The 111628-nt window shown below is 63.3% G+C and carries 109 protein-coding genes and 6 pseudogenes (2 of these 115 only partly in view); 43 read left to right on the plus strand and 72 right to left on the minus strand.

Annotated elements, in window-relative coordinates:
* The 4 genes in view from hutU to hutI are tightly spaced (at most 28 nt apart) and all read right to left on the minus strand, a layout consistent with a single transcriptional unit that may run on beyond the window.
* Nucleotides 1-650, minus strand: partial view of a urocanate hydratase gene (gene hutU, locus EJ077_RS18950; RefSeq protein ID WP_208703042.1) — the beginning only. It extends 1021 nt beyond the left edge of the window; 650 of the gene's 1671 nt are visible here — the first part of the coding sequence; it begins with the start codon at nucleotides 648-650; the stop codon falls past the left edge of the window.
* A gap of 28 nt (nucleotides 651-678) precedes the next feature.
* Nucleotides 679-1494, minus strand: a complete 816-nt coding sequence (gene hutG, locus EJ077_RS18955) for an N-formylglutamate deformylase (RefSeq protein ID WP_208695607.1) — start codon at nucleotides 1492-1494, stop codon at nucleotides 679-681.
* Nucleotides 1491-3026 (minus strand): histidine ammonia-lyase, encoded by a 1536-nt coding sequence (gene hutH / locus EJ077_RS18960; protein WP_208695608.1) that lies wholly within the window; start codon nucleotides 3024-3026, stop codon nucleotides 1491-1493. Before hutH ends, hutG begins: the two co-directional genes overlap by 4 nt.
* Nucleotides 3023-4189, minus strand: coding sequence for an imidazolonepropionase (gene hutI / locus EJ077_RS18965; protein ID WP_245458454.1), 1167 nt, complete (start codon nucleotides 4187-4189; stop codon nucleotides 3023-3025). The genes hutH and hutI overlap by 4 nt, the downstream gene beginning before the upstream one ends.
* 163 nt (nucleotides 4190-4352) lie before the next feature.
* On the opposite strand from hutI, the gene EJ077_RS18970 reads away from it, so the two are divergent.
* Together EJ077_RS18970 and hutC are read left to right on the plus strand one after the other, a co-directional pair.
* A complete protein-coding gene (locus tag EJ077_RS18970; RefSeq protein ID WP_208695609.1) occupies nucleotides 4353-5708 on the plus strand; it encodes a formimidoylglutamate deiminase in 1356 nt (451 codons plus the stop codon).
* A 10-nt stretch (nucleotides 5709-5718) separates the two neighbouring features.
* The gene (gene hutC / locus EJ077_RS18975; RefSeq protein WP_208703044.1) at nucleotides 5719-6459 is read left to right on the plus strand and encodes a histidine utilization repressor; all 741 of its coding nucleotides are present in this window, start codon (nucleotides 5719-5721) and stop codon (nucleotides 6457-6459) included.
* 215 nt (nucleotides 6460-6674) lie between these two features.
* Here the strand turns inward: hutC and EJ077_RS18980 are convergent, their stop codons facing one another.
* A complete protein-coding gene (locus EJ077_RS18980) occupies nucleotides 6675-7019 on the minus strand; it encodes a RidA family protein (protein ID WP_208695610.1) in 345 nt (114 codons plus the stop codon).
* Between the two features lie 227 nt (nucleotides 7020-7246).
* On the opposite strand from EJ077_RS18980, the gene aztA reads away from it, so the two are divergent.
* From aztA to EJ077_RS19000, 4 genes are all read left to right on the plus strand, one after another.
* Nucleotides 7247-8056, plus strand: coding sequence for a zinc ABC transporter ATP-binding protein AztA (gene aztA, locus EJ077_RS18985; protein ID WP_208695611.1), 810 nt, complete (start codon nucleotides 7247-7249; stop codon nucleotides 8054-8056).
* Entirely contained in the window at nucleotides 8056-8931 is an 876-nt protein-coding gene (gene aztB, locus EJ077_RS18990) for a zinc ABC transporter permease AztB (protein WP_208695612.1), read from the plus strand. Before aztA ends, aztB begins: the two co-directional genes overlap by 1 nt.
* A gap of 28 nt (nucleotides 8932-8959) precedes the next feature.
* Complete coding sequence (aztC, locus tag EJ077_RS18995) at nucleotides 8960-9901, plus strand: zinc ABC transporter substrate-binding protein AztC (protein WP_208695613.1); 942 nt, start codon at nucleotides 8960-8962, stop codon at nucleotides 9899-9901.
* A 149-nt stretch (nucleotides 9902-10050) separates the two neighbouring features.
* Complete coding sequence (locus tag EJ077_RS19000) at nucleotides 10051-10389, plus strand: TIGR01244 family sulfur transferase (protein WP_208695614.1); 339 nt, start codon at nucleotides 10051-10053, stop codon at nucleotides 10387-10389.
* On the opposite strand, the gene EJ077_RS19005 is transcribed toward EJ077_RS19000, so the two are convergent.
* Entirely contained in the window at nucleotides 10386-10853 is a 468-nt protein-coding gene (locus tag EJ077_RS19005) for an Lrp/AsnC family transcriptional regulator (RefSeq protein WP_208695615.1), read from the minus strand. The two genes, EJ077_RS19000 and EJ077_RS19005, sit on opposite strands and share 4 nt — an antisense overlap.
* Nucleotides 10854-10991: 138 nt before the next feature.
* Between EJ077_RS19005 and hppD the strand changes: the two genes are divergently transcribed.
* From hppD to EJ077_RS19020, 3 genes are all read left to right on the plus strand, one after another.
* Complete coding sequence (gene hppD, locus EJ077_RS19010) at nucleotides 10992-12104, plus strand: 4-hydroxyphenylpyruvate dioxygenase (protein WP_208695616.1); 1113 nt, start codon at nucleotides 10992-10994, stop codon at nucleotides 12102-12104.
* A gap of 72 nt (nucleotides 12105-12176) precedes the next feature.
* Nucleotides 12177-12401, plus strand: a complete 225-nt coding sequence (locus tag EJ077_RS19015) for a type II toxin-antitoxin system Phd/YefM family antitoxin (protein WP_023780515.1) — start codon at nucleotides 12177-12179, stop codon at nucleotides 12399-12401.
* On the plus strand, nucleotides 12398-12775 hold the full coding sequence (locus tag EJ077_RS19020) for a type II toxin-antitoxin system VapC family toxin (RefSeq protein ID WP_208695617.1): 378 nt from the start codon (nucleotides 12398-12400) through the stop codon (nucleotides 12773-12775). Before EJ077_RS19015 ends, EJ077_RS19020 begins: the two co-directional genes overlap by 4 nt.
* A gap of 18 nt (nucleotides 12776-12793) precedes the next feature.
* On the opposite strand, the gene EJ077_RS19025 is transcribed toward EJ077_RS19020, so the two are convergent.
* The 4 genes and pseudogenes from EJ077_RS19025 to hmgA all read right to left on the minus strand — a co-directional run bounded on the left by EJ077_RS19025 (nucleotide 12794) and on the right by hmgA (nucleotide 16634).
* The gene (locus EJ077_RS19025) at nucleotides 12794-13330 is read right to left on the minus strand and encodes a DinB family protein (RefSeq protein WP_208695618.1); all 537 of its coding nucleotides are present in this window, start codon (nucleotides 13328-13330) and stop codon (nucleotides 12794-12796) included.
* A gap of 22 nt (nucleotides 13331-13352) precedes the next feature.
* Nucleotides 13353-14366, minus strand: a complete 1014-nt coding sequence (locus tag EJ077_RS19030; protein ID WP_208695619.1) for a fumarylacetoacetate hydrolase family protein — start codon at nucleotides 14364-14366, stop codon at nucleotides 13353-13355.
* Between the two features lie 89 nt (nucleotides 14367-14455).
* Entirely contained in the window at nucleotides 14456-15310 is an 855-nt protein-coding gene (locus tag EJ077_RS19035) for an MBL fold metallo-hydrolase (protein ID WP_208703045.1), read from the minus strand.
* 11 nt (nucleotides 15311-15321) lie between these two features.
* A pseudogene (gene hmgA, locus EJ077_RS19040) lies at nucleotides 15322-16634 on the minus strand (homogentisate 1,2-dioxygenase).
* 86 nt (nucleotides 16635-16720) lie between these two features.
* On the opposite strand from hmgA, the gene EJ077_RS19045 reads away from it, so the two are divergent.
* Nucleotides 16721-17158 (plus strand): MarR family winged helix-turn-helix transcriptional regulator, encoded by a 438-nt coding sequence (locus tag EJ077_RS19045; protein WP_208695620.1) that lies wholly within the window; start codon nucleotides 16721-16723, stop codon nucleotides 17156-17158.
* Nucleotides 17159-17361: 203 nt separating this feature from the next.
* On the opposite strand, the gene tdh is transcribed toward EJ077_RS19045, so the two are convergent.
* Together tdh and EJ077_RS19055 are read right to left on the minus strand one after the other, a co-directional pair.
* Nucleotides 17362-18396 (minus strand): L-threonine 3-dehydrogenase, encoded by a 1035-nt coding sequence (tdh, locus tag EJ077_RS19050; RefSeq protein WP_208695621.1) that lies wholly within the window; start codon nucleotides 18394-18396, stop codon nucleotides 17362-17364.
* Between the two features lie 45 nt (nucleotides 18397-18441).
* A complete protein-coding gene (locus tag EJ077_RS19055) occupies nucleotides 18442-19629 on the minus strand; it encodes a glycine C-acetyltransferase (protein ID WP_208695622.1) in 1188 nt (395 codons plus the stop codon).
* A gap of 306 nt (nucleotides 19630-19935) precedes the next feature.
* On the opposite strand from EJ077_RS19055, the gene EJ077_RS19060 reads away from it, so the two are divergent.
* A complete protein-coding gene (locus EJ077_RS19060; RefSeq protein ID WP_208695623.1) occupies nucleotides 19936-22008 on the plus strand; it encodes a putative bifunctional diguanylate cyclase/phosphodiesterase in 2073 nt (690 codons plus the stop codon).
* 75 nt (nucleotides 22009-22083) lie between these two features.
* Nucleotides 22084-22824, plus strand: coding sequence for a polysaccharide deacetylase family protein (locus EJ077_RS19065; RefSeq protein ID WP_208695624.1), 741 nt, complete (start codon nucleotides 22084-22086; stop codon nucleotides 22822-22824).
* Between the two features lie 122 nt (nucleotides 22825-22946).
* On the opposite strand, the gene EJ077_RS19070 is transcribed toward EJ077_RS19065, so the two are convergent.
* Nucleotides 22947-23366, minus strand: coding sequence for a MarR family winged helix-turn-helix transcriptional regulator (locus tag EJ077_RS19070; RefSeq protein WP_245458455.1), 420 nt, complete (start codon nucleotides 23364-23366; stop codon nucleotides 22947-22949).
* A 175-nt stretch (nucleotides 23367-23541) separates the two neighbouring features.
* On the opposite strand from EJ077_RS19070, the gene EJ077_RS19075 reads away from it, so the two are divergent.
* The gene (locus tag EJ077_RS19075) at nucleotides 23542-23949 is read left to right on the plus strand and encodes a hypothetical protein (protein WP_208695626.1); all 408 of its coding nucleotides are present in this window, start codon (nucleotides 23542-23544) and stop codon (nucleotides 23947-23949) included.
* Between the two features lie 100 nt (nucleotides 23950-24049).
* Here the strand turns inward: EJ077_RS19075 and EJ077_RS19080 are convergent, their stop codons facing one another.
* Nucleotides 24050-26095: an FAD-dependent oxidoreductase gene (locus EJ077_RS19080; protein WP_208695627.1), complete on the minus strand. Its 2046-nt coding sequence runs from the start codon at nucleotides 26093-26095 to the stop codon at nucleotides 24050-24052.
* Nucleotides 26096-26151: 56 nt separating this feature from the next.
* Between EJ077_RS19080 and queF the strand changes: the two genes are divergently transcribed.
* Entirely contained in the window at nucleotides 26152-26613 is a 462-nt protein-coding gene (gene queF, locus EJ077_RS19085) for a preQ(1) synthase (protein ID WP_127869683.1), read from the plus strand.
* 7 nt (nucleotides 26614-26620) lie between these two features.
* Here the strand turns inward: queF and EJ077_RS19090 are convergent, their stop codons facing one another.
* From EJ077_RS19090 to EJ077_RS19120, 7 genes are all read right to left on the minus strand, one after another.
* The gene (locus tag EJ077_RS19090; RefSeq protein ID WP_208695628.1) at nucleotides 26621-27496 is read right to left on the minus strand and encodes an alpha/beta hydrolase; all 876 of its coding nucleotides are present in this window, start codon (nucleotides 27494-27496) and stop codon (nucleotides 26621-26623) included.
* A gap of 28 nt (nucleotides 27497-27524) precedes the next feature.
* Nucleotides 27525-28136 carry a hypothetical protein gene (locus EJ077_RS19095; protein WP_208695629.1) on the minus strand — a complete coding sequence of 204 codons (612 nt, stop codon included), beginning with the start codon at nucleotides 28134-28136 and terminating at the stop codon, nucleotides 27525-27527.
* A 4-nt stretch (nucleotides 28137-28140) separates the two neighbouring features.
* Nucleotides 28141-28617: a DUF3828 domain-containing protein gene (locus EJ077_RS19100; protein WP_127280283.1), complete on the minus strand. Its 477-nt coding sequence runs from the start codon at nucleotides 28615-28617 to the stop codon at nucleotides 28141-28143.
* A gap of 124 nt (nucleotides 28618-28741) precedes the next feature.
* Nucleotides 28742-29851 carry a mandelate racemase/muconate lactonizing enzyme family protein gene (locus tag EJ077_RS19105; RefSeq protein ID WP_208695630.1) on the minus strand — a complete coding sequence of 370 codons (1110 nt, stop codon included), beginning with the start codon at nucleotides 29849-29851 and terminating at the stop codon, nucleotides 28742-28744.
* 52 nt (nucleotides 29852-29903) lie between these two features.
* Nucleotides 29904-31886: an FAD-dependent oxidoreductase gene (locus EJ077_RS19110; protein ID WP_208695631.1), complete on the minus strand. Its 1983-nt coding sequence runs from the start codon at nucleotides 31884-31886 to the stop codon at nucleotides 29904-29906.
* A gap of 117 nt (nucleotides 31887-32003) precedes the next feature.
* Nucleotides 32004-33653, minus strand: a complete 1650-nt coding sequence (locus EJ077_RS19115; protein ID WP_208695632.1) for an ABC transporter substrate-binding protein — start codon at nucleotides 33651-33653, stop codon at nucleotides 32004-32006.
* A 46-nt stretch (nucleotides 33654-33699) separates the two neighbouring features.
* Nucleotides 33700-35250, minus strand: coding sequence for a trimethylamine methyltransferase family protein (locus EJ077_RS19120; protein WP_208695633.1), 1551 nt, complete (start codon nucleotides 35248-35250; stop codon nucleotides 33700-33702).
* A gap of 92 nt (nucleotides 35251-35342) precedes the next feature.
* Here EJ077_RS19120 and EJ077_RS19125 point away from each other — a divergent pair, with 92 nt between their 5' ends.
* Nucleotides 35343-36245, plus strand: a complete 903-nt coding sequence (locus tag EJ077_RS19125) for a LysR substrate-binding domain-containing protein (RefSeq protein WP_208695634.1) — start codon at nucleotides 35343-35345, stop codon at nucleotides 36243-36245.
* Between the two features lie 68 nt (nucleotides 36246-36313).
* A complete protein-coding gene (mutL, locus tag EJ077_RS19130) occupies nucleotides 36314-38200 on the plus strand; it encodes a DNA mismatch repair endonuclease MutL (RefSeq protein ID WP_208703046.1) in 1887 nt (628 codons plus the stop codon).
* 22 nt (nucleotides 38201-38222) lie between these two features.
* Here the strand turns inward: mutL and EJ077_RS19135 are convergent, their stop codons facing one another.
* Nucleotides 38223-39005 (minus strand): hypothetical protein, encoded by a 783-nt coding sequence (locus EJ077_RS19135; protein WP_208695635.1) that lies wholly within the window; start codon nucleotides 39003-39005, stop codon nucleotides 38223-38225.
* 96 nt (nucleotides 39006-39101) lie between these two features.
* The gene (locus tag EJ077_RS19140) at nucleotides 39102-39995 is read right to left on the minus strand and encodes a DMT family transporter (RefSeq protein WP_208695636.1); all 894 of its coding nucleotides are present in this window, start codon (nucleotides 39993-39995) and stop codon (nucleotides 39102-39104) included.
* A 91-nt stretch (nucleotides 39996-40086) separates the two neighbouring features.
* On the opposite strand from EJ077_RS19140, the gene EJ077_RS19145 reads away from it, so the two are divergent.
* Nucleotides 40087-41013, plus strand: a complete 927-nt coding sequence (locus EJ077_RS19145; RefSeq protein ID WP_208695637.1) for a LysR substrate-binding domain-containing protein — start codon at nucleotides 40087-40089, stop codon at nucleotides 41011-41013.
* A gap of 109 nt (nucleotides 41014-41122) precedes the next feature.
* Here the strand turns inward: EJ077_RS19145 and EJ077_RS19150 are convergent, their stop codons facing one another.
* The gene (locus EJ077_RS19150) at nucleotides 41123-41710 is read right to left on the minus strand and encodes a hypothetical protein (protein WP_208695638.1); all 588 of its coding nucleotides are present in this window, start codon (nucleotides 41708-41710) and stop codon (nucleotides 41123-41125) included.
* Between the two features lie 114 nt (nucleotides 41711-41824).
* On the opposite strand from EJ077_RS19150, the gene EJ077_RS19155 reads away from it, so the two are divergent.
* Nucleotides 41825-42058, plus strand: a complete 234-nt coding sequence (locus EJ077_RS19155) for a DUF2093 domain-containing protein (RefSeq protein WP_127278225.1) — start codon at nucleotides 41825-41827, stop codon at nucleotides 42056-42058.
* On the opposite strand, the gene lpxK is transcribed toward EJ077_RS19155, so the two are convergent.
* The 6 genes from lpxK to EJ077_RS19185 all read right to left on the minus strand — a co-directional run bounded on the left by lpxK (nucleotide 42055) and on the right by EJ077_RS19185 (nucleotide 47647).
* On the minus strand, nucleotides 42055-43080 hold the full coding sequence (gene lpxK, locus EJ077_RS19160; protein WP_208695639.1) for a tetraacyldisaccharide 4'-kinase: 1026 nt from the start codon (nucleotides 43078-43080) through the stop codon (nucleotides 42055-42057). The genes EJ077_RS19155 and lpxK overlap by 4 nt on opposite strands.
* Before the next feature lies 1 nt (nucleotide 43081).
* Entirely contained in the window at nucleotides 43082-44398 is a 1317-nt protein-coding gene (gene waaA, locus EJ077_RS19165; RefSeq protein WP_208695640.1) for a lipid IV(A) 3-deoxy-D-manno-octulosonic acid transferase, read from the minus strand.
* Nucleotides 44395-45186, minus strand: a complete 792-nt coding sequence (locus tag EJ077_RS19170; RefSeq protein WP_208695641.1) for a lysophospholipid acyltransferase family protein — start codon at nucleotides 45184-45186, stop codon at nucleotides 44395-44397. The genes waaA and EJ077_RS19170 overlap by 4 nt, the downstream gene beginning before the upstream one ends.
* Nucleotides 45187-45191: 5 nt before the next feature.
* The gene (locus tag EJ077_RS19175) at nucleotides 45192-45437 is read right to left on the minus strand and encodes a DUF4170 domain-containing protein (RefSeq protein ID WP_015318348.1); all 246 of its coding nucleotides are present in this window, start codon (nucleotides 45435-45437) and stop codon (nucleotides 45192-45194) included.
* 76 nt (nucleotides 45438-45513) lie between these two features.
* Complete coding sequence (locus EJ077_RS19180; protein WP_208695642.1) at nucleotides 45514-46317, minus strand: 3'(2'),5'-bisphosphate nucleotidase CysQ; 804 nt, start codon at nucleotides 46315-46317, stop codon at nucleotides 45514-45516.
* Nucleotides 46304-47647 carry a TldD/PmbA family protein gene (locus EJ077_RS19185; protein ID WP_208695643.1) on the minus strand — a complete coding sequence of 448 codons (1344 nt, stop codon included), beginning with the start codon at nucleotides 47645-47647 and terminating at the stop codon, nucleotides 46304-46306. The genes EJ077_RS19180 and EJ077_RS19185 overlap by 14 nt, the downstream gene beginning before the upstream one ends.
* A gap of 175 nt (nucleotides 47648-47822) precedes the next feature.
* Here EJ077_RS19185 and EJ077_RS19190 point away from each other — a divergent pair, with 175 nt between their 5' ends.
* The gene (locus tag EJ077_RS19190; RefSeq protein WP_208695644.1) at nucleotides 47823-48239 is read left to right on the plus strand and encodes a VOC family protein; all 417 of its coding nucleotides are present in this window, start codon (nucleotides 47823-47825) and stop codon (nucleotides 48237-48239) included.
* A 27-nt stretch (nucleotides 48240-48266) separates the two neighbouring features.
* Here EJ077_RS19190 and epmA read toward each other — a convergent pair whose 3' ends face one another.
* Nucleotides 48267-49313: an EF-P lysine aminoacylase EpmA gene (gene epmA, locus EJ077_RS19195; RefSeq protein ID WP_208703047.1), complete on the minus strand. Its 1047-nt coding sequence runs from the start codon at nucleotides 49311-49313 to the stop codon at nucleotides 48267-48269.
* Between the two features lie 171 nt (nucleotides 49314-49484).
* Here epmA and efp point away from each other — a divergent pair, with 171 nt between their 5' ends.
* Nucleotides 49485-50054: an elongation factor P gene (gene efp, locus EJ077_RS19200; protein ID WP_210212120.1), complete on the plus strand. Its 570-nt coding sequence runs from the start codon at nucleotides 49485-49487 to the stop codon at nucleotides 50052-50054.
* A 91-nt stretch (nucleotides 50055-50145) separates the two neighbouring features.
* On the opposite strand, the gene EJ077_RS19205 is transcribed toward efp, so the two are convergent.
* The 5 genes from EJ077_RS19205 to EJ077_RS19225 form a co-directional block, all read right to left on the minus strand.
* Nucleotides 50146-51018, minus strand: a complete 873-nt coding sequence (locus tag EJ077_RS19205; RefSeq protein WP_208695645.1) for a patatin-like phospholipase family protein — start codon at nucleotides 51016-51018, stop codon at nucleotides 50146-50148.
* On the minus strand, nucleotides 51015-52391 hold the full coding sequence (locus tag EJ077_RS19210) for a M16 family metallopeptidase (RefSeq protein ID WP_208703049.1): 1377 nt from the start codon (nucleotides 52389-52391) through the stop codon (nucleotides 51015-51017). Before EJ077_RS19210 ends, EJ077_RS19205 begins: the two co-directional genes overlap by 4 nt.
* A gap of 2 nt (nucleotides 52392-52393) precedes the next feature.
* Nucleotides 52394-53782, minus strand: a complete 1389-nt coding sequence (locus EJ077_RS19215) for a M16 family metallopeptidase (protein WP_208695646.1) — start codon at nucleotides 53780-53782, stop codon at nucleotides 52394-52396.
* Nucleotides 53783-53903: 121 nt separating this feature from the next.
* Nucleotides 53904-54458: a 16S rRNA (guanine(966)-N(2))-methyltransferase RsmD gene (gene rsmD / locus EJ077_RS19220; RefSeq protein ID WP_208695647.1), complete on the minus strand. Its 555-nt coding sequence runs from the start codon at nucleotides 54456-54458 to the stop codon at nucleotides 53904-53906.
* Nucleotides 54455-56467: a pseudouridine synthase gene (locus EJ077_RS19225; RefSeq protein WP_208695648.1), complete on the minus strand. Its 2013-nt coding sequence runs from the start codon at nucleotides 56465-56467 to the stop codon at nucleotides 54455-54457. The genes rsmD and EJ077_RS19225 overlap by 4 nt, the downstream gene beginning before the upstream one ends.
* A 180-nt stretch (nucleotides 56468-56647) precedes the next feature.
* Here EJ077_RS19225 and EJ077_RS19230 point away from each other — a divergent pair.
* Nucleotides 56648-57076: pseudogene (locus EJ077_RS19230) on the plus strand (nucleoside deaminase); the annotation flags it as partial.
* 56 nt (nucleotides 57077-57132) lie between these two features.
* On the opposite strand, the gene EJ077_RS19235 reads toward EJ077_RS19230, so the two are convergent.
* From EJ077_RS19235 to EJ077_RS19245, 3 genes are all read right to left on the minus strand, one after another.
* On the minus strand, nucleotides 57133-57810 hold the full coding sequence (locus tag EJ077_RS19235) for a hypothetical protein (RefSeq protein WP_208695649.1): 678 nt from the start codon (nucleotides 57808-57810) through the stop codon (nucleotides 57133-57135).
* Nucleotides 57811-58055: 245 nt separating this feature from the next.
* On the minus strand, nucleotides 58056-61040 hold the full coding sequence (gene ileS / locus EJ077_RS19240) for an isoleucine--tRNA ligase (RefSeq protein WP_208695650.1): 2985 nt from the start codon (nucleotides 61038-61040) through the stop codon (nucleotides 58056-58058).
* A 284-nt stretch (nucleotides 61041-61324) separates the two neighbouring features.
* A complete protein-coding gene (locus tag EJ077_RS19245) occupies nucleotides 61325-62095 on the minus strand; it encodes a MipA/OmpV family protein (RefSeq protein WP_245458456.1) in 771 nt (256 codons plus the stop codon).
* A gap of 230 nt (nucleotides 62096-62325) precedes the next feature.
* On the opposite strand from EJ077_RS19245, the gene EJ077_RS19250 reads away from it, so the two are divergent.
* On the plus strand, nucleotides 62326-62880 hold the full coding sequence (locus EJ077_RS19250; protein WP_208695652.1) for an HdeD family acid-resistance protein: 555 nt from the start codon (nucleotides 62326-62328) through the stop codon (nucleotides 62878-62880).
* Between the two features lie 31 nt (nucleotides 62881-62911).
* Here the strand turns inward: EJ077_RS19250 and EJ077_RS19255 are convergent, their stop codons facing one another.
* Entirely contained in the window at nucleotides 62912-63892 is a 981-nt protein-coding gene (locus EJ077_RS19255) for a bifunctional riboflavin kinase/FAD synthetase (RefSeq protein WP_208703050.1), read from the minus strand.
* 6 nt (nucleotides 63893-63898) lie between these two features.
* Nucleotides 63899-64759 (minus strand): TIGR01459 family HAD-type hydrolase, encoded by an 861-nt coding sequence (locus tag EJ077_RS19260; RefSeq protein WP_208703051.1) that lies wholly within the window; start codon nucleotides 64757-64759, stop codon nucleotides 63899-63901.
* A gap of 260 nt (nucleotides 64760-65019) precedes the next feature.
* On the opposite strand from EJ077_RS19260, the pseudogene EJ077_RS19265 reads away from it, so the two are divergent.
* A pseudogene (locus tag EJ077_RS19265) lies at nucleotides 65020-67004 on the plus strand (pilus assembly protein TadG-related protein).
* 120 nt (nucleotides 67005-67124) lie between these two features.
* Nucleotides 67125-67757 (plus strand): LysE family translocator, encoded by a 633-nt coding sequence (locus EJ077_RS19270; protein ID WP_208695653.1) that lies wholly within the window; start codon nucleotides 67125-67127, stop codon nucleotides 67755-67757.
* Between the two features lie 4 nt (nucleotides 67758-67761).
* On the opposite strand, the gene EJ077_RS19275 is transcribed toward EJ077_RS19270, so the two are convergent.
* The gene (locus tag EJ077_RS19275) at nucleotides 67762-68586 is read right to left on the minus strand and encodes a DUF2189 domain-containing protein (protein WP_208695654.1); all 825 of its coding nucleotides are present in this window, start codon (nucleotides 68584-68586) and stop codon (nucleotides 67762-67764) included.
* A gap of 250 nt (nucleotides 68587-68836) precedes the next feature.
* Between EJ077_RS19275 and EJ077_RS19280 the strand changes: the two genes are divergently transcribed.
* Both EJ077_RS19280 and EJ077_RS19285 read left to right on the plus strand, forming a co-directional pair.
* Complete coding sequence (locus EJ077_RS19280) at nucleotides 68837-70060, plus strand: TadE/TadG family type IV pilus assembly protein (RefSeq protein WP_208695655.1); 1224 nt, start codon at nucleotides 68837-68839, stop codon at nucleotides 70058-70060.
* A gap of 79 nt (nucleotides 70061-70139) precedes the next feature.
* Complete coding sequence (locus EJ077_RS19285; protein WP_208695656.1) at nucleotides 70140-70655, plus strand: CAP domain-containing protein; 516 nt, start codon at nucleotides 70140-70142, stop codon at nucleotides 70653-70655.
* Nucleotides 70656-70699: 44 nt separating this feature from the next.
* On the opposite strand, the gene EJ077_RS19290 is transcribed toward EJ077_RS19285, so the two are convergent.
* The 4 genes and pseudogenes from EJ077_RS19290 to EJ077_RS19305 all read right to left on the minus strand — a co-directional run.
* The gene (locus tag EJ077_RS19290; RefSeq protein WP_208695657.1) at nucleotides 70700-72235 is read right to left on the minus strand and encodes a DHA2 family efflux MFS transporter permease subunit; all 1536 of its coding nucleotides are present in this window, start codon (nucleotides 72233-72235) and stop codon (nucleotides 70700-70702) included.
* 307 nt (nucleotides 72236-72542) lie between these two features.
* The gene (locus EJ077_RS19295; protein ID WP_208695658.1) at nucleotides 72543-73721 is read right to left on the minus strand and encodes an HlyD family secretion protein; all 1179 of its coding nucleotides are present in this window, start codon (nucleotides 73719-73721) and stop codon (nucleotides 72543-72545) included.
* Nucleotides 73718-74197, minus strand: a complete 480-nt coding sequence (locus EJ077_RS19300; RefSeq protein ID WP_208695659.1) for a MarR family winged helix-turn-helix transcriptional regulator — start codon at nucleotides 74195-74197, stop codon at nucleotides 73718-73720. Before EJ077_RS19300 ends, EJ077_RS19295 begins: the two co-directional genes overlap by 4 nt.
* Before the next feature lie 147 nt (nucleotides 74198-74344).
* A pseudogene (locus EJ077_RS19305) lies at nucleotides 74345-74664 on the minus strand (iron chelate uptake ABC transporter family permease subunit); the annotation flags it as partial.
* A gap of 173 nt (nucleotides 74665-74837) precedes the next feature.
* Here EJ077_RS19305 and EJ077_RS19310 point away from each other — a divergent pair.
* Entirely contained in the window at nucleotides 74838-75671 is an 834-nt protein-coding gene (locus EJ077_RS19310; protein WP_208695660.1) for an AraC family transcriptional regulator, read from the plus strand.
* A gap of 7 nt (nucleotides 75672-75678) precedes the next feature.
* Here the strand turns inward: EJ077_RS19310 and EJ077_RS19315 are convergent, their stop codons facing one another.
* The 4 genes from EJ077_RS19315 to EJ077_RS19330 all read right to left on the minus strand — a co-directional run bounded on the left by EJ077_RS19315 (nucleotide 75679) and on the right by EJ077_RS19330 (nucleotide 80319).
* A complete protein-coding gene (locus EJ077_RS19315; protein WP_208695661.1) occupies nucleotides 75679-76629 on the minus strand; it encodes a bifunctional helix-turn-helix transcriptional regulator/GNAT family N-acetyltransferase in 951 nt (316 codons plus the stop codon).
* Nucleotides 76630-76703: 74 nt separating this feature from the next.
* On the minus strand, nucleotides 76704-77849 hold the full coding sequence (locus EJ077_RS19320) for a DSD1 family PLP-dependent enzyme (protein WP_208695662.1): 1146 nt from the start codon (nucleotides 77847-77849) through the stop codon (nucleotides 76704-76706).
* Nucleotides 77846-79126, minus strand: a complete 1281-nt coding sequence (locus EJ077_RS19325) for a D-arabinono-1,4-lactone oxidase (protein WP_208695663.1) — start codon at nucleotides 79124-79126, stop codon at nucleotides 77846-77848. The genes EJ077_RS19320 and EJ077_RS19325 overlap by 4 nt, the downstream gene beginning before the upstream one ends.
* A gap of 5 nt (nucleotides 79127-79131) precedes the next feature.
* Entirely contained in the window at nucleotides 79132-80319 is a 1188-nt protein-coding gene (locus EJ077_RS19330; protein WP_208695664.1) for an MFS transporter, read from the minus strand.
* Between the two features lie 124 nt (nucleotides 80320-80443).
* On the opposite strand from EJ077_RS19330, the gene EJ077_RS19335 reads away from it, so the two are divergent.
* Nucleotides 80444-81070 carry a TetR/AcrR family transcriptional regulator gene (locus EJ077_RS19335; protein WP_127280207.1) on the plus strand — a complete coding sequence of 209 codons (627 nt, stop codon included), beginning with the start codon at nucleotides 80444-80446 and terminating at the stop codon, nucleotides 81068-81070.
* 18 nt (nucleotides 81071-81088) lie between these two features.
* On the opposite strand, the gene EJ077_RS19340 is transcribed toward EJ077_RS19335, so the two are convergent.
* Complete coding sequence (locus EJ077_RS19340; RefSeq protein ID WP_208695665.1) at nucleotides 81089-81940, minus strand: hypothetical protein; 852 nt, start codon at nucleotides 81938-81940, stop codon at nucleotides 81089-81091.
* A gap of 252 nt (nucleotides 81941-82192) precedes the next feature.
* Between EJ077_RS19340 and EJ077_RS19345 the strand changes: the two genes are divergently transcribed.
* The 3 genes from EJ077_RS19345 (at nucleotide 82193) to groL (ending at nucleotide 85008) form a co-directional block, all read left to right on the plus strand.
* Nucleotides 82193-82822 (plus strand): class I SAM-dependent methyltransferase, encoded by a 630-nt coding sequence (locus tag EJ077_RS19345; RefSeq protein WP_245458457.1) that lies wholly within the window; start codon nucleotides 82193-82195, stop codon nucleotides 82820-82822.
* A 168-nt stretch (nucleotides 82823-82990) separates the two neighbouring features.
* Nucleotides 82991-83287 carry a co-chaperone GroES gene (groES, locus tag EJ077_RS19350; RefSeq protein ID WP_006203049.1) on the plus strand — a complete coding sequence of 99 codons (297 nt, stop codon included), beginning with the start codon at nucleotides 82991-82993 and terminating at the stop codon, nucleotides 83285-83287.
* Between the two features lie 65 nt (nucleotides 83288-83352).
* Nucleotides 83353-85008: a chaperonin GroEL gene (gene groL, locus EJ077_RS19355; protein ID WP_135915382.1), complete on the plus strand. Its 1656-nt coding sequence runs from the start codon at nucleotides 83353-83355 to the stop codon at nucleotides 85006-85008.
* Between the two features lie 164 nt (nucleotides 85009-85172).
* Here the strand turns inward: groL and EJ077_RS19360 are convergent, their stop codons facing one another.
* Entirely contained in the window at nucleotides 85173-85781 is a 609-nt protein-coding gene (locus tag EJ077_RS19360) for a TetR/AcrR family transcriptional regulator (RefSeq protein WP_135915381.1), read from the minus strand.
* Between the two features lie 97 nt (nucleotides 85782-85878).
* Here EJ077_RS19360 and EJ077_RS19365 point away from each other — a divergent pair, with 97 nt between their 5' ends.
* Genes EJ077_RS19365 through EJ077_RS19375 form a run of 3 tightly spaced genes read left to right on the plus strand, consistent with a single transcriptional unit; the run spans nucleotide 85879 to nucleotide 87768 of the window.
* Nucleotides 85879-86895: a zinc-dependent alcohol dehydrogenase family protein gene (locus EJ077_RS19365; RefSeq protein WP_245458458.1), complete on the plus strand. Its 1017-nt coding sequence runs from the start codon at nucleotides 85879-85881 to the stop codon at nucleotides 86893-86895.
* Between the two features lie 32 nt (nucleotides 86896-86927).
* The gene (locus EJ077_RS19370; RefSeq protein WP_208695667.1) at nucleotides 86928-87362 is read left to right on the plus strand and encodes an OsmC family protein; all 435 of its coding nucleotides are present in this window, start codon (nucleotides 86928-86930) and stop codon (nucleotides 87360-87362) included.
* Nucleotides 87363-87381: 19 nt separating this feature from the next.
* Nucleotides 87382-87768, plus strand: coding sequence for a nuclear transport factor 2 family protein (locus tag EJ077_RS19375; protein WP_208695668.1), 387 nt, complete (start codon nucleotides 87382-87384; stop codon nucleotides 87766-87768).
* A gap of 9 nt (nucleotides 87769-87777) precedes the next feature.
* On the opposite strand, the gene EJ077_RS19380 is transcribed toward EJ077_RS19375, so the two are convergent.
* The 7 genes from EJ077_RS19380 to EJ077_RS19410 form a co-directional block, all read right to left on the minus strand.
* Nucleotides 87778-88389, minus strand: a complete 612-nt coding sequence (locus tag EJ077_RS19380; RefSeq protein ID WP_208695669.1) for a LysE family translocator — start codon at nucleotides 88387-88389, stop codon at nucleotides 87778-87780.
* A gap of 77 nt (nucleotides 88390-88466) precedes the next feature.
* Nucleotides 88467-88796 carry a YkgJ family cysteine cluster protein gene (locus tag EJ077_RS19385; protein WP_245458787.1) on the minus strand — a complete coding sequence of 110 codons (330 nt, stop codon included), beginning with the start codon at nucleotides 88794-88796 and terminating at the stop codon, nucleotides 88467-88469.
* 52 nt (nucleotides 88797-88848) lie between these two features.
* Nucleotides 88849-89016 carry a hypothetical protein gene (locus tag EJ077_RS19390; RefSeq protein ID WP_172736679.1) on the minus strand — a complete coding sequence of 56 codons (168 nt, stop codon included), beginning with the start codon at nucleotides 89014-89016 and terminating at the stop codon, nucleotides 88849-88851.
* Nucleotide 89017: 1 nt separating this feature from the next.
* On the minus strand, nucleotides 89018-89425 hold the full coding sequence (locus tag EJ077_RS19395; RefSeq protein ID WP_208695670.1) for a hypothetical protein: 408 nt from the start codon (nucleotides 89423-89425) through the stop codon (nucleotides 89018-89020).
* Complete coding sequence (locus EJ077_RS19400) at nucleotides 89425-89652, minus strand: hypothetical protein (protein ID WP_208695671.1); 228 nt, start codon at nucleotides 89650-89652, stop codon at nucleotides 89425-89427. Before EJ077_RS19400 ends, EJ077_RS19395 begins: the two co-directional genes overlap by 1 nt.
* Before the next feature lie 342 nt (nucleotides 89653-89994).
* Complete coding sequence (locus tag EJ077_RS19405) at nucleotides 89995-90204, minus strand: cold-shock protein (protein WP_208695672.1); 210 nt, start codon at nucleotides 90202-90204, stop codon at nucleotides 89995-89997.
* Nucleotides 90205-90468: 264 nt separating this feature from the next.
* Nucleotides 90469-91122, minus strand: coding sequence for a glutathione S-transferase family protein (locus EJ077_RS19410; RefSeq protein ID WP_208695673.1), 654 nt, complete (start codon nucleotides 91120-91122; stop codon nucleotides 90469-90471).
* A gap of 165 nt (nucleotides 91123-91287) precedes the next feature.
* Here EJ077_RS19410 and EJ077_RS19415 point away from each other — a divergent pair, with 165 nt between their 5' ends.
* Nucleotides 91288-91467: a CsbD family protein gene (locus tag EJ077_RS19415; protein ID WP_208695674.1), complete on the plus strand. Its 180-nt coding sequence runs from the start codon at nucleotides 91288-91290 to the stop codon at nucleotides 91465-91467.
* A gap of 32 nt (nucleotides 91468-91499) precedes the next feature.
* Here the strand turns inward: EJ077_RS19415 and EJ077_RS19420 are convergent, their stop codons facing one another.
* Entirely contained in the window at nucleotides 91500-91814 is a 315-nt protein-coding gene (locus tag EJ077_RS19420; protein WP_367142369.1) for a hypothetical protein, read from the minus strand.
* A gap of 28 nt (nucleotides 91815-91842) precedes the next feature.
* The gene (locus EJ077_RS19425; protein WP_208695675.1) at nucleotides 91843-92475 is read right to left on the minus strand and encodes a TetR/AcrR family transcriptional regulator; all 633 of its coding nucleotides are present in this window, start codon (nucleotides 92473-92475) and stop codon (nucleotides 91843-91845) included.
* A gap of 148 nt (nucleotides 92476-92623) precedes the next feature.
* Here EJ077_RS19425 and EJ077_RS19430 point away from each other — a divergent pair, with 148 nt between their 5' ends.
* The 5 genes and pseudogenes from EJ077_RS19430 to EJ077_RS19450 all read left to right on the plus strand — a co-directional run bounded on the left by EJ077_RS19430 (nucleotide 92624) and on the right by EJ077_RS19450 (nucleotide 97605).
* Nucleotides 92624-93391 carry an NIPSNAP family protein gene (locus EJ077_RS19430; RefSeq protein ID WP_208695676.1) on the plus strand — a complete coding sequence of 256 codons (768 nt, stop codon included), beginning with the start codon at nucleotides 92624-92626 and terminating at the stop codon, nucleotides 93389-93391.
* A gap of 312 nt (nucleotides 93392-93703) precedes the next feature.
* Complete coding sequence (locus tag EJ077_RS19435) at nucleotides 93704-94477, plus strand: SDR family NAD(P)-dependent oxidoreductase (protein ID WP_208703054.1); 774 nt, start codon at nucleotides 93704-93706, stop codon at nucleotides 94475-94477.
* 309 nt (nucleotides 94478-94786) lie between these two features.
* Nucleotides 94787-96183 (plus strand): annotated as a pseudogene (gene fumC, locus EJ077_RS19440) (class II fumarate hydratase).
* A gap of 471 nt (nucleotides 96184-96654) precedes the next feature.
* Nucleotides 96655-97077: a DoxX family protein gene (locus EJ077_RS19445; RefSeq protein WP_208695677.1), complete on the plus strand. Its 423-nt coding sequence runs from the start codon at nucleotides 96655-96657 to the stop codon at nucleotides 97075-97077.
* Between the two features lie 123 nt (nucleotides 97078-97200).
* Nucleotides 97201-97605: a DoxX family protein gene (locus EJ077_RS19450; protein WP_208695678.1), complete on the plus strand. Its 405-nt coding sequence runs from the start codon at nucleotides 97201-97203 to the stop codon at nucleotides 97603-97605.
* Nucleotides 97606-97622: 17 nt separating this feature from the next.
* Here EJ077_RS19450 and ppx read toward each other — a convergent pair whose 3' ends face one another.
* Both ppx and EJ077_RS19460 read right to left on the minus strand, forming a co-directional pair.
* Complete coding sequence (gene ppx / locus EJ077_RS19455) at nucleotides 97623-99158, minus strand: exopolyphosphatase (RefSeq protein ID WP_208695679.1); 1536 nt, start codon at nucleotides 99156-99158, stop codon at nucleotides 97623-97625.
* A complete protein-coding gene (locus EJ077_RS19460; RefSeq protein WP_208695680.1) occupies nucleotides 99158-101350 on the minus strand; it encodes an RNA degradosome polyphosphate kinase in 2193 nt (730 codons plus the stop codon). Before EJ077_RS19460 ends, ppx begins: the two co-directional genes overlap by 1 nt.
* 168 nt (nucleotides 101351-101518) lie before the next feature.
* On the opposite strand from EJ077_RS19460, the gene EJ077_RS19465 reads away from it, so the two are divergent.
* The gene (locus EJ077_RS19465) at nucleotides 101519-101764 is read left to right on the plus strand and encodes a zinc-finger domain-containing protein (RefSeq protein ID WP_015318409.1); all 246 of its coding nucleotides are present in this window, start codon (nucleotides 101519-101521) and stop codon (nucleotides 101762-101764) included.
* Nucleotides 101765-101783: 19 nt separating this feature from the next.
* Nucleotides 101784-103016 carry an FAD-dependent monooxygenase gene (locus EJ077_RS19470; RefSeq protein WP_208695681.1) on the plus strand — a complete coding sequence of 411 codons (1233 nt, stop codon included), beginning with the start codon at nucleotides 101784-101786 and terminating at the stop codon, nucleotides 103014-103016.
* Between the two features lie 81 nt (nucleotides 103017-103097).
* Here the strand turns inward: EJ077_RS19470 and EJ077_RS19475 are convergent, their stop codons facing one another.
* The 9 genes and pseudogenes from EJ077_RS19475 to EJ077_RS19510 all read right to left on the minus strand — a co-directional run bounded on the left by EJ077_RS19475 (nucleotide 103098) and on the right by EJ077_RS19510 (nucleotide 110990).
* Complete coding sequence (locus tag EJ077_RS19475; RefSeq protein ID WP_208695682.1) at nucleotides 103098-103808, minus strand: hypothetical protein; 711 nt, start codon at nucleotides 103806-103808, stop codon at nucleotides 103098-103100.
* A 182-nt stretch (nucleotides 103809-103990) separates the two neighbouring features.
* The gene (locus EJ077_RS19480) at nucleotides 103991-104659 is read right to left on the minus strand and encodes a TIGR02117 family protein (RefSeq protein ID WP_208695683.1); all 669 of its coding nucleotides are present in this window, start codon (nucleotides 104657-104659) and stop codon (nucleotides 103991-103993) included.
* A gap of 115 nt (nucleotides 104660-104774) precedes the next feature.
* Entirely contained in the window at nucleotides 104775-105578 is an 804-nt protein-coding gene (locus EJ077_RS19485; RefSeq protein WP_010915400.1) for an amino acid ABC transporter ATP-binding protein, read from the minus strand.
* Between the two features lie 15 nt (nucleotides 105579-105593).
* Nucleotides 105594-106751, minus strand: a complete 1158-nt coding sequence (locus EJ077_RS19490) for an amino acid ABC transporter permease (protein ID WP_208695684.1) — start codon at nucleotides 106749-106751, stop codon at nucleotides 105594-105596.
* 4 nt (nucleotides 106752-106755) lie between these two features.
* Nucleotides 106756-107346, minus strand: coding sequence for an ABC transporter permease subunit (locus tag EJ077_RS32185; protein ID WP_245458788.1), 591 nt, complete (start codon nucleotides 107344-107346; stop codon nucleotides 106756-106758).
* A 209-nt stretch (nucleotides 107347-107555) separates the two neighbouring features.
* Nucleotides 107556-107942: pseudogene (locus tag EJ077_RS32190) on the minus strand (amino acid ABC transporter permease); the annotation flags it as partial.
* A gap of 62 nt (nucleotides 107943-108004) precedes the next feature.
* Complete coding sequence (locus EJ077_RS19500; RefSeq protein WP_208695685.1) at nucleotides 108005-109033, minus strand: amino acid ABC transporter substrate-binding protein; 1029 nt, start codon at nucleotides 109031-109033, stop codon at nucleotides 108005-108007.
* Between the two features lie 435 nt (nucleotides 109034-109468).
* Complete coding sequence (locus tag EJ077_RS19505; RefSeq protein WP_208695686.1) at nucleotides 109469-110344, minus strand: DUF2182 domain-containing protein; 876 nt, start codon at nucleotides 110342-110344, stop codon at nucleotides 109469-109471.
* A gap of 4 nt (nucleotides 110345-110348) precedes the next feature.
* Entirely contained in the window at nucleotides 110349-110990 is a 642-nt protein-coding gene (locus EJ077_RS19510; protein WP_208695687.1) for a DUF1326 domain-containing protein, read from the minus strand.
* A gap of 349 nt (nucleotides 110991-111339) precedes the next feature.
* On the opposite strand from EJ077_RS19510, the gene EJ077_RS19515 reads away from it, so the two are divergent.
* Nucleotides 111340-111628: the beginning of a cystathionine beta-lyase gene (locus EJ077_RS19515; protein WP_208695688.1), read on the plus strand. 893 nt of this gene lie beyond the right edge of the window; only the first 289 of its 1182 coding nucleotides appear in the window; it begins with the start codon at nucleotides 111340-111342; its stop codon lies off the right edge, out of view.

Below are 111628 nucleotides of genomic sequence, written 5' to 3' on the forward strand. Positions count from 1 at the left end.
GTCTCGGCCTTCTCATCGACGTAGCGGGTGCGCAGGCGGAAATCGATCGAATCGGGATTGCATTCGATTGCCAGGCAGCAGGCGCCGGCCATGACGGCGGCCAATGGCTGGGCGCCGCCCATGCCACCGAGACCGCCGGTCAGGATCCATTTTCCCTTGAGATTGCCGCCATAGTGCTGGCGGCCGGCCTCGACGAAGGTCTCGTAAGTGCCCTGCACGATGCCTTGCGTGCCGATGTAGATCCAGGAGCCGGCCGTCATCTGGCCGTACATCATCAGGCCCTTGTTATCGAGCTCGTTGAATTTCTCCCAGGTCGCCCAGTGCGGTACCAGGTTGGAGTTGGCGATCAGCACGCGCGGCGCGTCCGGGTGGGTGCGGAACACGCCGACCGGCTTGCCGGACTGCACCAGCAGCGTCTCGTCCTGGCCAAGCGTCTTCAGCGACGCAACGATTTGGTCGAAATCGTTCCAGGTGCGCGCCGCCCGGCCGATGCCGCCGTAGACGACCAGCTCATTGGGGTTCTCGGCGACATCAGGGTCGAGATTGTTCATCAGCATGCGCAGCGGCGCTTCGGTCGTCCAATACCGGGCGTTGAGCTTGTCGCCGCGCGGGGCGCGCACTTCGCGGATGTTGTGGCGAGGGTTGTTCATCATTGTCCCTTTCGGATGAGGCGGCGCTTCAGCGCCCGGCCCAGTCAATGGCGGTTTGGAGAATCTGTGTCAGCGTGGCGCGGATCGGCGCGGCGAACGCGGCATCGTAGGGTACCGGCCAATTGTCCGGCGTGCCCTTCCCTTCGGGCTCGCGCATATAGCCCCGGTTGGAGAGTTCCATCTGCAGCGCGTGCACGCCGTGAAGCGGCTGACCGAAATGGCGCGTGATCCACCCGCCCTTGAAGCGGCCGTTGACGACAAAGGTTTCGCCGGTTTCGGCCATGATCTGATTGACCGTAGCCTGCAGCATCGGATCGGCGCTCTTGCCGTCATTCGTGCCGAGATTGTACACCGGCAGTCTGCCCTCGAACAGCCGTGGCAGCACCGAGCGGATCGAATGGCAGTCGTAGAGGACAATCTTGCCATGCAAGGCGCGCAACCTGTCGATCTCGGCCCGCAAGGCGGCGTGATAGGGTGCAAAGAACTTCTCGCGGCGCTCGTCGATCTCAGACGGGCCCGGCTCCTCGCCGTCACGGTAGAGCGGATCGCCGTCAAAGGTTTCGGTCGGGCATAGGCCTGTGGTTGCCTGCCCGGGATAGAGCGAGGCGCCGGAAGGATCGCGGTTGACGTCGATGACGGTGCGCGAGATCGCGGTGTGCACGACCGTGGCGCCGAGACCGGCGGCGAAATCATAGAGATTGTCGATCCACCAGTCGCAATCGCGACGACCGAGCCATGGCGACACCAGCCGGTTTTCGAGGCCGGCGAGGTCAATGCCGGTGTGCGGGATCGACACCAGCAGCGGCGCCGTGCCTTGTCTTATTGTCAACCAGGAAGGTCTCATGGCGCAATCCCCGGCAGCGCCACTGCGCCTGCCACCTTCACGGCCGCGCCGCTGCGCACCATAGCGATCGCCTTTTCCATATCGGGGTGGAAGTGCCGGTCATTGTCGAGATGCGGCACCTCGGCGCGAACCAGCTTGCGCACGGCTTCGAGTGCCGCGCTCGAGGCCAGCGGCTGATGGAAATCACAGCCTTGCGCGGCGGCCAGCAATTCGATGCCGATTACCGCCGTTGCATTCTCGACCATGCCGATCAGCCTGCGCGCGCCATGCGCGGCCATCGAGACGTGGTCTTCCTGATTGGCCGAGGTCGGGATGGAATCGACGCTGGCCGGGTAAGCTTTCTGCTTGTTTTCCGAAACGAGTGCCGCCGCCGTCACCTGAGGGATCATGAAGCCGGAGTTGAGGCCGGGCTTGGGCGTCAGGAAGGCGGGCATGCCTGAGAGCGCGGGGTCGACCAGCATGGCGATGCGGCGTTCCGACAGCGAGCCGATCTCGCAGACCGCAAGCGCGATCATGTCGGCGGCGAACGCCACCGGCTCGGCGTGGAAATTGCCGCCCGAAAGCGCGGTATCGTCCTCGGCGAAGATCAGCGGATTGTCGGTGACGCCATTGGCCTCGGTTTCGAGCGTATCTGCGGCCTTGCGCAGGACATCGATCGCGGCACCCATGACTTGCGGCTGGCAACGCAGGCAATAGGGATCCTGCACCCGCTCGTCGCCGATCCGGTGCGACTCGCGGATGGCGCTGCCGGCCATCAAATTGCGCAGCGCATCCGCGGTCTCGATCTGGCCGCGATGCTTTCTCAACAGATGAATGCGAGGATCGAAGGGCGCGTCCGATCCCTTGGCAGCGTCGGTCGAGAGCGCGCCGGCGACAAGCGCCGACTGGTAGAGCACTTCGGCCTCGAACAGAGCGGCCAGCGCATAGGCCGTCGAAAACTGCGTGCCATTGAGCAGCGCCAGACCTTCCTTGGCGCCCAATGTCACGGGCTCCAGCCCGTGCGAGACGAAGGCGACCTTGGCCGGAAAACGGCCATGCGGGGTAAAGCATTCGCCGACACCGATCATCACCGCCGTCATGTGCGACAGCGGGGCAAGGTCGCCGGAGGCGCCAACGGAACCTTGCGCCGGCACCACCGGGATGACGTCGTTGGCGAGCATCGCTTCCAGCAACTCGATGGTTTGCGAGCGCACGCCGGAGGCACCCTGAGCCAAGCTCGCAAGTTTCAGCGCCATCATCAGCCGGGCAACGGGGACAGGCATCGGCTCGCCGACGCCCGCGGCATGCGACAGAACGATGTTGCGCTGCAGGGTCTCGAGATCTTCGGCCGGGATGCGCACGCTGGCCAGTTTGCCGAAGCCGGTGTTGATGCCATAGACCGGCTCACCCTTGGCAACGATCCTGGCGACGGCCTCGGCGCTCGCCTTGATCTTTGGCCGGCAGGCGTCATCCAGTTTGGGCACGGCGCCACGGTAAATGGCGCGCCAGTCGGCCAGCGTGGCATTGCCGGGCTTCAAGGTCAGTTCGGTCATTGTCCTCTCCAAATGCGGGCATGCAGCGGATTGAAGCCCATGCGGTAGACGAGTTCGGCGGGGCGTTCGATGTCCCAGATCGCCAGGTCGGCGAATTTTCCGGCCTCCAGCGTGCCGGTCTGGTCGAGCAGTCCCAGCGCACGCGCGGCCTCGCGGGTGACGCCGGCAAGGCATTCGTCGACCGTCATGCCGAATAGGGTCGCTGCCATGTTCATGGTCAGAAGCAGCGAGGTCAGCGGCGAGGTGCCGGGATTGTTGTCGGTGGCGACAGCCATTTTCACGCCATGCTGGCGGAAGAGCCCGATCGGCGGCTTCTTGGTCTCGCGTATGAAATAGTAGGCGCCGGGCAGGATCGTCGCCACGGTCCCCGCCGTGGCCATCGCCACTGCGCCCGTCTCGTCGGTGTATTCGAGATGGTCGGCCGACAGCGCACCATAGCGGGCGGCAAGTTCAGCGCCGTGCAGATTGGACAACTGGTCGGCGTGGAGTTTGACGGGCAAGCCAGCCGCCTTGGCGACATCGAAGACGCGCGCTATCTGCTCGGGCGAAAAGGCGATGCCTTCGCAGAACCCGTCGACGGCATCGGCCAAGCCTTCGGCGGCGACGCCGGGAAGAATTGTTTCGGCGACGAGATCGACGAAAGCATCCTTGTCACCCTTGGCTTCGGGCGGCAGCGCGTGGGCCGCGAGACATGTGGTGCGGATCGTCACCGGACGTTCATTGCCCAGCTGTCGCGCGGCGCGCAGCGATTTCTTCTCGTTTTCGAGATCGAGCCCATAGCCCGACTTTACTTCTACCGTGGTGACGCCTTCCGCCATCAGCGCATCGAGGCGCGGCAGCGTCTGGGCGACCAGGTCGCTCTCGCTGGCGGCACGCAAGGATTTGACCGACGAGACGATGCCGCCGCCTGCCCTGGCAACCTCTTCATAAGTGGCGCCCGCCAGCCGCATCTCGAACTCATTGGCACGGTTGCCGGCATGGACGAGATGGGTGTGGCAGTCGATCAGGCCGGGCGTGATCCAGCGGCCTTCGCAATCGATGATCTCGCCTTGGGCAAGCCCCGAGGGCATCTCGGATTCCGGACCGGCATAGACAATGCGGCCATCACGCGCGGCCAGCGCACCATGCTCGACGATACCAAGATCGTCAGAATTCTCAGCCATGGTCGCCAGACGCGCATTGCGCCACAGGCGAAGCCCCCTGCCCGGCTTTTGCTCTCTACAGCCATCATCTTTTCCGTTTCAATCGGTGGCGATTATGTATATACATATTGAAACGCACTGCAAGTGCCATCATCGCATGCGAGACCGGGAAGTGGAGAGAAAAGTGACCGATATCTTTGCGGAACAGGCGCTTCTCCCAAATGGCTGGCACGACAATGTGCGCATCACTTTCGCCAACGGGCGCATTGCCGCCGTGGAGCCGGGGAGCACCGCGTCGGCTGGCGACGAGCGCCATGCCATTCTCCTGCCCGGCATGCCCAATCTGCACAGCCACGCGTTCCAGCGCGGCATGGCCGGGCTTGCCGAGTTGCGCGGCCCCTCCGCCGACAGTTTCTGGAGCTGGCGCGAGGTGATGTACCGCTTCGCGCTGTCGATGACTCCAGACCAGGTCGAGGCGGTGGCGGCGCAGCTCTATGTCGAAATGCTGGAGGCCGGCTTTTCCCGTGTCGGCGAGTTTCACTATCTCCATCATGACCGTGACGGAAAACCTTACGCCAACCCTGCCGAGATGGCCGAGCGCATCGCTGCGGCGGCCGGCGAAACAGGTATCAGCCTGACGCTGCTGCCGGTGTTTTACGCGCATTCCAGTTTCGGTGGCGCAGCTCCGAATGATGGCCAGCGCCGATTCATCAACGATGTGAATCGGTTCGCCCGGCTTGTTGAGAAGAGCCGCGAATCTGTTCGCTCTTTGAATCAAGCAATTGTCGGCGTCGCCCCGCACAGTCTGCGCGCCGCGACGCCGGAGGAACTCACGGCGATTGCAGCGATCACGCCGGACGGTCCGATCCACATCCACGTCGCCGAGCAGGTGAAAGAAGTGGACGATTGTCTTGCCTGGTCCGGCGCGCGCCCGGTCGAATTTCTGCTTGGGGCTGCCGATGTCGATCAGCGCTGGTGCCTGATCCACGCCACCCATATGACGGACGCCGAAACCATCGGCATGGTCAAAAGCGGCGCCGTTGCCGGCCTTTGCCCGATCACGGAGGCCAATCTCGGCGACGGCACCTTTGCCGCGCCATTGTTCAGGGAGCATGGCGGCCGCTTCGGCGTCGGCTCCGATTCCAACGTGCTGATCGGCCTGCCCGACGAATTGCGCCAGCTCGAATATTCGCAGCGCCTCGCGCACCGCGCCCGCAATGTGCTTGCGGTAGCCGGCGGCTCGACGGGCCGCGCGCTGTTCGACGCAGCGATCGAGGGCGGCAGCATCGCGCTTGGCGCCGGCGCCTCGCAAATCGCGCCTGGTTCATCCGCCGATCTCGTCTCGCTGAACGCCAAGAACCCTTCGCTGGCCGGCAAGACCGGAGACGCGATCCTCGACGCCTGGATTTTCGCCAATGGCAGCAAGGTCGACTGCGTCTGGGTGCATGGCAAGAAACAGGTCAGCGGCGGCAGGCATGCCAAGCGCGAGGCCATCGCCGAACGGTTTGGCAGCGTGATGACGGCGCTTTCCGAGGGATGACTAGATGACCATGGCCGAACCGACGGAGATAGACGACAGCGAGACCGTCTCGCTGCATCAGCGCATCCTTTCCGACATCCGCGAAAAAATCCTATCCGGCACCTGGGCGCCGGGCCACCGCATCCCGTTCGAACATGAGCTGACCGCCGAATACAAATGCTCGCGCATGACCGTCAACAAGGCTCTGTCACAATTAGCCAAAGCAGGTTTGATCGAGCGCCGTCGCCGGTCGGGCAGTTTTGTCAGCCAGCCACAATCGCAGGCAGCCGTGCTGGAACTTCACGATATCAGGATCGAGGTCGAGGCGCTCGGCCTGCCCTACCGCTACGAGCGGCTGGAACGCCTGAAGCGACGCGGCAATGCGGAGGACAGGGCGATGCTCGGACTGTCCGCCGCGGGTTCAGTGCTATGGCTCGAGGGCCTTCATTTTGCCGGCGAACGGCCATTCGCACTCGAGCGACGCCTGATCAATCTTTCAGCGGTTTCGGAAGCTGGGGACGAAGCGTTTCTGGAAACCGCCGCCGGGCCTTGGCTGATCGGCCGCGTGCCGTGGAGCGAAGCCGAGCATCGGATACGCGCCATGGCAGCCGACGAGACAGTCGCCGATGCGCTCGACATCGATCCCGGCGCGCCCTGCCTGGTGGTCGAGCGTCGCACCTGGAGCGCCGAGCACCCGGTTACCCATGTGCGCTTCATCTATCCAGCTGAAAGCCATACGCTGGTGGCAAGGTTCACGCCGTCGCAGGGGTAGCGCCACCTGCCCTTCTCCCCCTGTGGGAGAAGGTGGATCGGCGCGCAGCGCCGAGACGGACGAGGGGGTGTTCCAGCGAAGTGAGGCGCAAAAAGATTAAGGAATTTCAGGCGCTTATATTTCGTTGTAGCGATCCTTCGCCCACCCCTCATCCGACCGAGCTTCGCTCGGCCACCTTCTCCCACAGGGGGAGAAGGTGAGCCGGCGCAGCGCCTTTACAGCGCAGCCGTAATAATGATCTCGACCAGATATTCGGGGCCGGCAAGCTTTGCCTCGCCAGTGGCGCGGGCGGGCGTGTGGCCCTGCGGCACCCACTTGTCCCACTCGGAATTCATCTCGGCGAAGGTGCCCATGTCGGCCAGCCAGATGATCGCCTGGACGATCTTGGTCTTGTCGGTGCCGGCCTTGGCCAACAACCCATCGATGGTCGCAAGGATGTCGCGGGTCTGCGAGGCGACGTTGCCGCCGGGTTCGCCGACCTGGCCGGCCAGATAGACTGTGTTGCCGTGGATGACGATCTGGCTCATGCGCGGGCCAACATCGATGCGACGAATGCTCATTGCGAGGTTCCTTCCGTTGTGGTCGCGCCTCTTTAGAGTCGCCGTCCGCTTCGAGCAAGGCCGCCTGAACCGAAACCGTTTGAGCCAATCGCTCCATCCAGGGCCAGGCGCGTACACGGCGAGTTGACCACCGCGTTGCAATTCCGCCGGATTGGCTTGTTGACTAATGTAATAACATCACATATCCAAGCGGCCTGCCTTCAGCCGCGTTTGGCCTAGGGAACGATATGACCCAGACCTGCCTGACATTCCGTGACCTGACGCTGGGCTACAACAGCCATCCGGCGATCCACCATCTCGATGGGGCGATCCGTAAGGGCTCACTGACGGCCGTGGTCGGCGCCAATGGTTCCGGCAAGTCGACGCTGATGAAAGGTATCGTTGGCGTGTTGAAGCCGATGGCCGGCGAGGTTACCCGCGCGCCGGGCGTGCGAGCGGCCTACCTGCCGCAGCAATCGGAGCTTGATCGCTCCTTCCCCGCCCGCGTCGTCGATCTGGTCTCGCTCGGCCTGTGGCCGAAGCGCGGCATGCTTGGCCGCTACACCAAGGAGGATCGCGAGGCCGTCAGCCAGGCTTTGATGGCCGTCGGCCTTGGCGGCTTCGAGAAGCGGCCGATCGACACGCTGTCGGGGGGCCAGTTGCAGCGCACGCTGTTTGCCCGCGTGCTGTTGCAGGATGCCGACCTGATCCTGCTCGACGAGCCCTTCAACGCGGTCGACGCCAAGACGGTCGGTGACCTCATTGCCCTGATCAAGCGCTGGCATGGCGAAGAGCGCACCATCATGGTGGTGGTCCATGATCTGGATCTTGTGCGCCAGAATTTTCCCGAAACACTGCTGCTTGCCCGCCAGCCGGTGGCTTGGGGCGAGACCCGGGAGACGCTGAAGCCGGAGAACCTGTTGCGCGCACGCCGCTTCCACGAAGCCTGGGAAGAGAATGCGCCCTGGTGCGAGCCTGACGAGCACGCTCATGACCATGATCATCATGACGGCCAGGATCACGACCATCACCATGGCGCCGGTCCGAGGGCTGCCTGATGGACGCACTATACGGTCTCTTCATCGCGCCATTTGCCGATTTCGGCTTCATGCAGCGGGCGCTGTTCGGCTCGCTGATGCTGTCGCTCGGCGCCTGCCCGATCGGCGTCTTCCTGATGCTGCGGCGCATGAGCCTGTCGGGCGACGCCATGGCGCATGCCATCCTGCCGGGGGCGGCCGCCGGCTTCCTGTTCTACGGCCTCGAAATCCTGCCGATGACCATTGGCGGCCTGATCGCCGGCATCATCGTGGCGCTCGGCGCCGGTGCCGTCTCGCGCTTCACCATTCAGCGCGAGGACGCCTCGATGGCGGCCTTCTACCTGATTTCGCTCGCCATCGGCGTGCTGATGGTGTCGATCCGCGGCTCCAGCGTCGATCTCATGCATGTGCTGTTCGGCACGGTGCTGGCGCTCAACAACGAGGCTTTGACGCTGATCGGCGGCATCGTCGCGGTGACGCTGGTCAGTCTTGCCATCTTCTGGCGGGCGCTGGTCGCGGAATGCCTGGATCCGCTGTTCCTGCGTTCGGTCAGCCGCATCGGCAGCCCGGTGCATTTCATCTTCCTCGGTCTCGTCGTCCTCAATCTCGTCGGCGGCTTCCAGGCGCTCGGCACGCTCCTATCGGTCGGATTGATGATGTTGCCGGCGGCAGCCGCGCGCTTCTGGACGGCGCGCGTCGAGCCGATGTGCGTGCTGGCCGTGCTGATCGGCTTTGCCTCCTGCATTGCCGGGCTGCTCCTGTCCTATCATGCGTCGTTGCCGTCAGGCCCGGCCATCATCCTGTCGGCCGGCGTCGTCTATTTCGCCTCTATCCTGTTTGGCACGCGCGGCATTCTGCGTGCCCGTATCGTCCATCACCGTCACAGAACGGCCTGATCCCCCGACCCTGAAAGGAGACCCGCTTATGCTGAAATCGATCCGTGCCGCCCTGGCAATGAGCGTTATAACATTAACTGCCTTTGGGGCGTCGTCGGCCTTCGCGGCCCCGCTGAAAGTCGTCGCCAGCTTCACGGTCATCGCGGATTTCGCCAAGAATGTCGGCGGCGACCGCGTCGACATCACCACCATTGTCGGGCCGGATGGCGATGCCCATGTCTACGAGCCGAGCCCTGCCGACGCGGTGGCCATGGCCAAGGCCGACATCGTTCTGGTCAACGGCCTCCATTTCGAAGGTTTCCTGCAGCGGCTGGTCGATGCCAGCGCCACCAAGGCTTCGATCATCACCTTGACCAAGGGCGTGACGCCGATCGACTTCAAGCCTGAGTTCGCCGACGCCGACGCGGCGGAGGGTGCGGGCACCGGCAACGGCAAGACGGTCACCGATCCGCACGCCTTCCAGTCGATCGCCAATGCCAGGATCTATGTGAAGAGCATTGCCGAAGCCTTTTGCGCGGCCGATTCCGAAGGTTGCGTCTCTTACCAGACCAACGCCGCCGCCTACACCAAGAAGCTCGATGCGCTCGAAGGCGAAGTGAAGGCGGCAATCCAGTCGATCCCCGAGGCAAAGCGCGTCGTCATCACCTCGCATGACGCCTTCGGCTATTTCGAGCACGAATACGGCCTGACCTTCCTTGCCCCGCAAGGCATCTCGACCGATTCCGAACCGTCGGCCGCCGATGTCGCCAAGCTGGTCGAGCAGGTGAAGCAGGACAAGGCCGCGGCCATCTTCGTCGAGAACATCACCAACCAGCGCCTGATCGAACAGATCGCCAGCGAGACCGGCATCAAGATCGGCGGCACGCTCTACTCGGACGCGCTGTCGCAGCCCGACGGCCCCGGCTCGACCTATATCGACATGATGCACAACAACATCCGCCAGATCAAAGGCGCCATTCTCGGCAGCTGAATTTGACCTACATCCAGCCGGGCCGCATCGGCCCGGTTGGATTTTCTGGCGCGCAATGTCTATTTGGCAGAGAATTCCCTCGATGCGGATTGCCGCCCCCTTCTGGAGTGGCAAGACTGCCGCCAAACTAGATTGCGAGGACATGCGCCATGGAATACCGCCAGATCAGCGAAGACTATTCGGTCTCGGGCCAGATCCAGCCCGAAGACGTCGCAGCCATCAAGGAAGCCGGTTTCAAGAGCGTGATCTGCAACCGCCCGGATGACGAGCAGCCCGGCCAGCCTTCGGCGGACACGCTCAAAGCCACGGTTGAAGCCGCCGGTCTCGCCTTCCGCTACATCCCGGTGATCAGCGGCCAGATCACGCAAGAGAATGTCGAAGACCAGGCCGAGGCGCTGGATGAGCTCGAGGGCCCGGTGTTCGCCTATTGCCGCTCCGGCGCCCGATGCACCAATCTTTATGGGCTGATCCAGCAGTCGAAGGGTTAGATCGGCAGCGCGCCGGTCTCCTTCAGCGTCTCCAGCACGATCGCCGTCTTCACATGCTGCACGGATTCATGCGGCAGGAGCACGCCGTTGACGAACTCGGACAATGATTTGAGGTCGGGCGTCACCACCTTCAGGATATAATCCATCTCGCCGGTCAGCGCATGCGCCTCCTGCACTTCCGGCAGTCGCGCCACCAATTCGCCGAAGCGGCGCGCATTGTCGCGGTTGTGGGTGGCCAAGGTCACCGAGATGACGTTGACCAGTGAGAAGCCGAGTTTGTCGCGGTCGAGCACGGCGCGGTAGCCCTTGATATAGCCATCCTCCTCCAGCCGCTGGCGGCGGCGCGAGCATTGCGACGCCGACAGATTCACCCTTTCGGAAAGATCGTTATTGGTGAGCCGCGCATCGCCCTGCAAAAGAGCCATTATCTTGCGGTCAAACTGATCGATGCGCGTATCATTCATGGTTTTTCTTGCTCCATGCATGCTTCACGCATGACATCATCATTTCAAGCGTTTGAATGCAAGCACCATGCGCCGGCTCCGCGCTATCATGGTTTCAGATGGCCTTTTCCGGCCAAACGAGATTCTCGGAGGAATGCCATGGGTCCCTTCCCGCACGACGCCCCGCCTGCCACGATCGGCAAGGACAACCCCGCCGGCACCGATGGGTTCGAGTTCGTCGAGTTCGCGCATCCGGAGCCGCAGAAGCTGGCCGAGTTGTTCACCCGCATGGGCTATGTGGCGGTGGCCAGGCATCGCACCAAGGACATCACCGTCTGGCGCCAGGGCGACATCAACTATGTCGTCAATGCCGAGCCCGGCTCGCACGCGATGAAGTTCGCCGACAAGCATGGCCCTTGCGCAGCCTCGATGGCCTGGCGGGTGGTCGATGCCAAACATGCTTTCGAGCATGCCGTCTCGAAGGGCGCCACGCCTTATGAAGGCGACGACAAGGCGCTCGACGTGCCTGCCATTGTCGGCATCGGCGGCTCGCTGCTTTATTTCATCGACAGCTACGGCAAGAAAGGCTCGGCCTATGACGCCGAGTTCGAGTGGCTCGGCGCGCGCGACCCGCGGCCGCAAGGCGTCGGCTTCTATTTCCTCGATCACCTCACCCACAATGTCTTTCGCGGCCAGATGGACAAATGGTGGGACTTTTATCGCAATCTGTTCGGCTTCAAGCAGATCCATTTCTTCGACATCGACGGCAAGATCACCGGCCTGGTCAGCCGCGCCATCACCTCGCCATGCGGCAAGATCCGCATTCCGCTCAACGAATCCAAGGACGAGACCAGCCAGATCGCCGAATACCTGAAGAAGTACAATGGCGAAGGCATCCAGCATATCGCGGTCGGCACGGACGAGATTTATGCCGCCACCGACAGGCTCGCCGAGAACGGGCTGAAGTTCATGCCCGGTCCGCCCGAGACCTATTACGACATGTCGTATGACCGCGTGAACGGCCATGACGAGCCGATCGAGCGGATGAAGAAGCACGGCATCCTCATCGACGGCGAAGGCGTGGTCGATGGCGGCATGACCAAGATCCTGCTGCAGATCTTTTCCAAGACCGTGATCGGGCCCATCTTCTTCGAGTTCATCCAGAGGAAGGGCGACGAAGGCTTTGGCGAGGGCAATTTCCGCGCTTTGTTCGAGTCGATCGAGCAGGACCAGATCAAGCGCGGCGTGATCAAGGTACAGGCGGCGGAATAGGCCGGTCTAACACAGGAACTCTTGCGGCTCGGTCGATTATGACCTAAATTCTAGTCATAAAGGATCGAGCACATGAATGTTTCCATCGCCGAAGCCAAGGCCAAACTGTCGGAACTTGTCAGCCGCGCGGAAGCAGGTGAGGAAATCGTTCTTACGCGCCACGGCAAGGTGGCAGCACGCATTGTACCTCCGGCGGTGGCCGAACCTCTGCCGCGTATCGGCGCTTTGAAGGGCAAGATCTGGATTGCGGATGATTTTGACGAACTCGGTCCTGAATGGGACGAGTACGTAAAATGACGGTCGGCCCGTTCCTCGCCGACACCCATATCATCCTCTGGTCGATTTCGGACGATCGACGTCTCCGCGAGCACCACCGCACGATCCTGGCTTCGGAAGCGGTGGTGTTCGCGAGCGCGGCAAGCGTTTGGGAAATTGCCATCAAACGTTCGATCGGAAAACTCAACGCGCCGGACGATCTGCCGGCGCTGCTTCCAAGGATGCGATTTCAGCCGCTCGCCGTAACCTTACAACACGCGAACGCCGTTGGTGGCCTACCCCGCCACCATGGTGATCCGTTCGACAGACTGCTGATTGCGCAGGCGCAAGTGGAAAATCTGACCATCCTCACATCCGACCTGCATTTCGCCCATTATGATGTGCCTGTGACATGACTAGCGAAGGACCTGGTCTCACAACCGAAGCCTCTCAACCTCGTCCCGCCTAACCCTGACATCGTAATCGAGCAGGAACTCGTCGAGTTGCGGCGGCACGACGGAGGTGCCGGACAGCATGGCGTGGACCTGGCCGCGATGGTGGATGTCGTGCAGGAAGAGGTGCGCCAGGATATCGCCGATCTTTTCCGGGATCATGCCGTCCTCGCGCCGGTCGGTGATCACGCGGCGATCGAGATCGCTCTCCGACAAGCCATCGCAGAAGGCGATCAGCCGCCGGTCGGCCGCTACCTGCGCGGCAAAAAGCTCCTTTGGTTCGTCGAAAGGCACGAAATCATCATGGGCAGCGGCACCCACACCGCCCTCTTCGAGAAAATCCAGATAGAGATAATCGACCGCAAGGACATGGTTGAGCGTGGCCTTGATCGACGGGAAAAAGCTGGTGCGCTCAGCCTCGAACTCGCCGGGCTTCAGAGCAAGCACGGCGCGATAGAGCCGGTCGTTCGACCAGAGATTGTTGCCGGCCATGCGGCGCAGATGATCCAGAAGATTCATCGCTGAAAATCTGTCCCAGCCTCTATCTCTCGTATTTCTCGACCTTCTGCTCGATGGCGCCGAAGATCGAATGCCCGGCCTTGTCCTTCATCTCGATGCGTACCGTGTCGCCGAAGCGCAGGAACGGCGTCTTTGGTTCGCCGCTCGCGATCGTCTCGATCATGCGCAATTCGGCGATGCAGGAATAGCCGGCGCCGCCCGCCGAGACCGGCTTGCCCGGGCCGCCGTCGAGCTTGTTGGACACCGTACCCGAGCCGATGATGGTGCCTGATACCAGCGGCCTTGTGCGGGCGGCGTGAGCGATCAGTGCCGGGAAGTCAAAGGTCATTTCGACACCGGCATTGGCGCGGCCGAACGGCTTTCCGTTGATATCGGCGAGCAGCGGCAGGCTGACCTTGCCGCCATCCCAGGCGTCGCCCAGTTCGTCCGGCGTCACCGCGACCGGCGAAAAGGCCGAGGACGGTTTCGACTGGAAGAAGCCGAAGCCCTTGGCCAGTTCCGGTCCAGTCAGCGCGCGCAGCGTGACATCGTTGACAAGCATGACCAGTCGGATCGCGGCGCGCGCTTCATCGAGGCTGGCGCCCATCGGCACATCGTCAACGATGACGGCAATTTCGGCCTCCATGTCGATGCCGAAGGCTTCGTCGGCCATGCGTATGGGATCGCGCGGCGCAACAAAGGAGTCCGAACCGCCCTGGTAGATCAGCGGATCGGTCCAGAAGCTTGCCGGCATCTCGACGCCGCGTGCTTTGCGCACCAGTTCGACATGGTTCACATAGGCAGAGCCGTCGGCCCATTGAAAGGCGCGTGGCAGCGGCGAATGCGCGTCGTGCTCGTGGAAGCGAGCCGCCGGCATCGCATTGTTCTCCAGCGATTCGGCGATTGTCGCGAGATGCGGCGAGATCCTGCGCCAGTCGTCGAGCGCGGCTTGCAGCGTGCGCGCCAGGAACGAGGCGTCTGTGTACTGCGTCAGGTCGCGCGAAACGACGACGAGTTTCCCGTCGCGTGTCCCATCCTTCAGTGTGGCAAGCTTCATGCGGTTCCCTCTCCTCAGGCGGCCTTGGCGCCGCTTTGGCTTTTCTTACGCATGATCTTTTTCCGAAAACCGGTTTCCACTTTTCGGGATCATGCTAGCTCCACAACAAGGCCGTCGCGAGCGATCGTCAAGTCGCCGGCCCATGTTTTCCTGACGGCAGCAGTCCAGTCGGTCTCGCCAATCTCGGCATCGTCGGCCGGGATGAGGTGGTTGAGCACAAGCCTTTTCACACCGGCATCACTGGCGATGCGGCCGGCCTGTTCGGCAAAACTGTGGCTGGCGAGCAGATGTTCCCTGAGCCGCGCGCCATTGCCGGTCCTGGCAACCAGCCGCTCGATGCCTTTTTCCAGCATGGCTTCGTGGACGAGGGTATCAGCGCCTTCGGCGAAATCAGCCAGCGGTGGGAAGAAGGCTGTATCGGCCGAAAACACCACGCTCTTGCCGCCATGCTCGAAGCGCAGGGCAAAGCAGTCGGTCACCGGCGGATGGTCGACGCGCAGCGCCGTCACCTTCATGCCGCGCTGCTCGACCACATGGCCCTCGCCGAATTCTTCGACAGAAACCAGCTCGCGAATGTCGGGCCGGCCCTCATCGACGATGCGGATGTCGATGTCGAATTCCATCGCCTGGCAGAACCGGCGCCAGTAATGGCCGATGCCGGGCGGACCGAACACGCTGACCGGCGTTGCCAATCCGGCCGTCCAGGCGGTGTGGATGAGCGGACCCAGTTCCAGCACATGGTCGGAATGCAGATGCGTGATGAAGATCAGGTCGAGCACCTTCAGGCTGACACCGGCATCGACCAGACCGCGCGTCACGCCAAGTCCGCAATCGACGACGATGGTTCGTCCGCCGATCTCGAGCAGCGACGAACTCGGCCACGGCCCGCCCGGCCGTAGCGCAGGGCCGCCCTTGGAGCCCAACAGCACCAGCCGATCCGGCATTGAGTTGCCGCTCAAGACCAGTCGCCCTCGGGCGTGCCGTTGAAGCGTTTCTTCAGCTCGGCCCAGCAATCGATGTAATTGTCCTGCCGGGTTTCCAGTTCGGCGCCGTAGCGGGTCAACATCTGCGGATAGCGCGTCTCGAACATGAAGGCCATGGTGTTGTCGAGCTTGACCGGTTTCAGGTCCGCGCGCGAGGCCTTTTCGAAGCCAGGCGCATCCGGGCCGTGGGCCAGCATCAGATTATGCAGGCTGATGCCGCCGGGAACGAAGCCTTCTTCCTTGGCATCGTACTGGCCGTGGATCAGGCCCATGAACTCGCTCATGATGTTGCGGTGATACCAGGGCGGCCGAAACGTGTCCTCGGCAACCAGCCAGCGCGGCGGGAAGATGACGAAGTCGATATTGGCGGTCCCTTCCTCGCCGCTCGGCGCCGTCAGAACGGTGAAGATCGACGGGTCCGGATGGTCGAACAGCAGCGCGCCGACCGGGGAAAAGGTCGCCAGATCATATTTGTAGGGGGCGTAGTTGCCGTGCCACGCCACCACATCGAGCGGCGAATGGCCGATCTCGGTAACGTGGAAATTGCCGCACCATTTCACGATCAGCCGGCACGGCGTCTCCTTCTCCTCGAACCAGGCGCAGGGCGTCTTGAAGTCGCGTGGGTTGGCCAGGCAATTGGCGCCGATGGGGCCGCGGTCAGGCAAGGTCAGCTTGGCGCCGTAGTTCTCGCAGACATAGCCGCGCACTTCGGTGTCGACCAGTTCGACCTTGAAGACGAGGCCGCGTGGCAGCACGGCGATCTCGCCGGGACGCAGTTCAATGACGCCCATCTCGGTGACCAGGCGCAAGCTGCCCACCTGCGGGACGACCAGCAGTTCACCGTCGGCATTGAAGAAATGATCATCGACCATCGAGCGATTGGCGACATAGACATGGGCGGCCATGCCGGTCTGCCCGAGCACGTCACCGGCCGTGGTGATGGTGCGCATGCCCTGGATGAAATCGGTCGGCTCCTTCGGCATCGGCACCGGATTCCAGCGGTACTGGCCAAGCGCCAGTTCGTGGTCGCCGACATTGGGCGCGGTCTTCCACAGGGGTAGCTGGCCGCCTTGAAGCGGCCGGTGTGCTTGACACTTGGCCGGATGCGATAGAGCCAGGAACGCTCATTGGTGCCGCGCGGCGCGGTGAAGGGCGATCCGGAAAGCTGCTCGGCATAGAGGCCGTAGGCTGGCCGCTGCGGCGAATTGCGGCCCTGCGGCAGGGAGCCAGGCAGCGTCTCGGTCTCAAAATCGTTGCCGAAGCCCGGCATGTAGGAAAAGGCCATCGCTTCCTCCCGGATTGACCAAACTGGTTTCATTTGTAACCATTGAAAATGTAACTATCAATCTTCCGTTTTTCCGGATGCGGACAATGGACATTCTTGAACTCGAAAGCTTCCTGCCCTACCGGCTCTACCGGCTGGCCGACGCGGTCAGCCGCGAATTCTCGAAGGTCTATAAGGACCGCCATGGCCTGACCCGGCCCGAATGGCGAACGCTGTCCGGGCTTGGACAGCGCGGCACGATGACCGCGACGGCGCTCGGCGAGCAGTCCGCCATGCACAAGACCAAGGTTTCGCGGGCGGTGGCTGAGCTGGAACGAAGGCGATGGCTGCTGCGCAGGCCAGACGAGAACGACCGGCGTGTGGAGCATCTGGCGCTGACCAAGGCCGGGCTTGCGGCCTATCGCGAGATGGTGCCGCTGGCGAAGGCGTTTGAGAGAGAGTTGCTGGCTAAGCTGAATGCGGAGGATCGAGCAGCGGCCGTCAGTGGAGTGACGGCGCTGGAGGGGGCGTTGGAAGGAAAGTAGAGCTGATAGGCTGGCGCGAGGCGCCCCCTCTGTCCTGCCGGACATCTCCCCACAAGGGGGGAGATCAGATGTCACGCAGGCTTTCCTCAATCGCCAACGTTGCAGGACGAGCGGTGCGCTGGAACCGCCAATCTCCCCCTCGTGGGGGAGATGTCCGGCAGGACAGAGGGGGGCGCCTCGCGCCAGCCTCTCTTATCGGCAAACTACCAATCCATCACCACCTTGCCCGAACTGCCGCTGCGCATCGCGTCGAAACCCGACTGGAAATCGTCGATGCCGATGCGATGGGTGATCAGCCCGGTCACATCGAGCGGGCCTTGCACCAGCGCGATCATCTTGTACCAGGTCTCGAACATCTCGCGTCCATAGATGCCCTTCAAGTGCAGCATCTTGAAGATGACCTTGTTCCAGTCGATCTCGAAGCCGGTTGGCGCGATGCCCAGAATGGCGATCTTGCCGCCATTGTTCATGGTGTCGATCATGTCGCGGAAGGCGGGCGCGGCACCCGACATTTCCAGCCCGACGTCGAACCCCTCGGTCATGCCGAGCGCCGGCATGACGTCACGCAGCCTTTCCTTCGAGGCGTCGACGACATGCTGGACGCCGAGCTTCTTCGCCAGCGCCAGCCGCACCGGATTGATATCGGTGATGACGACCTTGCGCGCACCGACGCACTGCGCCACCAACGCACCCATGATGCCGATCGGCCCGGCGCCGGTGACCAGCACATCCTCGCCTACCAGGTCGAAGGACAATGCGGTGTGGACGGCATTGCCCAAGGGATCGAAGATGGCCGCGATCTCGTCCGGCACGTCGTCGGGGATCGGCACGACATTGTGCTGGGGAATGGCCAGATATTCGCCAAAAGCGCCAGGACGGTTGACGCCAACGCCGAGCGTGTTGCGGCATAGATGCCCTCGCCCGGCGCGGCAGTTGCGGCAATGGCCACAGACGATGTGGCCTTCGCCCGAGACGCGCTGGCCGACCTTGTATTCGGTCACCGCCGCGCCGAAATCGGCGACGGTGCCGACGAATTCATGGCCGGTCACCATCGGCACCGGCACCGTCTTCTGCGCCCACTGGTCCCAATTGTAGATGTGGACGTCGGTGCCGCAGATCGCGGTCTTCTTGACCTTGATCAGCACGTCGTTGGGGCCGATCTCCGGCACCGGCACCTCTTCCATCCAGATGCCCGGCTCGGCCTTGGCTTTCACCAGTGCCTTCATCATGTTCGACATTCTTTTGTCCCTTGAATCTCTTGATCCGGAATCGCTTTTCGGCGCTCAGGAAATCACGCCCAATTCCTTGCCAACCGCGCCGAATGCTTCCACCGCGCGGTCGATATCGGCGCTGGAATGCGCCGCCGACATCTGGGTGCGGATGCGCGCCTGGCCTTTCGGCACCACCGGGAAAGAAAAGCCGATGACATAGATGCCGCGCTTCAGCATCCGCGCCGCCATCTCCTGCGCCAGCGTCGCATCGCCCAGCATAACCGGTATGATCGGATGATCGGCCCCGGCCAGCGTGAAGCCGAGCTTGCCCATTTGAGACCGGAACCGCGCCGCATTGGCATATAGGCGCTCGCGTAAGGCATCGCCATTGCGGATCAGCTCGAACACCTTGATCGAGGCGCCGGCGATCGCCGGCATCAGCGTGTTGGAAAAGAGATAGGGCCGCGAGCGCTGGCGCAGCCAGTCGACCACCTGCCTCTTGCCCGAGGTATACCCACCGGAAGCACCGCCAAGCGCCTTGCCGAGAGTGCCAGTGATGATGTCCACCCTGCCCTCGACGCCGCAATGCTCGGCCGAGCCACGGCCATTCCTGCCAACGAAGCCGACCGCATGGCTGTCATCGACCATGACCATCGCATCGTACTTTTCGGCGAGATCGCAGACGCCCTTCAAATTAGCGATGATGCCGTCCATGGAAAACACCCCATCGGTGGCGATCAGCCGGAAGCGGCAATCCTTCGCTTCCTTCAATCGCGCTTCCAGATCGGCCATATCGTTGTTGGCGTAGCGGAAACGTTTGGCCTTCGACAGCCGGACACCATCGATGATCGAGGCGTGGTTGAGCGCGTCGGAAATGATCGCGTCCTCCTCGCCCAGCAGCGTTTCGAACAGGCCGCCATTCGCATCGAAGCAAGAGCCATAAAGGATCGTGTCGTCCAGGCCGAGAAAGGATGAAATGGTCGCCTCGAGCTGCTTGTGCTCCTCCTGCGTGCCGCAGATGAAGCGCACCGAGGCCATGCCGTAGCCGTAGCGGTCGAGCGCCTGCGTGGCCGCCGCGCGCAGGTCTGCGCTGTCGGCAAGGCCGAGATAGTTATTGGCGCAGAAATTCAGCACTTTCTCGCCGCCGACCTCGATTTCGGCCGACTGCATCGAGGAAATCACCCGCTCGGACTTGTAGAGGCCGGCAGATTTCAGCCCTGCAAGCTCGCTGTCGATATGGGAGAGAAATGCTGCGGTCATGATCAGGCCTCGTTTGACGTGGGCAGACTGTCGTCCGGCCCGCGCAAAAAATCCATCGCAAAAGCGACCGGATCAGGTGGCCGGGCAGCATCAGGGGGGCGCGATGACATTGCCCAGGTGACCGTCCGGCACGCATGGATTGACGAATGCTCAAATGCGGCCCGGCCGCGAAAGACCCCGATAACCATTTCGCGATCTTTCCGCTCCTCCCCCTTGCCGGCCGGCCGTCGACTTCCGGTCCTGTTAACGTTTGCTGTTCAATGGTGCTCATACAGAAATCCGTTGGCGAGAGGGCCGCCCCCGAACATGTCTCAGCAGCCAGTGCAAACCGTTTCAGGCAAGCTCATACTGCTGATCAAGGCTGGCTACTGGCTGGCGCTGCTCATCATTGCCGCCATGGTGGCGGCCTCCTTCGTCCTGCTGCAGCAGACGATGGCCACGCAGCAGCACAACAACACTTTGCTCGACATCGTCGGCACGCAGAAGACGTTGTCGCAGCGCATCGTCTTCCTTGCCAGCGCGACAGGCGTCGCCTCGCGCGACAAGCAGCCGGCGCTGGTCAGCGCGCTGAAGCAGGCCACGGCGGAGTTCGAGACGAACTACGATCTGCTGCTCAAGCAGACAGGCGCGGATCCGCAATCGCCTGCCAAGCTCGATCCGAAGTCGATCGAGAGCGTGCTTTTCGCCAAACCCTTCCATCTCGACTATTTCTCGGTTGGCCTGATCGCCAACGGCGATCGTCTGATCTCTGCACTGGAATCGCAGCTCAACCTTGGCGACAATGGCGGCTACAAGGGCGGCGCCGAACGCGTCAACCTCGATGCCTCCGTCGCCAATGCCACGCTCTCGGGCTATGCCGCGCTCGGCCAGCGCATCAGTGCCGACGCCGACAAGCGCTCCGAAAAGTTGCTCACTCTCCACCGCACGCTGTTCTACGCCACCCTCGGCGTCATCCTGCTGGTGGCGCTGTTCATCTTCCGGCCAATGTCCAACGCGATCCTGCGCAAAACGCGTGAATTGGTCGACGCTCGCAATTCGATGGCCTTCATCGCGGTGCATGACGGCCTGACCGGCCTGCACAACCGCACCTTCCTGACCGACCATTTCGAGACGCTGATCAAGGGCGCGCACCGCCGGCGCGAGCGCCTGGCCGTGGTCCAGCTCGACCTCGACCGCTTCAAGCAGATCAATGATACGCTGGGCCACGCCGCCGGCGACTATGTCCTGGTGGTGACGGCGCAGCGCATGCGCGATTCCTGCCGGGCGTCGGATCTGTGCGCGCGGCTTGGTGGCGACGAATTCGTGATGATCCTCAACGGCGCCGGCAGCACCGAGGACATCAACATGCTGGCACGGCGCATCCTGGTGCACATCAACGAGCCGATCGTGTTCCAGGGCACCACCATTCTTCCGGGCGCCAGCGGCGGCATCGCCGTCTATCCGATCGACGCCGACAATGCGCAAGACCTGCTGGTCCACGCCGATCTGGCGCTTTATTCCGCCAAGAAGATGGGTGGCGGCAACTTCTCCTTCTTCTCCGAGGAACTGCGGCGCGAGCTCGACTACCGCAAGCAGCTCGAACACGACATCAAGGTCGCCATTTCCGAAAAAGCGTTCCAGGTCTATTTCCAGCCTCAGGTTTCGCTAACCGACGGCACCATCAGCGGCATAGAGGCCCTCGTGCGCTGGAACCATCCCGAGCGCGGCATGATCTCGCCGGGCGAATTCATCCCGATCGCCGAGAAATGCGGCTTCATGCCGGAGATCGGCCGCATCGTGATCAGCAAGGCGATCAACGAAGCCGCCGAATGGAACCGTGCCGGCATTGCCTTCGGACGGCTTGCCGTCAATGTCTCGGGCACCGAGTTGCGTGAGCACGATTTCGATGCGTTTCTGTTCGAGACGCTGGAGAGAGCCGGACTGCCGCCGCAGAAACTGTCGCTGGAAATCGTCGAATCCGTCATCCTCGACGACGAGAAGACAGGCATCGCGGCCAAGCTGCGGCACATCAGGGCGGCCGGCGTCCATCTGGAACTCGACGATTTCGGTACCGGCTATGCATCGCTCAGCCACGTCAATCCCAACGAGATCGACCGGCTCAAGATCGACCGCCGCTTCGTCCAGAACATCCACGAGAATGGCGACAACTCCAAGATCGTGCGCGCCATCACCGAACTTGCACGGGGGTTGGGCATCTCCATCGTCGCCGAGGGCGCCGAAACCGAGGCGGAGCTCGACTCGCTGATGGCGATCGGCTGCGACCAGGTGCAAGGCTATTCCATCGCCTTCCCGATGCCGCATGACAAGGCGCTGGAATGGCTGACCGCCCGCATGCCGAAGAAGGCCAGGCTGACGGTATTGCAGGGAAGCCTGGCGTAGGTGGAGCCGGGCCTGGCTTGACAACCAGCCTATGAAACGGCGGCCTGTCCTGATCGCAAACGGGTAGTGGCCCCCATGACATTCTTTCGGCTTGCCCTGGCAGCCATGTTGATGTCGTCGTTGCCGGCCCATGGGGCGGATCGTACCATCTACCTCACCTTCGACGACGGTCCGCTGAACGGCACAAGCAACGTCCTCGACGTCCTGGAGGGAGCGCAGGTTCCCGCAACGCTGTTCATGGTCGGCATGCATGCCGAGGCCGGTGCGTCCAACAAGGCGTTGGTGCGGCGTGCCAAGGCGATGCCGCTGGTGACGATCGGCAATCACAGCTACAGTCACGCCTACAATCACTACCGACATTTCTATGGCGATACGGAAGGCGTGGTTGCCGATATGCTCATGGCCAATGCCGTTCTGGGCCTGAAGCCCGCGGTGCACGCCCGCCTGCCGGGCCGCGACGTGTTCCGGCTGCCTTCTATGTCGAAGAACGACAATTCGCTTGGACAGGCGCAAGCCGGGCGTGAAGATCCCGACTATGAGTTCGTCGCGGCGTCCGGCTTTTATCTCTATGGCTGGGACCACGAGTGGGTGCACAAGGACAGCGGTGAGCCGGTCCAGAGCGTCGATCATCTGGTCAGCGAGATCGATCATTTGTTCGGCTACGGCCACTTTGCCAAGCCCGGCAAGCTGATCCTTTTGATGCATGACCAGATGTTCCAGGACGGCTTTGACGGCAAGACGCAACTGACCAAGCTGATCACCGCACTGAAACTGCGCCACTATGCGTTTGGAACAATCCCGAGCTATGACGACTGAGCCATCAGGTCGGCACTCCTGGAGCCGTTCCGCATTTCACGGAATCGCCGAACGGCTCTAACTCTTTGTTTTTACGCAATTCCAAAGGGCAAGCGCTACGCGCTTGTCCCGGGAAAACCGTTTCACACTTTTCCTGGAATTGCTCTAGCTCCCACATTCTCCCGCAATGCGGCCAGCACCTGAGCAAACTCCGCCAGACGCTCGTCGGGCAGTCCTGTGCGAAGCCGCTTGTCGAAGACAAGTGCCGCTTGCCGCAACGTCTCGAACAGCGCTTCTCCCGCCTCCGTCAACTCGACCAGATGAACCCGGCGGTTGACGGGATCGCGTCGCCGCGTCAGCAGGCCCTGCGCCTCCATCGCATTGAGATGATGGGTCAGCGTCGCACCCTGGATGCCGATCATGCCGGCAAGTTCGCGTTGATTGGCAAGCTCGCTCGACTTGACCGACAGCAGCGTGAGCCAGACCGGCAATGTGCCGCCTGCTTCAACCAAGGCGGCGTCGAAAGCCTGGGCGACAAGCTTGGCGGTACGGCCGAGATTCATACCAACCGGCGGGCGTTCAAACGGTGTCATGATCTGACAGTAGAGCAAGCAGTGGGAACGTGAAACTCGGCTTCATGATTGACATCTAACCGTTAGATATCTAACTTTGTCTTATTGATGGCATCGCGGCATGGTTGCGGCGCGCAGGCGGCGGGCGAATGAGAGGAATGCGGTCATGCAATATGTTTATATCGTCGTCATCGGCTTGCACGTCATGGCTGGCGTATTCTGGGCTGGCACCACCATCGCGGTTGCCCGCGATCCGGACATCCGGGCAGAGCGGTTCTTCCGGCCGCAAATGGGTGCGGCCGGTTTGGCTTTTCTGACCGGCTTGCTGCTCTGGTATTTCTTTCATGAGGGTGCTTTCGGCTCGATGGAGAAGGTACTGGCGCTCGGCATTTTGACGGCGCTAATCGCCGCCGGTGTGCAAGGCGCGCTTGTGGGCTCCGCCAGCAGGCAGCTCGCCGGCGCCGATGCAGCGACCCAAACGGAGCTGCGCGCGAAAATGACCAGGGGCGAACGCATCGCCAGCGGGCTGCTGGTCATCACCGTACTTTGCATGGCGACCGCCAAGATGTTTTAGAATCGCACGGCCGGTGAAAGCCGATCATGCGCGGCGCGCAACGGACCAGAGCGGCAGGTGGCTCTCCTTGCAAAGGCCGTTGCGCGCCACCTGATCGTAGTCAAATCCTGATCCCGAACCTGATCCCATCATAGATAGCGGCGTGGATATTGCGGGAGGCAACCGCGTCGCCAACGCGCAACAACACGAAGTCTCCTTCGGGATTGCGCTGTGGAAAAACGTCGCCTCCATTGACCAGACGTTCGTAGTCGACCGCCCCAGCGTTCTTCGACAACGGCTTCAGCGACAGATACAGATCGTCGAGCGGCAGCGTGCCGTGTTCGACCACAACCTGGTCGACCCTACGCTCGCTGCGCCAGCCATCGGCAAAGTCCGAAGCGAGTTCCGCGACCAGTTGATTGCCCTCGCGCCGCACAGAGCGCAGGCGCGTGTTGATGGTGACGGTGACGCCCTTTTCCTGGAAGGCCCTGATATACGGAACGTGGTTCATGCCGCCCATTTCGGGGGCGAAGAACCGCTCCGGCGAAACCAGTTCCAGCTTCGAGCCGCTGTTGGCAATCAGTTCGGCCGCCCCCATGCCCTGATGGCCGCCATTGTCGTCAAAGAGAAGAACATTCTCGGCCGGCTTGACGCTGCCGGCCATGATGTCCCAGCTCGACGTGACGAGATTGTCACCGGAGGCCAGCGGCGGATTCTGCGGCAGGCCGCCGGTGGCGACGACCACCACGTCAGGCGCCAGGGCCAGGACGTCGTCCTTCTCGGCCCAGGTGTCGTAGCGGATCTCGACGCCGAGCCGGTCGAGTTCGGCCAGACGCCAGTCAATGATGCCGATCAACTCCCTGCGGCGCGGGTTCTGGGTCGCCAGACGGACCTGGCCACCCGCTTGTGATGATGCTTCCAGGATCGTGACTTCATGGCCGCGCTCGGCCGCGACCCGCGCCACCTCCAGTCCTCCGGCGCCGGCGCCGACGACCACGACTTTCCGCTTCGGCCCGTCCGTCTTGGCGATGACGTGCGGAATATCCGCCTCGCGGCCGGTCGCCGCATTATGGACGCACAGCGCCTCGCCGCCCTCGTAGATGCGGTCGAGACAATAGGTGGCACCGACGCAGGGACGGATCTCGTGCTCGCGGCCCTCCATCACCTTTTTGATGATGTGCGGATCGGCGATGTGCGCGCGCGTCATGCCGACCATGTCGAGCTTGCCGGTGGCGATCGCATGGCGCGCGGTGGCGACGTCGGAAATGCGCGCAGCATGGAAGGTCGGGAATTTCGTCGCCGCCCTCACCTCGCCGGCGAAATCGAGATGCGGCGAAGACCGCATACCGGTCACCGGGATGACCTTGGTCAGCGCCGCGTCGGTCTCGATCGAGCCACGGATGATGTTGAGGAAATCGACGTTGCCGGAGCCGGCCAGCCGCCTTGCGATCTCGACACCATCCTCCTTCGACAAGCCTTTCTCGAAATCCTCGTCGGCGACCATGCGGATGCCGACGACAAATTTCTCACCGACCGCCGCCCGCACGGCATCGAGCACCATGTTGGTGAAGCGCAACCGGTTGTCGAGCGAACCGCCATACTCGTCGTCGCGATGATTGGTGGCAGGCGACCAGAAGCCGTCCATCAGATGGCCGTAGGATTCGAACTCGATGCCGTCGAGACCGGCTGCCTGGCAGCGCTGGGCGGCCGATGCATAGTCGGCGACGATGCGCTCGATGTCCCACTCCTCTATGGTCTTGGGGAAAGCACGATGCGCCGGCTCGCGCACCGGCGAGGCCGAGAGCACCGGCAGCCAGTCGGCCTTGTTCCAACCGGTGCGGCGGCCGAGATGGGTGATCTGGATCATCACCTTGCAGTCGTGCTCGTGGCAGGCGTCGGTGAGTTCGGCCAGCCACGGCACGATGCGATCGTCATAGACGTGCAGATTGCCGAAGGCGGCCGGGCTGTCGCGCGAAACGATGGCCGAGCCGGCGGTCATGGTCAGCGCCATGCCGCCCTTGGCCTTTTCGGCATGATAGAGCCGATAGCGCTCCTTCGGCATGCCGTCCTCCGAATAGGCCGGCTCGTGGCTGGTCGACATCACCCGATTCTTCAGCGTCAAATGCTTGAGCTGGTAGGGTTGGAGAAGCGGGTCATTGCTCGTCATCGTCTTCCTGCCGTTTTAATTTGTGCTAATGAGCGGCAAATCCAAGGAAACCGCTCATGATCGATACCAAAAATCTCACCCAACTCGGCACGCACGTCGAGACGCCACAGAGTCCCGAAGCTGCGGTCCTGGAAACCGTGCCGTTTCAGCGCGGTGACGGACCGCCGGCGATCGTGCGTTTCACCGTCCCGGAATTCACCTCGCTCTGTCCGGTGACCGGACAGCCGGATTTCGCCCATATCGTCATCGACTACGCACCCGACGCGGCCCTGGTGGAATCGAAGTCGCTCAAGCTGTTCATGACCTCGTTTCGCAACCATGGCGCTTTCCATGAAGACTGCACGGTGATGATCGGCCGTCGCATCGTGGCCGCGACCAAGCCGTTGTGGTTGCGCATAGGCGGCTATTGGTATCCGCGCGGCGGCATTCCGATCGATGTCTTCTGGCAGACCGGCACTCCGCCCGAGGGCGCCTGGCTGCCGGACACCGGCGTCGCCCCCTATCGCGGGCGCGGCTGAGCTTATGTCAGCCATTGCCGGCACCGGTCCGGCAAAGGCTTGTTGCAAGGAAGGGGAGGACAGCATCGCGATAGCGCGGCTGGTCGTAGCGCAGCAGGTCAACGTGACCTGCCCCTTCGAACCAGACCAGTTGAGAGCCGTCGGCAGCATTCCGCAGCGCCAGTACCTGACCGCGATCGATGAAGGGATCGATGCTACCTGCGAGCAGCATCAGCGGCCTGCCGATCTTGCCGAGACGGTCGACCGGCCTGACGTCATCGGCGCTCAACCCGAGGCGAAGCGGCATCTGCGCCAGCAGGACGTCGGCCTGGAAACCGCGCCAGAAGTGGAAAGGCATTCGCCAAGCCGTTGTTTCGCGCAAGGTCGCGTAGAGCTGCTCCAGCACATAGGCATCGGCAGGCGCTTGCGGGGCGGCAAAGACGAGAGCGGCGGCACCAAGCGATGCGCCGACGGCGCCAAGCTTCTGGTCGGGAAACCTTTGCCTGGCGAAGGCCATGATGCGGATCGCATCCTGGCCTTCACTGTAGCCGAAACCTTGAACGGCGCCGCCGCTCTCGCCGTGCCCCGACAGATCGAACAGGATGACGGAATAACCGGCGTCGAGCAGCAATTTTGCCCTTTGCACCAAAGCGAGCCTGTTGGCGCCGCGGCCGTGCAGTAGAACGATCGTACCGCAACTGCCCTTTCGATCGGCCACCCAGCCAACCAGTTCGGGCGCGCCGGGCTGGTCGAGCACGACGCGCTCGACGGGCAAGTCGCCGGGCAGCGCCAAAGCTTGCCAGGGTTCGCGGGTGATCAGCATCGTGCCGATCCGCCAATCGACGACGCAAGCGGCAGCGCCGAGTCCGACTAGCGCTATCGCGAGCAAACCGCGAAGCTTCATTGCCGACCACCCGGAAGCTGACGACGGCTCATTCGCACTGGTACTGGCTGAGCGCCCATTCGCCGGTCACCGACAAAAGGTCCGATATCTTCCATTCGCCGCCAACCTTCTTGAATTTCCATTCGAGGCGGTGCGGGTTGCCGGCGACGACGAAGGCGACGATGACCTTGGCCTGATCGCCATTGATTGATTCGAGCGTCTTCAGGCTCTTGTCGATCTCGGCCTTGTCATAGTCCGCATTGTCGAACGCCATGTTGGGGTCCAGGCACTCGCCCTGCCCGGATTTGCGCAAGGCATCGCTCTTGTCGAGCACGGTTTTGGCCGGGTCGATGAAATAGCCGCGCTGAGCCGGATCGACCTCCAAGCCGACCTGATCGTAGAACGGCCGCACAACCGCTGTCGGCGATCCCGGCTGGATGGGGCCCGCAGGCCCGCTCGGCGGCCATGCGACAGGTGGCGTCGCCGGCTCCGCGGCGCCGCCAGGCGCGGTTGCCGGCGGCGTGCCGCTGTCATCAGGCGCGGTCCCGACCGGAGCATTTGCCGGCGGCGCGCCCAACAGGCCCTGAGCGGCCGCGCCGCTCAAGCCAGCCGCCAGTAGGCACATGGCCGGCAACAATAACAGGAGCGCGCGACCGGCCATTGCATCACTCCGGATCTTGGCCCGCCATGCATTCGAGCTGGCTCAGCGTCCAGGCGCTGGTCTTCGATGCAATGTCCGATATCTTCCACTTGCCGTCGACCTTCTTCAGCGACCAGTGCATTTCGCGCTGCGAATCGTCTCCTTCCGGCAAGAGACTGAAATTCGCCACCACTTGTGCCGCATCGCCATCCACCGTCTCGGACAGTTTCAAGGTCTTGGAGATGGTCTTCTGGTCGAAATCCTGCGCGTCGAGGCCCGGGTCGAAGTCGATGCAGGCGACCTGGTCGGGATTCTTCTTGGTCGCCTGGTCGTTGAGGTCGAACAGTTTCGTCACCGGCTCGGTGAAGCGATCGCGGTATTGCGCGTCGGCCTCGAACTTGACCTGCGGGACATAGAAGAACTTCACGGCGTCGGACGCCGGACCGGCCAATGCGGCGGCCGGTGCGGCAATCGACAAGACGGCAGCGAGCAGCAGTTTCATGGATTTCCCCGAATGTTTGGCTGCGGAAAGTATCAATACCACGCATCGTGCATATCGGCTTTTTTGCGGCTCATGAAGCCTTCGGGTGGCTCGTCTACCTGCATAGATCATATCCAACGACCCCTTAGTCTCCGAAAGTAGTGATAGGCGCGTTGAGTTGGGAGCGCTCAGGCCTGACACCGAGCCCTGGGATCTGCGGGACGCGTATATGCCCGTTCTCGATCACGATCGGGTTTACGGGATCGGTATGCCCTTCGATGTACTCCTGCGCGATCCAGGCTCCCTCAAAACGTCTCGGCTCGACGGTAGCGGCGAGGTGCACGCAAGCCGCGGCGATGACGTCTCCGCCCCAGGCGTCGTCGCAACTGTGCGGAAGAGATCGTATCGCACACAGGTCGCGGACCGTGGCCATCTTGGTGAGGCCGCCAAGGCGGGTGACCTTCAATCCGAATCCATCCGCGATACCTGACGAAACTGCCCGCAACACGGCATTCAAATCCTCGGTATTCTCATCGAGATAGATCGGATGTGTAACGCGTCCCTTGAGACCCGCCACTTCCTCCATGGTGTTGCAAGGCTGTTCGAACACGAATGGGATTGCCTGGCAAAGCCGATCGATGTGCAGCGCCGCGGCAGCGGTCAGGCCACGATTGGCGTCGACGGCTATCCGGGCCTTGAAGCCAACGGCCTCCCATACTTTGTGCACGGTGGCGACGTCCTGTTCGAGATCCCGCCCGCCGATCTTGATCTGAAGCCGGGGATATCCGGCGTTGACCTTGTCGGCGGCAATACGCGCGGTCTCATCCGGAGCACCGACGATCGTCGAGTAGTAAGACGGCACGCGATCGGTGAGCGCACCACCGAGAAGGGTTGAGACCGGGACGCCCAGCCGCTGGCCGGCGAGGTCGAGGAGAGCTATATCCAAGGCCGCCTTGGCATAGTTGTGCCCGTTCAGCCGCTCGTCCATTCTTTTGGCAAGGCGGCGCATGGACGCTGTGTCCTCGCCGACAAGTCCAGGCGCTATTTCGGCAATTGCCGCTCTCGCGCCCAGCGCATGTTGGGGCTGATAAACAGGGCCGATCGGGCACGTCTCACCCCAGCCTGAAAGTCCATCCTCGGTGGTCACTTCAACCAGCGTGCTGTCCAAATTCTGCACGGTATCGCTGGCCATCCGGTAGGCACCGCCTTTGACAGGCAAAAGCACCTGATAGACTTTGATTGACTGGATACGCATTCAGACATTAGCCCCGTTCACGCCTTGCCTGGTCTGGCGCCTTTCGCGATCGTCAAAGACCAAGCGCCACCTTGCGCCCATCATGAATGGCAAATGCCGCCTGTCTGGAGGCGGTACAGTCGCCGATGGAGGTATGCGCAATTCCGCGCCGTTCGAGCTCGATGGACAGGCTGTCCTGCGCCATGCTGGTGGTGGCGAAGACCAAAGCGTCGGCCTCGACCTCCTGCTCGGTCCCGTCGAGCAGCGAAGCAATCCTGGCCACCTTGCCATCCCAGTGCACGATGGCGCTCTCGGTCACGAACCGCACGCGCAGTTTGGCAAGCGCCCGGCGCAGCGGCGCGTCGACGGCCATTCGCTGAAGCTCTTTGCCGACCAGGGCGTCCGGAGTGACAAGCGTCACATTGTGCCCGTCCTCGGCGAGTTTCCAGGCGGTACCGCACCCTTTCCAATTGCCGCCATCGTCCAGCAACAGAACATTTCTTCCCGGCCTCGCCTCACGGGCCATCACCGCCTCGGCCGACAGCACCGGGCCACCCCCCGGAATGCTGTCCCACTGCGGCAAGGCCCGCTGGAAAGCGCCGTCTGGCGGCATCGAGCCGGTGGCGATGATGACGTGATCCGCGCCTTCGTGCTCGACATCATCGGCTTCGACATACTGCCCGTAGCGGATGTCGACCTGAAGCTGGCCGAGCTGACGTTCGTACCAACCGATCAGATCCAGAATCTGGGCACGGCGCGGCTGCAGTCCGGCAAGACGGAACTGTCCCCCAAGGCGGTCGGAAGCCTCGGCCAGTGTGACGCGATGACCGCGCTCGGCCGCGGCGCGCGCCGCTTCGAGGCCGGCCGGGCCGCCGCCGACGACCAGCACGCGCTTCGGCTGGGCGGCCGGAGCGAAGCGATCGCCGCCCCACTCCCATTCCCGCCCCGCCGAGGGATTGATGACGCAGCTGATCCAGTAGTCGCGGCTGCGCCGGCCCCAGCACATCTGGTTGCAGGACAGGCAGCCGCGAATGTCCTGCGGCCGTCCGGCGGCAGCCTTTGCGGCCAGATGCGGATCGGCGATCTGGCCGCGCACGATGGAAACGAGATCGGCGCGGCCTTCGCTCAGCACGCTCTCCGCGTTCTCGGGGGTGCGGATATGGCTTTCGGCTGTGATCAACGCGTGACGCACGGTGGATTTGAGCACCGCCGCAAGATCCGCGCCGAGCTTTTCGGGATAAACAAAGGTCGGCATGATCTTGTAGAAATCGAAGTAGGAACCGGTTCCACAAGTCACATAGTCCATCAAGGCATCGCGGTCGTGGAGGTCGATTATCTCGGCCAGGGCTTCGCGCTTCAGCGCCACTTCAACTTCGGGCTCATCATTGACCGCAAGACCGATGATGAAGTCATCGCCGCATTCTTTGCGAATGCGCGTCATCACCTCGCGGCTCATCCGGGTCCGATTTTGCAGGTTGCCGCCCCATCGGTCGTCCCGGCGGTTCGACCAGGGCGTCCAGAACTGGTCCAGCATCGAATGGTACGCCGCCCAGACCTCGACGCCGTCGAAGCCAGCCTCGCGGCAGCGGCGCGCCGCCTGTACGAAACCGTTGATCGTTTCTTCAATCTCGGCTTCGGACATCCGATGTGAACCGTCGGAGTCGTGATAGCTGGGCAGGCCGGAAGGCGACCAGCCCGCATGGAACGAGTTGTCCGCGTCCGCGTGCTGACCGACATGGTAGAGCTGCTGGATGGCGACGGCGCCGTTGCCGCGGATCGCCTCTGTCACCTTGCGAAAATGCGGGATGACTCGGTCATCGGACGGGCTGAAGTTACCGCGGGTCAGCACCGCAGCCCGATGCACGGGCATCGGCTCGACCACGATCATGCCGGCGCCGCCGATGGCGCGTTCTGCGTAATAGCCGACATGCCGCGCGGTCGGCAGCCCCTCCACCGCCATATTGGCGGTATGGGCGCCGAACACGATCCTGTTGCGTAACGTCTTGCCGCGCAGAGTAGCCGGCGTGAACAGCCGGTTGAAGACCCGCCCAGACATGCACTGCTCCTTCAAAGCCTTGGCGGCGGCACCCAGGCGCCAGCGCTCGCAACCCAAGTCGCCTTTTGCCGGAAAGCCGACACCTCGGGGGTGCCGGCTTTGCCACGATCCTTGAAGCTAGGCGTCCAGCCAGACGTTCTGGAGATCCATTTCGAAGGTCTGGTGGACACCGTAGTTCTTCACCTTCTTGTTCGTATGGCTGTAGAGCTTCTGCCAGAAAGGCTGGATGATGACGCCGGAGTCCTGCAGGATCTGCTCGACATCCTTCATGACTTCCTTGCGCTTGGCGACGTCGATCAGCGAGAGCGCCTGCTTGAGCTTGGCGTCGAAATCGGGATTGGAATAAGCAGATTCGTTCCACGCCTCGCCGGTGCGGTAGCCCAGCGCCAGCACCTGGACGCCCAGCGGGCGCATGTACCAGATGGTCATCGAATAGGGATATTTCGTCCAATCGTTCCAGAAGGTCGAGCCCGGCAGCACGGTGCGCTTGACCTTGATGCCGGCGTCACGCAACTGGCCGGCGATCGCATCGCCGGTGTTCTTCTGCCAGTCATCCTCGATGGTGATCAGTTCATGCTCGAAGTCGGCCTGACCCGCGTCCGCCATCAGCTTCTTGGCGCCGGCGGCATCGCGTTCCTTCTTGGGCAGCGGATAATATTCAGGATGGATCGGGCTGACATGGTGGTTCTCGCCGACCGTGCCGCGCCCGTTATAGCCGAGCTGCAGCACCGCATTGTTGTCGACCGCCATCTGCAGGGCATTGCGAACGCGCTGGTCGTCATAAGGCTTGTGGGTGATGTTGGTGCGGGCAACCAGCGTGGTGGCAGTCGCAACCTCGGATTTCTGCAGGCCCATCTTGTCGAGAATCTCGATGAAGTCGGCAGGCGACTCGAAGTTGAGGTCGATTTCGCCGGAATCGAATGCATTGACCGTGGCGTTGAAGTCGGTGCCGTAATCGATGAATTCGATCCCGTCGAGCGGTGCCTCGCCTCCCCACCATTTGCCGTTCTCGCGGCGCTTGACCACCGCCTTCTGGCCGACGTCGTAAGACACCAGCTCAAACGCTCCCGTGCCGATCGGCTTCTTGATCGGATCGGCGCCGTCGGCGTCGAAATTGCGGTGCACGACGAGTGCCGGATAATCGGTGAAATTGGGGATCAGCGAAATGTCGGGCTCGCTGAGCTTCAGCTTGACCGTGTTGTCATCGACCTTGGTGATGGCGCCATCCCTGGCCTTGCCGGTCTTGGCATCGATCAGCGCACCGACGCGCGCCGCCATCGAGTTGCCGGCGACGCCCTTCTCGCACCAGCGCGTCACATTGTGCACCACGTCATCGGCGTTGAAGGCATCGCCATTGTTCCAGGTGACGCCCTTGCGCACATGCAGCGTGTATTCGGTGGCGTCGTCGTTGATGTCCCAGCTTTCGAGCAGCACCGGCTCGAAGGTAAACTGTCTGGTGTAGCGCACCAACGGCTCCAGCCAGGTACGCGAGATGTTGGCCAGTTCCACCCAGTCGTAAGTGCGCGGGTCCTTCTGCGCCTTCACCGCCATCGAGACGTGCAGCGTCCCGCCCTTTTTCGGCTCCTCGGCCAAAGCTTGTGTCGGCGCGGCAAGGCCGATCATACCATAGGCAAACGCCGTCGATGCCCCAAGCGCGCTGGCCAGTGCCAGGAACTCGCGCCGGTCCATGCGACCCGCCCGCGCCTCCGTTGCCATCGCTTCGATAGCCTGCGGCACACGATCCCCGTTGCTTCTGAAAACCGTCATGTCTTTCCTCCCTTGTTGTTCCCGTCAGGTCTTCGCCCGTTTTTTCTCAACTAACGCTGTCGGGCAGTTTTTCCTCGCGCCGCGCGATCAAATCCTTGAGACCATCGGCGATGCCCTCATCGAGTTTCGGCTCCTCGTAGTCGGCGAGCATGTTGCGCGCTTTCTCGCGGCCGCGCGTGTCATGGTCCTTTGCTCCCTCAGCCTTCCACTGTTCGAAGGAATTGAAGTCCATGATATTGGGCATGAAGAACGCGGACTCGAAATGGTCGAGCGTATGTTGGGTGCCGAGGAAATGGCCCTGCGGCCCCACCTCACGGATCGCCGCCATAGCCTCCTTGAAATCGTCGAATGGCAGCCCGCCCGCATATTTGTACCAGCCGACAAGCTGTTCGCAGTCGGTGGCGAATTTTGAATAGCCGCAGGTGAGACCCGCTTCCAGCCACCCCGCCGAGTGCCAGATATAATTGGCGCCTGAGAGAATGGCGGCATGCATCAGCATGTTCGCTTCGTAGCCGGCCTGGGCGTCGTTGAGCTTCGAGCCGACATGGAAGCCGGACGTGCGCCACGGCAGTTTGTATTTCCGCGCCAGCGCACCCATCAGATACATCATCTGGGCGGCCTCTGGCGTCCCACCCATGGGAGCGCCGGTCTTCATGTCGACCGTGACCATGAACTGGCCGTAGATCTGGGGCGAGCCCGGACGGATGAGCTGGGTGAAGGCCACGCCGGCAAGCGCCTCGGCATTGACCTGCGCGACCGCGCCGACGGCGGATGCCGAGGTCGAGGCGCCGCAGAGCGCGAAGGGCGCCAGGATCAGCGGCTGGTTGTGTCGCGCATACACCCTCATGGCGTCCAGCATGGTGGCGTCCCAGACCAGCGGCGAGTTGCAGTTGGTGATGGCCACCAGCACCGGATTGTCGCGGACGAACGCCTCGCCGAAAACGATTGCAGCCATCGCCATCGTATCTTCCGCCCGCTCCTTGGACGTCACGATGCCCATGAACGGTTTGTCGGAATATTTCAGCGCCGAATGGATGATGTGCAGGTGCCGCTTGGGCACGGCAATTTCCATCGGCTCGCAGATGATCGAGCTCGACGAGTGCAGCGCCGGCGCCATGTAGGCGAGCTTGTGGAAATTGTTGAGGTCGGCGAGCGTGCCGTAGCGCCTGTTGTTGTCGAGGTCGCGCACATAAGGCGCGCCATACATCGGCACGAAGATCGAATTCTTGCCTCCGACGCGCACGGTGCGCTCGGGATTGCGCGCGTTCAGCGTGAACTCGGAGGGAACCTTGGCGACGAGTTCCATCAGCAGCGCGCGATCGATGCGGACCCTCGTTTCCCGGACGTCGGCACCGGCCGCCTTCCATAAGGCAATGGCCTCGTCGTCGCGGAATTCGCAGCCGACCTCTTCCAGGATCGACAGCGACTCGTCATGGATCAGTTCCACCGCCTCGTCCGGAACCATCTGATAAACGGGAATCTGCCGTACCAGGGTCGGAAAGGAGGCAATTGGTGCGCTGCGGAGCGCCTTGCGCCCGAGACGGCCGCCGCCACGGCGGTGGGTCTGTTCGGTCAATTCAGCGGCCGGTGCGTTCATGGAGCCTCCATCCCTTCGATCCGGGTCAACTTAGCGAGGCGAAATATAGCTGTGACGCTGGAAAATCCTGATCTCTTGTATAAGCTGTGCTTATGCGAAGCCTACGCCATCTGTTGCCCTCCGCCGGCAGCCTGATCGTCTTCGAGGCGGCAGGCCGGCTGTCGAGTTTCACCGCCGCCGGGCGCGAGCTCGGCATGACCCAGGCCGCCGTTTCCTATGCGGTGCGCGGGCTGGAGGAACAGCTCGGCGCCCAGCTCTTCCAGCGCCGCCATCGCCAGGTCAGCCTGACCGAGGCCGGCGAGCGCTTCCATGCCGACGTCTCGCTCGGCCTTTCGCACATCCGCAAGTCGGCTGAGGACCTGCGCCTGCAGGCGACGGGCGGCCATGTGACGCTCGCCGCCTCGACGGCCTTCGGTTCGTTCTGGATGATGCCGCGCCTGCAGCGGTTCCGCGACGAACTGCCGGGCATCGACCTTCGCATCCAGACCGGCGACCGCGATCTCGACATCATCGCCGAAGGCATTCCACTGGCCGTACGCGGAGGCGTGCCACGCGACTGGCCGGACTATCACTGGCTGTCGCTCTCCGACGAAGAGATTTTTCCGGTCGCGGGTCCCAGCTATCTGGCGAAATTCGGCAGGCCCGAGACCGTGGAACAACTAGCGACACACCGCCTCATTCATCTGGAGGAACCATATCGCGAGGCCCCGAACTGGGACGAATGGTTCCAGTCGGCGGGAGCCAGTCTCCGCAATGCGGAGCGTGGCTTGCGCATCAATGACTATGCGATTGTGATCCAGGCCGTCATGGAAGGGCAAGGCATCGCGCTCGGCTGGCGCCACCTTGTCGAGCGGCTGCTGGTGACGGGGCTGCTTGTCCCGGTCACCGACCACGTCATGAAGACAGGCACGGCATTCTACGTCATCTGGCCGAAGAACCGCGAGCTCAGCGACAATGCGCGCAAGGTAAGGGATTGGCTGCTGGCGCAGGCGTGAAGTCGTTGCACCGTTTCGGCCGCAGTTCGCCCTCGCCCGCACGACACGAATCCGCCTATACTATCATCATGCCCATTCGCCAGCTTTCCGAAACGATGATCAATCAGATCGCCGCCGGCGAAGTCATCGAGCGTCCGGCGAGCGTGGTCAAGGAACTGGTGGAGAACGCGCTCGATGCCGGTGCAAGCAAGGTAGAGGTCGTCACATCGGGCGGCGGGCTGAACCTGATCCGCGTCACCGATGACGGCTTCGGCATCCCCGAACAGGAGCTGGCGCTGGCGATCGCGCGTCACTGCACCTCCAAGCTCGCCGACGATATCCACGACATCCGTTCGCTCGGCTTTCGCGGCGAAGCACTGCCGTCGATCGGCTCGGTATCGCGGCTGTCGATCCGCTCGCGCACGGCTTCGGGCGACGGCGCCGCCGAGATCGGCATCGAGGGCGGCCGCATCCTGCCCGTCAAGCCGGCGGCCGCCAATCGCGGCACCACGGTCGAGGTGCGCGACCTGTTCTTCGCCACGCCGGCGCGGCTGAAATTCATGAAAGGCGAACGCGCCGAAAGCTCGGCCATCAGCGACATCGTCAAGCGTATCGCCATCGCCTTCCCCAGTGTGCGTTTCACGCTGGCCGGATCCGACCGCACGACGCTGGAACTGCCGGCGACCGAAGACAGTGCGGACGGCAGGCTGCGCCGTGTCGCGCAGGTGATGGGAGCCGACTTTCCCGACAATTCCATTGCCATCGACGCGATGCGCGAAGGCGTGCATCTGACCGGCCATGTGTCGATCCCGTCCTTCACCCGCGCCAACGCGCTGCAGCAATATGCCTATGTCAACGGCAGGCCGGTGCGCGACAAGCTGATCGCCGGCGCCATTCGCGGCGCCTTCGCCGATGTCCTGCCGCGCGACCGCCACGCCGTGACCGTGCTGTTTCTTTCGCTCGATCCGGCCATTGTCGACGTCAATGTCCATCCGGCCAAGGCCGATGTCCGCTTCCGTGATCCGGGCCTCGTGCGCGGGCTGATCGTGGGCGCGATCCGGCAGGCGTTGGCCGAGGCCGGCATCCGCTCCGCCACCACGGGTGCCGCCGGCATGATGGCTGCGTTCCGTCCGGGCGCCGCATCCTATGATCACGGGGGCCCGACAAATGGCCATCGCAGTTACGAGGCGGCTTTCCATGCGTCCGGCCCCACGGGCTTCGACCCTTCGCGCTCGCCGCAGCGGCCGCTCGACATGCAATTCGCAGGAGCCGGCTTTGAACGCGGCAACGCAAGAACCGGCTTCGGCGAGAGCGACCAGGCGGCTTTCGATGCTGGCCCGCTCGCCAGCGCCGATGCGCGTGCTGGGCAGAATGAGGCTGCCGAGACGCTGCTCGGCGCGGTGCTGGGGGCTGCGCGCGCACAGGTGCACGAGAACTATATCGTCGCTCAGACCAGGGATTCGCTCGTCATCGTCGACCAGCACGCGGCGCATGAGCGGTTGGTTTACGAGGCGCTGAAGAACGCCCTCCACTCGCGGCCGGTGCCCTCGCAGATCCTGCTTCTGCCCGAGATCATCGACCTGCCGGAAGAGGACGCAGAGCGGCTCGCCATGCATTCCGAAACGCTCGCCCGCTTCGGCCTCGGCATCGAGCGTTTCGGCCCGGGCGCGGTTGCCGTGCGCGAGACGCCGTCGATGCTGGGCGAGACCAATGTGCAGCAACTGGTGCGCGACCTCGCCGACGAAATCGCCGACAACGACACGGTCGACACGCTCAAGGAGCGGCTGGACAAGATCGCCGCCACCATGGCCTGCCACGGTTCGGTCCGCTCCGGCCGGCTGCTCAAGGCCGAGGAGATGAACGCGCTGCTGCGACAGATGGAGGCGACGCCCGGCTCCGGCACCTGCAACCACGGCCGGCCGACCTATATCGAGCTCAAGCTCGCCGATATCGAGCGGCTGTTCGGCAGGCGCTGAGCCGGTGCCTGATGCCCCCTGATCATTTCCTCTTGCGATATTTCTTGGCTTTGGGGCTGAAGACATAGTCTTCCGTATGGCCGGCGCCGCCGCCGCTGAAGTTCACCGAAATGACGTCCTTGCCGCCCTCGACCCACTTCTCGACGTTCCTATAGATTGATGTCATCAGCATGCCGGCACTGCATGCGTCGTCATCCTTGAAGGCGATCTCCTGCACGACTTTGCCGTTGCGCTTCTTGATCACGTGCATTTTCGTCATGCAGAAGCCGGCGCTGGTGTTGGCGTAGACGCCGGCAAACCTCTCACGAGCCGTCTGCGCCCAGAAGGGGATTTCGATGGCCCCGTCGATCTTCACCTCTCCGGTGTCATCGAACGCCGTCACTTTCTTGAGCTGGATCGGCAATGTATCCGCTCCCTTGCTCCAGCTTCCGGTCGCGCCGTCCACGCCGATGTCGAGAGAGAACGGGCACCCGGTGGTGTCGACCGGTGTCTTCGACCCGATCACCAGCACGCGTTCAAGTTCCTTGTCGTCCGCGATCTCGCAAAGCGTGATCCTGGCGCCATCGGCCTTGCCGTAGATTGCGATGGGGCTTTGCCCGGCATCGTGGAAATAGCTTCCCTCGACGGTAATGCCGCTGCCGAAGCTGTCATATCTCTGCAGGGAGAAATGGACCGGCTTCGTCCCGATCGATCCCTCGTAATTCTCGACATGATACCAGCCCGCTACGCTTTCCCGCTCAACAGCAGCATGCAGAAAACCGCTGGTACGAAGCCTCTTCCCATCCCGACCCCCTCTTTCAGGCAAGATCAGGATAGCTTGCCTCGCATCCACCTCACAGAGGCTGAGGTCGAAGAACACAACTTATCATCTTGAGTCGACAAACGGCCTCAACGCTCTGATTTACCTTTTCAAATTCACGACGATAACACCGCCGAGCGCCAGCGCGCCGCCGAGGATGCCGAGCAGGGTCGGCACTTCGCCGAGCCAGAAGAAGCCGATCAGGGCGGACATCGGCGAGACAAGGTAGAGAAAGTTGGAAGCACGCGCCGCCGGCAGGCGCGACAGGGCCGTTGCCCAGGCCGCATAGGCGATCAGGCTCGGCACGATGCCGAGATAGATGACGGCTCCGAGGCCAGCCGTATCGGCAACAGCGGCCTGCTGTAACGCGGCGGGCAGGAAGGGCGCCAGGCAGAGCGCGCCGAGCACCATGTTCGATGCCGCGATGGTCAGCGGGTGGTGGCGGGCAAACAGCGGCTTCTGGACGATGGTGTTGACGGCCGAGCAAAGTGCCGAGCCAAGCACCAGCAGCGCGCCGGCATTGAAATGCAGGCCATGCCCGTCGGCGATGGCAATGATGCCGATGCCGGCGAAGGAAATGACCGTACCGATCCAGGCTATTCCGGAGAAACGCTCGCCAAGCAGCGCCATCGCCATGATGGCGGTGAAGATGGGGCTGACATTGATGATGAAGCCGGCGGCTCCGGCCGAGACGGTCAGTTCGCCGAAATTGAGCATCGCCGTGTAGAGCGCGACGAAGATGGCGCCGCCGAAGGCGAAGCGCCACAAATCACCGATCCGGGGCAGCGCCGGGCGCTTAACGGCAAGGTACACCGCCGCCGGCACGGCGGCGATGGCAAAGCGCAGGGCGCCAAGCTCCAACGGCTGGAAGGCGGCGAGCCCGGCCCGGATCGCCGGGAAGGCGGAGGCCCAGCCGATCACCGTCAGCGCCACGGCGATGGCGGCCGTGGTGTCCATCCGCTGTGTCGAATTCAACGTGCCTGTCGTCGTGCTCATCTCAGTGCCCTCGGATTCTTCAGGTTTCGAGAGCAGAAAGCGCCTTTCCAGGTCAATTGACAAACGACCAAATCGAGGGTCACCTGTGAGCATGGATCACAGCTCGAACACTATGCTGCCGCTGGAGACATTGCGCGCCTTCGACGCCGCGGCGCGCACGGGAAGCTTTTCGGCCGCCGCTGAAAAGCTCAACCTTACCCATGGCGCCGTCAGCCGGCAGATCGCCAAGCTCGAGGACTGGCTTGGTCTGAAGGTGTTCGAACGTGGCGCGCGCGGCGTGACGCTGACCAACGAAGGCAATCGCCTGCATCTCAGGACCACCGAAGCTTTCGCCCTGATCTCGGTCGATTCGGACCGCTGGGTGGAGCCGCGCGGCACCGCGGTGGTGCGTCTAGCCTCCATTCCATCGGTGAGCGGCCTGTGGCTGATGCCGCGCATGGCAACACTGGAAAACGACCCTACCCGGCTGCGCATCGTGCTCGACGTCGACAACCGTCAGGCCGATCTCGCCGACGAAGGCATCGATCTTTCGGTCCGCTGCGGTCGCGGCCGCATCCCGGGCCGCGTCTCGGTGCAGCTGTTCGAGGAACATCTCTTCCCGATCGCCTCGCCAGACCTTGCACGGGAGATCGGCGGTGGCGACCCGGCCCGGCTGCTCAAATTCCCGCTGATCAACGATTCCGACGCGTCGGGCTGGCGCGCCTGGTTCGCCGCGCAGGACGTGGACTACCGGCCGCGCCCGCAGGACCGCCGCTTCGAGGACTACAATCTGGTGCTCGATGCAGCGGCCCATGGCCTCGGCATCGCGCTGGCGCGGCCGCCGCTCACCGAGCGCCAGATAGAATCGGGGCGCCTCGTCGCCGTCGACGATCGCACCACGCTCAATCCGGTTTCCTACTGGCTGGATCGTCCGGTCGGCCGGCCGCGCGCGGCCGCCGCCGATCTCGCCAGGCGCATTGCCGAACAGGCCGGGCTTGCGCCCGCAAGGCTGGAAGCTTTCCTGCAGGATGACGATTAGGCTCGAAGGCATTCGGCCATCGCCGGCCCGCTTTCAGGACATGCACTCCAGTGCAATTCCCAAGGGAAAATGCGTGGCGGCTCCCTGTCGGAAATCGCGTGAACCCTGCTTAACGGAACAGCAAAAGCACGATCATGGTGGTCACGGCCGAGACGATGGCCGTCACGATCGATATGGTCCACAGCGACAACGGAGCTGGCTCGGATCGTGGAGCATGGCCAGCCGGACGGATGGAGGCGCCGCGCGGTTGCGGCGCGTTGGCATTGGCCGCGACCAGGACCGCCGCGGAAGCGACGACCGGCGAAAATGTGGACGGGGCCGGCGCCAGTTTGGGTGTGCTGTCCGTCGTCTGCGGCGGGGTGAAGCCACGCGAAGCCTGATCGGTATCCGCCCCTACCCCGCCCGTCGAGGCTCGGGACGGCGCATGGTGGGCGGCGTCAGGTTCCATGACGGCCCGGTAAGCATCCTCGATCTCGGAGGACGACAGGCGTTGCGAGGTTTGAGCGGCCGGTCGCGGCAGCGAGCTTTGCAGCGCCTGGGTGGTGAACTGCGCCGATTGCACCACAGCGGGCGCCGGCGGCTGGACGAGCACCTTGACCAGCGCCGCGGTCGCCGGATCGGCCTTGGGCGAAGGCACCGGCTGGGGCGTGAGCGCTTCTTTCAGCAAAGACGGCATGCTTGCATTGGCGATGTCCATGGCGCTTCCTGACAACCATTGTGCCATAGGGCAATATTACATGAGCATTGCGCCAAGCTTGACCTTGCCCACGATTTATGGCGATTGAATCCCGATGAACTCAAGTGCCATTGCATGATGAACCGTTTCGAAGGCCCGGGCGGCAAGGAAGCCCGCATCCGCTACCTCGATGGCGATTTCCAGGTCACCAGCCCCGGCTCGTTCGTGCGCTGCGCGGTGACGGGCGAAAACATCCCATTGGACGAGCTGAAATACTGGAGCGTCGCCAGGCAGGAGCCTTACGTGAACGCCACGGCTTCGCTGCGCCGCGAAATCGAGATGCATCCGGAGTTGCGCAAACGGGGCTAGCCTTTCAGCTTGCGCTGCCGCCAGGCATCGAGCGTCTCTTCGATAATGCGTTCGGGCACGTGATCAAGCTCGAACACCGTGTCGATTTCCAGCACGTCGAGACGGTCAAGAAAGTCCCGCGGGGCGCCGTGGCGCAACCGGGCGGCGTCCTTGGCGGTGGTGATCAGCCCTAGGCCTTCGGCCCGCGCCGTCGCAGCCAGTTCGGCGAGTTCGTCCTCGGCGTAGAAATGATGATCCGGAAAAGCCCTGGACAGGACCACTTCGCCGCCGGCCTCGCGCACGGTGTCGAAGAACTTTTCAGGATGACCGATACCGGCAAAGGCCAGAAACCGCTTTCCGGCAAGCCCGGCCTTGCTGCACGGCTCGGTGTGGGCCTCGAAGATCGGCCGGCCGGCACGCGCTGCCCGGCGGACCACCGCGTCGGCGGCGGTGCCCTCGCCCATTTTCAACAGCCCGCTGGTGAAGACCAGCTGGTCGACGATCTTGGCCCTGAGCGGACCGCCCGGGATGACGCGGCCATTGCCGATCCCGTAGCGGGCATCCACAACGACAAGCGCATAATCGATATGGATGCGCGCGCTCTGGAAGCCGTCGTCCATGATGACGAAATCGCAGCCGTGTTTTTCCAGCAGCAGCCGGGCGCCGGCGGCACGATTGGGCGTCACCGCCACCGGAGCATGTTCGGCCAGCAGCAGCGGTTCGTCGCCGACATGCCTGGCGCTGTCGTGATCGGCATCCACGACATGCGGCTCGGCGAAAGAGCCGCCATGGCCGCGCGACAGGAAACCGGGCTTCAGCTGCATGCGCCTGGCCTGTTGGGCGAGCGCGATCGCCACCGGCGTCTTACCGGTGCCGCCAACGGTGAAATTGCCGACGCATAAAACCGGCGCGTCGATCTTCTCGCGCCGGGCCCTGCGCATGCCGCGGCCGGCGGCAAGCGCATAGACTGCCGACAACGGCGACAATGCGAAGACGCGCCAATCCGGCTCTTCCCACCAGAAAGGCGGTGCTTCGCTAGCCACGCTAACGCCCGTTCGCGCCCTTCAGGCGCGCCTTGACCACCAGCGGCTGGATATAGGGTTCGAGCGATTTGAGCGTACGTGCCAGCGCGCCGCGCATCTCGTCGACGGTGGCGATCCCCGCCGCCATCATCTCGTGGCGCGCCACTTCGTTGGTCAGCAGGAAATTGACGGCGCCAGCCAGCATGTCGCGGTCGCGCACCAGCTTGGCGCCGCCCCTGTCGAGCAGGCGCTGATAGGCCTCGCGAAAATTCTGCACGTTGCGCCCGGCCAAAACTGCGGTGTCGAGCATGGCCGGCTCGAGCGGGTTCTGGCCGCCTTCGGAGGTCAGCGAGCGGCCGACGAAAGCGATTTCGGTCAAGCGGAGGTATAAGCCCATTTCGCCGATCGTATCGCCAAGCAGGATATCGGTGTCGGGCCCGATACGGTCGCCCTTGCTGCGCCGCGCGACCTTCAGCCCCATGCCGGAAATCTGCGCGGCAAGGGCTTCGGCCCGATCGGGGTGACGCGGAACGACGATCGTCAAAAGGCCGTGGTGACGCTTGTGCAGCATCGCGTGGACTTCCGCCGCGACCACTTCCTCGCCATCATGGGTCGAGATCGCCGCCCAGGTCGGGCGATCGCCGATCTGCCGTTGCAAAGTGCCGAGCGCGCGATCGTCGACCGGCGGCGGGTTGGTGTCGACCTTGAGGTTGCCCGACACCGTGACGGGCCGGGCGCCGAGCGCGCGAAAACGCTCGCCGTCGACGTCGGACTGGGCAACGACATGGGCCAGATTCTCGAACAGCGCCTCGGCGATGTTGGCCCGCTTCTTCCACGACGTGAACGAGCGATCAGAGAGCCTGCCATTGACCAGCACCTGCGGCACGTGGCGGGCACCGAGTTCGAGGATGGTCATCGGCCAGATCTCGGATTCGGCGATGATGGCCAGATCAGGTTTCCAGTGATCGAGGAAGCGGCTGACCGCTGGCTTCAGATCGAGCGGCACATATTGGTGGATGATGCGGTCGCCGAGCCGCTCGTCGACGACCTGGGCCGAGGTCACCGTGCCGGTCGTCAGCACGATGTTGACGCCATAGTCGAGAATGCTTTCGACCAGCGGCACGACGGCCAAGGTCTCGCCGACACTCGCGGCATGGATCCAGATCACCGGCCCCTCGGGGCGCGGTCGGCCGGCGACGCCGTAGCGCTCGCGGCGGCGATTGCGGTCTTCCTTGCCGCGCGAGGTGCGCCAAGCGACATAGGGTCCGACCAGTGGATAAGCGGCCGCGCCGGCAAATCGATATGCCGACAGCATGGTGCGGGCCCAGCGGCCGCTCATCGCGGACCGTCCACGAGACGGTAGGCCTCGGCGGTCGCGGCGTTGAGGGCGGCCGTCACTTCCAGGCGCTTGCGTTCCATTTCGGCATCGTCGGCATCCGCCGCCACGAAGATCGGCGCGCCTATGGTCACGGCGGAGCGGCCGAAGGGCAGGTTGATGGTGGTCTTGTCCCAGCTCTTTTCCAGCACCTTGCGGCGGCTGGTGGCGATGGCGACGGGCAGGAGCGGCCGGCCGGAGAGGCGAGCCAGGAGAACGATACCGAGCCCTGCATCGCGCGGGGTACCGTGGGGAATGTCTGCGATCATGGCAACGTTCTTGCCTGCGGTGAGCGACTTTTTGAGGGCGATGAGCGCCTTGGCCCCACCCTTGTCCAGATGCCTGGCATTGTCACGTCCACCCGAACCGCGCACCGCCTCGATGCCGAACTTCTCCAGCATCAGCGCGTTGAGTTCTGCATCGGCGCTGCGCGACACCATGGCGACCAGCGGCTTGCGCTTTGGGTAATAGGCCGGTGTCAAAAGATGCTGCCCATGCCACAGAGCAATGATCCCCGGCTCGAACTCGGCGTAGGCGCCGCCCGAAAAGTGTGCCGATCCGGCGACCAGGGGGCTGGTCAGGCGAACCAGCCGCACGAACTGCGCGAGCAGGCTGGCAATGGCGTTCTTGACGAATCGGGACTGCGCGAGTGGCTCGCGAATCCGGCGCCAGAAGGCTTTGGTCGTGCGGCTGCCGCCCCTGCCCGTCGGCGCGGCTTCGCTGGCTGGCTGTTTCGCCAGATCATGCTCCATCGAGGTCAACCGGCAGCCTTGCTATCGGGATCCAGCAGGCGGTGCAGATGAACGACGAAATAACGCATATGAGCATTGTCCACGCTGGCTTGCGCCTTGGCTTTCCACGCAGTGTGCGCGGATTGATAGTCGGGATAGACGCCGACGATGTCGAGCGCGTCGAGATCCCGGAACTCGGTACCGCCAAGCTTCTTGAGTTCGCCGCCGAACACCAGATGCAAAAGCTGTTTCTTTCCGTCTTCCGCGGCCATGTCGGTCCTTCACATATCGTGAGTTTGTGACAGGTCTAGACCAAAGCCGCCGACTTTGGAACCTTCGAAAACGCTTTCAGGCATCCAGCCCGGCGATGACATCGACAAGCACCGCCAGCAGGTCCCCGCTGCCGGCAGCGAGCGCGCCGTGGCGGATCACCGAGCCGGCGTAGAGCGGCGCGCGCCCATTCGGGTCGAGCAGTTGGCCGCCCGCTTCGCGCAGGATGAGATCGGCGGCTGCGATGTCCCAGTCATGCGCGTTCGGCTTGACGAACGTTGCGTCGAGCGTCCCGTTGGCGATCATCGCCAGGCGGTAGGCGAGCGAGGGAATGTAGGGTGCCCGCTGCAGCCGCTTCTGCCAGCCGGCAGGCACCAGGTCGATCAACTGCTTCAATCCTGAAATTTCAGCCTTGTCCCCAGGCTTGCGCACCGCGATACGCTTGTCGTTGCGGAAGGCGCCCTGGCCGGGCAGCGCCCAGTAGGTCTCATCCATCGCCGGACATTCGAGCACCCCGGCGAGCGTTCGGCCGTGCTCGACGACGGCAACGCTGACGCACCATGTCCGCTGGCCTTCGAGGAAGCCGCGCGTGCCGTCGATCGGATCGACAACGAAGGTGCGGCGCGCCGAAAGCCGTGCCGGATCGTCGGCCGTCTCTTCCGACAGCCAGCCATAGTCCGGCCGTGCCGCAAGCAGCGTCTGGCGCAGATACGCATCGGCGGCATGATCGGCTTCGCTGACCGGCGAGGTGCCGCCCTTCATCCAGACCTGCGGATTGTTGCCGAAGTAACGCATGGCGATAAGACCGGCTTCGCGAGCGGCGTCGCGCAGCAGCGGCAGGTCCTGATCGGCACCGGCAGTGGTCAGGTCATGCTCCGGCAAGGGTCATGCCTTCGATCAGGAGCGTCGGGGCGGCGGTGCCGAAATTGCGGTCGAGGTCATTGGCCGGCACCATGTTGAGGAACATCGTCTTCAGGTTCGAGGCAATGGTGACTTCGGCGACCGGATAGGCGAGCGCGCCATTTTCGATCCAGAAGCCCGAGGCGCCGCGGCTGTATTCGCCGGTGAGCATGTCCACGCCTTGGCCGAACACTTCTGTGACGTAGAAGCCGGTCTTGAGCGAGCCGATCAAATCCTCCGGCGAGCGCTCGCCCGCCTCGATGGCAAGGTTCGTCGACGACGGCGAGACGGAGGAGCCGCCGCGCGCGCCGCGACCGTTGGTGACGAGGCCGAGCTCCCGCGCCGCCGACGTCGACAGGAACCAGTGATTGAGGACACCCTTTTCAATCATCAGGAGCTTCTCGCCCTCGACGCCTTCGCCATCGAATGGACGCGAAGCCTGGCCGCGGCGCCGCAACGGCTCGTCGGTGACGGTGATGGCGGCAGCGGCCACCTGCTTGCCCATCATGTCGCGCAGGAACGATGTTTTTCGCGCGACGGAAGCGCCGTTGATGGCGCCGGCGATATGGCCGGCAATGCCGCGCGCGACGCGCGGGTCGAACACCACGTCGACCGGTCCGGTCGCCGCCTTGCGCGCGCCAAGACGACGCACGGCCCGTTCGCCGGCCATGCGTCCGATATCCTCCGGCGCGTCGAGATCGGCAAAATGCTGGCGCGAGGAGAATTCATAGTCGCGCTCCATACCGGTGCCCTCGCCGGCAATCACGCTGGCCGAGCGCGAAAAGCGCGAGGCGACGTACTGGCCGAGAAAACCGTGTGAGGTGGCCAGAACCATCCCGCCCAGCCCGGCGCTGGCATTGCTGCCGGACGAATTGGTCACGCCCTTGACGGCGAGAGCCGCCGCTTCGGCCGCAAGGGCGGCTTCCTTCAACTGGTCGGCCGACACTTCGGTCGCGTCGAACAGGTCCAGATCGCGCGTCTGCCTGGCGAGCAGCGCAGGGTCGGCAAGACCCTGGTAGGGATCCTCTGGAGACACCTTGGCCATGGCGACGGCACGCTCGGCAAGCGCCTTCGGATCGGACGCGGCGGTGGCCGATACGCTGGCCACACGCTGGCCGACGAAGACCCGCAGCGAAACGTCGTCGCCCTCGGACGCCTCGGTGTTTTCGACCTTGCCAAGCCGCACCGAGACGCCGGTCGAGCGGCCACGCACCGCGACGGCGTCCGCGGCATCGGCGCCAGCGCGTTTCGCTGCCTCGACCAGGGCCGCGACGCGGTCCGTCAATTTCGCGGCGTCGAGCTTGTCGGTCATGCACTTGATCCTGTTTCTTCAGCCCTGTCCGGAAGGCAGGTGCTGCCGCACCATCTATTGTTCCAATGCCGCTTGTGCAATGGCAGAAGGGCAATCAGGATGGCGCGACCAAATCGCCATCGAAGCGCCCGCAAAGAGCGGACGTCGCAGTTTTTGCCTATCTGGAGCCTTCGCCATGACGCCTTTCCATCTTGCCTTTCCAGTCCGTGATCTCGATGAAACCCGAATTTTCTATGGCGAGGTGCTGGGCTGCGCGATCGGCCGCTCGTCGGCGACCTGGGTCGATTTCGACCTTTACGGCCACCAGATGTCGGCGCATCTGCGGCCCCAGGCCGCGCAAGCCGCCAGCGACGGCAAGGTCGACGGCGTTTTGGTGCCGATCCCGCATTTCGGCGCCGTGCTCTTGATGGATGACTGGCAGCGCCTGGCGACGCGGCTGGAAGCGCGCGACGACATAGACTGGCTGGAGCGGCCAATGGTCCGCTTCAGGGGCGAGCCCGGCGAACAGGCGACGCTGTTCATTCGCGACCCGTCGGGCAACGCCCTGGAATTCAAGGGTTTTCGTTCACTGGAGCAGGTTTTCGCGCATTGAAATGACGGTCTGGTAGCGGCCTCTCGTTCAAGATGCCGCGACGGGTGTCCAGATAACGTCCTCGATCTTCTGCGCGCCGGTCGCCAGCATCGCCAGGCGGTCGAAGCCGAGCGCGATGCCGCTGGCCTGCGGCATGACGGCAAGGGCCGCCAGGAAATCCTCGTCCAGCGGGTAGCGCTCGCCATAGATGCGCTCCTTCTCATCCATCTCGATGATGAAACGCCGACGCTGCTCGGCCGCGTCGGTCAACTCGCCAAAGCCGTTGGCGAGCTCGACACCGCAGCAATAGAGTTCGAACCGCTCGGCAACACGCGGATCCCCGGGACTCGGACGGGCCAGTGCCGCCTCGGCGACCGGATATTCGCACAGGATGGTCGCCCGCCCCTGCCCGAGGAACGGCTCGATCTTTTCCACCATCACGCGGCTGAACAAATCCGCCCAGTTGTCATCAGGCGCGGTGCGCAGGCCGGCTTGGACCACTGCGGCATGAAGCTTCTCCCGGTCCGTGTCGCCGTCGACGGCGACCGTGGCCAGCAGGTCGATGCCCGCATGGCGGCTGAAGGCGTCCGCCACGGTCAGCCGCTCCGGTTCGGCGAACGGATCGCAGTCGCGTCCACGGAAGGAAAAGCGCGTGGCCCCTGCCCGTGTCCCGGCCAACGCCAGCAGATCGGCGCAGTCGCGCATCAGGCTCTCATAGGTTTCGCCCACCCGGTACCATTCGAGCATGGTGAATTCGGGATGATGCAAAGGACCGTGCTCACGGTTGCGGTAGACCGGACCCAGGCTGAAAATGCGCTGCTCCCCCGCGGCGAGCAATTTCTTGCAGGCGAATTCCGGCGAGGTGTGGAGATAAAGCGGCGAGCGGACGCCATCCGGCCCGACCGCTTCCGTGACGAAAGCCGCCAGATGCGCCTCGTTGCCGGGTGAGACCTGCAGCGCCGCCGTCTCCACCTCGATGAAGTCGTTGCGGGCGAACCAGTCGCGCAAGGCCGCCGTCAGCCCGTTGCGCAGCATCAGGCGGGGGCGGCGATCGGCGTGGACATGCGGCGTCCACCAGGGCGACGCGGCGGTCATGAGCGGATTGAAGGCATGGCGGTGCGCCCCATGTCGGTTCGCCCCCATGTCGGTTCGCCCCCATGCCAGTTCGCATTGGGGGGCTGGCGGTTCGCGCCAAGATGCGCTAGGCCCCCATCCAGCGCCGCACAAGCCGGCAAACGCCCGTCAACTCTCGCAGGATTTAAAACCGTGGTGAAAGTCATCGCCAGTTCGCTCCGCAAAGGCAATGTCGTCGACAAGGACGGCAAGCTTTATGTGATCCTCTTTGCCGAAAACATCCACCCAGGCAAGGGCACGCCCGTGACCCAGCTCGACATGCGGCGCATCGGCGACGGGGTGAAGGTGTCGGAGCGCTACCGCACCACCGAGCAGGTGGAGCGTGCCTATGTCGAGGAGCGCGAGCACACCTTCCTCTACGCCGACGGCGAAGGCTATCACTTCATGAACCCGGAAACCTACGACCAGGTTGCGGTCAGCGAAGCCGTGGTTGGCGACGCAGCCCCCTATCTGCAGGAAGGCATGCCGGTGCAGGTGTCGCAGTTCAACGGCATCGCGATCGCCCTGGTGCTGCCGCAGCGCGCCACCTTCGAAGTGGTCGACACCGAGCCGACGACCAAGGGGCAGACGGCGTCGTCCTCCTACAAGCCGGCCGTTCTTTCCAACGGCGTGCGCACCACCGTGCCACCGCACATCGCGCCTGGCACACGCGTGGTGGTGATGACGGCCGATGGGTCGTATGTGGAGCGGGCGAAGGACTGAGGTAAGCCCATCGTTGTCCCTCGGCGCTGCTTCACCGCCGAGGCGGCACAAGCTACCCTCACGGTCTTGCAGACGCAGTCGCTGATAGCGATCACGTCTTGGCTGGTGTCTTTATTCTTTTCGCTTTGAGCTTGGCTGAACGCTGTTCAACTGCGGCCTCCACCTCCCGCTTCAGCCGATCCTTGATTTCAACCGTCTCGTTCATCAAGGCGTCGATCTTCAGGAAATCGAGCACCCGGTATTTGGACACCGCCGGGCGGACCAGTATGTCGGGCTGGCACTGTTTCAGTTTGTTGGCGATGATCGACTGCATCATCAGTTGCGTGGCGCCGAACATCAGGTCGACCGAGGTCGGCTGCTTGCGGTCGGCCTCTTCCGGCGCGCCGACCACGTCGACGCCGATGACGATGTCGGCATCCTTCTCGATCAGGTCGAACGGCACGGGATTGTAGATGCCGCCGTCGATCAGCAGCCTGCCGTCGCGCGTCACCGGGCGGAAGACGGCGGGAATGGCGGCCGAAGCGGCAAGGGCCGAGTGTAGGTCGCCGTCGTCGAAGACAGCGAGCTTGTGGCCGAAATAGTCCGTCGCTGTCACCTTCAGCGGGATTTTCAAATCAGCGAAGGTTTCGGGAATGGCCTCGGGCAGAAACGCCTTGAGGATGCGCTCGACATTGAACTGGCTGACGCGGATGCCGTTTTGCATGGCTTCTGCGATCGTGCCCGGCCGCGCCCGCCACATGCGGCTCGCCACCTCGGCGCGGCGGCCAAGGATCGAGCGGGCATAGTCGTGGATATCCTTGCCGGTCATGCCGGCAGCCATGCCGGCGCCCATGATGGCGCCGATCGACGAGCCGGCTATCGCCACCGGCTTGATGCCGAGCTCGTCCAGCGCCTCGATGACATGGATATGCGCCAGGCCGCGTGCGCCGCCGCCGCCGAAAGCTATGCCAAAGGTCGGGCTCATCCCTTGCCGGCTCCCGCCAGTGGAGGCCCGACCACCATGATGGTCGGCTCCGCCGTCAGCAGCTTCTTCGCCGCCGCCTTGACCTGATCCAGCGTCACCGCGTTGATGTAACCGCTGCGGCGCTGCATGTAGTCGATGCCGAGATCGTCGAGCTGCAGCTCGACCAGCGTCGCGGCGATGGAACTCGACGAATCCAGATTGTTGATCGCATAGGCGCCGATCAGATATTTTTTGGTCGCCGCCAGTTCGGCCTCGGTCGGGCCGTCCTCGGCCAGCCGCTTGACGACGTCGCGCACGATGCCGAGCGTCTCGGCGGCGCGGTCGGAACGCGTTCCGGTGGTGACGATCAGCGCGTCGGCGTGGTCCTGGTTTACCAGCGAGGAATTGACGCTGTAGGCCAGCCCGCGCTTTTCGCGCACCTCCTGGAACAGGCGCGAGGTGAAGGTGCCGCCGCCAAGGATTTCGTTCATCAGCGCGGCCGGGAAGAAATCCGGCGACGTGCGCTTCACGCCTGGCCAGGCGAGCTGCAGCGAGGTCTGAGGCAGGTCGTAATTGACCTCGATATGCTGCGCCAGCCTGGGCTCGATATCGGCGACAGGGGCGAGCGCCTGGTTCGGCGGCAGGTCGCCGAACACCATGTCGAGCTTCTTCTTCAGCGTCTCGGCGTCGATGGCGCCGACCACGGCGACATGCAGGCCGCCGCGCGCGAACACCGCCTTGTGCAGGGCCTTGAGATCGGCCTGCGTGATGGCGGCGACGCTCTGCCTGGTGCCCTGATCGGAGCGCGAATAGGGGTGGTCGCCATAGACGGCGCGAGCCCATCGGTTCTGCGCCACCGTGTCTGGGTCGTTCTCGTTGGCGATGATGCCGGACAGGACCTGGGCGCGGATGCGGTCGATCGGCGCCTGGTCGAAGCGCGGCTCGTTGACCGCCAGCCGCAACAGGTCGAAGGCTTCGTCGCGCTGTTCGGCCAGCATGCGCATGGAGCCGTAGATGCCATCGCGGGTCTCGTCGAAGCTCATCTCGGCGCCGGCATCGTCGAGCCTGATTTGGAAAGCTTCCGAATCGAGAGTGCCGGCGCCTTCGTCGAACAGGCCGGTCATCAGATTGGCCAGCCCTTCCTTGCCCGGCGGATCCTGCGTCGAGCCGCCGCCGAAGACGAGGCGGATGGCGACAACCGGCACGGAATAGTCCTCGACCAGCCAAGCCGTGACGCCCTTCGGCGAGGTGACGGACTGGATCTCCATGGCGCGGGCGGCAAGCGCCGGCAGAACCAGGAAGAGGATGGAGAGGAAGAGGGTCGCGAGGGCGTGCAGGGCCTTCCCTTCTCCCCTTGCGGGAGAAGGAAAAGCGCGGAGATGCTCGTTCATCATCATCAATTCCCCGCCTGTTGCTGCGGCAAGAGGTAGCCTGACGTCGAGTGGGCAGGCACAAGATAGCGCGTGGCAACGGCCTTGACCTCGTCGGCCGTGACCTTGCGGATGCGATCCGGCCATTGCTGCACGTCCTGGACATTGCCGCCGGTGGCAAGCATCGAGCCATAGATGTTGGCCATGGAATCCTGCTTGTCACGGGCAAAGATCATCGACCTGACATAGCGATCCTTGGCTTTTTCGAGCTCATCTGATGTGACGCCGTCGCTCGCGATGCGCGCCACCTCCGCATCGACCGCGGCTTCGACGTCGGCCAGCTTGGCGTCGCCGCGCGGCGCGCCATAGACAGTGAAATTGGTGTCATCGAGCATAGTGCCCTGGAAGTACGCACCGGCGCTGGAAGCGATGCCCTGCTTGACGACAAGCGCCTGGTAAAGCCGGCTGCGGTTGCCGCCGCCGAGAATCTCGGCGAGCAGATCGAGCGCTTCAGCCTCGCCCGGCTTGGCCGTGTGATAGGAGGGCACCACCCATTGCGTCGAGAAACTCGGCACGCTGACGCGGGCGTCGGAGAGCGTGACGGTGCGTCTGGTGTTCTGCTCCGGTTCGACCGGGCGCACCCGCGGCGGCAGATCCGGCCCGCGGGCCACCTTGCCGTAGGTCTTCTCGGCCAGCGCCTTCACCGCTTCCGGTTCGACGTCGCCGGCCACGATCAGCACGACGTTGTTGGGCCGGTAGTATTTGTTGTAGAAGGCGACGGCGTCGGTGCGGTTCAACTGCTCCATCTCCTGCATCCAGCCGATGACCGGAATGCGATAGGGCTGGTTCTGCCACAGTGTGGCATCGACCTCCTCGTCGAGCACGGCCTGCGGATTGTTGTCGATGCGCGAGCGGCGCTCCTCCAGGATCACGTCGCGCTCGGTCTTGATGACGTCGTCGGTGAGGATGAGGTTGCGCATGCGGTCGGCTTCGAAGCTCATCATCAGCTCGAGATCCGCCGGCGCCACTGTCTCGTGGAAAGCGGTGTAGTCATAGGAGGTGAAGGCGTTGTTGGAGCCGCCAATGTCGGAGACGGCGCGATCGAACTCGCCGGCCGCGTGATGGGCTGTCGCCTTGAACATCAGATGCTCGAAGAAATGAGCGATGCCGGATTTGCCCGGCGGCTCGTCGGCGCTGCCGATCTTGTACCAGACCATATGGGTGACGATCGGCGCGCGGTGATCGGGAATGACGACCACTTCCATGCCGTTGTCGAGCAGGAAATCCGTGACCTTGAACTCGGCCGGCAGAGTCTTGGGCGACGCAGAACTGTCGGCCAGCACAGGGCCGGCGATGAACAAGGCCAGCGAGGTCGCCAGCAGCGCCGGCCGCAGCCATTCAGTCCTGGATGTCATCGATGGCTCCGGTTTTCATGCAGCGACGATAGGCAAGGCGCTGGCGACAAGCAAAGTGAATTGTTGGTCATCTTGCCGTCAAAGGCGGCGGCAAAGAGGCCACTGCTGAAGGCGGGCCTATTCAGGCAGCCTCGATGAAGCGGATGATGGTCTCGCCATAGTTGCGCTCGTCAAGCACGGAAAAGCCCGGGCCTGGCTCGAAGGGAACCGTCGCCGTCTCCTCGACCACGCAGAGCGCGCCTGGGCGCAGCCAACCGCCATCCTTGGCCGACCGCAGGGCGCGCTCGCCAAGGCCCTTGCCGTAGGGCGGATCGGCAAAGACGAGGCCGAACGGCGCCAGCGTGCCCGCCTCGCCAAGGCCCGTTGCATCGCGGCGGAAGATCTTGGTGCGTCCGGTTAGGCCGAAGGCCTCGACATTGTCGCGGATCAGACCCCGGCCTTCGGCCGATTCCTCGATGAACACGCCATAGGATGCCCCGCGCGACAGCGCTTCCAGACCAAGCGCGCCGGTGCCGGCGAACAGGTCGAGCACGCGCGCGCCCTCCAATTGCCCGGCAAAGCGATGCGCCAGAACGTTGAAGACGGCCTCGCGGGTGCGGTCGGTCGTCGGGCGGATAGCGCTGCTGCGGGGCGTCGCCAGCGGACGCCCGCGAAACTCACCGCCGACGATTCTCATCTTGTCCGGGGACCCTTGGGGCCACCGCGCGGCCGCTCACCGCCACCGGCGCCTCCTGGACGCTCGCCACGCGGCTTGCCGAACGGCTTTGCGCCACCTGGTTTGCCGGCGGGCTTGCCATAAGACGGCTTGAACGAGGCCTTGCGCGCTCTGTTCTCGGCCGCCTTGGCCGCATCGGCCTCCGCCCTGCCCTTGCCGATCGGCCGGGCTCCCGGCGCCATCCAGACATTGGCCTTGCGCTGGCCGGGCGGCTCGATCGGCCGTTGCTCGCGTTTGGATTTCTTGCCGCCGCCACGGGGTTTGTCACCGAATCCGCCGCGCGGCTTGTCGCCGAAACTTCCACGCGGCTTATCGCCAAAGCCGCCACGCTCCGGTCGCGGACCGCGATCGCCGAAGCTCTTTTCTGGTCTCTCGCCTCTGTCGGGACTCGTCGACAGTTTGCCGAGCGCCTCGTCGCGGCTGCCTTCCCGGCGTTTGCGGTTCTTGATCAGCCCGCCCTCGCCGATCGGCCGCCGCTCGCCGTCTCGCGTAAACTTCGGCCGTTCGGGTTCGGCCTCACGGACTTCGGTGCGCCCCACCGGCTGGTTGGAAAACGGTTTTGTTATCTCGGCGTCGAAATTGGCGCCGGATTCCTCGACCAGGCGCTCGCCAAGCTGGTCGCGCAGCACCCGGCCCTTGATCTCCAGCACATGACCTTCGGCGAGATCCTCGAGCTGGAATGGGCCGTAGGAGATGCGGATCAGCCGCGTGACGTCGAGGCCGAGCGCGCCGAGGATGTTCTTGACCTCACGGTTCTTGCCCTCGCGCAAGCCGATCGTCAGCCAGGCGTTGGAGCCCTGCTCGCGATCGAGGCTGGCTTCGATGGCGCCGTAGAAGACGCCGTCGACGGCAATGCCTTCGCGCAGGCCGGCAAGCGCGCTTTCCTCGACCTTGCCGTGGACGCGCACGCGGTAACGGCGCAGCCAGCCGGTGGCCGGCAGTTCGAGCACGCGCGACAGGCCGCCATCATTGGTCAGCAGCAGCAGGCCTTCCGTGTTGATATCGAGCCGGCCGATGGTCATCAGCCGCGGCAGCTCGGCCGGCAGCACGTCGAAGACGGTCTTGCGGCCTTCGGGGTCGCGGTTGGTGGTGACGACGCCGGCCGGCTTGTGGAACAGGAACAGGCGCGTGCGTTCGATCGGCGGGATTTCCATGCCGTCGAGATGGATGATGTCATTGGGCATGACGTTGAACGCCGGCGAAGCCAGCACCCGGCCATTGACCTTGACGCGGCCGGCAGCGATCAGTTCCTCGGCATCGCGGCGCGAGGCGAGCCCGGCGCGCGCCAGCCGCTTGGCGATGCGCTCGCCGGCTTCTTCCGTTGCTTCGGCCGGTCGCGGACGTGGCTTGAAACCGCCGCCCGACGCACCCTGGGGCCGATCACCGAAATCACGCTTGGGTCTGTCGCCTCCGAAGTCGCGCTTTGGACGGTCAGCAAAATCCCGCTTCGGACGATCTGCGAAATCACGCTTGGGACGGTCAAAGCGCTTTTCGCCGCCCTCCGCCGAAGCAGAAATCGGACGGTCGCCGCGCGGCGCGGAGGGTTTGCGCGGCCCTTCACGCTTCTCATAAGGTTTGCGCTCGCCTTCGGCCGCCATTGGACGGTCGCCACGCGGGGCATAGGGCTTGCGCGGGCCTTCGCGTTTTTCATACGGCTTGCGCTCGCCTTCGGCGACCATCGGACGCCCGCCGCGCGGGGCGTAAGGCTTGCGCGGCCCTTCGCGCTTTTCATAAGGCTTGCCTTCGGGGCGCGGTCCCTTGCTGAACGGCCTGTCGCCGCCCTTGAAGTCCCGCTTCGGCCGGTCGCCATCGGCGGCCATCGGCCGATCGCCACGTGGGGCATAAGGCTTTTTCGCACCAAAGGACGGCTTCCCGCCCTTGCTGGCGTCGCGGCCAGGTGCACCTGCCGATTTCGGGCCGCTCCTGCCCGGGCCGCCTTTGCGCGGAGATTTCTTATCGTTGTCGTCCATGTGGCCTTTGTCCGTTTGCGCTGCTACAGCGTGGCGCATCCGTTCGGCGCGCAACGAACGCTGTAGCATTTTTGATTTGGCGCATGATCATTCCCGAAAATCGAGTCCGATTTTCGGGTTGATGCGCTCCATAACAGGATCACCGCCGGGTGGCGAGGATATAATGGGAAGACAAACCGCTTGAAGAGGCCGGATTTCATGGCGCTGGCGCTGCAGGAGGCCGAAGCGGCGGCCTTGCGCGGCGAAGTGCCGGTCGGCGCCGTGATCGCCAATGGCGGCACGGTCATTGCCAGTGCCGGGAACCGCACGCGCGAGCTTGCCGACCCGACGGCGCACGCCGAAATGCTGGTTATCCGTGAAGCCTGCGGCAAACTCTCGAGCGAGCGGCTCACCGGCCACGATCTCTATGTGACACTGGAACCTTGCGCCATGTGCGCCGGGGCAATCTCCTTCGCCAGGCTGCGCCGTCTCTATTTCGGTGCCGCCGACGAAAAGGGCGGCGCCGTGGTCAACGGCGTGCGCTTCTTCACTTCTTCGACCTGCCATCACACGCCCGATATCTATCCGGGCATGGCGGAAACCGAAGCGGGCCTGCTGCTGAAGGATTTTTCAGGGGGCGTCGAGACTGAGCCAAGGCCGCCGCAGACAAGGCGGCGCGGCTGTTCTTACAGCGACGGTAACCAATCGAACCAGCCGCCCTTCTTGCCCTCGGCCTTTGCCTTGAGGCGGCGTTCCTTCTTGTACTCGTCCTCGCCGAGCTCGTTCTGCGGAGCCGCATCGGAGGCGACACGGTAGGCCAATGGCGGCTCGCTGAGATATTTACGCGTGTTGGGGTCGCCCTGCTTGCTTTCGGCGAGGCGGCGCTGGATCTCGGCAGCGCGGCCCTTGTCGGAATCGGCGGGGTTCCACGCCGGTGGGTGGCTTGAGCCGGAGTCTGCCATTGCCTTCTTCACCGAAGCGGGATCCGTCTGCACATCATCGACGATCTCCGACTGGTAGGCCGGATCATTCTGGTGCGCGGTGGCGTCGGCGCGCAGGCGCGCGCGGCGCTGCTCGGGCGATTCGGGCCAGCCGGCGTTCGCCGTCTGAATGCTTTCCTGCGGGGCAGGCAGCGCTTCCTTCTGCCCGGGTGCCGGCTTCACCAGAGTGGGACGCGGCTTGTAGTCGATCGGGTCCTTGTGCTTCGGCGCGAAGGAAACGGCCCCTGTCAGATCGCCGGCCAGCTGTTCGGCAGCGGTCTTGTCGGTGCCATAGGTCGGAGAGCCCATGCAGCCGGACAAAGCGAGGCCCGATACGACAAGCGGCGCCAACAGCGCAAGGCGCGCGTTATATCTCTCGGTCATGCCAAAAAGTCCCACTCTAGACGGCCTCTCGATCGCACCGGCTTTGTATCCGGTCCCCATCGTGCAAGCACTTGCGACGGAAATCCGGCGACAATTTGTCTTCCGGAGTTTCGCGTGTTTACCTCAACCACTCGTTAAGGGCAACGCACCGGCGGTTCCGCGCCGCCCGGCGTGGCGTTTGTGCACCGATATGCCGCCCATTCCGACCACGCGTGCCGTGATCCCAAACCGCATGGCGACATGCATCAAAGCCGGCCGAGCGCCTGCAGCTCATGCAGCACGGCGGCGTCGCGCGCCGAGACATCGGGAAATGCAGCATCCTGCCCGACATCGGCCGTGTAGCGCCAGGAACGCGCGCATTTGACCAGGCCGCGATCCTCCGCTTTCTCGACCACCACGGCGACGCCCTTGACATCGTCGAGGGCAAAGGCGGTTTGCGGCGCCTGGCCATGGGCAATGACGAGGTCGCTGGTGATCGCCATTTCAGCCATGTCGACATCCGATATCGCCGCCTCGAGCGCCGCGTCGTTGATCGTGACCACCGGTACAGCCTCCAGCGAGGAGCCGATCACCTTCTGGGCACGCGCAATCTCGAGCGCGCCGGTGACGACGCGGCGCACCTGCCTGACCTTGCGCCATTTCTCCGCCAGCGCCTCGTTCTTCCAATTCGCCGGGATTTGCGGGAACTGGTCGAGATGCACCGAGACCGCATCGGGATGACGGTCGAGCCAGGCCTCTTCCATGGTAAAGGGCAGCATCGGCGCCAGCCATCTCACCAGGCAGTCGAAGAGATGGCGCACCACCTGGACCGAGGCCTTGCGCTTCACGCTCGACGGGCCGTCGCAGTACAGCGCGTCCTTGCGAATATCGAAATAGAAGGCCGACAGCTCGACCACCATGAAATCGAGCAGTGCGCGCGTGATGCGCTTGAACTCGAAGGCGTCGTAGCCCTGGCGCACCACCTCGTCGAGCTCCGCCAACCGGTGCAGCATCAGCCGCTCCAGCTCCGGCATCGTCTCCAGGGCAACGTCCTCACCATCGTCATGGGCAAGCGTGCCCAGCATCCAGCGGATGGTGTTGCGCAGCTTGCGATAGGCGTCGATGTTGGTCTGCAGCACGTTCTTGCCGAGCCGCTGGTCTTCCCAATAGTCCGTCGTCACCACCCAGAGCCGCAGGATATCGGCGCCGGACTGCTTGATCACATCCTGCGGCACGACCGTGTTGCCGAGCGATTTCGACATTTTGCGGCCATCCTCGTCCATGGTGAAGCCATGGGTGACGACGGTGTCGTAGGGCGCCCGCCCCCGGGTGCCGCAGCTTTCGAGCAGCGAGGAGTGAAACCAGCCGCGATGCTGGTCGGAGCCTTCGAGATAGACATCGGCCGGCCACTTCAGGTCGGGCCGGTCTTCCAGGGTGAAGACATGTGTCGAGCCCGAATCGAACCAGACGTCGAGAATGTCCATCACCTGCCGCCATTTGGAAGCATCGTGATTGCCGAGGAAGCGCTCCTTGGCACCGGGCGCGAACCAGGCGTCGGCGCCCTCCGCTTCGAAGGCTTCCATGATGCGCTGGTTGACCGCCTCGTCCTTCAGCACGTTGCCATCCTCGTCGGCGAAAACGGCGATCGGCACGCCCCAGGCGCGCTGGCGCGACAGCACCCAGTCCGGGCGCTCCTCGATCATGGCGCGGATGCGGTTCTGGCCGGCGGCCGGGACAAAGCGCGTCTCGTCGATCGCCTTCAGCGCGCGGCTGCGCAGCGTGGTGCCATCACCGAGGTCCTTGTCCATGTAGACGAACCATTGCGGCGTGTTGCGGAAGATGACCGGCTTCTTCGAACGCCATGAATGCGGGTAGCTGTGCTTCAGCCGGCCGCGCGCGAACAGCGCGTTGCGCTTGATCAGCTCGTCGATGACCGCCTGGTTGGCGTTGCCCTTCTTGCCGTTGTCGTCGATGACGCGCGCAGCTCCGCCTTCGCGGTCCGGGCCGAAGCCTGGCGCGTCCTTGGTGAAGAAGCCGGCATCGTCGACGGTGAACGGGATCTCGGTGTCGATGCCGCGTTGGCGCAGCGCGGGCGCGGCATCCATCCAGGCATCAAAGTCCTCGCGGCCATGGCCGGGAGCCGTGTGCACGAAGCCCGTGCCGGCGTCATCGGTGACATGCTCGCCGGCAATCATCGCAACCGGGAACTCGTAGCCGCCACCGAGACCCTTGAAGGGATGCGAAAGCACAAGATTTCCAAGCTGTTCTGCGCTGATGCCGTGAAGGCGCTTCAAGGTGACCTTGGCCTTGGCCTGGCTTTCCTCGGCCAGGGCATCGGCAAAGATCAGCTTCTCGCCCGGCTGCGGGCCAAACGCGTTCTCGGCCGCCGTCACCTCGTAGAGGCCATAGGCGACGCGCGGCGAATAGCTGACGGCGCGGTTGCCCGGAATGGTCCATGGCGTCGTCGTCCAGATGACGACATGGGCATCCAGCAGGTCAAGCGAGCGCCCACTCAGGTCCGGATCGAGCTCCGCCGGCTGCCCGTCCACGACACTGGCGAGGACGAGATTGGCCACCGGAAACTTCGCCCAGATCGTGTCGGACTCGTAATCCTGGTACTCGATCTCGGCCTCGGCGAGCGCCGTGCGCTCGACGACGCTCCACATCACCGGCTTCGAACCGCGGTAGAGCTGGCCAGACATGGCGAATTTCAGCAATTCGCCGGCGATGCGCGACTCGGCGTGGAAGGCCATGGTCGTGTAAGGGTTATCGAAGTCGCCGATGACGCCAAGCCGCTGGAACTCGCCACCCTGCACCGAGATCCAGTGTGCGGCGAATTCACGGCATTCCTTGCGGAATTCGTTGACCGGCACCTCGTCCTTGTTCTTGCCCTTGGCGCGGTACTGTTCCTCGATCTTCCATTCGATCGGCAGGCCGTGACAATCCCAGCCGGGCACATAGTTGGAGTCATGGCCGCGCATCTGAAACGAGCGGGTGATGACATCCTTGAGGATCTTGTTCAGCGCGTGGCCGATATGGATGTTGCCGTTGGCGTAGGGCGGGCCGTCATGCAGCACGTATTTCGTGCGCCCCGCCGCGCTCTCGCGCAGCTTGCGGTAGAGGTCCATGTCCTGCCAGCGCTTGACCAGCACCGGCTCCTTCTCGGGCAAGCCGGCGCGCATCGGAAACTCCGTCTGCGGCAGGTAAAGGGTCTTGGAATAGTCGATCGTTGATTGGTTTTGGTCGGTCATTGGTCTGCCATGTGCATGCCGGGCCACGTGGCTTGCGGCTTGGAATTCTACTTTATACGCATGCCGTTTTCCCAAACCGGGCCACTTCTGGGCGACATGCCTTGATGATCTGGAAAAGCGCGAGAGGCCGCGCGCGATAGTCCCGGCTGCTCCAACAGCCTTCAGGCTGCCGGGAACACCGGGCTGGTAATTCGTATCGTCGGCGCGCGAAGGCGCGAAAAGCTCGTCATTGCTGGGCTTTTAGCCGAGAAGAGCGCAGGAATAAAGCGTCTCGTTCGATTCACTTACATCTTGAAGTCGAAGCGATAGGTGGTCGACACGCCGACCATGAACTGGTTGCGGTCGCCGCGCTCCTTGACCAGGCTGGAATCGGCCGCCGGACCCTCGAGGCGGGAATACTCGCCAAACAGGCTGGCGGTCATCGGATCGGTCACCTTCCAGGTCACGGCGCCGCCGAGGCCGACGGATTTGAGGCCGCCGCCGGGATTGTACTGACTTAGCCCCGAGGCCACGGCCTCCTGCGCGTTGACGCCGTAATAGGCATCAAAATACTTCGCCGAGGCAAAAGACACGCGTGGGCCACCCGAAATCCTGACCGTTGGCGTGACGTCGTAGAAAGCATCGGCGGCGATGTCGGCGACAAAGCCATTGTGGGCACGGATGCCGTGCCGCAATTCGGCACGCGCGCGCATCCAGTCCGTCGGATAGAATTCGAAGAAGCCGCCGACCTCGCCGCCCCATCGCACCGGGTCCAGCCCCTTGAGTTCGTCGGCATCGCCGTCGTCACGCGAGAACAAGAACCTGCCGGTCAGGCCCGCGCGGACGCCGCCATCGTCGACAAGCGCCAGCGAAATATTGTCGTTGCGGGAGGTGAAGCGCGCCTGGGGACCGGCCTTGCCCAGCGAAATGATGGGCTGGGCGCTCAGCATGTACTTCTTGCCGCCCTCGAAATTGGGCGCCACCAGGCCGGTCGCGCCGACCGTCAGATACCAGTCGCCGGACAGCCAGCCGAAAGCGCCATCGCCGGCCTGTGCCACGCCCGACGTAGCCAGCATGACGGTAGCCAAGGCTATAGAAATCTTCCCGACCGGACTCATGGTCACTCCACTAACACGATAAAACTGCCCTGCGGCGACAGCTTTGACGAGGCTTTGGTAAAATTTGATTTAAGGACGAGACATCCGGCTCGCATTGCCCGCACCATCGCGTCCGCGGTCGGCTGGACGCGGGTTGGCGCCGAGGGTAACCTCCTTGCATGCTGGCGGCCCTCGATGGAGGAGTGGACATGACCTTGCACGGCGATACCCTGAAGAGCGCGATCGGCCAGACGCGCGACAAATGGGGATGGTTCGTCGGCCTGGGCGTGGTGCTGCTGATCCTCGGCGGCATCGCCTTCGGCAATCTGTTCATCGCCACGGTGGCTTCCGTCTATGTCGTGGGATGGCTGATGCTGGTGGCCGGCATCATCGAGATCATGCATGCTTTCGGGGTCAAGACCTGGGGACGCTTTTTCTACTGGCTGCTCAGCGGACTGCTTTATGCGGTCGCCGGATTCTTCGCTTTCGACAATCCGCTGCTGGCCTCGGCGGTGCTGACCTTCCTGCTGGCCGTCGCCCTCGTCGCTTCCGGCGCTCTGCGGGTCTGGGTCGGCTACAGCCACCGCCCGGAGCGCGGCTGGGGCTGGATTGTCGCGGCGGGTCTCATCAGCGTGCTCGCAGGCCTGATCATCGCCATGGGCTGGCCGGTCAACAGCCTTTGGGTGCTCGGATTGTTCCTGGCGATCGACCTGATCTTCCAGGGCTGGACATTCATCGCTGTCGGTCTTGCATTGAAGAGGTAGGAACTCGCCTCCCCCTTTTCGGGGTCATGCTTCAGAACGCCACCGCGGCGTCCAGGCTGGACAGCGGCTTGACGCCGCCAAGCAGCGCGCGTGCCTCGGCTTCATCGCGCTTCATCTGCACCACCAGCGCATCGAGCCCGTCGAACTTGATCTCGCTGCGCAGGAAGCCGAAGAACGACACTTCGCAAGTCTCGCCATAGAGATCGCCGGAAAAGTCGAAGACGAAGGTTTCCAGGAGCGGCGCGCCATTGTCGTCGACGGTCGGGCGGCGGCCAAAGCTGGCGACGCCGTCGTACAGCGTGCCGTCGGCGCGCCGGAAGCGGACGGCGTAAATACCTTCCTTGAGCGTGGCCGCCGCCGGAAGCCTCATGTTGGCTGTGGGAAAGCCGAGCGTTCGCCCAAGTTGCTGGCCGCCGACAACCTCGCTTTCCACGGTGAAGCGATAGCCGAGCAGCCCGGCGGCCCCGGCCACCTCGCCCTCGCAAAGCAAGGCCCGGATGCGGCTCGACGAAACCACCTCGGCGCCTTCGTCGCGAAAGGCGTCGACGAGTGTGACACCGAAGCCATGGCGCTCGCCGGCAGCCATCAGATAGGCCGGCCCGCCCTGGCGGTCCTTGCCGAAATGGAAATCGAAACCGGTCACGGCGTGGGTGATGCCCAGCGTCCTCTCCAGCACATCGGTGACGAAGGCTTCCGCCGACAGCGAGGCGAAGTCGCGCGTGAAAGGTTGCTCGACGAGCGCGGCAAAGCCCAGCAGCGACAGGAGCCGCGCCTTCATCGGCGGCGGCGTCAGCACGAAAAGGGGCAAATCAGGCTTGAAAAGCGTTCGCGGGTGCGGTTCGAAGGTCAGCACCAGGGCCGGCACGCCACGCCGCGCTGCCTCCGCCAATGCCCGTTCGAGAACGGCCTGGTGGCCGCGGTGTACGCCATCGAAATTGCCGATCGCCACGACGCCGCCTCGCAGATCGGCGGGCAGCGGCGCGGTTGTCGTAAGATGCTGGAACGCGACCATTGCCACCTACTGCAGTCTTGCGATGACGGCCACCGGACCATAGCCGTGACGCTCCAGGAAGAGCCCGAGCCTTGCCGGATCCGGCCGCAATGGGTCGCCATAGTCGCGGGCATGAATGCCGCCGGAGACATAGAGGACGTCGAAACCGTTGTCGGCCGCGCCCTTGACGTCGGTCATCATGCCATCGCCGATCGCCAGTATTTGCGAACGCTCAACCGGCCGGCCGAGGATCTCGGCCACCTCCTTCATCGCGACCTCGTAGATCGGCGCATGGGGTTTTCCGGCGATCAGCGTGCGACCGCCGAGCTGCGCGTAGTCGCGCGCGAGCGCACCGGCGCACCAGATGATCCGTTCGCCGCGTTCGACCATGATATCGGGATTGGCGCAGATGAATGGCAGGTTCCTGGCGCGCAACCGGCGCAGCAGATCGGTATAATCCTCGGGTTTTTCGACCTCGTCGTCGAACAGGCCGGTGCACACGACGCCGGCGGCTTCGAACTCCTCGACGAGTTCGACATCGAGGCCATCATAAAGGGTCAAATCGCGGTCGGCGCCGATGTGGAAGACTTTGCGTGGACCCTCCGCGATCAGATCGCGGGTCACGTCGCCCGAGGTCACCACGCGGTCATAGGCCGACGGCGGAACGCCGATCACGCTCATCTGTGCCACGACATCGGCGCTGCGGCGTGGCGAATTGGTGATCAGAACGACAGGAGTGCCGGCCGCCCTTGCCGCCGCCAGCGCGGCCGCGGCCGCCGGAAAATGCCATTCGCCATTGTGCACCACGCCCCAGACGTCGCAGAGAATTGCCGAATAGGCTTTCGACACGTCTTCGAGCGAGCCGACGATTTCGGGCGAATCCGCCATGCCGTTTCCTTCAGTATGATCGTTGCGGGTGCGGCGGCCGACGGTTCGCCGCAGCCGGTTCGAATTATCCGAACCGGCCCATGCTGTCACCAGCTTTCGCCCGCATCTGCACGAATTGCGGCGCAAGCCGCGGCCTTTGATTGGTTAGCGGTTGGTGAAGCGCCAACCAAGCAATAGAGCGGTTTCCCAAACCCGTCCTTCAGCGTTCTGTGGGAAGCTCGCGCCGACCGAGAATCCGTCGGCGGGGGCAGCTTCAAGACATGCATGAAATCTGGCGTCAGTTCCGCCGCGACAGGCGCGGCAACTATGCTCTTATGACGGTTGTGGCGATGGTGCCGCTGATGGGCGGTCTGGCTATCGCTGTCGACTTCACGGAAATGAACCGTGAAAAGCAGATGGTGATGAACGCGCTCGACGCCGCCAATTTCGCCACGGCCCGCCGGCTGACGGAAGGTGCGACCGACGACCAGTTGAGAGCCTATGCACTCGACTTCTTCAACGCCAATTTGAACGATATCGATCCCGCCAGCGCGACGCTCAACGTCACCTTGCCTAGCAACACCAGCGGCGGCGGCCTGCTCACCATGACCGCCCAGCTCAATTACAAACCCTATTTCTACCCCGCCTTCGCCCAATTCGTCGGCAAATCGGCGACCGATGCGAACCAGAGGCTCAGCTTCAACGTCACCTCACAGGTACGGCTGAAGAACACGCTGGAAGTTGCCCTGGTGCTCGACAACTCCGGATCGATGACCACGCTCGGCACGGGCTCGGGGCAAAAGCGCATCGATCTTCTCAAGACTGCTTCCAAGCAGCTGGTCGACACGCTGGCCCAGCAGGCGATCATGATCAAGCAGGTCGACAAGCCGGTGCAATTCGGCCTCGTGCCTTTCGCCGCCTCGGTCAATGTCGGCCCTGGGAATGGCAACGCGTCGTGGATGGACACCGAAGGGTTGTCGCCGGTGTCGAACGAGAATTTCGACTGGTCGACGCTGAACGCCGCCAACAAATACGCTCAGCAAACCAACGGCATCTGGTACAAGCGCGGGACCGGCTGGGGAACCGAGGAAGGCCAGATGCTGACCCGGTTCTCGCTCTACCGCGACATGCAGGTCGTCACCAACCACGAGCGTGTCGTCAACAGCAAACGGGTCGTGTGCGACCAATACAATTCGAACAACACCTGCAAAAGCAGCCACGACGAATATGACTATATCGATTCCTATGGTCCGTTCGCCAGTTGGCAAGGCTGCGTCGAGGCCAGGCCCTACCCCTACAATATCAACGACGCCACGCCATCCGGCGGCTCAGCCAACACCGGCATCGGCGTCGGCGATCCGGCAACGATGTTCGTGCCCATGTTCGCCCCCGACGAACCGGGCAATCATTGGAAACTCACACAGGATCCCGACGAGGCCGCGCCGGCAACCTATGGCGCCGTCAACAGCTGGTGGAACGACGATCCATCGAGCAGCAGCGGCCAATCGCGGCTGCGCAACATGGCCAAGTATTTCCAGCCGCGGCCGATCGATGCGCCGGCGCTGCCCTCCGGGAACGGGCCGAATTACAGCTGCACCACCAACCCGATCACGCCGCTGACCGATGTCAGCGTCGCCGACGGGCTCACCTCGATCAAGGCGGCGATCGACCTGATGCAGCCGAATGGCGGCACCAATGTCCCGAGGGCATGGCCTGGGGCTGGCGGGTGGTTTCGAGCGGAGAGCCGTTCACGCAAGGGCGCCCGGAAACCGAAAGAGGCAACGACAAGGTCGTGATCGTGCTGACCGACGGTGCCAACACCTATTACACCCCTTCCTCGCTGGGCTATTCCGACCCCGCCAATTCGAAATCAACCTATGCGTCCTATGGCTATCTCAACCCCGGTTACAACGGCACTTCGGCCGGCCGCCTGTTCATGGGCACGTCGAGCGCCATCGGTCAGTTGGACTATTCGAACGGCAACTACACCAACGCGCTCAACGAGCAGATGGCCACGCTTTGCAACAACGCCAAGGCAGCCAACATCATGGTGATGACGGTGGCGCTCGACCTGTCGACGACCAAGGCCAGCGACAAGCTGGCGATCGATGCGCTGAAATCCTGCTCGTCGAATTCGCGCTTCCGCAAGGATGCGACGGATCCGAGTAAGCCGGCGAAGCTGTTTTGGAATGCGACCGGCGCCAGCCTGGCAAACGATTTCAAGGAAATCGGCAACGAACTGTCGAACCTGCGCGTGGTCGGCTAACCAGAATCGTTACTGGCGCAACGCCTGGCGGCGTCAAGCCCTTGCAGACGCCCCCGTGACAGGCACAGATTGGCCGCTCGCGCGGTCCCTCATCCATCGCGGCACGCTGGGGAACGAACAATGCCCGACACCGCCAACCATCTCGCCTTCGCGCTGGTCTGCCTCGGCATGGTGCTGACGCCAGGCCCCAACATGATCTACCTGATCTCACGCTCGCTGTCGCAAGGGCCGAAGGCCGGCCTGATCTCGCTTGGCGGCGTTGCGTTCGGCTTCCTGTTCTACGTGCTGTCGGCCGCGTTCGGCATCACGGCGCTGCTGATCGCGGTGCCCTATGCCTATGACGTGTTGCGCTTTGCCGGTGTGCTCTATCTCCTGTGGCTGGCCTGGCAGGCGGTGAAACCCGGCGGGCGCTCGCCGTTCCAGGTGCGCGACCTGCCGAAGGACCGGCCGCGCAAGCTGTTCGCCATGGGATTGATGACCAATCTGCTCAATCCCAAGGTGGCCGTTCTCTATCTGTCGCTGCTGCCGCAGTTCATCAGCCCCGGCAAGGGCCATGTCCTGTCACAGCTCCTGGTGCTGGGCGCCACCCAGATCTCGATCAGCCTCAGCGTCAATGCCGTCATCGCGCTGACCGCCGGCTCGATCGCCACCTTCCTCGCCGGACGACCGCTATGGCTGGTGATCCAGCGCTGGATGATGGGAACCGTGCTGACGGCGCTGGCGCTGAAGATGGCGACCGACGCGCAGCGCTGAGGCTTCACATCGGACGGCGCGGGGGCCGGATCTGTGCGGGCTCGACCACCTTGCGGTAGAGGTGCCAGGTCGCGTGGCCGAGGATCGGCATGACGACAGCGAGACCGGCAAACAGCGGGATAGAGCCGATCACCAGCAGCACCGCGACGATCAGACCCCAGAGCGCCATCTGCAGCGGATTTGCCATGACGGCGCGGGCCGAGGTCTCAATCGCCGAAACGGCGCCGACGTCACGATCAAGCAAGAGCGGGAAGGCAACGACTGTGGTCGCCAGCACGACCACCGCGAAGACCAGGCCGGCCGCGTTGCCGAGAAGGATCAGCGTCCAGCCCTTGCTGGTCGTCAGCACATCGCGCAGGAAGGCCCCGACCGAAGCCGGCGGCTCGCTGCCAAAAAGGCTGGTGTAGATCGACTGCGCCGTGAACAGCCACAGCAGGAACAGCGCGAACAGCATGATGCCGATTGCCGCTATCGAGGGCAGCGCCGGTGAGCGGCGCACATCGAGAGCGTGCCGCCAGTTGGTGTTCATGCCGAGTTCGCGCCGACGGCTGATCTCATAGAGTCCGATCGCGGCGAACGGGCCGACAAGGGCAAAGCCCGACATCAAGGGATAGACGAGTTGGATCGCGTTGGAGCCGGACGTCCACCGCGTCAGGATCAGGCCGACAACCGGATAGATCAGGCACAGGAACACGTAATGCGACGGCTTGGCCCAGAAGTCCTCGGCGCCTAGCCTCAACGCGTCCCAGAGGTCTGGCGTGGAAATGCGGCGGACCGCGGGTTGTACATGCATCCCGTGGGCGTCCGCCATGACATGAAAGCCGGCCATAACCTACCTCCGTTTTTCTCGGGGGCGGTCACCGCCTAGGGTGGCCGCCCGTGGCTGCCACTTCAAGATCGCCGGCATCATATCCGATCTTCCCGGGATTGTCGCCGCGTCTCGTTATGCTTGCTGAGCGGCCTTGGTTTGGCGAACCACCGAGTTCATTTTAAAATCCATGCATTTTAGCTATTGCTTAAATTACTCATAGAGACCCCTGGGCGTATCACCTGAGCTTTACAAACCTTGGCGAGGGGCGATGTTCACATTGAAGGGCTTCTGGTCTTCGGAGCGCGGCAATTTTGCCATGGCGACCGCCATAGCGATGCTGCCGATAATGGCTGTCGTCGCCGGCACCCTTGATCTGACAGGCACGAGCGATGACGCCGCGCAATTGCAGAACTCGCTGGACGCGGCGGGGCTTGCCGTCGGCACGAAGTACCTGCCCAGCATGAGCGCGAGTGATGTCCAAGGGCTTGGGCTGACATTCTTTGCGGCCAATATGAGCGTCGCCGATCAACAGGAATATTCAGACAGCATCTCCGCTTTTTCGGCCACAGCCAGCGGCGACCCGAGCGCCTATTACATCTCGCTTTCGTCAGGCATCAACCGTCCGAGCTTCATCAATGGCGCGGCCCCCTGGCCAGCTCACCGGTCGGCGACGGTCAAGATGCACCCGGGCGCACAGGCCTGCGTGCTGGCGCTCGATCCGCATGCGTCGGCCGCGGCAAGCCTGCAAGGCTCGACCGATGTCGCCATGAGCAATTGCGTGATCGCGGCAAACTCGGACGCGTCCGATGCCGTCAGCAGAGGCGGTTCCGCGCAGGTTTCGGCGGGTTGCGTCTCGACCGTCGGCGGCACTTCCGGGCTTTTCCCGCCCAGTGCCGATCTCGCCTGCGGCGCGCCGCTCGAACATCAATATGCGTCCTTCGATCCCCTGGCCGACATCGTGCCTCCCCCCTACACATTCTGCCTCCCGGTCCCGAACGGCAAAACCTACACGCTGTCTCCCGGCACCTATTGCGACAAGACATTGTCGGGAAATATCACGCTCAACCCAGGCGTCTACATTTTGCGCGGTGTGACCCTGAAGCCGGGCGGCAACGGCAGCCTGACCGGCCAGGGCGTCACCATATTCCTGATGGAGGGCGCACAGATCTACATAAATGCCAATGAAAAGGTGGACCTTTCCCCGCCGACCAGTGGCCCCTACGCAGGCATCACCATTTTCGAGAACCATGGCAACACATCAGCCTTGACGCTGAATGGCGGCGCGAATTCCGTGATCAGCGGGTTCGTCTATGCGCCTGACGCGGCCATTTCCTTTGCCGGCAACTCGGACATGAGCGGTCAGGGCGACTGTCTGAGGCTTGTTGGCCTGACCGTGCAGATGACAGGCAACTCGTCCATCAAAACCGACTGCACGGCCGTGTTCGGAAATCGCGAGATGTATGCCGGTCGCCTCATCACGCTTGTGAAATAAAGCGGCTATCCGCCATTCGATTTCAGATTTTCATCACCCTGCCCGGCAAAAGCCATGATCGCGACTATCTCAGGCAGGCATGACCACTTCAAGACTCGAAAGCGATCGGATCGCGAAGCTGAATAGGCGCACCTGGCTCAAGACGGCCGGCCTCGCGGCCTTGCTCGGGCTGGCCGCCTGCGGCACCGTTTCGCTGCCGACCGGGCAAGGCGCCGGGGTCTCCTCCTCGGCAACCGGCACGCTGGCCAGCCTGCGCGCGACCGCCGGGCTGGGGCCGCTTGTTTCCGACGCACAGCTTGAGCAAGCAGCACTCCAGCAGGCAGGCTATATGGCGCAGCGTGAAAACATGAGCCACACCACCGGCTGGGGCAAGGATTTCGCCTCGCGCATGAAGGACAACGGCGTACACGGCGCCGCCGCCGAGAACATCGCGGCCGGCCGCTTCGACCAACAGAAGCTGTTCGATATCTGGATGCATTCGCAGGGACACCGGCGCAACATACTCGATCCGGACTTCAGCCGCTTCGGGCTTGCCTATGTCCGTGACGGCCGCGACCCCAACCTGCGCTACTGGTCGCTGGTGCTCGGCAGGTAGCAAAGGTATCGCCGGCGGACATCCCCTGGCGAGCGGCCGCTCCATCAGTCCATATGGGCGGCAGGCGCGCCGCCGCCGGCCGGTGCCGTCTTCGGCTTGCGCAACAGAAGCACGAACGGGATGGCGGCCAGCGTCATCATCATCAATATTTTGAAGTCGTTGACGTAGGAGATCATCATCGCCTGGAGATTGACCATGCGATCGACCTGCGACAGCGCCGTCGGGTCGCCGCCGGCGGCCGCCGGCGAGACAGCCCAGAGATTGGGATTGAACGGGTTGATGAAGGCGGAAAGCTCGGCGTGGTTTATCTGCGTGTTGCGCACCAGCAGCACAGTCACGACCGACACGCCGATCGACGAGCCAAGATTACGCACCAGGCTGAACAACGAGGTTGCATCGGTACGGTAGCGGGCGTCGAGCGTGGCGAAGGCAACCGTCGACAGCGGCACGAACACCATTCCCATGCCCAGGCCCTGGATCACGCCGGAGCTGAGGATCAGCCAGTTGTCCATCTGCGGGGTGAAGCTGGCCATGGTGTAGAGCGACTGCGCGGTCAGGAGGAAGCCGATGACGACCAGAATTCGGGCATCGATCTTGCCCATGATGCGCCCGACGACGAGCATGGAAATCATCGTGCCGACGCCACGCGGCCCGATGACGATGCCGATGGTGACGGTCGGATAGCCGAAGATGGTCGACAGCATTGGCGGCAGCAACGACATAGAGGCCAGGATCAGCACGCCCATGACGAAGATGAATGCCAGCCCGGTGACGAAATTGCGGTCGAGGAAAATCTTCGGATCGATGAAGGGATGTTCCGATGTCCCCGTGTGAATGATGAACACCCAGAAACCGGTGATCGAAAGACCAAGCTCGATCCAGATCTCGACCGAGGAAAACCAGTCGACCTCGCCACCGCGATCGAGCATCAGCTGCAACGCGCCAACGCCGAGCGATATCATGGCAAAGCCGAAGAAGTCGAAGCTGCGCACCCGCCGGGCAACAGCCGGCAGATAGGCGGCCATGCCAAGGAAGGCGAGGATGCCGACCGGCAGGTTGATGAAGAACACCCAGCGCCAGTTGAAATTCTCGGTCAGCCAGCCGCCAAGGGTGGGGCCGAGGATCGGTCCCAACATGATGCCGGCGCCCCATATGGCCATCGCCTGGCCATGGCGTTCCTTGGGGTTGATGTCGAGCAGGAAGGTCTGCGACAGCGGCACGATCGCGGCGCCGAACACACCTTGCATCAGCCGGAAAAGCACGATGGTTTCCAGGCTCCACGCCAGTCCGCACAACATCGAGAAGATGGTGAAGCCGACCACCGCCGCCAGGAACAGTTCCTTGCGGCCAAAGCGATCGGCGAGCCAGCCGGTGACCGGCGTCATGATCGCGGCGGCGACGATGTAGGAGGTCAGCACCCAGTTGATGTTGTCGGGCGAAGCGCCGAGATCGCCGGTCATGGTCGGCAGCGCGACGTTGGCGATCGTGGTGTCGAGCGCCTGCATGACCGTCGCCAGCATGAGCGCCACCGTGATCAGGCCACGATGCGGCACTTCTTTGAACGGTTCAGGCGTGCTCATGGCGTAGAACTTCCAGACGGTAACAGAAACGTGTACAACGGGTTTCCGGGCGGCGAAGCCTTCCGTTGAGAGACCTTCATCGCGGTGGGACGCGATTATCGATGTGGGGGTTACATCGACCGAATGTCTCCAGCTGAGCGGATGCTGCCGCCCGGAAACTTTAGGACCGAGGGGTCCGTGTCGAGGATTCAGACCTTTGGACAGCTGCCATGCGGCTCGGCCCAAACACTGATCCTTCCCACCCCTCCCATCAGACCAATCCTGCAACTCGCTTCCACCCGCCTGGTCCCAGCGGGCTTCCGCTGTCTTACCGCGCGGGCTCGCCGGCCGTGGCGTGACCGAAGATCGACGGCCAGCCGCGTGCCACGCCGGTGTCGACGGTGACCGAAGCACTCATGCCAGTGCGCAGCGCCATCCTGGCGTCGGGATCGGTCAGTTCCAGGCGCACCGGAATGCGCTGGGTGACCTTGACCCAGTTGCCCGTGGCGTTCTGGGCCGGCAGCAGCGAGAAGTCCGCGCCGGTGCCGGCACCGATGGCCTTGACGGTCGCCTCGAAGGTCCTGCCCGGATAGGTATCGACCACGATCTCGGCCTTCTGGCCCGGCTTCATGTTGGTGAGCTGGGTTTCCTTGAAATTGGCGTCGATCCAGGTGTCACCGGTCTCGACCAGCGCAAACAACGGTGTGCCGGAGCCGACATACTGGCCGACCTTGAAGGATGCGGCTTGATAGACAAGACCATCGGCCGGTGCCCTCACCGTGGTCTGCGCCAGGTCATAGGCAGCCTTGTCGCGCGCGGCGAGTGCCGACATCACGGTCGGATGCTTGTCCGTCTCGATATCGGGATTGCCGCCAAGTGCCGCCTTGGCGCTGACGATGCCCTGTTCGGCAACGGCAAGCTGCTGCTTGGCCTTGTCGAGATCATTCCTGGCTTCATCCAGCGAAGACTTGGCATTGATCCCTTTCTGGGCAAGATCGGCGGCACGGTCATATTGCGACTGCGCGTAGGCAACTTCGCTGCTGGCGGATTTCTCCTGCGCCATCGCCTGGCTGTAGGCGGCGCGCAGCTGCTCAACATTGAGGCGCGCGGCGGCCACCGCTGCGTCGGCCTGGGCAAGCGCGATCCGGTAGGGCTCGGGGTCGATGGCGAACAGGAGATCGCCCTTCTTGACCGTCTGATTGTCCGATATGGCGACCTGGACGATACGACCGGCCGTGTCGGAGGCGATCGACACCTTGGCCTGCTGCAGATTGGCGTTTTCCGTTTCCTGGTAGCGCCCGCCCGTCACCCAGACATAGCCGCCGCCGGTGATCAATGCCGCCGGCAAGGCGAACATCAAGAAGAAGCGGCCGATGCGGCGCTTCTTCTTCGGCGCCGGGGCCGGCTGCACGGGAGGAGCGACCGCGGCCGGGGCGGCGGCCGGCTGGGCCGGAGCTTCCATCTCCACCTTGGGAGCGTTTTCTTCCACCTTGGCTACCGCGTTCATGCTGCCGCGCCTTCCGAACTCTTGATCTTTTCAAGCGACGAAGCTTCGCCGTCGGTCAGATTCTGTACGATTACATCCAGCGCCCGGATAAGGACGCGTCGGTCTTCCGGCGAAACGCCGCTGAGCGATTCCTCATAGACCTCGCCAGCAAGGCTCTTGACGTCCGCATAGGCTGCGTTCGCCTTCTCGGTCGGGAAGATCATGCGCACGCGCCGGTCGGTCGCGTCGGAGCGACGTTCGATCCAGCCGCCCTCCTCCATCCGGTCGACCAGGCGTGAGACGCTGATCGGCTCGATTTCGAGCAGTTCGGCGAGCCGCGCCTGTGCAACGCCCGCCTCCTTGGCAACGCGGACCAGAAGCCGCCATTGCGCCGAAGAGAGACCGAGCCCGCTGGCGCGCGCCTCAAAGCGCTTGCGCATCAGGCGCTGCACGTCGTGGATCAAAAATCCCAATCTGTCGATGCCATCTGAAACCATGAGCGATAGATATAATAAGCGTGCTTACTATTCAAGATGCCACAGCGATGAAAGCCGGTAAAATGCGCATGGCAGGCCTGCAATCCGATCCTGGTTAGCGGCGGATGAACGTGTACCCGGGCGCAACAACGCTGGGAGGACACGTCTTCACAGGCGGTTTCTGACAACCATGGTAACGACGAAGAACGCGCCGAGCGAGGTGGTGATGATGCCGATCGGCGGTTCCTGCGGCGGCAGCAAGGTCCGGGCCAGGAGATCGCTTGCCAGAGCAGCACCGCCCCGAACAGCGCGCAACTTGCGATGGAGGCGGCGAGGATGCCGCCGGTGAACGCAGCCACGGGCAAGGTCCAGATGCCGAAATTGTCGCCGAACACGGTAATGACGGAAACCGCGCCGGCGGCGGCCCCCGACGACAGGCCGAACAGGAAGGGGTCGGCAAGATCGTTACGGGTCACCGTCTGCAAAAGCAAGGCGATTGCTTGAACTCACACGAGAGCAAGCCTGCCGTCGGCATGGGCGTGCACGGACTTTTCGTCCACGCCTGACAGCGTGGCCGTTTCGATTTTGCGCCATGCGCAATTTCGATCAAACTGGGCTGGCAACGAGGCGCCAGAGTGAAGACGCCACATGCGAGGAGCACATGAACCCGACCGAGAAAGCGCTATGGTTTGTCGAAAGCCACCTGCCGGAGGCTGTTACGCTCGACGACGTCGCCCAAAGCAGCGGCGTGTCGCGCTTTCATGTGACGCGCGCCTTCGGCGCCGCCACCGGCCGTTCCGTCATGGGTTACATGCGCTCGCGCCGGCTGACCGAGGCGGCGCGCAGGCTCGCCGGTGGCGCGCCCGACATACTGTGCGTCGCGCTCGACGCCGGCTACAATTCGCATGAGGCTTTCACCCGTGCCTTCCGCGACCAGTTCGGCACCACGCCGGAACTGGTGCGCGCGCAAGGTTCGACCAAGACACTCGATCTCGTGGAGCCTATCTTGATGGACCATTCCCTGCTCACCAGCCTCGAACCACCGCGCTTCGAGACCAGCCGACCTTTCCTCATCGCCGGCTTCGGCGAGCGCTACAGCTGCGAATCGAGCGCCGGCATTCCGATGCAGTGGCAGCGTTTCAGCCCTTATATCGGCAACATACCCGGCGAAGTCCCAGGCGTTTTCTACGGTGTCTGCCTCAATGGCGACGATGCCGGCAATTTCGACTATGTCGTCGGCGTCGAGGTGTCGGACTTCTCCGACTTGCCAAAAGAATTCTACCGGGTGCGCGTGCCAGCGCAGAAATACGCCGTTTTCACGCATCGCGAGCACATCTCGACCATCCGGCGCACGGTCAACACGATCTGGAACAGCTGGCTCCCGGCCTCCGGCCATGAAATCGCCGACGCGCCGGAATTCGAGCGCTATGGGCCCGAATTCGATGCCCGCACAGGCAATGGCGGGCTGGAAATCTGGGTGCCGGTCAAGGCATGACGCGCCGTTACAGCTCCAGATCCCAGTTCTGGCCAACCAGATCCTTGCCGAAGGAATGATGAGGCTCTTCCTCGGTCAACTTGAAACCGGCCGCCTGATAGATGTGCCGGGCCGCGGTCAGGATGTCGTTGGTCCACAAGGTCAGCGTCTTGTATCCCCTGGCGCGGGCAAAGCCGATGCATTCCTCGACCAGCCGTTTGCCGATGCCGAGGCCTCGCGCCGACGGTTCGACATAAAGCAGCCGCAGCTTGGCCACCTGATCCGACTTGCGCACGACGAAGACCGAGCCGACGACCTCGCCTTCCCGCTCGGCGATCCAGCCGCGCTCCCATTTCGGGTCGTAGGATTTTACGAACGCCGCGAGGATTTCGGCGACCAGCGCCTCATAGGTTTCGTCCCAGCCATAATCCTGCGCATAGAGCATCCCTTGCCGGCGGGTGATCCAGCCGATGTCGCCGACCTGCAGCGGCCGCAGCAGATAAGGGATTTTCGGCTCGGCACTGTCATCCAGCAGACGCTGCACCGTGCGCATGGACTTGACCAGCCGGTCCTGCTCCGACGCGGGCAGCCGCTCGAGCAGCGCCGCAACCTGGTCGTGCGAATCCTTGTTCAGCGGCGCGAAGGCGTTCCTGCCCGCCGGCGTCAGCGCGATCGACGATTGCCGCGCGTCCGAAACCAGGGTGGCCCTGGAGATGAGATCAAGGCGCTCGAACTTCTTCAGCAAACGGCTGACATAGCCCGCGTCGAGGCCGAGATCGCGCCCGAGGTCGGTCGCGGTCAGTCCGTCACGATGCGCCAACTCGTAGAGCACGCGCGCCTCGGTCAGCGAGAAGGCGCTCTTCAGCAGCCCTTCGTCGAGCAGTCCGATCTGGCGGGTATAGAAGCGGTTGAAGGCCCGTACCGCGTCGATCAGGTCCTTGTTGGGCGCAGCCTTGTCGGGCTGATGATGGATTGTCATTCGAGTCATCTCCTGCTGGCACAGGATCGACCATTTACTTGACTAAGTCAACTATTTGGAGATGACCGGGACGCTCATCCTATCGGCAGCACCGGCCAGCGGTCGACGATCCTGCCGCCGGAAAGCACCGCGATCGGTCCGAGCTGCTGCAGCACGGCTTCGCTCTGCGTCGGCCGCAGGAAGGCATGGTCGCCGGGCCTGACAACGGCCTTGGCGGGCAGGCCCATGAATTGCTGGTTGGAGGACAGGCCAAGCAGGCCGTTCGTCGTCATGCCTTCGGGGAACACCGGCTCGGCCATCCATTTGCCGCCATAGAGATAGCAGCCCTTGCGCGGAAACCGGCCGAGCGCCTGGAGTAGGCGCGAAACCGCCGGCGGGCCGGGCAGCATCGGCTCGACCACCTTCAGGATCGGCGTCGCGATGAAGACCGCCGGCTGGAAGCCATCAAGGCCCGGCGTGTCGAAATCGCCGGGCAGGACGAAGGCCGAGCCCATCGACACTTCATTGGCAGCGCCGCCATGATGAAGCAGCGCGGTCTTGCTGCCGCCAATGTTGAGAATGCTTCGCTGATCGGCGTCGAGGCGCGCCACGAAAGCGGCGGCCCGTTCGGAGGCTTGCGCCAACGCCTTGGCCGGCCCGCCGAACAGGCCTGGAATGTGCGGCGCATGCGCTTCATAGGCCATGACACCTTCGCAGCGCAGGCGTTTGTGGGCCGGCAGCGCCCTCAACGCCTCCGAGAGGGCTTCCGGTTCGGCGAAGCCGCCACGATGCAGTCCGACATCGATTTCGAAAGCAATGCGCAGCTCGACGCCGAGTTCGTCGGCGAGCGCGCCATATTGCCCCAACCTCTCCTGTGTATCGATCAGCCAGCATACCCGCGACCCGGCTGCGTTCCCCTCGGAAAGCGCCGCCCTTGCCGCGCCCACCGGCATCGGTTTGCCGTAGAGGAGATCCGCATCCGGAAACGCGCTCAGCACCGCCTCGCTGATCGGTGGGTGGAAGGTCATGAAGCGGTGGGTTCCAAGCGCCTTGCCGATATGGGCAAGCAACGGCAGGCAAGCGAGCGACTTGTCGACCAGCCGAACGGCGAGGCTGGGATCGAGCCTTTGCTTCACCAGGGCGATGTTGCTGTCCAGCCGGTCGCGGTCGAGCAGCAGGCTGGGTTGGCAGATGCCCGCCTGCTTCAGCGCATCCGAAAGCGTGGCGAAATAGGCTTTCATTGTTCGATGCCGAAGAGATCAGCGATATAGGGCGAGACGAAACGGTTGTGCGGGTCGATGTCACGGCGCACCGCCATCGCATCGTCCCAGCGCGGATAGAGCTTTTTCAGGTCGGCCGCTTTCAGGCTGTGCATCTTGCCCCAGTGCGGCCTGCCGCCATATCTGCGGAAGATCGGCTCGGCCGCGCGCATGAACGGCAACGGATCGTTCGCCGCGTCGTGGTGGATGGCGATGGAACAGGTGAGCCTTTTGTGAAAGGGCGAGAGCCAGAATTCGTCCGATGCCACTGACCGCACTTCCATCGGGAAATAGACTTCCGGAAAATGCTTCTCGGTCAGTTCGATGATCTCGGCCAGCGCCTTTGGCCCGTCCTCGAAGGGAAGATGATATTCCATTTCGTTGAACCTGGTCTGCCGGTCGCTGGCATAGACGTTGAGCCAGTCCTGTACATAATCCTCGGCCGGCACCTTGGCGACCGCGCCCAGGATCAGCCGGCGGCGCAGCGACGGCAGCCAGGCAAGCCCGGTGCGCAAGCGGCGCAGCGTGCGCAACGAGCCCTCATCATCGTCGGTCGGGCGCGCCGTCGTGGCTTCAGTGCTAAAGTCGCTGGCGATGAACTGGGCGTAGCCGGAAAATGGAATGTAGTAGAATTCGGCCGAGCGATGCGCGGCCATCATCGTTTCGAAATCGCGCAGCATGTCGCCGATCGGGAGCACCCATTTGCGGCGGCGCAGCCGGTAGGTCGCGATGTTGTTCAGCGTCACTTCGCTGAGCACACCGAAGGCACCGAGCGCGACGCCGATGGCATGGATCGTCTCCTGATCCCCTTCCCGCTTGAACTCGCGGACCTTGCCAAGCCCGTCGACGATCTGAACCGTTTCCAGCTGTGTGTGATAGGCACCGAGCGTCGGCCCCGAGCCGTGGGTAGCCGTGCCCAACGCCCCGCCTATCGCCTGGCGGTCGATGTCGCCCATGTTGGGCAGGCCCTGGCCGATGCCTTGCAAAATGTGCATGAGCGGACCAAGCCGCGTCCCGGCCCGCACGCGCGCCAGATGTTTTTTCGCGTCATGCGAGACCAGCCCTTCCAGCTTCTCCAGCGACAGGATGGTGCCTTGCGACTTCACCAATGGCGTGAAGGAGTGACCGGCGCCGACGACGCGGACCGGACCTGGCGCGGAGCAAATGAGATCGCAGAGTTCGCCGGCATCGGCCGGGCTGGCAAGCAGCCGCGGCTCGGCGGTGACAAAGCCCGACCAGTTGCTCCAGCTGTTCGACATGCCGCTCACGCAATAGCCCGGCGACGCCGCGCCACGAGGACAAACAGGCCGAGCAGCGCCACGCTGGCAACTGCGCTCGCGGCGGCAAATTCCGGAACCGGACGAAAATCCTTGCCGTCTATGAGCAGCGACGCCGCGACCGGCCCGATCGCCAGGCCGAAAAGCTGGGCGGCCGGCACCAGCAGCACGGCGGTGCGCGTCTCGTCGGCGGTGATCGCCAGCCGGATCTGATAGGGCACGATGAACAGCAGGATAAAACCCATGACCAGGGCGGCGACCCCGAATGTCGTGAGGCCAGGTCCGCTGGCAAGCACGAGCGAGGCGGCAAGCGCGACGATGCCGATCGCGGCGATGGCAAGGCGATAGTCGATGCGCGCCTCGAACACGGTCGCCGTCATCGCGCCCAGCACCTGCGCCGCGAGGCTTGCCGAGACGATCAGCCCGACGGTGCGCCCGTCGATGCCGAATTGGGCGCCGAGCGGTTCCAAAAACGCCCAGACCGCGCCGAAGAACATGAAGTAGCAGAAGACCGACAACAGCGCGGTGATCGAGGGACCCGTCAGCACATTGGCGAGGTTCTCGTCCTTCGGCAGGTCGGCATAGTCGGCAGGGACCGCGATGGCGATTACCAGCGACAGGACGCAGACGACCGCGAGAACGAGGAAGCCGCCCGCCGATCCGGTGGCGGGGATGACATAGAGCGCCAGCAGCAAGGCAAGAGCGCATTGCGCCAGCGTCTGCATGGTGACGAAAAAACCGCCGATGCGTTCGGCGCGCCGCGAACGGGCAATCAGTTCCGTGGCGACCGCGACAAGGCCACCTTCGGCAAGGCCGGCCAGCGCGCGAGCCGCCATCAGCGTGTTGGCGCCGGCGGCATAGGCCGTCCAGACATTGGCCAGCGCCAAGAGCAGCAGCAGGACCGCACTCTTCCAGCGCATCTTGTGGGCGGAAAGCAGCATCGCGACGATCGCCGAGCCGATCGCGATGGCGATCATCTCGGCGGTGGCGACCAGTGCCAGCTCGTCGCCGCTGACATGGCCCTCGGTATAGAGGGCGCCAAGCAGGACGGGCTGCAGGCCGAGGATGAGCAGGCCGACCGACCCGATCCACAAGGCCGAGGCAAGCTGGCCGCCGGTCGGATTGCCGACCAGCCAGTCGCCATCGCCTTGAAGACCGGTGCTTGTCGAAGTCAAAGGCGCCTCCCAACGTCCTTGCCGCGCGGCAGAAAAGCTGACAATCTATCAGCATTTAAGAAACTGATACTTGATCATATTTTTTGTCAACCGGAATTCGGGACCCCGTGCGAAAGATCGGTGCATGACGGAAGCAAGTCGAACGGCCACCGAGCCCAGGCGCCGGCCCAAGCAGGAGCGCAGCCGCGAACGCATCGACGCCATCCTGTCGACCACCATGCGGCTGATCGGCGAGAAGGGCATCGACGCCGTCACCATGAAGGAGGTCGGCATGCTGGCTGGCGGGCCGATCGCCACCGTCTACCATTACTTTCCCAACAAATCGGCGATCCTGGCGATGCTTTATGAGCGGTTCTCGGAGGTCAGCCGGGCGCGCTTCGGCGCGATCATCGCCGAAATCCAGGGGCTGGGCGACGTGACCGGTGCCGCGGACCGCCTGCTCAACGACTACTACAGCCGTGTCGCGGCTGACCCGGCCATTCAGGACCTGCAGAATGCCATCCAGGCCGACAAGGCGCTGCAGCATCTCGACATCGCCGAGACGAGACATCAGTCGAAGATATTCTGCGACCATGTCGGTCCGATGCTTCAGGCGGAGCAGCGCGAGGCGTTCGCACGACTGGTCTTTCTCATCTTCCAGCTTGCCGGCGGCGTCGTGCGCCTGGCCCTGACGCAAGATGAGGAAGAAGGCCGGCGCACGATCGAAGACTACCGGTCGATCATCCACACCCAGTTGCGGGTGTTCCTTTAGCGACCGGCCATTGGAGACCTATCTCGCCTGACGGATGAGGCCTTCGAAACCGTCGGCCAGGTCGGAAGCGCCTGCCGCGAACATCTTCACGAGGTTTTGGGGGCGGCCGGGCGTCTTGTTGGCATCGAGGAGGATGGCCCTGCCCTCATGCACGACGAAATCGAATTTCCCGTAGTCGAAGCCGAGTTCTCGCCGCCGCTCGCGCAGTTCGTCGGGAACAGCGGCGGGCTCCCGCCGGATTGTTTCCGATGCCTTGACCAGGCTGTTTGGCGAGACGTAGCGGGTGCAGCGCTCGCGCTCTCCGCAAAACACCCAGAAACGAACTGCAAAGCCGTCAGGTTCTTTTTCCGGAATGAACTTTTCCACGACCAGATCATGTTGCTCGGAGACGCCATCTGGAATGTCGTCCCGGGATTGATAGACCTCATAGGCCGACAAGGCCGGCACGTGGGCAAAAGGTGCCGGTTGGCCGGCACGCCTCGATCGCCGGTTGAGGCGTGTCTCCGGAATGCCTTGATTGTTGAGATTGCTCTTGACGATAACCGGGCCCAGCCAGCCGTCCCCCTCGGCCAGAAGGGCTCCACTGATCCGCCGTTTCGATATGTCGGCGGCTCCGACATTGAGGCAGAAGGGGAAACTCCGCGCATAGTCGAGATAGTCTGCCGGCGTCATTGTCGCATCGACGTGCAGAACCGCGACATCGGCGCTGATTTGTCCGGTGAGGCCAGGTTGAATCCGGACCGAATGGCCACGCCTTTTCAGGTCTTCCAGAATATCGAAAAGCAGGTAGCGGCTCTTCCGGCGCAGCAGGAGGCTGCGGTTGCCCATGAACCGGTCATGCTCATGCGTTATGACAATGATGCGCGCCACCAGCCAGCCCCTTGGCTTCCACCCCTACTTCCATTAAGCGGCTCTGATCAACCATTGCCAGACTTTCCTGGGCTCCAACGGGTCTGAATGACGAATCATTGGGATAACTATCATCGGCACTGGAGACTGCTGGACGCCCCGCTCCGGCCGACCGCGGAGACCGTCGGTATATTCGAGCGCGAACTTGATCTCGGAAATGCCGACGTCCTGCTCCTTGGCGTGACTCCTGAACTAGCCGTTCTAGGCAAGTCGATGTTGGCGATCGATCAATCGGCAACCATGATTTCCGGCGTATGGGCCGGCGACAACGTCTCGCGAAGGGCGATGGCCGGCAACTGGCTTGACCTGCCCGTCGCGCGGGCAAGTTTCGACGCGATCATCGGCGACGGCTGCCTGTCGGCGGTCGATTCCAAGGCTGCGCGCGGTTTGCTGTTCGGCGAAATCGCAAGGGTGCTGCAGCCCGGCAGATGGGCGGCGATCCGCGTTTTCGCACGCCCGGAAACGGCGGATGATCTGTGCGGCATCGAAGCTCTTACCTTGGCCGGCGGCGTCGAAAATTTCCACGCGCTCAAATGGCGGATCGCCATGGCGTGCACGGCCGACGACTGCGACAGCAGCGTCGATGTGCAGGCAATCCGCGCAACATTCGACAGACTGTTTCAGGATCGGGAGGTTCTTGCCGCACGGACGGGATGGAGCATGGCATCCATCAACACGATCGACGTCTATGCGGGTTCCGAAACGAGGTATAGTTTCGCGACGCTGGCCATGCTGGTGGATGAGGCAAATGCCTGGTTCGACCAGGTGCGTGTCGTGCCAAGCGGCAGCTACCCGCTGGCGGAACGGTGCCCGCTTCTGGTGTTCGGTTCCGCCAAGCTTTGATAAGTTCGTCATCATCGTGCCAAGAGGCGTTCCGCGCGCCTTGACTCTCGAAGGTCGGCGGCCTATTTCAGCGCCACGTTAGCACTCGCCATTGGTGAGTGCTAACCACGTGTCCGGCACCGCCGGACGGAGGAACTGTTCTCACCGTTCTCATTCGAGGAAGAAAAAATGGCAAAGTCGAAGTTCCGCCCGCTTCATGACCGCGTGGTCGTTCGCCGGGTCGAATCCGAATCCAAGACCGCCGGCGGGATCATCATCCCGGATACGGCGAAGGAAAAGCCGCAGGAAGGCGAGATCATCGCCGTCGGCTCCGGCGCCCGTGACGAAGCCGGCAAGCTGGTCCCGCTGGACGTCAAGGCCGGCGACCGCATCCTGTTCGGCAAGTGGTCGGGCACCGAAGTCAAGCTCAATGGCGAAGACCTTCTGATCATGAAGGAATCCGACATCATGGGCATCATCGGCTGATCATCGGCCTCACCCTCAACTTGAATTTTTCGGGCTCTATCCGAGCCCCTGCCAGGAGCTAAAACATGGCTGCCAAAGACGTAAAATTCTCCCGCGACGCCCGTGAGCGCATGCTGCGCGGCGTCAACATCCTCGCCGACGCGGTGAAGGTCACGCTCGGCCCCAAGGGCCGCAACGTCGTCATCGACAAGTCGTTCGGCGCCCCGCGCATCACCAAGGACGGCGTCACCGTCGCCAAGGAAATCGAGCTTGAAGACAAGTTCGAGAACATGGGCGCGCAGATGGTCCGCGAAGTTGCTTCGAAGACCAACGACATCGCCGGCGACGGCACCACGACCGCGACCGTTCTGGCGCAGTCGATCGTCCAGGAAGGCCACAAGTCGGTTGCCGCCGGCATGAACCCGATGGACCTGAAGCGCGGCATCGATCTCGCCGTCACCGAAGTGGTCGCCGCTCTCGGCAAGGCCGCCAAGAAGATCAAGACCTCCGAGGAAGTCGCCCAGGTCGGCACGATCTCGGCCAATGGCGACGAGTCGGTCGGCAAGATGATCGCGGAAGCGATGCAGAAGGTCGGCAACGAAGGCGTCATCACGGTCGAGGAAGCCAAGACCGCCGAGACCGAACTGGAAGTCGTCGAAGGCATGCAGTTCGACCGCGGCTACCTCTCGCCCTACTTCGTGACCAACGCCGACAAGATGGTTGCCGAGCTCGAGGACGTCTACATCCTCCTGCACGAGAAGAAGCTCTCCAACCTGCAGGCCATGCTGCCGGTCCTCGAGGCCGTCGTGCAGACCTCGAAGCCGCTGCTCATCATCTCGGAAGACGTCGAAGGCGAGGCCCTGGCCACGCTGGTCGTCAACAAGCTGCGTGGCGGCCTGAAGATCGCCGCCGTCAAGGCGCCGGGCTTCGGTGATCGCCGCAAGGCCATGCTGGAAGACATCGCCATCCTCACCGGTGGTCAGGTCATCTCGGAAGACCTCGGCATCAAGCTCGAGAACGTCGGCCTCAACATGCTCGGCCGCGCCAAGAAGGTGTCGATCTCCAAGGAGAACACCACCATCGTCGACGGCGCCGGCAAGAAGGCCGAGATCCAGGGCCGCGTTGCCCAGATCAAGCAGCAGATCGAAGAGACCACCTCGGACTACGACAAGGAGAAGCTGCAGGAACGTCTGGCGAAGCTCGCCGGCGGCGTTGCCGTGATCCGCGTTGGCGGTGCGACGGAAGTCGAAGTCAAGGAAAAGAAGGACCGCGTCGATGACGCCCTCAACGCGACCCGCGCGGCCGTGGAAGAAGGCATCGTTGCTGGCGGTGGCGTTGCCCTGCTGCGCGCTTCGGCCAACATCAAGTCGGCCGGCGCCAACGCCGATCAGGCCGCTGGCATCAACATCGTGCGCCGTGCGCTGCAGGCTCCGGCCCGCCAGATCGCGTCGAACGCTGGTGCGGAAGCTTCGATCGTTGCCGGCAAGATCCTCGAGAACAAGGGCGCGACCTTCGGCTACAATGCCCAGACCGGCGAATATGGTGACATGATCACCATGGGTATCGTCGATCCGGTCAAGGTCGTGCGTACGGCCCTCCAGGACGCGGCCTCGGTCGCCGGCCTGCTCGTCACCACCGAAGCCATGATCGCCGAAGCTCCGAAGAAGGACTCGGCTGGCGGCGGCATGCCTGGCGGCATGGGCGGCGGCGGCATGGGCGGTATGGGCGGCATGGACTTCTAAGAAGTCCATAAAGCACGCCCATGAATCCAAGTTGCTCAAGCCCGCTAGCGGGCTTGAGTGGCGGCATGGACTTCTAATCCAGCCACTTTGCTAAGCTTACGGAAAGGGCGGCAGCGATGCCGCCCTTTTTCGTTTGGCAGTTAACTCGGCCGGCACCTGCCTTCTTAAGCAGCGCTCTCGGCCTGCTGCGCAACCTTGCCGGCGAGCACGGCCTGCTCGATGAGTGCAGCCACCTCATCGGCCACGGCGTTGAGCGACGAGCGGTCGCGGGTGGCGCGGGCAATCACCATCAAGCCTTCCAGCGAAGACTCGACCAGCAGCGCCAGCGCCTGCGCGCGCCGCTCGACCACCCCTGCCCTGACGAATGCCTGCCGCAGCAGGCCGATCCACTGCTCGAAAGCGGAGCGGCAGATCTCTTCGAGGTCGGGCACATCGTTCGGCGCATCGAGCACGACCGGCGCGATCGGACAGCCGAGCGAAAACTCGTTGTCCTCCAGCATGCGGGCGACAGACTGGTAAATGTGGTGGACAGCAACCGCCGGATCGCTTTCCGCCGTCAGCTGTGCGCCCAGCCGCTCGGTCACGTCCGCCACGCTGGCGCGAGTCACCTCGATGACTAGTTGGTCCTTGCCGCCCGGGAAATGGAAATAGAGCGAGCCGCGCGGTGCGCCGCTGGCAGTCAAAATGTCGTTGAGCGAAGTGCCGTGATAGCCGCGCCGCCGCAAAAGCAGTGCCGTCGCCTCGATCATCCGCGTGCGTGTGTCTGTCGCCATGTCAACCTCTGTCAGGAGCGCGCATTATAGGGCTTGCCCCGAATATGACAATCGGTCTACATAATATGTAAATCGGTCTACATATTGGGAGCCAAGGATGATGAAGGGCTATCGGCTGGAAGGACAGGACGGCAGCCTCGACAGGCTGACGATGCGCGAGGAAGCGGTCCCCCAGCCGGGTCCGCGTCAGATCCTGATGCGGGTACGCGCCACCTCGCTCAATCGCCGCGACACGATGATCCTCAACGGCACCTATCCGCTGACGCCGCGAGCCGGCATCGCGCCGCTGAGCGATGGCGCCGGCGAAGTGGTGGCCATCGGCGATGCCGTCACCCGCTTTGCCGTCGGCGACCGCGTAACCGGCAGCTATTTCGCCCGCTGGATCGACGGCCGCATAAACGCCGGGCTGATCGACCAGCTCGGCTGCACGCTGGACGGCATGCTCGGTGAATACGCCTTGCTCGACGAGCAATGGGCGGTGCGGCTGCCTGAGCATCTCGACTGGCATGAAGCCGCGACATTCACCTGCGCGGGACTGACGGCCTGGAGCGCGCTGACGGCCGCGGAAGCCCCAAAGCCCGGGCAATGGGTGCTAGTTATAGGCTCGGGTGGCGTCGCGCTGTTTGCGCTGCAGTTTGCCAAGCTGATGGGCTGCCGCGTCGCGGCCGTCACCTCCCGCGCCGAAAAGTCCGACCGGTTGCGCGCGCTCGGCGCCGATCTCGTCATCGCAACGGCCGAGACGCCGGATTGGGGCATGAAGCTGCGCGAGGCGACAGGCGGCATCGATTTGACTGTCGAGACCGGCGGGCCTGCGACCTTTATGCAATCGCTGATCGCAAGCTCCCTCTACGGACGCATCGTGCTGCTGACGGTCCAGGACCAGAAGGGCAGATCGGTCGAGATCCCAGCCGCCGTCTACCAGCGCAGTCTTGTCACCATCGGCCGCGTCTTTGTCGGCAGCCGCAGCGGCCTGGAGGCGATGCTTGCCGCCGTCGCGGTGCATCGCTTGAAGCCCGTCATCGACAAGGTCTTCCCGTTCGCCGAAGCGCGCGAGGCGTATCGGCATTTCATGCAGGGCGATGTGTTCGGCAAGGTCGTCATCGACGGCGCGTGAGCCCCCATTCACCAACCAGAGGAGAGAAAGCAATGACAATTCGCGACGCATCGGCCGAATGGCACGGCACACTCAAGGAGGGATCCGGCCGGCTCAGGCTGGGCAGCGGCGCCTTCGAGGGCGCTTACTCGTTCCCGTCCCGCTTCGAAAACGGTCCCGGCACCAATCCGGAGGAACTGATCGCGGCTGCCCACGCCGGCTGCTTCTCGATGGCGCTCACCGCCATCCTCGGCCGTGAAGGTCATATCGCAAGCGATATCCACACGATCGCAAAGGTGCATCTGGGCGCCACCGCGGCCGGGCCGACGATTACCCGCATCGAGCTTGAGACAGAGGCGCATGTCGCCGGGCTTGCCGCCGCCGACTTCGAGCGGCTGGCGCAGTCGGCCAAGGCTGGATGCCTCGTCTCGCGGGCTCTGGCCGGCGTCGCCACGATCACGCTGAAGGCGAACCTCATAACTCACTAAGGACGGAAGGAAAAATCCAGTGACCCAGGAATTGATCATCGACATCGCCACGGCCAACCGCTCCGGCGAAACGGCTGAAATCATGCGGCGCTATAATGACGTCTTCCAGCGCCACGACCCCTCGGCGCTCGACGAATTGGTGGCGCAGGACTGCGTGATCGAGAACACCACGCCGGCGCCGGACGGCGCACGCCGTTCCGGCAGGGCGGCCTGCGTCGAGCTGTGGTCGGCGATCGCCACCGCACCCGGCACGCGCTTCGACCTCGAGGAGACTTTCGTGGCCGGCGACCGCGCCACGATCCGCTGGCGCTACTTGATGGCCAACGGCAGTTCGCTGCGCGGCGTCAACCTGATGCGCGTCGCGAACGGGCGCATCATCGAGGCGATGGGTTACGTCAAGGGCTAGCCTAGTCGATCACCTGTCCGCCAGCGCCAGCTTGGCGCCGAGCATGACGAAGGCGCCGGCAAAAGTCCGGCGCATCCAGGTCAGCACCATCGGGCGCGACACGACGTGGCTTCGGATCGAGGCCGCGAAGATGCCGTAGCCGACGAAGACCACGAAGGTCAAAAGCATGAAGACCGAGCTGAGCTCCAGCATCTTCGACAGTGCATTGGGCTCGGTGGTGCTGACGAATTGCGGCAGGAAGGCGAAGAAGAAGATCGACAGTTTCGGATTGAGCACGTTGACGAGGATGCCGGTGGCGATCACCTTGCCGGCCGAACGCGGCGCGATATTGTCCTCGACGCTCAGGCCGCCCTTCTCCTTCAGCGTGTTCCAGGCCATGTAGAGCAGATAGGCGACGCCGAGATATTTCAGCGTCTCGAAGGCGACAGCACTGGTGTGCAGCAGCGCCGCCAGGCCGGTGATGGCCGCCGCCATATGCGGAATGATGCCGAGCGTGCAGCCGAAGGCGGCAATGATCGAGGCCCGGGCGCCGCGCGAAAGCCCGGCGCTCAGCGTGTAGAGAACGCCGGTGCCGGGCGAAGCCACGACGATCAGCGACGTCAACAGAAATTCGATGCTCACGATGATCTCCTCCGGCGCCCTGCCCTGACGCAGCCTAGCCAGCAAGCAAGGCGTGCACAAGCGACAGTCGTTCGCCGCTAAGAGGTAGAAAATCCGAGCGCCCGGCGCGCCGTCAGGCACTCGTCATCGCCAGGCATGCAGGCGCGGCAGACATCCGGGCGCAGTTCATAGATGGTGCAAGCGGTCAACTTGCCGACTTCGCCGGACAGGGCCGAACAGCGCACGCCGTCACAGCGCATGCCCGACAGGTCGGCCGCCACATGTTTTTCCGGGATCCGGTCGAGCTGCGCATCGTCCTCGGTCGAAAAGCGCGGCCATTCGGCCGAATAGGAGCAGCAGGCGCCGCAGCTCTGGCAATCGAAGACAGGAGCTATGCCTGACGAAGGCAGGCTGCTCGCGGCTACCACGGCAAACGGCCCCGAAGCGGCAAGGTTGTGATCGGCGTCCCGAGGCAAGGCGCTACTTCTTCTTGCCTGTCTTGCCCTTCGGTGCATCGACCGGCGACTTGAACAGATCGGTCGCTGCCTCGTCGGCCTTGGCCGCCTTCGGCGCCGCAACCGGTTTGGCCGGCTTTGCGGCGGAAGCCGGCGCTGCCGGCTGGTCCTTGGCGGAGAATTTTATGGCCATGTCAGTCCTCGTCGGCGAAGCGCGATGACGGTGCGCGCGGATTGCGCAAGCGGCCGATCAGGGCCGACACCGCCGTGATGTTCATCTCCTCGGGCGACCAGTTCCTCGCTTCCGCGATGTGATGCGGCGCCAGCTCACGATGCGTGCTGCCGCTGTAGGCGGCATCCTGGTAGGTCACCCGCTCCTGGGTCTTTTTGTCCTCGCGGACATATTCGATCAGGTAGTTCGGCGCTTCGGCGCGGCCGCGCACGCCAATGCGCACCTGGGCATCGCCATGGGCGCGCTTGCAGCGCTCGAGTTTCTCCAGCACGCGCCGGACATATTCGACCGGCTTGTCGAGGGTTTCGACCATGTCGGCAATGGTCGCATCGGCCGCGATCGGCGTTGGCGGTACGCGCTTGGTGGCCATCACCGTTTTCCGGCTCGTTTCGGCAGTGCCGCCAGCGCGGCGGCGGCCGCCATCTCGTCGGCCTCCTTCTCCAGCCGCAGTTCGCGCAGGCGCGCGGTCTTGGCTTCCCGTGCTTCGCTGACGGCATCCCGTTCGGACATGATGCGGTTGAGCGACATCGACTGGGTTTGCGTCTTGCTGAAAAGCGACACGGCCGGGTCGACGGCTGGCTTCGAATGGGCGGTCAAGATCTTTCTCCTGTCAGGAGCCTGGTACCGATAGGGCGAGACCGGGTCTTCGGTCGGGACCAGTACAAAGCGATGCGGCAGCGGATTCAGAATGCTGCAGCGTCCCTTAGCACGTTCAGCCCAATGCGCAGCGCATTTTCGGCGGCAACAAGCGTAAAATGAAAAAGGCCAGGCACCGCCTGACCTTCCCTGGGAGCCGCCGCGCATCCAACTGGATGCACAAGCTAGCTCCTGATGGGCAGCACAAACCTTGGAAACTCAGGTTCCCGTGGCCATGCGCCCGAATTCGCCGTTCACCAGTGCCAGTACATCCGTGGTCACCGGGACGGCTGAATTCTTACTTCACGCCGCCTTCAACTGGTCGGCGGACATCTTGCCCGACTTGTTGTCGCGGACCATCTCGTAGCCGAGCTTCTGGCCCTCGACGATGTCGCGCATGCCGGCGCGTTCCACGGCCGAGATGTGGACAAAAACGTCGGCGGAGCCGTCGTCAGCCTGAATAAAACCAAAACCTTTGGTGGCGTTGAACCACTTAACTGTGCCGGTGCTCATGACGAACCCTTTCCATGGCAAATATTCGTTAGCCGTCATGCGGATGCACAACGTCGTTCGTCTCGATTTTTGATGTGGGAAGTTCGTCAAAGGCGCGCTCGAAAGCGCGGATAACAAAAGTCAGTCAAGCAAATATCGACGGTTTTCTTCTACGCGTGTTTCAGACGCCTGTCAAATGTTGCGCCATCGAGCCGAAAATCCGCCAGGTGAAAACGCCTCAAGTGGTCGATCCCGATCCCTGCGGAAGATCGTTTCGCACAGGCCCTATTCATCGGGACCCGGCTCCGGCCATGTCTCCCTGGCTGCTTCGGCATACCATTGGCGCATGGCCGGCGTCGCCAGAACCGCGTCGACATAAGCCCTGGTGTCGGGCGCCATATCGCCGCCATAGGTGTCGAAACGGGTGACTACGGGCGCGTACATGGCATCGGCCGCGGTGAAGTGGCCGAACAGAAACGGGCCGTCCTTGCCGTGTTTCTCACGGCACTCGCGCCACAGCGCCTCGATGCGGGCACGTTGGATCTCGCCCTCGGCGTCGAGTGGCTTGTGTCCCTTGGGCCGGCGCAAGTTCATCGGCCAGCCATAGCGGACTTCGCGAAACCCGGAATGCATCTCGGTCGCCGCCGAACGCGCCAGCGCCCGGGCGCCGATATCGGCCGGCCAGAGTTTTTTCTCCGGAAAGAGGTCAGCGAGATATTCAAGGATGGCAAGGGTTTCCCAGACGATCCTTCCCTTGTGATTCAGGACGGGCACCTGACCGGTCGGCGACACTTTCGCCAGGTTGGCCGCGGTTTCCGGCGTGCGCAGCCGCACGAACCCCTCTTCGAATGGTATCTCCAGGTGCCGCATTGCCACCCAGGGCCTGAGCGACCACGACGAAAAGCACTTGTTGCCGATATAGAGCGTGAATTCCGACATCTGTCCCCCTTGGCGGTTGCTCCTTGCGGAGTGCACTGGCCGGCACCCTAGCCTGTCGGCCCGGCCGCCGAAAGGCACCTGTTTTGCCGACACAGGCAGCGGCTGCTGGAACCGAAACCATGCCCGCTCGTTTGCCCAGGCGAACCAAACCCGGGAGATGCGAAAATGGTGAACAAGGATCAGGTGGCAGGCGCGGCCAAGCAGGTGAAAGGCTCGATCAAGCAGGCTGCCGGCAAAGCCACCGGCAACAGACAGACACAGGCCGAAGGCATGACCGACAAAGCCACCGGCAAGGTGCAGAAAGCCTATGGCGACGTGAAGGACAAGGTCAAGAAATCGCTTTGATCGCTGTGAAGGGCCGCGTCGAGCGGCCCTTTTCACGTCTTCAGCGATTTGCTGAAGACGCGGCGTGCCGATGCGGCCGGCCGAAGGCCGGTGGCGACGCCGTTGATCTCGGCTGGCCACTCGTTGTCACCGATGGCGTTCAAGCCCGCGACGTTCCCCAGCAGCGCCGCGTCCGCCTTGCCTTCCAGCCGGCAATTGGGGCTCAAGCCGCTCGCCATGAGGCAGGCATGGACATCGGCGACGAACAGGAAGGTGGCGTCGACAGGCTGGATGCGCTGCCCCGACCGAGCGCCGGGCGTGAAAGCGCGCCGGCAGCGGCAAGACCGGCGGCCTGCTCGTCGCGGCATCGGCCGCAAAGCTGGGCTATAGCCTGCCTCAAATGCCGCCGTACCGCCGCAGCACTCTGCGACGTCGCCTAGCACCCGGACCGCCCTGCGATGATGCCGCTTGCGCGGCGCTCCCCTCGAACGCCGCAAGGCAATCGCGCAACGGGCCGGCGTCCTGCGCCGTCTTGGCCATCGACATGGCGCCGGAATAGGCGGCCACCGCGAACACGGCAAAATGCCGGGGATCCGTGCCTTGCTCCCTGCCCTCCTGCTGGTCGGCGCTGACCTTGTCGGCGATCGCCTGGCGCCATGCCGAAAAGATGCCGGCAAGGGCAATCCGGAATTCGGGATCGGCGAGCGAGAGTTCGTGCGCCAGATTGTTGAGTGGGCAGCCGCGCACGAAACCCTGACTTTCCAGTTCTGCCGCCACGGCTTCGAACACCTGACGCACGCCCTCGCGCGCCGAAGCCGCCGCCTGCACCGGGGCGATCCACGTCGCCTCGACCGCCGCCGCCACGCGCTCGTCGATGACCGCCAACGCTAATGCCTTCTTGGTCGGGAAATGATGATGCAGCGCGCCACCGCTCACGCCTGCCGCCGCCATCAGGTCGCCGAGGCTGGAAGCATGATAGCCGCGTGCCTGAAACGCGTCTTCCGCGACATCGAGCACTTTCCTGCGCATGCCTTCAGGGTCGTTGATGCGTTTGCCTCGGGCTCGCCTTGGCCGGATGTTTATCTCTGCTGACATTCTCGAAGGATAGCATGTTGACAAAACAGGGCAACCGGTCTGTTTATAAACAGGATGATCAACCTGTTTTGGAGAACGCCGGATGAGCCCGACCCCGAATGCCACGCCGAAGCCGGTGGCACTCGCCTCGCCGATCGTCGAATTGCGCCAGTACACGTTGAAACCCGGCCGACGCGAAACGCTGATCGAGCTCTTCGACACGGAGTTCATCGAAAGCCAGGAAGACGCGGGGATGACCATCATCGGCCAATTCCGCGATCTGGACCGCCCCGACATGTTCGTCTGGATGCGCGGCTTTGACAGCATGGATGCCCGCAAGGACGCTCTGAGTGCGTTCTATGACGGCGCGGTATGGGCGGCGCACCGCAATGCCGCCAACGCGACGATGATCGCTTCCGACGATGTGTTGCTGCTGCGGCCGGCGTGGCCGGATGCCGGCTTCGATCTGTCGGGGCTGCGCCGGCCATCGGCGGCCAAAAGCACAAGCGATCGGAATCGGTTGCCCGGCCTGGTTGAGATTTCGATTCATCATTTGCGGCCAGGCGCAGAGGCTGACGTCGCCGGGTGCTTCCGAGCGGAGATTGTCGCGTGGCTTGCCCAAAACGGCGCGCGTCCGCTCGGCGCCTTCCTGACCGAGCCGGCCGCAAACACCTTCCCGCGACTTCCCGTGCGCGCCGCCGAAAACGTCTTCATCGCCGTTACCGGTTTCGACGACGCCGATGCCCATGCCAACCATCGCCTCGCCGCTTCACCGGCGTGGCGGGCGCTCGGCCAGAGCATGCAAGCCGTCAGCACAAAGCCGGCCGAGACGTTGCGGCTGGTCCCAACGGCCCGATCACTGTTGAGGTGATCATCGGCCTGACAGCAGTCCCGCGATCGCCGAGGCGATGAAGCAGGATCGCCCGGGCCTGCACGGCCCGCGCCTCGACTGTCAGGTCGTTGACGCGGACTTGCTCGAGAATGGTACGCCAGCGGGCCGCCAGCATGGCGAAGCTTCCTTCGCCAGGCCGTCGAGAAACGGAGGCCGACGACATCGCGCTTGCGCCGGTCGGCAACCGCGAAGTTCATACCCTGCGATCGCCCGATGGCTTGACCCGGGCGCGGACATGCGGTGCGATCCTTCTGTTTGACGCCAACGCGTGGACCAGACGAGGTGTGAATGATGAGGCTTCGCGGCAAGCGGACGTTGATCACCGGTGGATCGGACGGCATCGGCCTGGCGATCGCCGAGGCATTTCTGCGCGAGGGCGCCGAGGTCCTGATCGTCGGCCGCGACGCGGGCAAACTCGAAGCCGCTCGCCAGAAGCTGACGGCTTCCGATCCAGTCGGCACCGTGCAGACATTGTCGGCCGATCTCGCCACCAGCCCCGGCATAGCAGCGGTGGTCGAGCACGCGAAAGCTTCCGGCCGGCCGCTCGACGTTCTCGTCAACAATGCCGGTGTCGCCTATCTCGTGCCGTTCAGGACTGTCAGCGAGGCGCAGTTCCAGCACTCCTTCGCGCTCAATGTGTCGGCGGCCTTCTTCCTCACACAGGGGCTGCTGCAGCATTTCGGCACCGGCGCATCCGTCATCAACATCTCGTCCTATTTCGCCAACAAGATGATCCCGAAGCGTCCGTCCAGCCTCTACTCCCTGTCCAAGGGCGCGCTGAATTCGCTGACCAAATCGCTCGCCTTCGAACTTGGCCCGCGCGGCATCCGCGTCAATGCCATCGCGCCCGGCACGGTCGACACCGCCATGCGGCGCAAGACCGTCGATAACCTGCCTGTCGAGGCACAAGCGGAACTGAATGCCTATGTCGAGCGCAGCTATCCGCTGGGCCGCATCGGCCGTCCTGACGACCTCGCCGGGATGGCGGTCTATCTTGCCAGCGACGAGGCCGCCTGGACCAGCGGCGCGATCTTTGCCATCGACGGCGGGTACACGGCGGGGTGAGGACAGCTAATCTCCCCCTTGTGGGGGAGATGGCCGGCAGGCCAGAGGGGGGCGCTGTCCCGCCAGCCTTCCGCTCCTGTTCGAAGGTCGATTGTCGGTGCGCAATTCCGGGCCGCCGGTCCGTTATCTCATCTTCCAGACGCCGCGATCCTTCGCGCCCCCCTCTGCCCTTCCGGGCATCTCCCCCACGAGGGGGGAGATTGACCTTTCCTTCAACCGATTTGCATCTCCGTCGCCCGCATTCTCCGCTTGAAGCCACTTGTGCAACGCGATACGCCCTTGCGCAAATCGACAGACCGGAGATTTCCCGTGAGCGCTGAGAAAACCAGAACCGAAACCGATACGTTCGGCCCCATCGAGGTTGCCGCCGACCGTTATTGGGGCGCGCAGGCGCAGCGTTCCCTGGGAAACTTCAAGATCGGTTGGGAAAAGCAGCCTGCTTCGATCGTGCGCGCACTGGGTATCGTCAAGAGGGCGGCGGCGGAAGCCAACATGGAACTCAAGCGGCTCGATCCGGGCATCGGCAAGGCGATCATCGAGGCCGCGCAAGAGGTCATCGACGGCAAGCTCAACGATCATTTCCCGCTGGTGGTCTGGCAGACCGGCTCTGGCACGCAGTCCAACATGAACGCCAACGAGGTGATCTCGAACCGCGCGATCGAAATGCTGGGCGGCGTCATGGGCTCGAAGAAGCCGGTGCATCCCAACGACCACGTCAATATGAGCCAGTCGTCGAACGACACCTACCCGACGGCCATGCACATCGCCTGCGCCGAGCGCATCGTGCACGACCTCTTGCCGGCGCTGAAGCACCTGCACAAGGCGCTCGCCGCCAAGAGCCGGGACTTCAATCACATCATCAAGATCGGCCGCACCCACACGCAGGATGCCACCCCCTTACCCTCGGCCAGGAATTCTCCGGCTACGCGGCGCAGGTCGCCTCGTCGATCAAACGCATCGAATTGACGCTGCCCGGCCTGCAGGAACTGGCGCAAGGCGGCACCGCCGTCGGCACCGGCCTCAACGCGCCGGTCGGTTTCGCCGAGCGGGTGGCCGATCGTATCGCCGCCATATCGGGCATCGCCTTCGTCACCGCGCCAAACAAGTTCGAGGCGCTCGCCGCCCACGATTCCATGGTGTTTTCGCACGGCGCCATCAACGCGGCGGCCGCGGCACTGTTCAAGATCGCCAACGACATCCGTTTCCTTGGCTCCGGTCCGCGCTCAGGCCTCGGCGAATTGTCGCTGCCGGAAAACGAGCCCGGCTCCTCGATCATGCCGGGCAAGGTCAACCCGACGCAGTGCGAGGCGATGACGCAGGTCTGCGTGCAGGTGTTCGGCAACAATGCGGCGCTGACCTTCGCCGGCAGCCAGGGCCATTTCGAGCTCAACGTCTACAATCCGCTGATGGCCTACAACTTCCTCCAGTCGGTGCAGTTGCTGGCCGACGCTTCGGTCTCGTTCACCGACAATTGCGTCGTCGGCATCGAGGCGCGAGAGGACAACATCAAGGCGGCCCTCGACCGTTCGCTGATGCTGGTGACGGCGCTTGCGCCCACCATCGGCTACGACAACGCCGCCAAGATCGCCAAGACCGCGCACAAGAAAGGCACGACGCTGCGCGAGGAAGCGCTGGCAACCGGACTGGTCAGCGAGGCCGACTATGACCGTCTGGTGCGGCCGGAGGACATGACCCACCCGGGGTAGTCCCGTCGAGGCGGAGCGAGGCTGTTGCAGCGTGCTGTAGCCTCGCGATGTCGTCATTCCAGGGCGAAGCAGCCGCGAAGCGGCGTCGCGAAGACCCTGGAATCCATGCCGTTACTTCAGTCGAAGGACACAGCGGCGCAGATCCTCCACCGCTTGCGACTGTTTTGCGGTCGCGGCATGGATCCTCGGGTCTGCGCGCGTCGCTTCGCTCCTTGCTTCGCCCGTGGATGACGACGTCACGTGCGTCTCGGTGAATCTTCGAAGCAAGCGCTCGCAAACTTCGGACCGAGGGCCCCCATTTTGTGGCAGCAGAATTTACTGGAATAGCCCAATCCGCCGACACGAATTTCGCGCGTCCTGCCTGATCACGGAAATGTATATTCTGTGAACAATGTGTCGCCGCACAGCTGTCTTTGGTGAACAGTCGGCATCGTCTATCTCTGGGTCATTCAACCCATTCGGAGAGTCACCATGTCCATCAACACTTCCGCCGCCGGCGCCGGCACCGCGTCCAACAGTTCTGTCACCATCCTGCTCGGCCGTATCCTGCTCGCAGTCATTTTCCTGCTTTCCGGATTCGGCAAGCTCACAGCCATTTCCGGCACCGCCGCCTATTTCGGCGGCCTCGGACTGCCGGCACCGACGGCGACGGCCGTCGCCGTCGGCCTGATCGAACTGCTTGGCGGCTTGGCCGTCCTCGTCGGTTTCCAGACTAGGATCGCCGCCTGGGTGCTCGCGATCTTCACGATCGCAACCGGGCTGGTCGCCCACACCGGCTGGGCCGACCAGATGCAAATGATCCAGTTCCTCAAGAACCTCGCCATCACCGGCGGCTTCCTGCTGCTGGCCTCCTCGGGTGCCGGCGCCTATTCGATCGACGCCAAGCGCGGCTGACGCTTCCCCCTCCCAAGGACCCGAAACAAGCGGCGCGGAATTTTCCGCGCCGCTTTTTCGTTGTGTGAACACAGGCGTAGACTGCAATGGTCGCCGGTGACTGTGCCGGCAAGGGAGGGTGCCATGGGTCGCAATGCATTGCTTATGGTTTCGCGGCTTCTGTTTGCCGTGCTGTTCGTGCCGTCCGGCTTCCAGGCGCTCGCCAATATTGCCGGGACCACCAGCTATTTCTCCGGTCTTGGCCTGCCGCTGCCGTCGCTCGCCGCCTGGGGCACCGGGCTTTTCGAGCTGATAGCGGGGCTGCTGATCCTCGTCGGGTTCCAGACGCGGATCGTGGCGCTGCTGCTGGCCGCCTTCTGCATTGCGGCCGGCTATATCGGCCACTATGGCCAAGGCGCCGGTGATGCGACGCTCGCTTTTCTGCACCAGCAGATGCTGATGAAGGATATCGCGATATCGGGCGGTTTCCTCGCGCTTGCCATGGCCGGCGCCGGCGCATGGTCGGCCGACGGGCGGGGCTTCGCATAGGCGCCGACGCGACCTGACTATTTGACCGACACGCTCTGGCCACCCTCGACCGCCAGCACCAGACGGCGATTGGTGATGCGGGCCAGTTGCGCCAGCCGGCCGGCCGGCCGCTCGCCATAGAGATCGGAAAGCGAAGCCGGCAGCACCAGCGCAAGCACGCCGTTCGCGCGGCTTTCCCATTTAAGCCTCGGCATGATGCCGGGCATCGCGGCCGTCAGCAGATAGACGACGCGCATCATCGCCGCCAGCACGCGCGCACGCTCCAACAGGCGCGGCGGCGCCAGCGCCTTGATTTCGGGCGCCACCAATTCATTGAAGATGCCGTCATGACGGTAGGCGTTGGTCAGCGCCAGATAGGCGCGGCCGGGATGATCGACGCCGATGAACGACGCATGCGCGATGATGTTGAGCGACTGCTTGCCGCGATATTCCGGATGAGCGCGCCAGCCGATATCGGCGAGCAGGCAGGCGGCATGGCGATAGCGCGCTTCGTCTTCCGTCTCATCGATGCCGAAAGCCTTGAAGGCCTTGCCGGTCCATTCGACCAGATCATGCGAGTGGTGGACCGAACGCGAGCGCAAAAGCGCAAGCTCCTCGGCGGCCGAGATCAGCGGATCGGCCTTCTGCTCGGCAACGTCGAGCAGCGAATAGAGAAAGCCTTCGCGCACGCCTTGCGCCGAAACGACGATCCTGGACGGCTGCATCGCCGTCATGATTTCCTGCAGCACGAGCGCGCCGTATGGCAGCAGCGAGCGGCGGTTCTTGGAGACGCCCTCGATACCCCTCACCTTTTCGACCTCGCCCCTGGCCACCTGCTTGAGGAAGGTTTGAGCACTTTCGGCCGATATCTCGTAGTGATGCATGACGCCGAGCGGGTAGTTGTTCATCTCCATGTGCAGCCTGGCGAGGTTTCGCCAGGTGCCGCCGACGGCGTAGAAAGTCCTGCCCTGCCCGCCCTTCAAGAGCTTGGCTCGGGCCAATTCCTGGCGCGCGATCTTCTGCGCCTGGACGAGCGAGTTCTTCGCCATGTCCTGCAGGCGCAGGCCGCCGAGCGGCAGCGTGATGCCGTCGCCGATCGCCTCGCCATCGATGTCGATCAGTTCCAGGCTGCCGCCGCCAAGGTCGCCGGCAATGCCGTCGGCCGGATGAAAACCGGAGATGACGCCAAGCGCGGAATAATGCGCTTCCTGGCGACCGGAGAGCACGCGGATCTCGGTCTTGAGCACATCCTCGGCGCGATGGATGAAATCGGGACCGTTGATCGCCTCGCGGGCCGCGGCGGTTGCCAGCACGTACATGTGTTCGGCGCCGGCCTGATCGGATAGCGCGCGGAAACGCCGAAACTCCTCCATCGAGCGCGCCACCCCTTCGGGGTCGAGCTTCCCTGTCGACACGATGCCCCGGCCGATGCCGGCCAGCATCTTTTCGTTGAACAGCACGGTCGGCGAACGCGCCAGCCCCTCATAGACGACAAGACGGATCGAATTGGATCCGATGTCGATGATGGACAGCGGTCGGCGGTCCTGCAGCCGGCCCTGGGAATTGGACAGCATCAGGTGGTGGCGTTCTTCTTGCGGCGCTTGAACTGCGCGATTCGCTTGGGCGCATGCGATTTCAGCGCGTCACCCCGTCCCGACAGGCTCGGATTGGTCATGAAATATTCCTGCGCGTTGAACGGTTCCTCGCCCTCCTCCAGCACCACGCGCCGGGAGGTTCCATCAGCCAATACGTCGAAACTTTGCTGATTGTCCATGATGTTGCCCAGCATGATCTGGCCCAGAATCTGTTCATGCACAGTTGGATTGGTGATCGGCACCATGGTCTCGACGCGGCGGTCGAGATTGCGCGGCATCAGGTCGGCCGAGGAGATGTAGACAATCGCCTCGTCCGAGGGAAGGCCATGGCCGTTGCCGAAGCAATAGATACGGCTGTGCTCGAGGAACCGGCCAACGATCGACTTGACCCTGATGTTCTCCGACAGGCCCGGCACCTGCGGCCGCAGACAGCATATGCCGCGCACGACGAGGTCGATTTCCACACCGGCACGGCTGGCATCGTAGAGCGCATCGATGATGATGGGGTCGACGAGCGCGTTCATCTTCATCCAGATGCGCGCCGGCCGTCCCTCCAACGCATGGGCAATCTCGGCTGAAATGTGCTGGAGGATGCGGTTCCTCAGCGTGAACGGCGAGATCGCCAGTCGCATTTCGGCGGTCGGCTCGGCATAGCCGGTGATGAAATTGAACAGCTGGGCGACGTCGCGGGCAATCGTCGGATCGGTGGTGAAGAAGGACAGGTCGGTGTAGATGCGCGCCGTCACCGGATGGTAGTTGCCGGTGCCGAGATGGACGTAGTTGCGCAGCTTGCCGTCCTCGCGCCGCACCACCAGCGACATCTTGGCATGGGTCTTGAGTTCGAGGAACCCGAACACGACCTGCACGCCGGCGCGTTCAAGATCGCGAGCCCAGCGAATGTTGGCTTCCTCGTCGAAACGCGCCTTGAGCTCGACCAGCGCCGTCACCGACTTGCCAGCCTCGGCAGCGTCGACCAGCGCACGCACGATCGGGCTGTCGTTGGAGGTGCGATAGAGCGTCTGCTTGATCGCCACCACTTCGGGGTCGGCCATTGCCTGGCGAAGGAACTGCACCACCACGTCGAACGACTCGTAGGGGTGATGAACGACGATGTCCTTCTCGCGGATGGCGGCAAAACAGTCGCCGCCATGCTCGCGGATGCGTTCGGGAAAGCGTGGGTTGTAGGGCGTGAACTTCAGGTCGTCGCGGGGAACGGAGACGATCTCCGAGATCTGGCTGAGCGCCAGCGGCCCGGTGAGCACGCTGATGCGGCTCGACGAGACGCCAAGCTCGCCGGCGACGAAATCGCGCAATTCCCCGGGCATCAGCATGTCGAACTCGATGCGGATAACCGAACCGCGGCGACGACGCTTCAGCGCCGTTTCGAACAGCCGCACGAGATCTTCCGATTCTTCCTCGACCTCGATATCGCTGTCGCGGATGATGCGGAACGTGCCCGAGCCCTTGACCTCATAGCCGGGGAACAGATTGCCGATGTAAAGGCCGACCGCCTCCTCCAGCGGAATGAAGCGGACATGGTTCCTGCGATCCGGAAGGCGGATAAAGCGCTTCAGCGCCACCGGCAGGCGCAGCAATGCGCTCATCTCCTCGCCATTCTTGCGGTGGCGAAGCTGCAACGCCATGGAGAAGCCGAGATTGGGAATGAACGGGAACGGATGCGCCGGGTCGATCGACAGCGGGGTGAGCACCGGAAACACCTGGTCTTGGAAATGCTCTTCCAGCCAGGCCTTTTCGTCCTTGGTCAGCGCATCGCGGGTGATGCTCTCGATGCCTTCCTTGTTGAGCAGAACCGTGAGTGCCGAAAGGCTCTTCTGCTGGTCCTCCTGCAGCCGCTCGACTTCACGCAGCAATTGTTCGAGCTGCTGTTCGGGGGTGCGTCCGTCCGGGCTCTTCAGCACGATGCCCTCGCGCACCTGGCCTGCAAGGCCGGCGACGCGCACCATGAAGAACTCGTCGAGATTGGCGGCCGAGATCGACAGGAAGCGGACGCGCTCCAGCAGCGGGTGATGGGTGTTCAGCGATTCCTCGAGAACGCGGCGATTGAACTGCAGCCAGGAGAACTCGCGGTTGACGAAACGGTCCGGATTGCCTTCCGGGCTCGCTGCCGCGACGTTGTTGAATTCGCTCTGTACCGGCTTCAATTCGTTCATGATTCCTGCTCTTCCGCCCGCCTTGGCCGGTTAACCGGCTTAACTTATCCTGTGGCAGGCTTTTGCGACAGTTCTCTGACAGGCTTTTGCGACAGTTTGATTTCATCGAACTTGCAAAGAGGCTTGATATGATCCAGATGCAGAAGAGACTGCGTTAAGGAGACGACGATGGCAGGCGGTTCCATTCCCCATTTCCAGAACGATGCGGGTCATCCGGCGATCGACATCGGGGTCAAGGAATTCATGTGCACGGGCGCCAACCCGCCTTTCGATCATCCGCATGTGTTTCTCGACATGGGCGACGACAATGAGAAAGTCTGCCCCTACTGCTCGACCCTCTACCGCTATTCGCCGAAGCTGAAGGCGACGGAAACCCTGCCGGCGGGCTGCCTCTACATCGACCAGGCCGCCTGACTCTCTCGCGACAGACCCGATGGACGACGCGCGCTCCCGGCAGATCGTCATCGCCGGGGCCGGCATTGCCGGGCTGACCGCGGCACTTGCGTTCGCCGAACGCGGCTACCCCGTGCAAGTGTTCGAACAGGCGCGGCGCCTGGAAGCGGCGGGCGCCGGCCTCCAGCTTTCTCCCAACGCGACACGCATCCTGCGCCCACTCGGCGTGCTCGACCGGCTGCTGCCGGCAGCGGTGAGGCCCGAGGCGGTGGTGCTGAAGGACGCCGCGACGCTGCGCGAACTGGCGCGCGTGCCGCTCGGACAAGCCGCCGAAGCCCGCTGGCAGGCGCCCTATCTCGTCGCCCACAGGGCTGACCTGCAGAACGCGCTGACGGCGCGCGTCGCCGAGATGCCGAACATTCTCGTGACCACCGGTGCGCGCATCGGCAGCGTTGTCAAAGGCGGTCGTGGCATTACCGCGACTGCCGAGATGGAAGGCAAGACAATCGAGACCGAGGGCTCCCTGCTGGTCGGCGCCGATGGCGTCTGGTCATCCGTGCGCGCGCTTGTCGACACAACCAAGGGGGTGGCATCGCCGAGAAGTCGCTTTTCGGGCGAGCTGGCCTGGCGTGCCACTGTTCCTGCCGACAGCGCTGCCGGACAAGCCTTTGCCGCGATCGGCGCAACCAATTGCGTCACCACCTTCCTGCATCCCGGCTTCCATATGGTCGCCTATCCCGTCAGCAAAGGTGCGGCCTTCAATCTTGTCGCCTTCACCAAGGGCGAACGCATTGCCGAGGGCTGGTCCGGGAACGCCGACACTAGGATCTTGACCGGTGCCATGCGCGGTACAGCGGCAGCACTCGCCCGTCTGATCGAGGAAGCCGGCCCGTGGACGGCGTGGCCGATCCATACGGTCGAGAGCAAACAGCCTTGGACGACCGGTGGCATAGCGCTGATCGGCGATGCTGCGCATGCGATGACGCCGTTCGCGGCGCAAGGTGCCGCCATGGCGGTCGAGGATGCGGCGATGCTCGCGGATGCCGTTGCCGACTTCCCCGCCGACCCCTTGGCCGCCCTTGCAGTTTGGGAGCAGTCGCGGCGACCGCGTGTCGTGCAGGTCGCCCGACGCGGCGCTGTCAACCGGCTCGCCTGGCATGCCTCAGGTCCAGTGGCGATTGCCCGCAACCTATTCCTGAAGATGCGCTCGTCTGACAGGCTCGCCGCCGATCTCGACTGGCTTTATGGCTGGCATGCCGCGCCAGGACGGTAGGCTTGCAGGCATCCCCAGCCGACCACGCGACGTACCCTAGAGGCACGTGACAGCCGTAGTCGCAAAGGGACTTGCGCAGGCTTATGAAAACAAAGTGCCCACGACCGGCTTCAAATACAGGCTGTGATACAGCAGAAAGAAAACCAGAGCCGCGACCGCAGCGCAGGAGATGGCCGCAGCCACGGCGGTAGCGATTGCCATGTAAATGTTACTCTTCAGAGCATATTTTGACACGATAACGAGCTGGACAAGAACCGCCACGGACGAAAATTTCCAAATTCCATAAGGGCTTAGCGCTCTATCCAAATTCCTTACCAATTCATTCGCCTGAAACATTGCTCCAAGGACCGTCCATGCGACCACCTCCCCCATTTTACTCGGCAATATGTAGATAAACCCGATAAATAAATACTTCAATATAGATATGAAAGCGATCATCGCCAATATTATCGGTAATTTCAAAGTAACTCCCTGAAGAACATTTTTGAAATTCGACTTTTCTGCCTTCATGCCGGACAGAGCAGCGATGACACAAGAGGCGACAAAAATAACCATAATTGTCGTAGCCAATTGATATGAAATAAAAAATTTCGATATCTGAAATATCCGAACAGGGCCGGATACGCTAAAATAGCCGACGTAAATCTGTGCCAGCGCCAACACCAATATGACGCCGGAAATTTGAGGCCACGAGAGGTCGCGATCCATTGTGTCGCGAACAGTGATGCGCGGCTTGATATAGAATACCACTCCACTGAAGAAGTATCGTATTAGCTCAACGAAAAATGACATACACCCTCTTGTGGCAGCGGCAGTCCTGCACAATTCAGGATAATATTTAACACCGCATGAAGATGAACGTCATTCATATTTTAGAAAAATCGCATATGACACCAACAACTGTGACGTTGTCATCGTGAAGTATAGTTTGCAGATTCATGATTTCCTGCCTAGGAATTTTGGGCGGCCAGCCATCAATCATACAACCGTATCGACAGGCCGAGCGAAGCCGGCAGCGGGTTCCACCAGCCGGTGCGTAGGCCGGCGGTACGCAGGGCGGCCGCGGTCCAGGTGTTGCAGCCGACCAGCGCGTTGAAATGGCCGTTGGCTTCATAGAAGCGGTCGAAGCTGGAATAGGCAGCGTCCGGAACAAGAAGCGGGCCTTTCGGCCCCCGCTGGAAACTCGCATCGATGAAATCGAGCAGCGCCGCGAAACGCTCCTCGCCGATGTCGAAGCCGACAACATCCGGATGCGGTTCGACGATGGCGCCGGCGACATCGACATGCATGACCGACGCGTCGAGGGTCAGGGCCTTCATCACCGGCACCAGCTTCAACTCGGACCATGTCGGCGTCTCCAGGTAGAAGGCGCGGCCGCCCCAGCCAAAGACAATGTAGCGGACCTCGCGACTATCGGCCGGCATGCCGCCATCGGCGAGGAAATGGAAACGCTGGCGCACCCTGTCGTCGATAGGGATGGCGATGTCGGTGTGGATCGGATTGCTCAGCACCAGGATATGATGCGCGGCGGCGGGATTGGCGGCAGCCGACGGCCACAGCGGCCGCGGCACGAGAGCGCCCAGCGTCACGGCGAGCGCGACAAGGATCAACAGCAGGCCAAGAAAACGTCCGAGCTTTTTCATCAATGGCGGCCTTGCAGACGCACCCGGCGCGGCGCAAACCGCCAGCCTCCTGCCCGTCCATACACAAAAAAGCCCGGCACTGTTTCAGCCGGGCTGTTTGGTCTTTGTCAAAGGCCTAATGCAGGATCTGCGACAGGAACAGCTTCGTGCGCTCATGGCGGGGGTGGTCGAAGAACTCGGCCGGCGTGTTCTGCTCGACGATCTGGCCCTGGTCCATGAAGATGACCCGGTTGGCGACCTTGCGGGCAAAGCCCATTTCATGCGTGACGCACAGCATGGTCATGCCCTCTTCGGCCAGCCCCACCATGGTCTCCAGCACTTCCTTGATCATTTCAGGGTCGAGCGCCGAGGTCGGCTCGTCGAACAGCATGATGCGCGGGTTCATGCACAGCGAGCGTGCGATCGCCACGCGCTGCTGCTGGCCGCCGGAAAGCTGGCCCGGATATTTATTGGCCTGCTCGGGAATCTTCACACGCTTGAGGAAATGCATGGCGATCTCCTCGGCCTGCTTCTTCGGCGTCTTGCGCACCCAGATCGGCGCCAGCGTGCAGTTCTCCAGGATGGTCAGATGCGGAAACAGGTTGAAGTGCTGGAACACCATGCCGACCTCGCGGCGCACCTCGTCGATCTTCTTGAGATCATTGGTGAGTTCCTTGCCGTCGACGATGATCTTGCCTTTCTGGTGCTCCTCCAGCCGGTTGATGCAGCGGATCATGGTCGACTTGCCGGAGCCGGACGGTCCGCAAATGACGATGCGCTCGCCGCGCATCACCTTCAGATTGATGTCCTTCAGCACATGGAACTCGCCATACCATTTGTGCATGGCAATGATGTCGATGGCGACATCGGTGGTCGAGATATGCATCTTGGCGGCGTTGACCTTGATCTCTTCCGCGCTGACGGCGTTTTCGGTGGCCATGGCAGGTTCCCCTTTTTATCGTTTGTAGCCGGTATCGAGTCGGCGTTCCGTGTACATTGAATAGCGCGACATGCCGAAGCAGAACAGCCAGAACACGAACGCGGCGAACACGAGACCGGATTTCGCGGTCTGCGGTGTCGCCCAATTGGCGTCGGAGAAGTTCTGCTTGACCACGCCGAGCAGGTCGAACATCGAGATGATCAGGACCAGGCTGGTGTCCTTGAACATGCCGATGAAGGTGTTGACGATGCCGGGAATAACCAGCTTCAGCGCCTGCGGCAGCACGATCAGGCCCATCTTCTGCCAGTAGCCGAGGCCGAGCGAATCGGCGCCTTCATACTGTCCCTTCGGGATCGCCTGCAGGCCGCCGCGCACGACTTCGGCCATGTAGGCGGCGGCAAACAGCGACACGCCGATCAGTGCCCTCAGGAACTTGTCGAAGGTGACGCCTTCCGGCAGGAACAACGGCAGCATGACGCTGACGAAGAACAGCACCGTGATCAGCGGAATGCCGCGCACCGTCTCGATGAAGACAACGGACAGCATCTTGATGATCGGCATCTTGGAGCGGCGTCCGAGCGCCAGCACCGTGCCGAGCGGCAATGACACGGCGATGCCGACGAAAGACAGCGAAAGCGTCACCAGCAGCCCGCCCCAACGCGCGGTCTCGACACGTGGCAAGCCGAACACCCCGCCGATCAGCAAGAAGAAGGCAATGATCGGCAGCACCAGGAACAGGAGGATGGCGTTCAGTCCCTTGCGCGGCACGCGCGGAATCAGCATCGGCACCAGCAGCGCCACGAACAGGATGGCGACCAGGATCGGCCGCCAACGCTCCTCGATCGGGTAGGTGCCGAACATGAACTGGCCGAACTTGGCGTTGACGAAGGCCCAGCAGGCACCGCTCCAGCCGTCCGGCTGGATGCCGCCTTGCGCCACGGTGGCGCAGACGGTGCGGTCCGGCCCGGTCCACTGGGCGTGGATGAAGGCCCAGTTGAGAACCTGCGGCAGGATCCAGGCGACGATGAGGATGCCAAGGATGGTGAGAATGGTGTCGCCCACCGAACCGACCAGGTTCTTACGCACCCATGCGTATAGGCCGCGCTCGCTGGGCGGAGCCGGCTGAGCCAGCGCCATTTCGGTGCGCACCCAGGACATATCGTGTTCCTGCATGGCCTTACCTCTCCACCAGCGCCATCCTGGCGTTGACCACATTCATGACCGCCGAGGTCACCAGGCTCAGTATGAGATAGGCAATCATCATGATCAGCACGCCCTCGACCGCCTGACCCGTCTGATTGAGAACCGTACCGGCGGTAGCCGTCAGGTCCGGATAGCCGATCGCGATCGCAAGCGACGAATTCTTGGTCAGGTTGAGATACTGGCTGGTCAACGGCGGGATGACGATACGCATCGCTTGCGGCACCACGACCAGCCGCAGAATCGGGCCGGAACGCAACCCAAGGGCTCCGGCCGCCTCGGTCTGTCCCTTGTTGACCCCCTGATACCAGCGCGCACGATCTCGGCGATGAAAGCCGCTGTGTAGCAGGACAGCGCCAGATAGAGCGAGAGGAACTCCGGCTTGACCTGGAAGCCGCCAGTCAGGTTGAAGGTCGACTGCTTCGGCAAATCGAAGCTCAGCGGAAAGCCGCTCAGCGCATAGGCGAGCAGCGGCAGGCCGACGATAAGCGCCACCGCGGTCCAAAACACGGGAAATTGCTGGCCGGTCGTCATCTGCCGCTGGCGCGCCGTACGGGCCACGAACCACGACATCGCGATGCCCACGACAAGGGCGACCAGGATCAGCCAGGAGCCGTCGCCCCAGACGGGGCGCGGGAAATAGAAGCCGCGCTGGTTGAGAAAAGAGCCGAACGGAAGATGGTAGGAGTCGCGCGGCGCCGGCAGCACCGCGAGCACGCCGGAATACCAGAAGAAAATGACCAGCAATGGCGGGATGTTGCGGAAGATCTCCACATAGACCGTGCAGATCTTGCGGATGAGCCAATTGTGAGACAGCCGGCCGATACCGACGACGAAGCCGAGGATGGTGGCGGTGACGATGCCGGCGACGGCAACGATGATGGTGTTGATGAGGCCGACGACGATGGCGCGTCCATAGGTCGAGTCCGACGTGTAGGCGATCGGCGTGTCCGATATGTCGAAGCCGGCGCGCCCCTTGAGGAAGCCGAAGCCCGAGGCGATATGCAGGCGCTGCAGATTGTCGATGACGTTCTGCACGATCCACCAGATGGAGCCGAACAACAAGACGACGACCAGCGTCTGGAAGAAGAGGCTGCGTATTCTCGGGTCATTGACGAAGGAGCCGCGGCTCGGCTCCTCGCGTAGGATTTCCTGCGATGCCATGTCACGTCCCCTGTGAAAGAGAAACCGGAAGGCAGGTGCCTGCCTTCCGGATCACATTTCGATCAGCGGATCGGTGGAGCGTATTGCAGGCCGCCCTTGGTCCACAGCGCATTGATGCCGCGGGCGATCTTCAGCGGGCTGCCCGAACCGACATTGCGGTCGAACATTTCGCCGTAATTGCCGGTCGCCTTGACGATGTTGACGACCCAGTCGTTTGAGACGCCGAGATCGGTGCCGATCTTGGTGTCGGCCTCCTGGCCGAGCACGCGCTTGATCTCCGGGCTGGCGGAGTTCTTCATCTCGTCGACATTGGCCTTGGTGATGCCGAGCTCCTCGGCGTCGAGCAGCGCGAAATAGGTCCATTTGACGATGTGGTACCACTGATCGTCGCCCTGGCGAACTGCAGGTCCGAGCGGCTCCTTCGAGATGATCTCTGGCAGGACGACGTGATCGGCCGGCGCGCCCAGCGTCAGGCGGATGCCGTAAAGGCCCGACTGGTCGGTGGTGTAGACGTCGCAGCGGCCGGCATCATAGGCGGCGTTGACCTCTTCCAGCTTCTCGAAGACGACCGGATTGTACTCCATCTTGTTCGCCTTGAAGTAGTCGGCGAGGTTGAGCTCGGTGGTGGTGCCGCTCTGCACGCAGACGGCGGCGCCCGAAAGCTGCAGCGCCGAATTGACGCCCGGCAGCTTCTTGGCGTTGATCATGAAGCCCTGGCCGTCATAGTAGGTCGTGCCGACGAAATTCAGGCCAAGCGCGGTGTCGCGGTTGATCGTCCAGGTGGTGTTGCGCGACAGGATGTCGACCTCGCCGGACTGCAGCGCGGTGAAACGCTCCTTGGCACTGAGCGGCGTGAACTTGACCTTGGTGCCATCACCGAAGACGGCGGCGGCAACCGCGCGGCAGAAATCGGCGTCGATGCCCTGCCAGTCGCCCTTGTCGTCCGGCGCGGAGAAGCCGGCCAGACCGGTCGAGACGCCGCACTGGATGAAGCCCTTCGCCTTGACGGTGTCGAGCGTGCCGGCCGACGCGGCCGACGCCATCAGTCCGAGCGTGGCGGCGCCAAGAATGCCGATAGCAATATGTTTCATGACCCACAGACCCTTTTCTCTGTTTTTCAGGCAAACCCTGATCTTTTTTCCCGCGTGAACGCAGCTCCCATCCCGGCCCATTCCCGGAACCCCGCGTCGCAAATCGACGCGCCGCCTCCCATTCACGGACAGCATCGAAGGCGATAATTCTCGTGAGGTCAAGGAAAATGACCGAATTGCAACGGGTTTGAAAATCGATTGTCCGAAATGCCTGAATTGCGGCCAAACGCGCCCGCGATTTAGTCACAAGCGCGAATTGAATCGGCAAAGCTCATTTGCCGCAGATGTGAGCCGATTCCGTAAATTCCATTCCGGGCAATACCTCAGTGTTACTGCCTCCAGCACGAAATGCATTGACGTTGCGGAATACTCCCGGCCGACGATTACCGTCATTGCCGGTCAAATATTGCTTGTCGACAAAGCCGGTGCGCAGTCTCAAAGCGCGGGAAAGACGAGCCAGACGCCGATCGCAACCATCAATGCGCCGGAGATGCGCGGGATCAATTGCCCGGCCGGGACCATCTTCTCCAGCAGAACAAGGATGGCGATGCCGGCGATCCACAGGACGTTCATGACACCGCCGACGAACAGCAGGGCCATCAGCGCCCAGCAGCAGCCGAGACAATAGGCGCCGTGACCTATGCCGAGCCGAAGCGCGCCGGGCGCGGTGGTGCGGAACCCGCCATGGCTGGCCAGGAACGCGATCGGCGCCTGGCATTGGCGCAGGCAGACGCCCTTGACCGGCGTCCATTGATAGAGGCCGGCGGCGATCAGGACGAGGCCACCGAGGATCGTACTGTTGGTAGCCATTGCCGGATCAAGCAAGGCGAAACGGGCGAGCAGCCATTGCGCACCGGTGGCCGCGATGCTGAACACCACCCAGACGATGAGATAGCCGGCAAAAAACCATGCCGTCGAAGCGATAGGCTGGCCGTCGACCAGTGCCTTGCGGCCGACGCCTGCATAGAGCAGCAACATCGGCGCGACCGAAGGCGTCATCATGCCGACCATCATCACAGCCCACATGGTGAAGATGAAGACGAAATCGACCGATGCCCAGGCCCTGAAACCCGGCGCTACGGCGGCGCCCATATCCATGCCACCCATATCCATGCCGCCCATATCCGTGGTCGACATGTCCATCCCGGCCATGCCGCCTGCCGTGCCGTCCGAGACGGGGACACCAGGCATGGCCATGTCGCTGGCGAGCCAAAGAACATAGGTCCAGGCGAGCACGGCAATCACGGCGAGCGCGGTCATCACGACCGCGCGGTCGCGCCGCAGCACAGCCTCGAGAGCCGTGTCGCCCATTGGATCAGGTCAAATGCACGACGCCACTCTGCGTGAGATGCAGATTGGCGAAATGGCTGTGCGTGTCGGCCACCTCGAACTTGATCGGGCCCGTCGCCTTGGTCCAGCCACGGCCGATCTCGGCCATCGCGTATTCGAAGCCGTGCGGCAGGTCGATGCGCGCCCTGTGCTCGGCACCGGTGACCGGGTTCTTGATCGGCTCGCCATGGCCGTCGGTGACGCCCTTGACATGCAGCCGGCCGGTTCGCGCGTCGACGTCGACCTTGAAATCGATCGCGGCGAAGATCGGATCGTGGAATTTCTCCAGCGTGGTCGAAAAGACCTGGAATATCGTTGCGCCCGGCTCGGTGTCCTGGCCGCCCAGTATGCGAAGCAGAGCTTCACGCTGGGCTTCGCTGGCCCTCTCGTCGATAACCACCGCGGCCTCGCCCCTGCCCTGGTGAATCGCGCCTGGCCAGCTGAAAATGCCGACGAACCGCAACCCGTCCAGCTTGGTGTCGCCGTGATGGCCGGTCTCGATCTCCATGCCGGCGACCGCCTGGCAGAATCCGTATGTCGGCATGGCGTTGAACTGGCACGGGCAGCCATAGGCACAATTGCAGTTGATGAATTCGCGCGCCTTCATCGTCCATTTGACGTCAGGCATGGCATTCCTCCCTTTGCCGCGCTCGGTGGGCGCGATACCCGGATCGGGGACCAGGAGAGGTAGCCGGCAAAACCATCCGGCAGCATCTGATCGAAGCAATCCGGCGATTAATATTAGAACTTGACTATATATCTTTCACAGCCGGCTACAATAGGTCGACCGGCCGACGACCGAGCTTCCGGCAAGGCACGTTCGCACCTGGTTGGTCCGATTCAGGATCAACCCCCCCGGCTGTTTTCCGGACCCAGGAATTGGCATATTCGAAGTCCATTCCTGGCGGACAGTGGGCTGTTGCACGGCCCACGACGCCGCACTATGGCTAGCGCCTCATCAGACAGGGCGACCAAGAATGGCGAAAGACGGCAGCGAGCAGGGTTCCGGCAAGATGGGCATCAACACCCGGCTTGCCCATTCAGGCAACAACCCGCACGACTATTTCGGCTTCGTCAACCCGCCGGTGGTGCACGCCTCGACCGTGCTGTTCCCCAATGCCGCCGCGATGGCCGCACGCAACCAGAAATACACTTACGGCACCCGCGGCACACCGACGACCGATGCCCTTGCACAGGCGATCGATGCGCTCGAAGGGTCCGCCGGCACGATCGTGGTGCCATCGGGCCTGGCGGCGGTGACCATCC

The organism is Mesorhizobium sp. M8A.F.Ca.ET.057.01.1.1 (assembly GCF_003952565.1).
GTDB lineage: Bacteria > Pseudomonadota > Alphaproteobacteria > Rhizobiales > Rhizobiaceae > Mesorhizobium.

Bases quoted from the DNA above. Each gene is read 5' to 3' on its own strand.
- hutG (WP_208695607.1), bottom strand. From the start codon at position 1,494: ATGAGACCTTCCTGGTTGACAATAAGACAAGGCACGGCGCCGCTGCTG.
- hutH (WP_208695608.1), bottom strand. From the start codon at position 3,026: ATGACCGAACTGACCTTGAAGCCCGGCAATGCCACGCTGGCCGACTGG.
- hutI (WP_245458454.1), bottom strand. From the start codon at position 4,189: ATGGCTGAGAATTCTGACGATCTTGGTATCGTCGAGCATGGTGCGCTG.
- hutC (WP_208703044.1), top strand. From the start codon at position 5,719: ATGGCCGAACCGACGGAGATAGACGACAGCGAGACCGTCTCGCTGCAT.
- EJ077_RS18980 (WP_208695610.1), bottom strand. From the start codon at position 7,019: ATGAGCATTCGTCGCATCGATGTTGGCCCGCGCATGAGCCAGATCGTC.
- aztA (WP_208695611.1), top strand. From the start codon at position 7,247: ATGACCCAGACCTGCCTGACATTCCGTGACCTGACGCTGGGCTACAAC.
- aztB (WP_208695612.1), top strand. From the start codon at position 8,056: ATGGACGCACTATACGGTCTCTTCATCGCGCCATTTGCCGATTTCGGC.
- aztC (WP_208695613.1), top strand. From the start codon at position 8,960: ATGCTGAAATCGATCCGTGCCGCCCTGGCAATGAGCGTTATAACATTA.
- EJ077_RS19000 (WP_208695614.1), top strand. From the start codon at position 10,051: ATGGAATACCGCCAGATCAGCGAAGACTATTCGGTCTCGGGCCAGATC.
- EJ077_RS19005 (WP_208695615.1), bottom strand. From the start codon at position 10,853: ATGAATGATACGCGCATCGATCAGTTTGACCGCAAGATAATGGCTCTT.
- hppD (WP_208695616.1), top strand. From the start codon at position 10,992: ATGGGTCCCTTCCCGCACGACGCCCCGCCTGCCACGATCGGCAAGGAC.
- EJ077_RS19015 (WP_023780515.1), top strand. From the start codon at position 12,177: ATGAATGTTTCCATCGCCGAAGCCAAGGCCAAACTGTCGGAACTTGTC.
- EJ077_RS19020 (WP_208695617.1), top strand. From the start codon at position 12,398: ATGACGGTCGGCCCGTTCCTCGCCGACACCCATATCATCCTCTGGTCG.
- EJ077_RS19025 (WP_208695618.1), bottom strand. From the start codon at position 13,330: ATGAATCTTCTGGATCATCTGCGCCGCATGGCCGGCAACAATCTCTGG.
- EJ077_RS19030 (WP_208695619.1), bottom strand. From the start codon at position 14,366: ATGAAGCTTGCCACACTGAAGGATGGGACACGCGACGGGAAACTCGTC.
- EJ077_RS19035 (WP_208703045.1), bottom strand. From the start codon at position 15,310: ATGCCGGATCGGCTGGTGCTGTTGGGCTCCAAGGGCGGCCCTGCGCTA.
- EJ077_RS19045 (WP_208695620.1), top strand. From the start codon at position 16,721: ATGGACATTCTTGAACTCGAAAGCTTCCTGCCCTACCGGCTCTACCGG.
- tdh (WP_208695621.1), bottom strand. From the start codon at position 18,396: ATGTCGAACATGATGAAGGCACTGGTGAAAGCCAAGGCCGAGCCGGGC.
- EJ077_RS19055 (WP_208695622.1), bottom strand. From the start codon at position 19,629: ATGACCGCAGCATTTCTCTCCCATATCGACAGCGAGCTTGCAGGGCTG.
- EJ077_RS19060 (WP_208695623.1), top strand. From the start codon at position 19,936: ATGTCTCAGCAGCCAGTGCAAACCGTTTCAGGCAAGCTCATACTGCTG.
- EJ077_RS19065 (WP_208695624.1), top strand. From the start codon at position 22,084: ATGACATTCTTTCGGCTTGCCCTGGCAGCCATGTTGATGTCGTCGTTG.
- EJ077_RS19070 (WP_245458455.1), bottom strand. From the start codon at position 23,366: ATGAATCTCGGCCGTACCGCCAAGCTTGTCGCCCAGGCTTTCGACGCC.
- EJ077_RS19075 (WP_208695626.1), top strand. From the start codon at position 23,542: ATGCAATATGTTTATATCGTCGTCATCGGCTTGCACGTCATGGCTGGC.
- EJ077_RS19080 (WP_208695627.1), bottom strand. From the start codon at position 26,095: ATGACGAGCAATGACCCGCTTCTCCAACCCTACCAGCTCAAGCATTTG.
- queF (WP_127869683.1), top strand. From the start codon at position 26,152: ATGATCGATACCAAAAATCTCACCCAACTCGGCACGCACGTCGAGACG.
- EJ077_RS19090 (WP_208695628.1), bottom strand. From the start codon at position 27,496: ATGAAGCTTCGCGGTTTGCTCGCGATAGCGCTAGTCGGACTCGGCGCT.
- EJ077_RS19095 (WP_208695629.1), bottom strand. From the start codon at position 28,136: ATGGCCGGTCGCGCGCTCCTGTTATTGTTGCCGGCCATGTGCCTACTG.
- EJ077_RS19100 (WP_127280283.1), bottom strand. From the start codon at position 28,617: ATGAAACTGCTGCTCGCTGCCGTCTTGTCGATTGCCGCACCGGCCGCC.
- EJ077_RS19105 (WP_208695630.1), bottom strand. From the start codon at position 29,851: ATGCGTATCCAGTCAATCAAAGTCTATCAGGTGCTTTTGCCTGTCAAA.
- EJ077_RS19110 (WP_208695631.1), bottom strand. From the start codon at position 31,886: ATGTCTGGGCGGGTCTTCAACCGGCTGTTCACGCCGGCTACTCTGCGC.
- EJ077_RS19115 (WP_208695632.1), bottom strand. From the start codon at position 33,653: ATGACGGTTTTCAGAAGCAACGGGGATCGTGTGCCGCAGGCTATCGAA.
- EJ077_RS19120 (WP_208695633.1), bottom strand. From the start codon at position 35,250: ATGAACGCACCGGCCGCTGAATTGACCGAACAGACCCACCGCCGTGGC.
- EJ077_RS19125 (WP_208695634.1), top strand. From the start codon at position 35,343: ATGCGAAGCCTACGCCATCTGTTGCCCTCCGCCGGCAGCCTGATCGTC.
- mutL (WP_208703046.1), top strand. From the start codon at position 36,314: ATGCCCATTCGCCAGCTTTCCGAAACGATGATCAATCAGATCGCCGCC.
- EJ077_RS19140 (WP_208695636.1), bottom strand. From the start codon at position 39,995: ATGAGCACGACGACAGGCACGTTGAATTCGACACAGCGGATGGACACC.
- EJ077_RS19145 (WP_208695637.1), top strand. From the start codon at position 40,087: ATGGATCACAGCTCGAACACTATGCTGCCGCTGGAGACATTGCGCGCC.
- EJ077_RS19150 (WP_208695638.1), bottom strand. From the start codon at position 41,710: ATGGACATCGCCAATGCAAGCATGCCGTCTTTGCTGAAAGAAGCGCTC.
- EJ077_RS19155 (WP_127278225.1), top strand. From the start codon at position 41,825: ATGATGAACCGTTTCGAAGGCCCGGGCGGCAAGGAAGCCCGCATCCGC.
- waaA (WP_208695640.1), bottom strand. From the start codon at position 44,398: ATGAGCGGCCGCTGGGCCCGCACCATGCTGTCGGCATATCGATTTGCC.
- EJ077_RS19170 (WP_208695641.1), bottom strand. From the start codon at position 45,186: ATGGAGCATGATCTGGCGAAACAGCCAGCCAGCGAAGCCGCGCCGACG.
- EJ077_RS19175 (WP_015318348.1), bottom strand. From the start codon at position 45,437: ATGGCCGCGGAAGACGGAAAGAAACAGCTTTTGCATCTGGTGTTCGGC.
- EJ077_RS19185 (WP_208695643.1), bottom strand. From the start codon at position 47,647: ATGACCGACAAGCTCGACGCCGCGAAATTGACGGACCGCGTCGCGGCC.
- EJ077_RS19190 (WP_208695644.1), top strand. From the start codon at position 47,823: ATGACGCCTTTCCATCTTGCCTTTCCAGTCCGTGATCTCGATGAAACC.
- epmA (WP_208703047.1), bottom strand. From the start codon at position 49,313: ATGACCGCCGCGTCGCCCTGGTGGACGCCGCATGTCCACGCCGATCGC.
- EJ077_RS19205 (WP_208695645.1), bottom strand. From the start codon at position 51,018: ATGAGCCCGACCTTTGGCATAGCTTTCGGCGGCGGCGGCGCACGCGGC.
- EJ077_RS19210 (WP_208703049.1), bottom strand. From the start codon at position 52,391: ATGATGAACGAGCATCTCCGCGCTTTTCCTTCTCCCGCAAGGGGAGAA.
- EJ077_RS19215 (WP_208695646.1), bottom strand. From the start codon at position 53,782: ATGACATCCAGGACTGAATGGCTGCGGCCGGCGCTGCTGGCGACCTCG.
- rsmD (WP_208695647.1), bottom strand. From the start codon at position 54,458: ATGAGAATCGTCGGCGGTGAGTTTCGCGGGCGTCCGCTGGCGACGCCC.
- EJ077_RS19225 (WP_208695648.1), bottom strand. From the start codon at position 56,467: ATGGACGACAACGATAAGAAATCTCCGCGCAAAGGCGGCCCGGGCAGG.
- EJ077_RS19235 (WP_208695649.1), bottom strand. From the start codon at position 57,810: ATGACCGAGAGATATAACGCGCGCCTTGCGCTGTTGGCGCCGCTTGTC.
- ileS (WP_208695650.1), bottom strand. From the start codon at position 61,040: ATGACCGACCAAAACCAATCAACGATCGACTATTCCAAGACCCTTTAC.
- EJ077_RS19245 (WP_245458456.1), bottom strand. From the start codon at position 62,095: ATGCTGGCTACGTCGGGCGTGGCACAGGCCGGCGATGGCGCTTTCGGC.
- EJ077_RS19250 (WP_208695652.1), top strand. From the start codon at position 62,326: ATGACCTTGCACGGCGATACCCTGAAGAGCGCGATCGGCCAGACGCGC.
- EJ077_RS19255 (WP_208703050.1), bottom strand. From the start codon at position 63,892: ATGGTCGCGTTCCAGCATCTTACGACAACCGCGCCGCTGCCCGCCGAT.
- EJ077_RS19260 (WP_208703051.1), bottom strand. From the start codon at position 64,759: ATGGCGGATTCGCCCGAAATCGTCGGCTCGCTCGAAGACGTGTCGAAA.
- EJ077_RS19270 (WP_208695653.1), top strand. From the start codon at position 67,125: ATGCCCGACACCGCCAACCATCTCGCCTTCGCGCTGGTCTGCCTCGGC.
- EJ077_RS19275 (WP_208695654.1), bottom strand. From the start codon at position 68,586: ATGGCCGGCTTTCATGTCATGGCGGACGCCCACGGGATGCATGTACAA.
- EJ077_RS19280 (WP_208695655.1), top strand. From the start codon at position 68,837: ATGTTCACATTGAAGGGCTTCTGGTCTTCGGAGCGCGGCAATTTTGCC.
- EJ077_RS19285 (WP_208695656.1), top strand. From the start codon at position 70,140: ATGACCACTTCAAGACTCGAAAGCGATCGGATCGCGAAGCTGAATAGG.
- EJ077_RS19290 (WP_208695657.1), bottom strand. From the start codon at position 72,235: ATGAGCACGCCTGAACCGTTCAAAGAAGTGCCGCATCGTGGCCTGATC.
- EJ077_RS19295 (WP_208695658.1), bottom strand. From the start codon at position 73,721: ATGAACGCGGTAGCCAAGGTGGAAGAAAACGCTCCCAAGGTGGAGATG.
- EJ077_RS19300 (WP_208695659.1), bottom strand. From the start codon at position 74,197: ATGGTTTCAGATGGCATCGACAGATTGGGATTTTTGATCCACGACGTG.
- EJ077_RS19310 (WP_208695660.1), top strand. From the start codon at position 74,838: ATGAACCCGACCGAGAAAGCGCTATGGTTTGTCGAAAGCCACCTGCCG.
- EJ077_RS19315 (WP_208695661.1), bottom strand. From the start codon at position 76,629: ATGACAATCCATCATCAGCCCGACAAGGCTGCGCCCAACAAGGACCTG.
- EJ077_RS19320 (WP_208695662.1), bottom strand. From the start codon at position 77,849: ATGAAAGCCTATTTCGCCACGCTTTCGGATGCGCTGAAGCAGGCGGGC.
- EJ077_RS19325 (WP_208695663.1), bottom strand. From the start codon at position 79,126: ATGTCGAACAGCTGGAGCAACTGGTCGGGCTTTGTCACCGCCGAGCCG.
- EJ077_RS19335 (WP_127280207.1), top strand. From the start codon at position 80,444: ATGACGGAAGCAAGTCGAACGGCCACCGAGCCCAGGCGCCGGCCCAAG.
- EJ077_RS19345 (WP_245458457.1), top strand. From the start codon at position 82,193: ATGTTGGCGATCGATCAATCGGCAACCATGATTTCCGGCGTATGGGCC.
- groES (WP_006203049.1), top strand. From the start codon at position 82,991: ATGGCAAAGTCGAAGTTCCGCCCGCTTCATGACCGCGTGGTCGTTCGC.
- groL (WP_135915382.1), top strand. From the start codon at position 83,353: ATGGCTGCCAAAGACGTAAAATTCTCCCGCGACGCCCGTGAGCGCATG.
- EJ077_RS19360 (WP_135915381.1), bottom strand. From the start codon at position 85,781: ATGGCGACAGACACACGCACGCGGATGATCGAGGCGACGGCACTGCTT.
- EJ077_RS19365 (WP_245458458.1), top strand. From the start codon at position 85,879: ATGATGAAGGGCTATCGGCTGGAAGGACAGGACGGCAGCCTCGACAGG.
- EJ077_RS19370 (WP_208695667.1), top strand. From the start codon at position 86,928: ATGACAATTCGCGACGCATCGGCCGAATGGCACGGCACACTCAAGGAG.
- EJ077_RS19390 (WP_172736679.1), bottom strand. From the start codon at position 89,016: ATGGCCATAAAATTCTCCGCCAAGGACCAGCCGGCAGCGCCGGCTTCC.
- EJ077_RS19395 (WP_208695670.1), bottom strand. From the start codon at position 89,425: ATGGCCACCAAGCGCGTACCGCCAACGCCGATCGCGGCCGATGCGACC.
- EJ077_RS19405 (WP_208695672.1), bottom strand. From the start codon at position 90,204: ATGAGCACCGGCACAGTTAAGTGGTTCAACGCCACCAAAGGTTTTGGT.
- EJ077_RS19410 (WP_208695673.1), bottom strand. From the start codon at position 91,122: ATGTCGGAATTCACGCTCTATATCGGCAACAAGTGCTTTTCGTCGTGG.
- EJ077_RS19415 (WP_208695674.1), top strand. From the start codon at position 91,288: ATGGTGAACAAGGATCAGGTGGCAGGCGCGGCCAAGCAGGTGAAAGGC.
- EJ077_RS19420 (WP_367142369.1), bottom strand. From the start codon at position 91,814: ATGCCGCGACGAGCAGGCCGCCGGTCTTGCCGCTGCCGGCGCGCTTTC.
- EJ077_RS19425 (WP_208695675.1), bottom strand. From the start codon at position 92,475: ATGCGCAGGAAAGTGCTCGATGTCGCGGAAGACGCGTTTCAGGCACGC.
- EJ077_RS19430 (WP_208695676.1), top strand. From the start codon at position 92,624: ATGAGCCCGACCCCGAATGCCACGCCGAAGCCGGTGGCACTCGCCTCG.
- EJ077_RS19435 (WP_208703054.1), top strand. From the start codon at position 93,704: ATGAGGCTTCGCGGCAAGCGGACGTTGATCACCGGTGGATCGGACGGC.
- EJ077_RS19445 (WP_208695677.1), top strand. From the start codon at position 96,655: ATGTCCATCAACACTTCCGCCGCCGGCGCCGGCACCGCGTCCAACAGT.
- EJ077_RS19450 (WP_208695678.1), top strand. From the start codon at position 97,201: ATGGGTCGCAATGCATTGCTTATGGTTTCGCGGCTTCTGTTTGCCGTG.
- ppx (WP_208695679.1), bottom strand. From the start codon at position 99,158: ATGCTGTCCAATTCCCAGGGCCGGCTGCAGGACCGCCGACCGCTGTCC.
- EJ077_RS19460 (WP_208695680.1), bottom strand. From the start codon at position 101,350: ATGAACGAATTGAAGCCGGTACAGAGCGAATTCAACAACGTCGCGGCA.
- EJ077_RS19465 (WP_015318409.1), top strand. From the start codon at position 101,519: ATGGCAGGCGGTTCCATTCCCCATTTCCAGAACGATGCGGGTCATCCG.
- EJ077_RS19470 (WP_208695681.1), top strand. From the start codon at position 101,784: ATGGACGACGCGCGCTCCCGGCAGATCGTCATCGCCGGGGCCGGCATT.
- EJ077_RS19475 (WP_208695682.1), bottom strand. From the start codon at position 103,808: ATGTCATTTTTCGTTGAGCTAATACGATACTTCTTCAGTGGAGTGGTA.
- EJ077_RS19480 (WP_208695683.1), bottom strand. From the start codon at position 104,659: ATGAAAAAGCTCGGACGTTTTCTTGGCCTGCTGTTGATCCTTGTCGCG.
- EJ077_RS19485 (WP_010915400.1), bottom strand. From the start codon at position 105,578: ATGGCCACCGAAAACGCCGTCAGCGCGGAAGAGATCAAGGTCAACGCC.
- EJ077_RS19490 (WP_208695684.1), bottom strand. From the start codon at position 106,751: ATGCAGGAACACGATATGTCCTGGGTGCGCACCGAAATGGCGCTGGCT.
- EJ077_RS19500 (WP_208695685.1), bottom strand. From the start codon at position 109,033: ATGAAACATATTGCTATCGGCATTCTTGGCGCCGCCACGCTCGGACTG.
- EJ077_RS19505 (WP_208695686.1), bottom strand. From the start codon at position 110,344: ATGGGCGACACGGCTCTCGAGGCTGTGCTGCGGCGCGACCGCGCGGTC.
- EJ077_RS19510 (WP_208695687.1), bottom strand. From the start codon at position 110,990: ATGCCTGACGTCAAATGGACGATGAAGGCGCGCGAATTCATCAACTGC.